Origin of the sequence: Paraburkholderia sp. BL9I2N2 (assembly GCF_004339745.1) — a bacterium.
Lineage (GTDB): Bacteria > Pseudomonadota > Gammaproteobacteria > Burkholderiales > Burkholderiaceae > Paraburkholderia.
Genome location: NZ_SMGP01000002.1, coordinates 1 through 115,343 on the forward strand (window position 1 = coordinate 1; position 115,343 = coordinate 115,343).

Annotated in this window: 87 protein-coding genes, 2 tRNA genes, 3 rRNA genes, 5 pseudogenes and 2 riboswitches (1 of these 99 running past the window's edge); of the genes and pseudogenes, 58 read left to right on the top strand and 39 right to left on the bottom strand. The window is 62.0% G+C overall.

What is annotated here, in order from left to right:
- From B0G74_RS47485 to B0G74_RS22070, 12 genes and pseudogenes are all read left to right on the top strand, one after another.
- Positions 1-622, top strand: a pseudogene (locus B0G74_RS47485) (glycogen/starch/alpha-glucan phosphorylase); the annotation flags it as partial.
- A 243-nt stretch (positions 623-865) separates the two neighbouring features.
- Positions 866-1,141 (top strand): hypothetical protein, encoded by a 276-nt coding sequence (locus B0G74_RS46725; protein WP_243658277.1) that lies wholly within the window; start codon positions 866-868, stop codon positions 1,139-1,141.
- An 862-nt stretch (positions 1,142-2,003) separates the two neighbouring features.
- A complete protein-coding gene (locus tag B0G74_RS46730; protein WP_243658278.1) occupies positions 2,004-2,318 on the top strand; it encodes a hypothetical protein in 315 nt (104 codons plus the stop codon).
- Positions 2,299-2,706: a hypothetical protein gene (locus B0G74_RS46735; RefSeq protein WP_243658279.1), complete on the top strand. Its 408-nt coding sequence runs from the start codon at positions 2,299-2,301 to the stop codon at positions 2,704-2,706. Before B0G74_RS46730 ends, B0G74_RS46735 begins: the two co-directional genes overlap by 20 nt.
- A 287-nt stretch (positions 2,707-2,993) precedes the next feature.
- Positions 2,994-3,347, top strand: coding sequence for a BON domain-containing protein (locus B0G74_RS22035; protein ID WP_132377023.1), 354 nt, complete (start codon positions 2,994-2,996; stop codon positions 3,345-3,347).
- Positions 3,348-4,070: 723 nt separating this feature from the next.
- Positions 4,071-5,324, top strand: coding sequence for an arginine deiminase (gene arcA, locus B0G74_RS22040; RefSeq protein ID WP_132377024.1), 1,254 nt, complete (start codon positions 4,071-4,073; stop codon positions 5,322-5,324).
- Between the two features lie 63 nt (positions 5,325-5,387).
- Positions 5,388-6,399: pseudogene (locus tag B0G74_RS22045) on the top strand (ornithine carbamoyltransferase).
- A 97-nt stretch (positions 6,400-6,496) separates the two neighbouring features.
- On the top strand, positions 6,497-7,423 hold the full coding sequence (arcC, locus tag B0G74_RS22050) for a carbamate kinase (RefSeq protein WP_132377025.1): 927 nt from the start codon (positions 6,497-6,499) through the stop codon (positions 7,421-7,423).
- Between the two features lie 192 nt (positions 7,424-7,615).
- Positions 7,616-9,091, top strand: a complete 1,476-nt coding sequence (gene arcD / locus B0G74_RS22055; RefSeq protein WP_132377026.1) for an arginine-ornithine antiporter — start codon at positions 7,616-7,618, stop codon at positions 9,089-9,091.
- A 301-nt stretch (positions 9,092-9,392) separates the two neighbouring features.
- Positions 9,393-10,487, top strand: a complete 1,095-nt coding sequence (locus tag B0G74_RS22060; protein WP_243658358.1) for a BamA/TamA family outer membrane protein — start codon at positions 9,393-9,395, stop codon at positions 10,485-10,487.
- 526 nt (positions 10,488-11,013) lie between these two features.
- Positions 11,014-11,154 (top strand): annotated as a pseudogene (locus B0G74_RS46740) (IS5/IS1182 family transposase); the annotation flags it as partial.
- A 102-nt stretch (positions 11,155-11,256) separates the two neighbouring features.
- A complete protein-coding gene (locus B0G74_RS22070) occupies positions 11,257-12,081 on the top strand; it encodes a hypothetical protein (RefSeq protein WP_132377028.1) in 825 nt (274 codons plus the stop codon).
- A gap of 183 nt (positions 12,082-12,264) precedes the next feature.
- Here B0G74_RS22070 and B0G74_RS22075 read toward each other — a convergent pair whose 3' ends face one another.
- Together B0G74_RS22075 and B0G74_RS22080 are read right to left on the bottom strand one after the other, a co-directional pair.
- Positions 12,265-12,768, bottom strand: a complete 504-nt coding sequence (locus tag B0G74_RS22075; RefSeq protein ID WP_132377029.1) for a hypothetical protein — start codon at positions 12,766-12,768, stop codon at positions 12,265-12,267.
- Between the two features lie 708 nt (positions 12,769-13,476).
- Positions 13,477-15,066 carry an EAL domain-containing protein gene (locus B0G74_RS22080; RefSeq protein WP_132377030.1) on the bottom strand — a complete coding sequence of 530 codons (1,590 nt, stop codon included), beginning with the start codon at positions 15,064-15,066 and terminating at the stop codon, positions 13,477-13,479.
- A 241-nt stretch (positions 15,067-15,307) separates the two neighbouring features.
- Between B0G74_RS22080 and B0G74_RS46745 the strand changes: the two are divergent.
- Positions 15,308-15,464 (top strand): annotated as a pseudogene (locus B0G74_RS46745) (IS30 family transposase); the annotation flags it as partial.
- 7 nt (positions 15,465-15,471) lie between these two features.
- On the opposite strand, the gene B0G74_RS22090 reads toward B0G74_RS46745, so the two are convergent.
- The 10 genes from B0G74_RS22090 to hpnJ form a co-directional block, all read right to left on the bottom strand.
- Positions 15,472-16,098: a hypothetical protein gene (locus B0G74_RS22090; RefSeq protein ID WP_132377031.1), complete on the bottom strand. Its 627-nt coding sequence runs from the start codon at positions 16,096-16,098 to the stop codon at positions 15,472-15,474.
- Positions 16,099-16,608: 510 nt separating this feature from the next.
- On the bottom strand, positions 16,609-17,460 hold the full coding sequence (locus B0G74_RS22095; RefSeq protein ID WP_132377032.1) for a 3-hydroxybutyryl-CoA dehydrogenase: 852 nt from the start codon (positions 17,458-17,460) through the stop codon (positions 16,609-16,611).
- A 25-nt stretch (positions 17,461-17,485) separates the two neighbouring features.
- On the bottom strand, positions 17,486-18,682 hold the full coding sequence (bktB, locus tag B0G74_RS22100; RefSeq protein ID WP_132377033.1) for a beta-ketothiolase BktB: 1,197 nt from the start codon (positions 18,680-18,682) through the stop codon (positions 17,486-17,488).
- 61 nt (positions 18,683-18,743) lie between these two features.
- On the bottom strand, positions 18,744-20,417 hold the full coding sequence (locus tag B0G74_RS22105) for an electron transfer flavoprotein-ubiquinone oxidoreductase (RefSeq protein ID WP_132377034.1): 1,674 nt from the start codon (positions 20,415-20,417) through the stop codon (positions 18,744-18,746).
- Positions 20,418-20,434: 17 nt separating this feature from the next.
- Positions 20,435-22,237: an acyl-CoA dehydrogenase gene (locus B0G74_RS22110; protein ID WP_132377035.1), complete on the bottom strand. Its 1,803-nt coding sequence runs from the start codon at positions 22,235-22,237 to the stop codon at positions 20,435-20,437.
- Between the two features lie 248 nt (positions 22,238-22,485).
- The gene (locus B0G74_RS22115; RefSeq protein WP_132377036.1) at positions 22,486-23,487 is read right to left on the bottom strand and encodes an AraC family transcriptional regulator; all 1,002 of its coding nucleotides are present in this window, start codon (positions 23,485-23,487) and stop codon (positions 22,486-22,488) included.
- A 549-nt stretch (positions 23,488-24,036) separates the two neighbouring features.
- Positions 24,037-25,767, bottom strand: coding sequence for a class I poly(R)-hydroxyalkanoic acid synthase (gene phaC / locus B0G74_RS22120; protein ID WP_132377037.1), 1,731 nt, complete (start codon positions 25,765-25,767; stop codon positions 24,037-24,039).
- Positions 25,768-25,769: 2 nt separating this feature from the next.
- On the bottom strand, positions 25,770-26,267 hold the full coding sequence (locus B0G74_RS22125; protein ID WP_132377038.1) for a MaoC family dehydratase: 498 nt from the start codon (positions 26,265-26,267) through the stop codon (positions 25,770-25,772).
- A gap of 729 nt (positions 26,268-26,996) precedes the next feature.
- Positions 26,997-27,221, bottom strand: a complete 225-nt coding sequence (locus B0G74_RS22130; protein ID WP_132377039.1) for a hypothetical protein — start codon at positions 27,219-27,221, stop codon at positions 26,997-26,999.
- Positions 27,222-28,471: 1,250 nt separating this feature from the next.
- Positions 28,472-29,893 (bottom strand): hopanoid biosynthesis associated radical SAM protein HpnJ, encoded by a 1,422-nt coding sequence (gene hpnJ / locus B0G74_RS22135; protein ID WP_132377040.1) that lies wholly within the window; start codon positions 29,891-29,893, stop codon positions 28,472-28,474.
- A gap of 628 nt (positions 29,894-30,521) precedes the next feature.
- Between hpnJ and B0G74_RS22140 the strand changes: the two genes are divergently transcribed.
- From B0G74_RS22140 to B0G74_RS22170, 6 genes are all read left to right on the top strand, one after another.
- The gene (locus tag B0G74_RS22140; RefSeq protein ID WP_132377041.1) at positions 30,522-30,863 is read left to right on the top strand and encodes a hypothetical protein; all 342 of its coding nucleotides are present in this window, start codon (positions 30,522-30,524) and stop codon (positions 30,861-30,863) included.
- A gap of 343 nt (positions 30,864-31,206) precedes the next feature.
- Positions 31,207-31,425: a hypothetical protein gene (locus B0G74_RS22150; protein ID WP_132377042.1), complete on the top strand. Its 219-nt coding sequence runs from the start codon at positions 31,207-31,209 to the stop codon at positions 31,423-31,425.
- Positions 31,426-31,900: 475 nt separating this feature from the next.
- Positions 31,901-32,638, top strand: a complete 738-nt coding sequence (locus B0G74_RS22155; protein WP_132377043.1) for a response regulator transcription factor — start codon at positions 31,901-31,903, stop codon at positions 32,636-32,638.
- On the top strand, positions 32,635-34,086 hold the full coding sequence (locus tag B0G74_RS22160) for a FecR domain-containing protein (protein WP_132377044.1): 1,452 nt from the start codon (positions 32,635-32,637) through the stop codon (positions 34,084-34,086). Before B0G74_RS22155 ends, B0G74_RS22160 begins: the two co-directional genes overlap by 4 nt.
- A 66-nt stretch (positions 34,087-34,152) precedes the next feature.
- The gene (locus tag B0G74_RS22165; RefSeq protein WP_132377045.1) at positions 34,153-36,663 is read left to right on the top strand and encodes a CHASE2 domain-containing protein; all 2,511 of its coding nucleotides are present in this window, start codon (positions 34,153-34,155) and stop codon (positions 36,661-36,663) included.
- A complete protein-coding gene (locus B0G74_RS22170) occupies positions 36,660-37,304 on the top strand; it encodes a DUF4136 domain-containing protein (RefSeq protein ID WP_132377046.1) in 645 nt (214 codons plus the stop codon). Before B0G74_RS22165 ends, B0G74_RS22170 begins: the two co-directional genes overlap by 4 nt.
- 12 nt (positions 37,305-37,316) lie before the next feature.
- Here B0G74_RS22170 and bluB read toward each other — a convergent pair whose 3' ends face one another.
- The 5 genes from bluB to cobA are packed head-to-tail and all read right to left on the bottom strand — an operon-like array spanning position 37,317 to position 41,089.
- Positions 37,317-37,976, bottom strand: a complete 660-nt coding sequence (gene bluB, locus B0G74_RS22175) for a 5,6-dimethylbenzimidazole synthase (RefSeq protein ID WP_132377047.1) — start codon at positions 37,974-37,976, stop codon at positions 37,317-37,319.
- Positions 37,960-39,258, bottom strand: coding sequence for a cobyrinate a,c-diamide synthase (locus tag B0G74_RS22180; RefSeq protein WP_132377048.1), 1,299 nt, complete (start codon positions 39,256-39,258; stop codon positions 37,960-37,962). The genes bluB and B0G74_RS22180 overlap by 17 nt, the downstream gene beginning before the upstream one ends.
- Positions 39,259-39,261: 3 nt before the next feature.
- A complete protein-coding gene (cobO, locus tag B0G74_RS22185) occupies positions 39,262-39,864 on the bottom strand; it encodes a cob(I)yrinic acid a,c-diamide adenosyltransferase (protein ID WP_132377049.1) in 603 nt (200 codons plus the stop codon).
- Between the two features lie 11 nt (positions 39,865-39,875).
- Positions 39,876-40,319: a cobalamin biosynthesis protein gene (locus B0G74_RS22190; protein WP_132377050.1), complete on the bottom strand. Its 444-nt coding sequence runs from the start codon at positions 40,317-40,319 to the stop codon at positions 39,876-39,878.
- Positions 40,316-41,089 carry a uroporphyrinogen-III C-methyltransferase gene (gene cobA / locus B0G74_RS22195; RefSeq protein ID WP_132379275.1) on the bottom strand — a complete coding sequence of 258 codons (774 nt, stop codon included), beginning with the start codon at positions 41,087-41,089 and terminating at the stop codon, positions 40,316-40,318. The genes B0G74_RS22190 and cobA overlap by 4 nt, the downstream gene beginning before the upstream one ends.
- A 237-nt stretch (positions 41,090-41,326) precedes the next feature.
- Positions 41,327-41,579, bottom strand: a riboswitch (cobalamin riboswitch).
- Positions 41,580-41,646: 67 nt separating this feature from the next.
- Positions 41,647-41,928, top strand: a riboswitch (cobalamin riboswitch).
- A gap of 197 nt (positions 41,929-42,125) precedes the next feature.
- On the opposite strand from cobA, the gene cobW reads away from it, so the two are divergent.
- From cobW to B0G74_RS22215, 4 genes are all read left to right on the top strand, one after another.
- On the top strand, positions 42,126-43,217 hold the full coding sequence (gene cobW, locus B0G74_RS22200; protein ID WP_279388613.1) for a cobalamin biosynthesis protein CobW: 1,092 nt from the start codon (positions 42,126-42,128) through the stop codon (positions 43,215-43,217).
- Between the two features lie 6 nt (positions 43,218-43,223).
- A complete protein-coding gene (gene cobN / locus B0G74_RS22205) occupies positions 43,224-47,030 on the top strand; it encodes a cobaltochelatase subunit CobN (protein ID WP_132377051.1) in 3,807 nt (1,268 codons plus the stop codon).
- 12 nt (positions 47,031-47,042) lie between these two features.
- Positions 47,043-48,098, top strand: coding sequence for an ATP-binding protein (locus B0G74_RS22210; RefSeq protein ID WP_132377052.1), 1,056 nt, complete (start codon positions 47,043-47,045; stop codon positions 48,096-48,098).
- An 80-nt stretch (positions 48,099-48,178) separates the two neighbouring features.
- On the top strand, positions 48,179-48,769 hold the full coding sequence (locus tag B0G74_RS22215; protein ID WP_132377053.1) for a VWA domain-containing protein: 591 nt from the start codon (positions 48,179-48,181) through the stop codon (positions 48,767-48,769).
- A 35-nt stretch (positions 48,770-48,804) separates the two neighbouring features.
- On the opposite strand, the gene B0G74_RS22220 is transcribed toward B0G74_RS22215, so the two are convergent.
- Positions 48,805-49,749, bottom strand: a complete 945-nt coding sequence (locus B0G74_RS22220; protein ID WP_132377054.1) for a flagellar brake protein — start codon at positions 49,747-49,749, stop codon at positions 48,805-48,807.
- A gap of 653 nt (positions 49,750-50,402) precedes the next feature.
- Here B0G74_RS22220 and B0G74_RS22225 point away from each other — a divergent pair.
- The 5 genes from B0G74_RS22225 (at position 50,403) to rrf (ending at position 55,763) form a co-directional block, all read left to right on the top strand.
- A 16S ribosomal RNA gene (locus B0G74_RS22225) occupies positions 50,403-51,933 on the top strand.
- A gap of 67 nt (positions 51,934-52,000) precedes the next feature.
- A tRNA-Ile gene (locus B0G74_RS22230) sits at positions 52,001-52,077 on the top strand.
- 73 nt (positions 52,078-52,150) lie between these two features.
- Positions 52,151-52,226 (top strand) — tRNA-Ala (locus B0G74_RS22235).
- 341 nt (positions 52,227-52,567) lie between these two features.
- Positions 52,568-55,448, top strand: a 23S ribosomal RNA gene (locus B0G74_RS22240).
- A 201-nt stretch (positions 55,449-55,649) separates the two neighbouring features.
- Positions 55,650-55,763 (top strand): 5S ribosomal RNA (gene rrf, locus B0G74_RS22245).
- Together the 16S, 23S and 5S rRNA genes with 2 tRNA genes alongside form the textbook arrangement of a ribosomal RNA operon.
- A 96-nt stretch (positions 55,764-55,859) precedes the next feature.
- On the opposite strand, the gene B0G74_RS22250 is transcribed toward rrf, so the two are convergent.
- The 3 genes and pseudogenes from B0G74_RS22250 to B0G74_RS22260 form a co-directional block, all read right to left on the bottom strand.
- Positions 55,860-56,930 (bottom strand): carotenoid 1,2-hydratase, encoded by a 1,071-nt coding sequence (locus B0G74_RS22250; RefSeq protein ID WP_243658280.1) that lies wholly within the window; start codon positions 56,928-56,930, stop codon positions 55,860-55,862.
- 476 nt (positions 56,931-57,406) lie between these two features.
- Entirely contained in the window at positions 57,407-59,977 is a 2,571-nt protein-coding gene (locus B0G74_RS22255; protein ID WP_132377055.1) for an FtsX-like permease family protein, read from the bottom strand.
- Positions 59,967-60,702 (bottom strand): annotated as a pseudogene (locus B0G74_RS22260) (ABC transporter ATP-binding protein). The gene B0G74_RS22255 and the pseudogene B0G74_RS22260 overlap by 11 nt, the downstream one beginning before the upstream one ends.
- Before the next feature lie 697 nt (positions 60,703-61,399).
- On the opposite strand from B0G74_RS22260, the gene B0G74_RS22265 reads away from it, so the two are divergent.
- The 6 genes from B0G74_RS22265 (at position 61,400) to cysS (ending at position 68,860) form a co-directional block, all read left to right on the top strand.
- Positions 61,400-62,956: an NADH-quinone oxidoreductase subunit M gene (locus B0G74_RS22265; protein WP_132377056.1), complete on the top strand. Its 1,557-nt coding sequence runs from the start codon at positions 61,400-61,402 to the stop codon at positions 62,954-62,956.
- A gap of 370 nt (positions 62,957-63,326) precedes the next feature.
- Entirely contained in the window at positions 63,327-64,226 is a 900-nt protein-coding gene (cyoA, locus tag B0G74_RS22270) for a ubiquinol oxidase subunit II (RefSeq protein WP_132377057.1), read from the top strand.
- A gap of 3 nt (positions 64,227-64,229) precedes the next feature.
- Complete coding sequence (gene cyoB / locus B0G74_RS22275; RefSeq protein WP_132377058.1) at positions 64,230-66,218, top strand: cytochrome o ubiquinol oxidase subunit I; 1,989 nt, start codon at positions 64,230-64,232, stop codon at positions 66,216-66,218.
- Positions 66,218-66,823 (top strand): cytochrome o ubiquinol oxidase subunit III, encoded by a 606-nt coding sequence (gene cyoC / locus B0G74_RS22280; RefSeq protein ID WP_132377059.1) that lies wholly within the window; start codon positions 66,218-66,220, stop codon positions 66,821-66,823. Before cyoB ends, cyoC begins: the two co-directional genes overlap by 1 nt.
- Positions 66,824-67,156, top strand: coding sequence for a cytochrome o ubiquinol oxidase subunit IV (cyoD, locus tag B0G74_RS22285; protein ID WP_132377060.1), 333 nt, complete (start codon positions 66,824-66,826; stop codon positions 67,154-67,156). It abuts the gene before it with no gap.
- 315 nt (positions 67,157-67,471) lie between these two features.
- On the top strand, positions 67,472-68,860 hold the full coding sequence (cysS, locus tag B0G74_RS22290) for a cysteine--tRNA ligase (protein WP_132377061.1): 1,389 nt from the start codon (positions 67,472-67,474) through the stop codon (positions 68,858-68,860).
- Between the two features lie 112 nt (positions 68,861-68,972).
- On the opposite strand, the gene B0G74_RS22295 is transcribed toward cysS, so the two are convergent.
- Positions 68,973-69,221, bottom strand: a complete 249-nt coding sequence (locus B0G74_RS22295) for a hypothetical protein (RefSeq protein ID WP_132377062.1) — start codon at positions 69,219-69,221, stop codon at positions 68,973-68,975.
- 318 nt (positions 69,222-69,539) lie between these two features.
- Between B0G74_RS22295 and B0G74_RS22300 the strand changes: the two genes are divergently transcribed.
- The gene (locus tag B0G74_RS22300; RefSeq protein ID WP_132377063.1) at positions 69,540-69,932 is read left to right on the top strand and encodes a carboxymuconolactone decarboxylase family protein; all 393 of its coding nucleotides are present in this window, start codon (positions 69,540-69,542) and stop codon (positions 69,930-69,932) included.
- A 69-nt stretch (positions 69,933-70,001) separates the two neighbouring features.
- Here B0G74_RS22300 and B0G74_RS22305 read toward each other — a convergent pair whose 3' ends face one another.
- The 3 genes from B0G74_RS22305 to B0G74_RS22315 form a co-directional block, all read right to left on the bottom strand.
- Complete coding sequence (locus B0G74_RS22305; protein WP_132377064.1) at positions 70,002-70,694, bottom strand: HAD family phosphatase; 693 nt, start codon at positions 70,692-70,694, stop codon at positions 70,002-70,004.
- 106 nt (positions 70,695-70,800) lie between these two features.
- Positions 70,801-72,243 (bottom strand): cytochrome c peroxidase, encoded by a 1,443-nt coding sequence (locus B0G74_RS22310; RefSeq protein ID WP_132377065.1) that lies wholly within the window; start codon positions 72,241-72,243, stop codon positions 70,801-70,803.
- 200 nt (positions 72,244-72,443) lie between these two features.
- The gene (locus B0G74_RS22315; RefSeq protein WP_132377066.1) at positions 72,444-74,210 is read right to left on the bottom strand and encodes an alkaline phosphatase family protein; all 1,767 of its coding nucleotides are present in this window, start codon (positions 74,208-74,210) and stop codon (positions 72,444-72,446) included.
- 401 nt (positions 74,211-74,611) lie between these two features.
- Between B0G74_RS22315 and B0G74_RS22320 the strand changes: the two genes are divergently transcribed.
- The 7 genes from B0G74_RS22320 to B0G74_RS22350 all read left to right on the top strand — a co-directional run bounded on the left by B0G74_RS22320 (position 74,612) and on the right by B0G74_RS22350 (position 79,948).
- Positions 74,612-74,932 (top strand): YXWGXW repeat-containing protein, encoded by a 321-nt coding sequence (locus B0G74_RS22320; RefSeq protein ID WP_132377067.1) that lies wholly within the window; start codon positions 74,612-74,614, stop codon positions 74,930-74,932.
- 343 nt (positions 74,933-75,275) lie between these two features.
- Positions 75,276-75,836: an RNA polymerase sigma factor gene (locus B0G74_RS22325; RefSeq protein ID WP_243658281.1), complete on the top strand. Its 561-nt coding sequence runs from the start codon at positions 75,276-75,278 to the stop codon at positions 75,834-75,836.
- Positions 75,833-76,261 carry a hypothetical protein gene (locus B0G74_RS22330; RefSeq protein WP_132377069.1) on the top strand — a complete coding sequence of 143 codons (429 nt, stop codon included), beginning with the start codon at positions 75,833-75,835 and terminating at the stop codon, positions 76,259-76,261. The genes B0G74_RS22325 and B0G74_RS22330 overlap by 4 nt, the downstream gene beginning before the upstream one ends.
- Complete coding sequence (locus B0G74_RS22335; RefSeq protein ID WP_132377070.1) at positions 76,258-76,776, top strand: periplasmic heavy metal sensor; 519 nt, start codon at positions 76,258-76,260, stop codon at positions 76,774-76,776. The genes B0G74_RS22330 and B0G74_RS22335 overlap by 4 nt, the downstream gene beginning before the upstream one ends.
- A 73-nt stretch (positions 76,777-76,849) precedes the next feature.
- Entirely contained in the window at positions 76,850-78,478 is a 1,629-nt protein-coding gene (locus tag B0G74_RS22340; protein ID WP_132377071.1) for a DUF1800 domain-containing protein, read from the top strand.
- A 5-nt stretch (positions 78,479-78,483) separates the two neighbouring features.
- Positions 78,484-79,632, top strand: coding sequence for a DUF1501 domain-containing protein (locus B0G74_RS22345; RefSeq protein ID WP_132377072.1), 1,149 nt, complete (start codon positions 78,484-78,486; stop codon positions 79,630-79,632).
- Positions 79,633-79,732: 100 nt separating this feature from the next.
- Positions 79,733-79,948 (top strand): YXWGXW repeat-containing protein, encoded by a 216-nt coding sequence (locus tag B0G74_RS22350; RefSeq protein WP_207915691.1) that lies wholly within the window; start codon positions 79,733-79,735, stop codon positions 79,946-79,948.
- A gap of 12 nt (positions 79,949-79,960) precedes the next feature.
- On the opposite strand, the gene B0G74_RS22355 is transcribed toward B0G74_RS22350, so the two are convergent.
- The 3 genes from B0G74_RS22355 to B0G74_RS22365 form a co-directional block, all read right to left on the bottom strand.
- A complete protein-coding gene (locus B0G74_RS22355) occupies positions 79,961-81,205 on the bottom strand; it encodes an MFS transporter (protein ID WP_132377073.1) in 1,245 nt (414 codons plus the stop codon).
- Positions 81,206-81,231: 26 nt separating this feature from the next.
- Positions 81,232-81,777 carry a flavin reductase gene (locus B0G74_RS22360; protein ID WP_132377074.1) on the bottom strand — a complete coding sequence of 182 codons (546 nt, stop codon included), beginning with the start codon at positions 81,775-81,777 and terminating at the stop codon, positions 81,232-81,234.
- A 92-nt stretch (positions 81,778-81,869) separates the two neighbouring features.
- On the bottom strand, positions 81,870-83,261 hold the full coding sequence (locus tag B0G74_RS22365; RefSeq protein ID WP_132377075.1) for an LLM class flavin-dependent oxidoreductase: 1,392 nt from the start codon (positions 83,259-83,261) through the stop codon (positions 81,870-81,872).
- A 243-nt stretch (positions 83,262-83,504) separates the two neighbouring features.
- On the opposite strand from B0G74_RS22365, the gene B0G74_RS22370 reads away from it, so the two are divergent.
- The gene (locus B0G74_RS22370) at positions 83,505-84,074 is read left to right on the top strand and encodes an XRE family transcriptional regulator (protein ID WP_132377076.1); all 570 of its coding nucleotides are present in this window, start codon (positions 83,505-83,507) and stop codon (positions 84,072-84,074) included.
- A gap of 138 nt (positions 84,075-84,212) precedes the next feature.
- Here B0G74_RS22370 and B0G74_RS22375 read toward each other — a convergent pair whose 3' ends face one another.
- Positions 84,213-84,575 (bottom strand): BON domain-containing protein, encoded by a 363-nt coding sequence (locus tag B0G74_RS22375; protein WP_132377077.1) that lies wholly within the window; start codon positions 84,573-84,575, stop codon positions 84,213-84,215.
- A gap of 285 nt (positions 84,576-84,860) precedes the next feature.
- Positions 84,861-86,666 (bottom strand): acyl-CoA dehydrogenase, encoded by a 1,806-nt coding sequence (locus B0G74_RS22380; RefSeq protein WP_132377078.1) that lies wholly within the window; start codon positions 86,664-86,666, stop codon positions 84,861-84,863.
- A gap of 268 nt (positions 86,667-86,934) precedes the next feature.
- Here B0G74_RS22380 and B0G74_RS22385 point away from each other — a divergent pair, with 268 nt between their 5' ends.
- The 7 genes from B0G74_RS22385 to B0G74_RS22420 all read left to right on the top strand — a co-directional run bounded on the left by B0G74_RS22385 (position 86,935) and on the right by B0G74_RS22420 (position 95,270).
- A complete protein-coding gene (locus B0G74_RS22385; RefSeq protein ID WP_132377079.1) occupies positions 86,935-87,708 on the top strand; it encodes an SDR family oxidoreductase in 774 nt (257 codons plus the stop codon).
- Positions 87,709-87,794: 86 nt separating this feature from the next.
- Positions 87,795-89,477 (top strand): long-chain fatty acid--CoA ligase, encoded by a 1,683-nt coding sequence (locus B0G74_RS22390; RefSeq protein WP_132377080.1) that lies wholly within the window; start codon positions 87,795-87,797, stop codon positions 89,475-89,477.
- Positions 89,478-89,653: 176 nt separating this feature from the next.
- Complete coding sequence (locus B0G74_RS22395) at positions 89,654-89,968, top strand: DUF4148 domain-containing protein (RefSeq protein WP_132377081.1); 315 nt, start codon at positions 89,654-89,656, stop codon at positions 89,966-89,968.
- Positions 89,969-91,189: 1,221 nt separating this feature from the next.
- Positions 91,190-92,368: a glycine betaine/L-proline ABC transporter ATP-binding protein gene (locus tag B0G74_RS22405; RefSeq protein ID WP_132377082.1), complete on the top strand. Its 1,179-nt coding sequence runs from the start codon at positions 91,190-91,192 to the stop codon at positions 92,366-92,368.
- Positions 92,361-93,263 (top strand): choline ABC transporter permease subunit, encoded by a 903-nt coding sequence (gene choW / locus B0G74_RS22410; protein ID WP_132377083.1) that lies wholly within the window; start codon positions 92,361-92,363, stop codon positions 93,261-93,263. The genes B0G74_RS22405 and choW overlap by 8 nt, the downstream gene beginning before the upstream one ends.
- A 7-nt stretch (positions 93,264-93,270) precedes the next feature.
- Positions 93,271-94,269, top strand: coding sequence for a GlxA family transcriptional regulator (locus B0G74_RS22415; RefSeq protein ID WP_132377084.1), 999 nt, complete (start codon positions 93,271-93,273; stop codon positions 94,267-94,269).
- Between the two features lie 65 nt (positions 94,270-94,334).
- On the top strand, positions 94,335-95,270 hold the full coding sequence (locus B0G74_RS22420; protein WP_132377085.1) for a choline ABC transporter substrate-binding protein: 936 nt from the start codon (positions 94,335-94,337) through the stop codon (positions 95,268-95,270).
- 86 nt (positions 95,271-95,356) lie between these two features.
- Here B0G74_RS22420 and B0G74_RS22425 read toward each other — a convergent pair whose 3' ends face one another.
- From B0G74_RS22425 to B0G74_RS22435, 3 genes are all read right to left on the bottom strand, one after another.
- Positions 95,357-95,887 carry a hypothetical protein gene (locus B0G74_RS22425; RefSeq protein WP_132377086.1) on the bottom strand — a complete coding sequence of 177 codons (531 nt, stop codon included), beginning with the start codon at positions 95,885-95,887 and terminating at the stop codon, positions 95,357-95,359.
- Positions 95,884-97,224, bottom strand: coding sequence for a DUF6402 family protein (locus B0G74_RS22430; RefSeq protein WP_243658282.1), 1,341 nt, complete (start codon positions 97,222-97,224; stop codon positions 95,884-95,886). The genes B0G74_RS22425 and B0G74_RS22430 overlap by 4 nt, the downstream gene beginning before the upstream one ends.
- 236 nt (positions 97,225-97,460) lie before the next feature.
- The gene (locus tag B0G74_RS22435) at positions 97,461-98,543 is read right to left on the bottom strand and encodes a GlxA family transcriptional regulator (RefSeq protein WP_132377087.1); all 1,083 of its coding nucleotides are present in this window, start codon (positions 98,541-98,543) and stop codon (positions 97,461-97,463) included.
- 302 nt (positions 98,544-98,845) lie between these two features.
- Between B0G74_RS22435 and B0G74_RS22440 the strand changes: the two genes are divergently transcribed.
- From B0G74_RS22440 to B0G74_RS22470, 7 genes are all read left to right on the top strand, one after another.
- On the top strand, positions 98,846-100,240 hold the full coding sequence (locus tag B0G74_RS22440) for an L-serine ammonia-lyase (protein WP_132377088.1): 1,395 nt from the start codon (positions 98,846-98,848) through the stop codon (positions 100,238-100,240).
- Positions 100,241-100,296: 56 nt separating this feature from the next.
- Positions 100,297-101,541, top strand: a complete 1,245-nt coding sequence (locus B0G74_RS22445) for a sarcosine oxidase subunit beta family protein (RefSeq protein ID WP_132377089.1) — start codon at positions 100,297-100,299, stop codon at positions 101,539-101,541.
- 27 nt (positions 101,542-101,568) lie between these two features.
- On the top strand, positions 101,569-101,895 hold the full coding sequence (locus B0G74_RS22450; RefSeq protein WP_132377090.1) for a sarcosine oxidase subunit delta: 327 nt from the start codon (positions 101,569-101,571) through the stop codon (positions 101,893-101,895).
- Positions 101,892-104,894: a sarcosine oxidase subunit alpha family protein gene (locus tag B0G74_RS22455; protein WP_132377091.1), complete on the top strand. Its 3,003-nt coding sequence runs from the start codon at positions 101,892-101,894 to the stop codon at positions 104,892-104,894. Before B0G74_RS22450 ends, B0G74_RS22455 begins: the two co-directional genes overlap by 4 nt.
- Positions 104,884-105,540 carry a sarcosine oxidase subunit gamma gene (locus tag B0G74_RS22460; RefSeq protein ID WP_132377092.1) on the top strand — a complete coding sequence of 219 codons (657 nt, stop codon included), beginning with the start codon at positions 104,884-104,886 and terminating at the stop codon, positions 105,538-105,540. The genes B0G74_RS22455 and B0G74_RS22460 overlap by 11 nt, the downstream gene beginning before the upstream one ends.
- Before the next feature lie 56 nt (positions 105,541-105,596).
- The gene (locus B0G74_RS22465) at positions 105,597-105,860 is read left to right on the top strand and encodes a hypothetical protein (RefSeq protein WP_132377093.1); all 264 of its coding nucleotides are present in this window, start codon (positions 105,597-105,599) and stop codon (positions 105,858-105,860) included.
- Positions 105,861-106,002: 142 nt separating this feature from the next.
- Positions 106,003-107,421 (top strand): MFS transporter, encoded by a 1,419-nt coding sequence (locus B0G74_RS22470; RefSeq protein WP_132377094.1) that lies wholly within the window; start codon positions 106,003-106,005, stop codon positions 107,419-107,421.
- A gap of 58 nt (positions 107,422-107,479) precedes the next feature.
- Here B0G74_RS22470 and B0G74_RS22475 read toward each other — a convergent pair whose 3' ends face one another.
- The 5 genes from B0G74_RS22475 to betI form a co-directional block, all read right to left on the bottom strand.
- Positions 107,480-107,881, bottom strand: a complete 402-nt coding sequence (locus B0G74_RS22475) for a cupin domain-containing protein (RefSeq protein ID WP_132377095.1) — start codon at positions 107,879-107,881, stop codon at positions 107,480-107,482.
- Positions 107,882-107,898: 17 nt separating this feature from the next.
- Positions 107,899-109,065 carry a class C beta-lactamase gene (gene ampC / locus B0G74_RS22480; RefSeq protein ID WP_132377096.1) on the bottom strand — a complete coding sequence of 389 codons (1,167 nt, stop codon included), beginning with the start codon at positions 109,063-109,065 and terminating at the stop codon, positions 107,899-107,901.
- A 146-nt stretch (positions 109,066-109,211) separates the two neighbouring features.
- Positions 109,212-110,897 (bottom strand): choline dehydrogenase, encoded by a 1,686-nt coding sequence (betA, locus tag B0G74_RS22485; protein ID WP_132377097.1) that lies wholly within the window; start codon positions 110,895-110,897, stop codon positions 109,212-109,214.
- 11 nt (positions 110,898-110,908) lie between these two features.
- Positions 110,909-112,378 carry a betaine-aldehyde dehydrogenase gene (betB, locus tag B0G74_RS22490; RefSeq protein WP_132377098.1) on the bottom strand — a complete coding sequence of 490 codons (1,470 nt, stop codon included), beginning with the start codon at positions 112,376-112,378 and terminating at the stop codon, positions 110,909-110,911.
- 42 nt (positions 112,379-112,420) lie between these two features.
- The gene (gene betI / locus B0G74_RS22495; protein ID WP_132379284.1) at positions 112,421-113,008 is read right to left on the bottom strand and encodes a transcriptional regulator BetI; all 588 of its coding nucleotides are present in this window, start codon (positions 113,006-113,008) and stop codon (positions 112,421-112,423) included.
- Between the two features lie 280 nt (positions 113,009-113,288).
- Here betI and fdhA point away from each other — a divergent pair, with 280 nt between their 5' ends.
- Positions 113,289-114,488, top strand: a complete 1,200-nt coding sequence (gene fdhA, locus B0G74_RS22500; protein WP_132377099.1) for a formaldehyde dehydrogenase, glutathione-independent — start codon at positions 113,289-113,291, stop codon at positions 114,486-114,488.
- 184 nt (positions 114,489-114,672) lie between these two features.
- Here the strand turns inward: fdhA and B0G74_RS22505 are convergent, their stop codons facing one another.
- On the bottom strand, positions 114,673-115,343 hold the 3' portion of the coding sequence (locus tag B0G74_RS22505) for a GlxA family transcriptional regulator (protein WP_106280835.1). The gene runs 325 nt beyond the window's last position; only the last 671 of its 996 coding nucleotides appear in the window; its start codon lies off the right edge, out of view; its stop codon occupies positions 114,673-114,675.

Consider the following 115,343-nt stretch of genomic DNA (forward strand, 5'->3'; position numbering starts at 1 on the left):
GTCGTGAACAATGATCCTGCGATGGATGGCAGGCTGAAGTCGTGTTCTTCCCGGACTTCAACGTGAAAAACGCACACTTTATCTATCCGGCCGCGGACTTGTCCGAGCAGATCTCCACCGCCGGCAAGGAAGCATCAGGCACCGGTAACATGAAATTCATGATGAACGGCGCACTGACCATCGGACACTCGACGGCGCGAACGTCGAGATCCGGGAGAAGTGGGCGACCAGAATTTTTTCCTTTTTGGCCTGACCGCAGACCAGTGGAGCAATCCATCGCGGGGTATCGTCCGGCGGATTGCGTGAATGCAACGAGGAACTGCGTGAAGCACTGGATCTGATCGCGGATGGGCACTTCTCGCGTGGAGACCGCAACATGTTCGCCCGTTGATCGACAATCTGCGGCAAACCGATCCGTTCCTCGTGTTGGCGGACTATGCGGCCTACGTGGCGTGCCAGGAGGAGGTGAGCGCCGCCTGGCAGGATGCGCGACGCTGGACCCGTATGTCGATACTCAACACGCGCGGGCGGGCAAGTTCTCCTCCGACCGCGCGATACGCGAATATGCGAACAGATCTGGAAGATTCACCCGGTGAGCGTCGATCTTGACCAGCGACCCTGAAACCGGCCCGGCCCGAGTTTATCCGGTTCATCCCGGATCCCGTTTCCCCCGGGCGCAACGGTTGTGCCCGGGGGGTCAACTTTTGCGTTTTCAGCCGCCACGCAACGCGGGTCGAACTTCTGCTCTATGCGGCCCGAGCAGTCGCGAGCCGTTCCAGATCGTCCCGCTCGTGCCCGAGCGTAATCGAACCTTCTTCTACTGGCATGTGCTCGTGGAAAACCTGCCGCTGCACACCTGTTACACATGGCGCGCGGATGGACCGCGGACACGCAGCATACCGGCCGCGCGTTCGATCCGAGCAAGGAACTGCTTGATCCTTTTGCCGTGCCGTGTCAGCTGATCTATGGACACGGCGCCCTGCTGGCGATACGGCCGACGCCGGGCATGCAAACACACCGCGCGATCGTGACGGAGCCGATGCTCGCGTCCGGCAGCCGAGCATCGCGCGGACTGGACGACGCGATTATCTACGAGTTACACGTCGGCGGTTTCACCCGCCATCCTTCGAAGCTGGTGTAGCGCATCCCGGAACGTTCGCCGGTTTTAATCGAAAAAATTCCGTACCTGAAGCAGCTCGGCGTCACCCACGTTCGAACTGCTGCCGGTTCATGGCCTTCGATGAGCAGGACCGTACCGCAAGCCGCAGCCGTGCGCGGGCTTTGCAACTATTGGGGCTACAGCACGCACAAGCTACTACAGCCCGCATCCCGATACTGCATCGATACCAGCCGTTGCTCCGCAGGAATTCCGGGCGCTGACCGACGGCGTTGCATGCCGCGGGCATCTTCGTGCTGCTCGATGTCGTTTTCAACCATACGGCGGAAGGCGATGCTTCAGGGCCGGTGATTAACTTCAAGGGCCTGGCGAACGACATCTTTTACCATCTCGACGGGAGCGACCGGCGCCGCTACCGCGATTACACGGGCTGCGGAAATACGGTCCAATTGCAACCATCCTGTGGTAACCGCATTCATTGTGCATTGCCTCGAATACTGGGTGGAGGAGCTGGGCGTCGACGGATTCCGCTTCGACCTGGCAAGCGTATTCGCGCGCGACCAGCGAGGCGAGCTGATGGCCGACCCGCCGATCCCCTGGGCTATCGAGTCTTCGCGAGTGCTTTCGCGCGTGCCGCTGATCGCCGAAGCATGGGATGCTGCCGGTCTTTATCACGTCGGCGCTTTCCCTGGCATGGCCTGGGCCGAGTGGAACGGCCGCTACCGGGATGTGATTCGCCAATTCGTGCGCGGGCGATCGCGGCCTCGTCGGCAAAGTTGCCAGCTGCATCGCGGGAAGTTCGGACCTCTATGCGGACGACGGCAGGCTCCCCAGCAACAGCATCAATTTCGTCACTTGCCACGACGGCTTCACGCTAAACGATCTGGTGAGTTACGAGGTAAAGCACAACGAAGCCAACGGCGAAGAGAATCGCGACGGCAGCGATGCAAATATCTCGTGGAACTGCGGCACCGAAGGCGAGACCGACGACCCTGAAGTGCTCCGCTTTCGACTCCGCCAGGCGCGGAACCTGATTGCCATCCTGTTCTTGAGCCGGGGCGTACCGATGCTACTCGCCGGCGACGAGGTACTGCGCAGCCAGCGTGGCAACAATAACTGCTATTGCCAGGGACAACGCACTTGGCTGGTTCGACTGGACACCGTCAGATGCCGGTATGGACATGTCCCGCTTCGTGCGTGAGTTGATTGCGTTGCGCAAACGGCACGCGAGTCTGCACCGTGCGCGCTTTTTCACCGGGCGTCCCGCAAGCGGGCAGACGCACCCCGACGTGGCCTGGCACGGCGAGCGCCTGCATGAGCCCGCATGGCACGACCCGGAATCCTGTCTTCTCGCTTTCACGCTTGCCGGGCAAACTTCCGACGAGCCGCTGCTGCACGTGGTGTTCAACATGGACCAAGTGGAGCGCCTCGTCGCGCTTCCTGACCTCGACGAGCGGGGCTGGCGGCGCGTCGTCGATACGGCAGCCGTCCCACCGCACGACATCGTCCCGCTTGCCGAAGAGGTCAGGGCGGAAAGCCAAGCATGTCATGTGCAAGCGCGCAGTGTGGTGGTTTTCGAAGAGAGGTGAACGGACCTACGGAGCGACGTGACGGCATGAATGACCATCGCGACCCCGGTCGCCGCCGATGATTGGATGCCGGGTAGAACGGCGGCTGGGCGAACCTCTGCAATCCGGCGATTCGGCGGCAAGGGGCTGATTCTTCAGGCTGTTCGGAAACTCGGGCGATGATCGGCTTACCGGCGGACGCGTGTCTGGATGCGTGTTTTCCCTTGATAGTGCAAACGGCTTTGTTAGAAGCGGAATGTTGGCTATCTTTAAGTCACGATCTGTCAGGCCGAACAGTAGAGGCAATCATGAAAGCATGCAACGTCGTGAATGCGCTCGTCCTCGCGGCATGCGTGATGCCGACGTCGAACGCCTATGCGCAAGCCAGCAACGCCATGCCGACGGCGTCGAGTTCGGCTACAAGTTCAGGCAAGGCGACGCCATCGGACAAGCAGTTGGCTCGCGATGTACGCAAGGCGTTGTCGAAAGTGCCCAACTTCAACGTGTCGAACGTATTCGTCAAGGCGCGTGGCGGTGTCGTGACACTATCTGGCAGCGTGCCGGACGGCCCTCAGATCCAGCAGGCCGCGGATGTGGCGAACGGCGTGCCGGGTGTAGTGTCGGTGAATAACCATCTGGCGCTCTATACGAAGGGGTATTAATCCTTCAAGGTGGCGTCGGGATGTGCTGGCCGTTTTCACCGTGAATGTGGCATCACGACTCGTTCGAGCCACGGGTTGAATTCGCGCCTTGTCTTTAATCGCTCACAGCACTAAGCGTCATCGTTTCCACACTCCTAAGATAGAGCGTCATTCACCTGGTTGGTCGCGCAATTCCAGTTTCGCATTGCTCAGGAGCGATCCAGGGCGAGGCAGTGGCGGTTTGGGATGGTCGAAACGAACCTGCGCCATGAAATCGTCACAAACCTGCTAAACCGACTGGCTCCATACGTCGAGGATTGGGTCGGGCACGCCCGACATGATGTCTGGCCCAGCCGTCGATGACGGTCGAGATCGTCAAGTCTGCTACCGTTGACTTTGCACCGTCGATTTCGACCAGCCAGTAAAACCAAAGTCCTATTGTGGCAATGCGCCAGCAAAGCTATTTTTAATTTGCACCATGGCGCCTCGCACGTCTTTGTCGATCTGCTGGTCGTGGCCGTTTCTGTGCAACCGGGGCAGGCATGTCTGGCGGCTCGACTCTGAGTTGCATCCGCTGCGACCTCGACGCCCACTGGGCCAGCTCGCCAAAACGACAAGCGTGAGTCCGGAAATGGCATTTACGTACGGAAAAAGAACTGCCGTCTGGTTTGCAGAACGGAGGGCTGCTTGCCGCGCCCGAAACCTGCAAGGGCTTTCTCACCCTCGCAATTCAGGAGAAGCACGATGAGCACGGAGACATTCAACCTCGGGGTTCACTCCGAGGCTGGCAAGTTGCGCAAGGTGATGGTGTGCTCGCCTGGACTCGCGCACCAGCGCCTGACGCCTGGCAACTGCGACGAACTGCTTTTTGACGACGTGATCTGGGTCAGTCAGGCCAAGCGCGATCACTTCGATTTTGTGACGAAGATGCGCGAACGCGGCGTTGAAGTCGTCGAGATGCACAATCTGCTTACCGAGACAGTCAAAAACCCCGAAGCGCGAACGTGGATACTCGAGCGTAAGATCCGCCCGAACACGACCGGCGTGGGCCTCGCCGGCGAGGTGGTGAGCTGGCTCGACGGACTTGAACCGCGCCGGCTCGCAGAGTTCCTGATTGGCGGGGTGGTCGCAGAAGACATTCCCGATTCCGAACAGAGCAATACGCTGAAGATGTTCCGCGACTACCTGGGTTACTCCAGTTTCGTGATTCCGCCCCTGCCGAACAGCATGTTCACGCGCGACACGACGTGCTGGATGTACGGCGGCGTTTCGCTGAATCCCATGTACTGGCCAGCCCGGCGTCAGGAGACGCTGCTAGCCGCCGCGATCTACAAGTTCCATCCAGACTTCGCCAGCGCGAAGTTCGAGACATGGTACGGCGACCCCGACGTCGATCACGGATCCTCCACACTCGAAGGCGGCGACGTGATGCCGGTCGGAAAAGGTGTGCTGCTCATTGGCATGGGCGAGCGCACGAGTCGGCAGGCAATCGGCGAACTTGCCCAGTCGCTGTTCGCCAAAGGCGCGGTTGAACGGATCATCGTGGCGGGCCTGCCAAAATCGCGGGCAGCGATGCACCTCGATACCGTGTTTACGTTCTGCGATCGCGACCTGGTCACCATCTTTCCGGACGTAGTGAAGGAAATCGTTGCCTTTACCGTGCGGCCGGACGATGCCAGTCCGTCGAAGTTAAGTATCAGGCACGAGGAAAAACCGTTCATGGACGTGGTAGCCGAAGCACTGGGGCTGCCGAAGCTGCGGGTCGTGCAGACCGGGGGAAACCGGTTCGCCGCGGAGCGCGAGCAGTGGGACGACGGCAACAACGTTGTTTGTATCGAGCCCGGCGTGGTGATCGGCTATGACCGCAACACGTATACCAACACCTTGCTGCGGAAGGCCGGTGTGGAAGTCATCACAATCACGGCCAGCGAGTTGGGGCGCGGCCGCGGAGGCGGCCATTGCATGACCTGCCCAATCATCCGGGATCCGGTCGACTGACGAACTGGCGATGGTTCGCCCGGCTAACGCAGCGCAACTTCGTTTCTACATTCGAGGGCCATCATGGCATTCAATCTGCACAACCGGAATCTTCTGAGTCTGATGCATCACACGCCCCGCGAGCTCCGCTATCTGCTCGACCTGTCGCGTGACCTGAAGCGTGCGAAATACACCCGGCACGGAACAGCAACATTTGAAGGGCGTCAATATCGCACTCATCTTCGAAAAGACCTCGACTCGCACCCGCTGCGCGTTCGAAGTCGCGGCCTACGACCAGGGCGCAAATGTCACGTACATCGATCCGAACTCTTCGCAGATCGGGCACAAGGAGAGCATGAAGGATACCGCACGCGTGCTCGGACGCATGTACGACGCGATCGAATACCGGGGGTACAGCCAGGAGATTGTCGAGGAACTGGCGCGCTATGCGAACGTGCCCGTGTTCAACGGCTTGACCGATGAGTACCATCCGACGCAGATGCTCGCCGACGTGTTGACCATGCGAGAACATAGCGACAAGCCGTTGACCGCCATCAGCTACGCGTATCTCGGCGACGCCCGTAACAACATGGGCAATTCACTCCTGCTGATTGGCGCCAAGCTCGGCATGGACGTACGGATCGCGGCACCCAAAGCATTGTGGCCACATGAAGACCATATAGCCGCCTGCGGGAAGTTCGCCGAAGAAAGCGGTGCCCGAATGACGGTGACGGAAGACGCGGCGGTCGCCGTCAAAGGTGTGGATTTTGTGCACACCGATGTCTGGGTGTCGATGGGCGAGCCGGTAGAGGCTTGGGGTGAACGAATCGGATTACTGCTCCCGTACCAGGTGAACATGGATCTCATGAAGGCGACGGGGAACGCACAGGCGAGGTTCATGCATTGTCTGCCCGCGTTTCACAACAGCGAAACCGCGGTCGGCAAAAAGATCGCGGAGCAGTATCCGGCGCTTGCCAATGGCGTCGAGGTCACCGAGGAGGTATTCGAGTCTCCATTGAACATTGCATTCGAACAGGCGGAAAACCGCATGCATACCATCAAGGCAATCCTCGTGTCGACGCTCGCCGAGATTTGACTGGGGAGTTGTCGCGCGACGCCGTCAGGAGCGTTGGCGCAGGCGCCGGAAATCCCTGCGCGACATGCCGACGGGAATACATCGAACGAGGTGGATCATGCGCATTGTGATTGCATTAGGCGGCAACGCGTTGTTGCGCCGCGGCGAACCATTGACGGCGGAGAACCAGCGCGAGAACGTACGGATCGCGGCACAGCAGATCGCGCAGATTGCTACCGACCATGAACTGGTCATTGCACACGGCAACGGCCCGCAGGTGGGTCTACTGGCACTTCAAGGCGCGGCGTACAAGGATGTCGCGTCGTATCCGCTCGACGTGCTCGGAGCCCAGACGGAGGGCATGATCGGCTATCTGATTGAACAGGAACTGGGTAACCTGCTTGCCTACGAGGTACCGTTTGCGACGATTCTGACGCAGGTCGAAGTCGACCCTCACGATCCGGCCTTCCAGCACCCGACCAAGCCGATTGGCCCTGTCTATAGCAAAGAGGAAGCAGAGCGCCTCGCGAAGGAGAAAGGCTGGGCCATCGCGCCGGATGGCGACCGTTTCCGCCGCGTGGTGGCCAGCCCGCGCCCGAAGCACATCTTCGAAATTCGGCCCGTCAAGTGGCTGCTCGAACACGGCACCATCGTCATCTGCGCGGGCGGCGGCGGTATCCCCACGATGTACGACGACAATCACAAGCTCACCGGCGTGGAAGCCGTCATCGACAAGGACCTGTGTTCGGCGCTGCTTGCCGAGGAACTCGAAGCAGACATGCTAATCATCGCCACCGATGTTGACGCGGTCTACGTGGACTGGGAGAAGCCCACCCGCAAGGCAGTGCGCGAAGCACATCCGGATGAACTGGAAAAACTGGGCTTCGCCGCCGGCTCGATGGGACCGAAAGTGGGAGCCGCGATCGGCTTTGCGCGTAACACGGGAAGGGACGCCGCGATCGGCGCGCTGTCGGACATCGTCGCCATCACAGGGCGTCAGGCCGGTACACGCGTGAGCACCGCGGTCCAGGGTATCCGTTACTGAGAACGAGGGGCTTCGCGGGCCAGCGAAGGTCATGTATGAACCGCATGCGCTGCTATCGATCGCCCGATCGAGGCCACACTGGTTAGGCAAAGCGGATTTCGAGGGCGTCTGCTGACACCCTCCGAGGCAGTCGGAGAAGGTGACCCCACGTGGCATATTGCAACTGGTGTTCTTGCCTGAAGGAGATGTGCCATGTCTATTCCAACGTCTTCGCCCGCGTCCGGATCGACGCCGACATCGGCGTCCGCATCGTCGAGCAAGGTCAGGCTCGGTGCGCTAACTGCGCTGGTCGTTGGTTCGATGGTGGGGGGAGGCATCTTCTCCCTGCCGCAGAACATGGCTGTCAGCGCCGACGCTGGTGCGGTCCTGATAGGCTGGGCCATTACCGCTGTCGGCATGCTCATGCTAGCTTTCGTATTCCAGACGCTCGCCAACCGCAAACCTGAACTCGACGGTGGCGTCTATGCGTACGCGAAAGCGGGCTTCGGCGACTACATGGGTTTCGGTTCCGCGTGGGGTTACTGGATCAGCGCCTGGCTTGGCAACGTCGGATACTTCGTTTTGCTCTTCAGCACGGCAGGCTATTTCTTTCCGGTATTCGGGCAAGGTAACACGCCCATTGCCATCGTCTGCTCGTCGGTGCTGCTTTGGAGCGTGCATTTCCTCGTTTTGCGGGGCATCAAGGAAGCCGCATTTATCAATATGGTGACAACCGTGGCGAAGATGGTGCCACTGTTCTTATTCATCGTGCTCTGCGCGTTCGCCTTCAAGTATGAAACTTTCTCAGCAGATATCTGGGGCCTGCGTAGCCCCAAGCTTGGCAGTGTCGCCAACCAGGTACGCAACATGATGCTGGTGACGGTATGGGTGTTCATCGGTATCGAGGGCGCGAGCATTTTCTCGGCGCGGGCCGAGCATCGCACGGATGTGGGCAAGGCAACCGTGATCGGCTTCATCGGTGTGCTCCTTCTGCTCATGCTGGTGAACATCCTGTCGCTCGGTGTCATGACGCAACCGGAGTTGGCCGGCCTGCAGAATCCGTCGATGGCCGGGGTGCTTGAACGCGTCGTGGGCCACTGGGGTGCCATTCTCATTAGCGTCGGGCTGGTCATCTCGCTGGCAGGGGCGCTGCTGTCGTGGGTCCTGTTGTGCGCGGAAATTATCTTTTCGGCGGCGCGCGACCACACGATGCCAGGTTTCCTGCGTAAGGAAAACGCGAAGAAGGTGCCCGCAAACGCGCTTTGGCTCACGAACGGGATGATTCAGCTATTTCTCGTGATTACGATGTTCTCGAAGGGCACGTATCTCTCGCTGATCTATCTGGCGACGTCGATGATTCTGCTTCCGTATTTCTGGTCCGCCGCCTACGCGCTGCTGATCTCGGTGCGCGGGGAGTCATACGAGGCCGCAAGCCGGGAGCGTCGCAAGGACATGGTTATAGCCGCTATCGCGGTGATCTACGCAATATGGCTTCTCTACGCCGGCGGGCTCAAATATGTGTTGCTGTCGGCCCTTCTGTACGCGCCGGGCGTGCTCCTGTTTGCCAAGGCGAAACGCGAGATCGGGCAGCCGGTCTTTACACACATCGAGAAGGGCATCTTCGCGGCAGTAATGATCGGTGCGGCAATTGCTGCATTTGGCCTGTACAAGGGGTTCATCACGCTCTGAATTGTGGAGAATCAGGGTGAGGGTGGAAACGGCTCCGATTCGACGCTCATGGCGAAACAGCCCGGCCTTGTATGGTCCTGATCCGTGCTCACGGGCGTCTCATGCTGCCGCATGCGGAGGTGTGCAGGCACTTCGGTAACTTTGCACAGGTTGAGAAATGGCTGCACACATCATCTTCCGGGGCAAAGGGCTGATCGCTGCCATTGTGTGACATTGGCTCGGGCGCGTGAGGCCACCTACGATGGGTCGTTATCCGGCGTCATTGTTCGTGAGACGGGCTGCCGCCATCTTTGCAACAACAATGGCGGTGTGTTGCGACGTGTACGCTGGCGAAAAGCCGCTAAGTTTCATTGATCCAAAAGATGGGCAACTGGACATGAGCGACTTCCTTCTCAAACACAAAGGCGCGCTGCCAGTTCCCATCGTGATCACCGAACCGGCCGTCGGTTATGGCCTTGGACTGGGTTTGCTGTTCTTTTCCGGCCCGGTAGCCGACGCTGATCCGGACCCATCGGACAATCGAGCACACCGCGTCCCACCGAACGTCACTGCATTGGGTGGCCTCTATACCGAGAACGGCACGTGGGCGGCGGCTGTCGGCCACTTTCACACGTGGGACGAGGACCGGTACCGTTACCTCGGGGCATTGGCAAAAATCGATGCTCACCTGGACTACTTTGGACTGTCCAGCCAGCCGAGGGCCTATACCCTGCAGGGTACCGCGTTGTTCCAGCAGTTCCTTGCGCGCATCGCGGACAGCCGCTGGTATGGCGGTGTGCGTTACGTCTTTTTTGACTCTTCATCCACCTTCGCGGGCGGCAGCATTCCGGGTGAACTTGGCAACTTGCAGAAGGACCAGCGAATCGGCGCCGGGAGCCTGATACTTGACTATGATTCTCGCGACAATATTTTCTATCCTGCGGCAGGTAGTTTTGCGGAATTCGAGACGCAGTTCGCGCGCACAGGTTTCGGTGGCACCGAGAATTACAACGTATACGCCGCACGTGGCTTCATCTGGATGCCACTCTCGCATGCACTAATTCTGGGGCTTCGTCTGGACACAAAATTTTCAACCGGCGATATTCCTTTCTACGCGCAACCATACGTGGATCTGCGGGGTGTACAGAAGGGACGATACCAGGATCGCAATGCGATCACGTCTGAAGCGGAATTGCGCTGGGACGTGACGCCCCGGTGGTCACTACTCGGCTTTACGGGTGTAGGCAAAGCATACGGACGGCTTCAGAGCTTTTCTGCGGCACAGAACGTGCAAAGTGTGGGAGCGGGCTTCCGTTATCTGATCGCTCGTAAGCTGGGTGTGTCCATTGGCATCGACGTCGCCCACAGCAAGGACCAGAACGCGTTCTATATCCAGGTCGGAAGCGCATGGCGTTGAGAATCGAACTACAGCGATCGTACCGGTTTCCAATCGACCTTGTGTTTGCACTCAACCTTTCAATGCACGACACCGACGCTTCGGGCATTTCGCAGACTCGTAACGTCGATACGACCCAGGAAGGCGACGGCCATGCCGGATATGAATCCAATCACGTTGGAGCCCTCGTATTAGTTGTGCGGTGAACACACCGTTGTCACGAACCCCGGAGCGATCTAATCGGGCGCGCGTTCGTCGGTGAACCCGAGCGCGTGGGTTCCGATGCACACGCGGAATTTCGTGGGCGGTGGACCTGGCGCAACCTATGGTGAGCGGTGGGGCTCAACGAGACGTATCACGGCGTGAGGACAGCGGATTCGGGCGACGGTGTGTGAACACATTCTGATCGCCTAAACTGAATCAATGCATACAGGCATCGGCAAGGACAATGCCGTGAGGATCGTAGATGTCTCCGTTGACGAGCTTGATCTGACATTCCAGGGCTTCAGCGGTGCCGCCCCCAGTAGAGCACTGGTCGCCCGTCTTGCCGTCCGCCTGCCGGCGTTACCTCCTCAAGGACCGATGTAGCACAAATGAATATCGGTGTATTCGACGATGGGAGCACGAACGCGTACTAGAAATCATGCGGCGTCGACCCGACCGAGTGCCGAACGCAATGACCGTACGGCCCTTCCATTAAGTTGCACCGTTTTCCGGGTACTTCATGTCCACCCAATCATCGAGGGCATGGAAGTGCGCTTCCAGGTCAATCGTTGCGTAGGGGCTCGTTATGCGTCGCCGTTTTCTTCGAATCGCGCTTTCGAGTGTCGTGCTCATAAGTTTGCCAGCGTGGGCGGACACACCTCCCATTGTAGATGCCAGCACTCGGTGGCAATTCGCTCTGACGCCCTATGTGTGGTTGCCCAGCGTCGACGGTTCGATGCGGTTTTCGTTGCCGGACAACGGCGAGGCCGATGCATCGACTGGCCCGTATAACTATTTCCAGAACATCCGTTTTTTTGCGATGCTGCAGGGCGAAGCGCGCAAGGGCGACTGGAGCATCTTCGCCGACGCAATTTACCTGAACTTCGGCAATCACTCCGCAACAGTACAGACAAAGGGCAGCGGTGCTCTCGAGCGTCAACTGGAAAGCAGCGGCGAAACCAGCTTCGAGGGCGTATTGATTCAGTTGGGTGGCGGCCACACCGTCGTACAGCTGTCGCGCGTCACACTCGATGCGATTGTGGGAATCCGCTATCTTGGCGTGCGCAGCTCGCTCGACGTGTCTCGCAACACCACTGCTGGAGGTGCCGGACCAGGTTTCACCCCGGAATTCCACGCGTCGCAAAGCGCGGATATCTATGACGGATTTATCGGCGTTCGCGGTCGAGTGTCACTCACCGGCGATGGCCGCTGGTACGTTCCGTTCTATCTCGATGTAGGCACCGGTACATCGGACTTTACCTGGCAGGCTGCGTCCGGTATTGCGTATGCAATGAAGTGGGGCGACGTCACCCTGTCATATCGCTATCTCGCGTTCTACGGTTCGGGTGATCAACTTGTTCAGAGTCTGCGTTTCAAGGGCCCAGTCTTGAGCGCGACGTTTCGATTCTAGATTCGATCCGGATTGCACACCTGGCTGGTTCGTGACGGCACACTCGTCGTCGCTGATAGTGTCAATAATTTCATCGTGCGGGCGACAAGACAGCTAAACGCAAGCCTCGCCGGCGCGGTGATCGCGTGACGATCAAGCGGGCGGCGAGCGCAGCGAGACGAGCACATTGCGCGCTTGCTGCCGCTAGAACCGGTTGCGTTGGCTTGGATCGAATCTCGGATCTGGCGATCTCTGCGTCTGTCGTAAAACGCCCTGATTATCGAAGTAAAAGTGGTAGATGAGATGTTCGATGTTGTTCTCCAGGTACCGGTATGACCATACTTCTCTGTCCATTCGCTTGAAATACGACGTTTCGAAGGGGCGGCCAAAATTGACGAGCACGTCGTCTCGGGTCCATTTTCCTACCTCCGCGCGATGGAACTCGTTGTCTTGAAGTACTTGTCGAATACTTATCACTTTGCCGGACGCATCGACGTCGGCCGCGGTCGTCGTTGTGCCCATGGGCTGAGTCGGCCACATCAGGCGCTTGCCGCCATTCGGCAAATCGTACGTTTCCTTCGGCTTACCCAGGCGGGCAACGAGGACCGACTGATCCGCCCCAGCTTCCACCTGCTGATGCGGCGCGGTGCAAGCCGCGAGCACCAGCGCTGCGGTACACACCGTCAGGAATGCAAGTCGATTAAGCATGGAAGTGCTCCGCTATGAGTGATCGGCCTGGCAGTCGCCGTTCTCATCGGGCATTGCATCGCCGCTCGATGAACGCGTGCAGGCTTGAGTTGCTATCAGACGTATTCGCTACGCCTGAAACGATGAAGTTGCGATAACTTTATTGACAGGTGAGTTGCCCACGCCGCCGCGGGATTTTCTTGAGAAATTGATTGCTCTACATATCATTGCATAGTGCATAAGAGGCCTATAGGCAACAAGAAAACTAAGCTCGGGACCACATGAGATCTGCCTGCGATGAAATTGAACCTTGCTCAGCCATAAAGCCGCGATGCAAAGGAGCTATACATTGCAGCCGGGTTCGAGATTGCCGTCCGGCGCGACGGTCCTCTCTGGCAGCGTTAACTTCTGCCTGTTCTGCGCGAAGGCACAGTCATCAATCCACCACGCGGGCCGCGTGCGAAGGCGCTTGCCAGATCGAACCTCTATCGGGACGAGGGACGAGGGCCGACTGCCGTCTAACAGCAGTGTCCCGAAGGCAAATAGCTGACTGCAAACGCCGAGGGGCGGCCGCCTGCGCAAGGAGACGGCTGACTAGTTCCCCTTGAACGTGTCCGTTGAGCCAGGCACGGACAAGAGACGATCGGTTCTCGGCTTCGCCTGGAAAGTGGTGCCGTCGATCAGTTGCGGTTCGTCCGTGAATTGGGCACCGTGGCGTCGCATTGCGCATCATGCTTGTTGATGGATTGGCTGAAGCGTCGTATTGCTTTCATTAAGCCAGAGGACAAGTTCGTTGACACGCATGGCCTTCGCGAACAGCCAACCCTGTCCATACTGGACGCCTCTCTGCACCAGATATTCGACCTGGACATCGCGCTCGACGCCTTCCGCTACGATTTCCACCCTTAGTTCGTGCGCCATCTCGATGATATGAGGCGCGACCACGCTGGATGCTGCGTCTTGTGCAATGGTGTCGATAAATGACTTGTCGATTTTCAGGACGTCGATCGTAAAGGTTTGCAGATACGACAGGCTGGAATACCCGGTTCCAAAATCATCGATATAGACAGGGTGGCCAGCATCCCTGAATGCCGCTATTGTTTGCCGCGTTGCGTCGGCATCCATGAAGCTTCGCTCCGTTGCTTCGATTCTGACCTGAGCAGGTCGAATACCCGTCTCCTGCAACCTGGCCGTAAGAACGTTCAGGAAACGGCGCGTCCGCAAATCCTCGCTGCTCACGTTGATTGAGACGTAGAACGAAGGACGCGAGCGCAAGAGCTTCGACAGCTCGTCAAGCGTCTTATCCAGTACGAGATCCGTCAACTGCTGAATAAGGCCGTTTTGCTCCGCGACCGCGACAAAGATTTCCGGTGAGACGTAGCGTCCGTTCAGGTTCCACCTGACAAGCGCTTCTACGCCAACGCATTCGCCGCTCGCGAGGCGGACGATCGGCTGGAAAACCACATCGAGCCTCTTGCGTGCTATGGCCCATTCGAGCGTCGCCGGGAACGAGAGTTGCCGCGAGATTCGCCTGAACGCGATCCAGCCAAGCAAACCTCCGACAACGACACCAATCGAAAGCCACATCACGAGTAAACCAGGCCATTGACCCACGAGGCTGCTACGCGGAGACTTGACTATCACCCCGAGGGGCCGGCTCGTCGAACGGGCGACAGCGTAGTGCCATTGTTCATTGTTCACGCGGCCGGTCAACTTCCATGCGTTGAGCATGTCGTCGCCGTTCGCGCCAGGGGACAACGCAAGGACTGTGTTTGTCTCGACATTGACCACCGCGATCGGTCGTCGGGCGGGGTCGATTAGATCGACGTAGGACTGCGGGTCGATCGAGACATAGTGTCCGTTGCGGCCGATCTGGATATCCTGACGCTCGGCGCTGAGGGGGTTGTTATGTCTGAACCAGACCAGATAGCCATCTTTCGTCTGCCAATCGGGCGCAGGCAGCGTCAGCTGTTGTGTCCGAACGTCGCCTAGAAGCGGTGAGCACAGATAGCGTCCGCCACCGTACGCCCCGCCGTCCTGCACGTATCGGTAGTTAAAAGACACACGGGCATACCGTGCGATCTGAGCGGGAGAGCAGAGACTGCCGGGGGCCGCCTCCATGTCCGCGATAGCGGCGAATGCCTGGTAGGTGACAAGCTCCGTGCGCATCACAGCTTTCGCGGCGAACTGCTGCAGATCTTCTTGTTCTCGACGTTCTGCATCCTCGTTGGCGATATAGACGCTGGTCAGTACCGGGGCGACCGTAGCTATGCAGCCCAGTGCGACAGAAGCAGAAATAAGCGACAGCCGCTTGATCATCTCGCAAGTCCCGTCGTGAATGACCGTAAGGGGGCGTCACGCCACAAGTGCGGCATGCTCAGGTTCGAACGCGTGGAATTAAGATGCAGTATGAAGAATAGTATCTGGAGCTATTTTTTCAACGCTTTGATTTGTGCGCTGTATCGGCTCCAGGGCGAAGGCGAACAGCCGATCTTCGACGGCGGATTCAACCGGTGGATGCAACACATCAAAGACTGCGCAAGGAGTGGGAGTGTTGCAGATGAAACAGCGACGCCGGATTTATTACAGCGAGAAGCAGAAAGCGCTGATGTGGGAACGTTGGCGAAAGGGCGAATCTCTCCAGAAGATCGCCCGGGTTTTTTGATCGGAACCACTCGCCGGCACAAGGGATTCTGGCTGCGTCTGTGTCACTGCGATGTCACCCTAGCGCGCGACAACCACCGTGGTCTCGGATTCATACATGATCCTCACGTGACTATGGCGCGCGAGAGACTGCATCACTTTGACGAGCTCGGGGCGGCTGACCCGGACCGAATGCGCCGTACCTTCCTTGTCCTCGATCGTCAGCAGGTTGAGCTTGTGATCGACGCCGGTGACTTCGGCCACGCCCTGGAAGACTCTGAGCGCCTGAAACTCCTCTTGTCCGGCACCCGGAGAATACTGGGTCAGCTTGACCGTGCGGTTCAGGCGCGTGAGCGGCACGCCCTTCGCGAGCGACAGCTCAGTGACATAGGGTTCCAGATAGCTCGCCGTGACCTTGTCGCCGATTTTGACGGCGCTGAGCGCGTCCCGGTGGTTTTTAGCGTTGAAACTCAGGTCCTCGTGGCCCGGCACGGTCACGACGATGATTGCGTTTCGCTGGTCGATCAGGCTGACGGTGCCGCTCTCGCTGTCGACCGATGCGCCGCTTGGGACGGCTTGCGCAGCCGCCGACGGGACGGCGTCGTCCGCACCGCACTCGGGAATCCATGCGGCGGACAAGCCCAAAGCCGCAACAATGCAAATACAGCGGCGGGCAGCGGAAATGCGTGTATTCGATCGGAATGGCATGGCAGTCACCTTGTGCGATCAGGTACTTGTTTGCGATGCGCGCGTCGCGCCCGGCCTGTTCATTACTGCCTTGGCCGGAGCGAGACCATCTTGTCCACGGCGCGCCTTGAACCGCCGCTGCACTTCGTTCTGCGCTGCAGGTGCTCATGTACGGATTTGCTCATGGCGGTGTGCCACAGACCGTTTCGCCACGGGCGTTCTTCGTGCATTCTGCAAACGCGTTCGCCGACAGCATCACGCACGCCAGTATTATTAGAGTCTTCATGGACATTCCCCCGTGACGGCTGCGGCGGTGGATGCATTCCCGGCGTCTAACGAATCTTGTCCGGGGTGATGGCCAGCCTCGCAATTTGGCGGTGCCGTCTATCAGTGTAGGTCTTTCAGGGGCATTTCGTGCGGGCGAACATGTACCGCAGGGCTCACGGTAGGCCGATCCTGAGCGTGAGTTCCATCGTGACGGGGAGTTTCATGCTCTCGAATGCGGCAGCCGACGTTGGCACTTACGGTTGATCAGTCGTAGCGGTAGACTCCGTGCCGGGTCTTGCGCCCGAGACGCCCAGCAGCCACCAGTTCGCGAAGCAAAGGGCAGGCGCGATACTTCTGATCGCCAAGGTCCTTCGCGAGTACCTCTAACACGGCGAGGCAAACATCGAGGCCCACCAGATCCGCCAATGCAAGCGGTCCGATGGGGTGATTGGCGCCAAGACGCATCCCCTCGTCAATTTCTTCCGCCGTTGCGACTCCCTCCGCCAGAACGAAAAATGCCTCGTTGATCATCGGCACCAGAATCCGGTTGACGACGAATCCTGGCGAGTTCTTGACCCCGATTGGCGATTTGTCGAGCCGGCGGGACAATTCGTGAATTGCGTCGACAGTTTCCGTGCTGGTCTGCACACCACGGATGATCTCGACGAGCGGCATCAGGGGCACCGGGTTGAAGAAGTGCATGCCGACGCAGCGGGAAGGATCGGCAAGATTCGATGCCAACGATGTTATGGAGATCGACGAGGTGTTCGTGGCGATAATCGCGTGTTGTTTTGCGACCGCTTCGATCTGCTTCAGGATCGCGCGTTTCAGCTCGACCTGTTCGGTTGCGGCCTCGATGACCAGATCCACCTCGGCGAGGCGCTGATAGTCGGTTGAAGTATCGATGCGCGCCAGCGTCGCGCTGGCCACCTCCGCGGCGATCGTATTTTTCGCTACAAGCCGCTCCAGACTCGACCGCAATGCCACCATGCCTCGCGTGAGGGCAGTCTCGGTGACGTCGATCAGAACGACCTTGAGTCCGGCCGTTGCGGCGATCTGCGCGATACCACTGCCCATCGTTCCGGCGCCGACGACGCCGATCGTTTCAATGGTCATGTTCGATCTCCGATAGTCAAATAGTTCATGGCGACGCCTGGAGGTTTTCGAAGATAGCCGCGATACCCTGACCGCCGCCAATGCACATGGTCACCAGCGCGAAACGCCCGTGAACACGCTTCAGTTCGTGGAGAGCCTTGACGGTGATCAATGCGCCGGTTGCGCCGATCGGATGACCCAGTGAAATGCCGGACCCGTTGGGATTCACTTTGTCGGCGTCGAACTGGAGTTCCTGTGCGACGGCGCAGGCTTGTGCGGCGAATGCTTCGTTTGCTTCGATCACGTCGATATCGCGAATTTCCAGACCCGCGCGTTGGAGCGCGATGCGCGTGGCTGGCACGGGACCGATGCCCATGTAGAGCGGATCCACGCCGGCATGAGCGTAGGACACCAGGCGGGCCAGCGGCTTGAGCCCGCGTTGTTCGGCAGCTCCTCGCTCCATCATCAGGACGGCGGCGGCAGCGTCATTGATACCGGATGCGTTACCCGCCGTCACGGTGCCATCGGTCTTCTGGAAAGCGGGTCGCATACCGGAAAGGTCGTCAAGGGAGACGTCCGGACGCACGTGCTCGTCCGTGTCGAACGGCACCTCCTTCCCCTTGACCCGGCGCGTTACCGGAACAATCTGCTCCTTGAAGCGCCCTTCGGCGATCGCGCGCGCTGCACGGCGGTGCGATTCCACAGCCAATGCGTCCTGCTGTTCGCGCGTGATGCCATATTTCTGCGCAACATTCTCTGCCGTGATCCCCATCGGAACAGCATGGAAGGGATCATTAAGCGCGCCGAGCATCATGTCGATCAGACGCGCATCGCCCATCCGCACGCCAAAGCGTGTGTCGGGCGTCATGTAGGGCGCACGGCTCATGTTTTCCGCGCCGCCACCGATGGCAACGTCGGCGTCACCCAGCAGAATTGCTTGCGCGGCCGAGATAATGGCCTGCAATCCGGAGCCGCACAGGCGGTTCACGGTCAGTGCCGGCGCCGCTTCGGAGACACCTCCGTTAATGGCGGCCACGCGTGCCATGTACATGTCTTTGGGTTCAGTTGCGATAACATTGCCAAAGACTACATGTCCTACCTGATCGCCGGCAACATTGGCCCGTGCCAGTACCTCTCGCACTACAAGCGCTGCAAGCTCGGTCGGCGGCACGTCTTTCAGGCTTCCGCCGAACTTTCCAATGGCGGTGCGCACACCGCTCACAATAACGACCTCTCTTTGCACGTTGCACTCCTTGATTTAGATGGTGCACGCAGGCATCGTTTTCGACGCCCCGGGTATCGAATCACATGTTCGGATAGTTCGGACCGCCGCCACCTTCAGGCGTGACCCACACGATGTTCTGCGTCGGGTCCTTGATATCGCAGGTCTTGCAGTGCACGCAGTTCTGCGCGTTGATCACGAGGCGCTCGCTTCCGTCGTCGTTCTTGACGAACTCGTACACCGCTGCCGGGCAATAGCGCGATTCCGGACCGGCATAGGTCTGCCAGTTCACGTTAACTGGCACTGATGGATCTTTCAGCGTCAGGTGAGCCGGCTGGTTTTCCTCGTGATTCGTGTTCGAGATGAACACCGAGGACAACCGGTCGAACGTGAGCTTGCCATCCGGCTTCGGATACGTGATCGGCTTGCACTGCGATGCGGGCTTCAGCATTTCGTGATCCGAATGCTGGTGATGCAGCGTCCACGGCACATTGCCGCCCAGCAGCTTCTGCTCAATGCCGACGATCAGCGTGCCGAGGTACAGGCCCTTGCTCATCCACTGCTTGAAGTTGCGCGCGCGATGCAGTTCGGTGTGCAGCCACGAGGTCCTGAAACTCTCCGGATATGCCGTCAGTTCATCGTTCTGACGCCCAGCCTGCACAGCGTCGAACGCCGCTTCAGCGGCCAGCATGCCGGTCTTGATCGCCGCATGCGAACCCTTGATCCGAGATGCGTTCAGGAAGCCCGCATCGTCGCCGACCAGCGCACCACCCGGAAACACCAGTTTCGGCAGCGACATCAGGCCGCCGGCGGTAATCGCCCGCGCGCCATATGACACGCGCTTGCCACCTTCGAGCACCGCACGAATCGCCGGATGCGTCTTGTAGCGCTGGAATTCCTCGAACGGTGACAGGTACGGGTTCGTGTAGCCGAGGCCCACCACGAAACCCACCACCACCTGGTTGTTATCCATGTGATAGAGGAACGAGCCGCCGTAGGTGTCGTTTTCCAGCGGCCAGCCGGCGGTGTGCATCACCAGACCCGGCTTGTGCTTCGCCGGATCGATTTCCCACAGTTCCTTGATGCCGATCCCGTAGACTTGCGGATCGGCGCCTTCGCGCAGCTTGAATTTGTCGTTCAGCTGGCGGCCGAGGTGCCCACGCGCGCCTTCGCAGAACAGCGTGTACTTCGCGTGCAGTTCCATGCCGAGCTGGAAGTTCTCGGTCGGCTCGCCGTCCTTGCCGATACCGAGATTGCCGGTCGCGACGCCTTTAACCGAACCGTCATCGTTGTAGAGGATTTCAGCCGCCGGAAAGCCCGGGAAAATCTCGACACCCAGCGCTTCAGCCTGCTGACCCAGCCAGCGCGTGACGTTCGCGAGACTGATCACATAGTTGCCGTGATTCTTGAAATTGTCCGGCAGCGCCCAGGTCGGCACGCTCTTCGAACCGGTTTCCGTCAGGAACAGGAATTTGTCCTCGGTCACGTCCACCGTCAGCGGCGCGCCTTTTTCCTTCCAGTCAGGGACCAGCTCGTTCAAAGCGCGCGGATCCATCACCGCGCCCGACAGGATATGCGCCCCGATCTCCGAGCCTTTTTCCAGTACGCACACGCCAAGCTCGACGCCTTTTTCCGCCGCCAGCTGCTTCAGGCGGATCGCCGCGGACAGGCCAGCCGGGCCGCCGCCGACGATCACGACGTCGTATTCCATTGACTCGCGCGGACCGTACTGCTCAATGAGACTTGCGTCTATCACGATGCGATGCCTTTTCTTTAGAACTGGTCTTCACTCAGCGCCAACATGCCTTCGTTGTTCTTCGCGCTGACGATGGATGCCTCAAGCGCGACGGCTTGCGACAGGATGTGATCGGCAAAGAAGTGAGCGGTTGCGATCTTCGAGTCGTAGAACGACTTATCCTCAGCGTGCTTCTCAGCAGCCACCAACAGGGCGCGTGCAAATTGCCAGCCTGCGAGGACGATGCCAGCCAGCTTCAGATAGAGCACGCCGCCAGCAAACACTGCGTTCGGATCGCTTTTGGCGTTGGCTAGCATGAATTCCACTACGCTCGCGAGAGCTTGGCGGCCGGTCGTGAGCCGCTTGTGCAGCGACCGGAATGCAGGGTTGGACGAGAACGCCGCGCAGTCTTGCAGTTCGCCCAGCGTCCGATCAATCTGGGCGAGGATTGCTTTCGCCACCGCGCCGCCGTCACGCAAGGTTTTGCGTCCGATCAGATCGTTCGCCTGAATCGCCGTGGTGCCTTCGTAGATCGTCAGGATGCGGGCGTCGCGATAGTACTGTGCAGCACCAGTCTCTTCAATGAAGCCCATGCCGCCGTGGACCTGCACGCCGAGGCTTGCCACTTCGATTGAGATTTCCGTGCTCCAGCCCTTCACGACCGGCACGAGATATTCATAGATGGCCTGATGCTCTGCCTGCACGGCTTCGTCCGCGTGGCGATGCGCGATGTCGCTATGCGTGGCTGCAACATAGGCGAGCGCACGGGCGCCCTCGGTTAGCGCGCGCATCGTCAACAGCATGCGGCGCACGTCCGGGTGCTGAATGATCGCCACAGACTGCTTGGCTGAGCCATCAACCGGCCGGCTTTGCACGCGATCCTTCGCGTAGGCTACGGCCTTCTGATACGCGCCTTCAGCAACGGCGATGCCTTGCACGCCTACGCCAAAGCGAGCCGCATTCATCATGATGAACATGTATTCGAGGCCGCGATTCTCCTCGCCGATCAGTTGCCCGATTGCGCCGCCATGATCGCCGAACTGTAAAACCGCGGTCGGGCTTGCCTTGATGCCGAGCTTGTGTTCGATCGACACGCAATGCACGTCATTGCGATCGCCCAACGAGCCGTCTTCGTTGACGAGAAACTTGGGTACGGCAAAGAGCGAGATTCCCTTGACGCCCTCAGGCGCATTGGGCGTACGAGCCAGCACGAGATGGACGATGTTTTTCGCCATGTCATGGTCGCCCCACGTGATGAAGATCTTTGTGCCAAACACTCGATACGTCCCGTCGCCTTGAAGCTCGGCGCGCGTGCGTACCAATGCCAGATCCGAGCCGGCTTGGGGTTCGGTCAGATTCATCGTTCCGGTCCATTCGCCAGAGATCAGCTTCGGCACGTAGGCTTGCTTCTGCGCCTCGGTGCCGGCTGTCAAGAGCGCCTCGATCGCGCCGTCGGTCAGCAGCGGGCACAGCGCAAGCGACAGGTTGGCGGCATTCAGCATCTCGATGCACGGAGCCGCAAGCAGTTTCGGCAAGCCTTGGCCACCATATTCGACGGGATGCACGACACCTTGCCAGCCTCCTTCGGCAAACTGGCGGAACGCTTCCTTGAAGCCCGGCGTGGTGTAGACCTCGCCGTCGCGCCAGGAACTCGGATTCTTGTCGCCTTCGATATTCAACGGCGCGATCACGTCCGCGCTGAACTTCGCCGCTTCGTCGAGCACCGCCTGCGCAGTGTCGGCAGTGGCGTCTTCGAAGCCCGGGAGCGTCGATACGCGATCGAGATGGGCAAGTTCATTGATGACAAACAGCATGTCCTTGACGGGCGCCGTATAGCTCATGATGGATTTCCAGAAATGCAATCTAAGAGGGGACGCGGGCAGGGCAGACGAAGTGGCCCGGCGCGGTAACAGTGAGCCGATCGTAGTCCCGATTGGGCACGAATCGACTACCTAAATCGGCCCATCTATTGACAAAGTTGGCCACGACTTGCGAAACGGGCAGAGCGCCGATGGGCGTTTACCCCATTGCGCGGGGCGAGCAAGTCCGGTTGTGGTTCAATGGTTCGGCCGGACGGGGAGGGTCGCGCTCAGGGTTGCCGGCGGTACTCGCCAGGCGTGCTGCCAGTCCAGTGGCGAAAGGCCCGATGAAATGCGGTGGGATCGTCAAAGCCGACATCGCCCGCGATCGCGGCGATCGGGTCATTGGTGCCGGTGAGTCGCTGGATCGCAATATCACGCCGCAACTCGTCCTTCAGCGTCTGGAATGCGGTTTCCTCTGCGGCGAGGCGCCGGCACAAGGTGCGCACCGACCAGTGAAAACTCCGCGCGGCGTCTTCGACGGTCGGCACATCCGGCAAACTGGCTGCGAGGTATTGCCGGATGCGGTGGCTCGTGAGCTGCTCGCTGAAGGAAACAAAAATCCAGTCCTCCGGAGCCCGTGCGAGAAATTTGCGCAAATTCGTCTTGCGCTGGCGGATGGGCATGTCGAAATACGCGGCGCTGAAGCGCATCAGCGTTTGCTGGCAGTCGAAATGGACAGGTCCGGGGAACAGGTACAGATGATCCACCGTGTGCGGCGGACAGGAAAACGCGAACTCGACTTGCAGCAGGGGGATTTTCTGACCGATCAGCCATGACGCCACGCCGTGTGCGAGCTTTAACATGAGCTGCTGCCCGAGCATGCTGACGGTCGACGATGGATCAGGGTGAAGGGCAACGCATGCTATCAGGCCATCTCTGCGCGATTCGAACCTGAAGTCATCGAGGACAATGTGGAAGAACTGCCCGAACCGATGCATGGCAATTTCCAGGTTGGGTGCATCGAGCAGGCTCAGGCAAAGAAACTTCAGGGTGCCGCTGCGCATCGGACGGGCGAAGATGCCCGGCATTTCATCGTCGAATTCAATGGCGAGGGCACGGTATAAAGTCGAAAACTGTTCCTCCGTGACTCGCGCGCCCGGTTCGATCAGCAGCGCCGGCGAGATGCTGGCTTCGTCCAGGTATTTGCCGACCAGACCCGGCCGTGCACCCGCGGCCGCAAGGAAACCGTTGACAAGTGAGATCGGGACGGTGGCGCTGGGTGAATGCATGGGCGTTGACGGGACTCGTTAATGTCGGTTCACCACGTCAGTCATTGTACGGCACCGTTCAGACCAGGTAACAGCCCCACCTATATCTACAGGTCAAAGTCAGTGATGGTCGAATGGGCCGAGGGGGTATGCCAGTCCATCCAGTCGAAGTGTCTGGAGCTTTCAGCCCAGGCCCACGTTGCTTTTGGCATGCGTGTGGCCGGCGTTTCCGCTTGCAGTGCGTTGCTTTCGTGTTCTGTTTTTGCAACGGGGTGGAGACCCGTCGCACTTGAGGTTGCCTTCACTTCGTCCGGCGCGAGATTAGATACGGTTGATTTGCGGTGCATGATAAATAGGAAGGTGAATGATTGAATAGAATCGATCGGGCGGTGGCGCCAGTGTCAGGCCGCAAGTAGGCCGCAAGTAGCGAGAGCAATATCGCCCTGTGCCCGGGGAAAGGTTTCGAAGCATCGCGAAAGTCCACGGAATGGATTCGATTCCGTGGAGCAAATGCGCACGCACGAGTGGCAGGGAATCGGCATGCCGGGGCCGTGCTGCCCGGAGCAAGCCCTATGCCGTGCGAGCTTTCACATAGCGCCCGGGCGCCGGTTCGATCGGCTTATGATGGGCGCTTCCCGGCTTCGTGCGCGCCTTGACCGAATCTCCAGCGTACGGCTTCAGCCACTCGATCCAGTGAGTCCACCAACTACCCGGCCGTGTTTCGGCTGACGCCAGCCACGCATCCGGATCGCTGCTCAAATCGCCACTGGCCCTGAAGCTTCGCTTGTTCTTCGACGCAGGATTGACGACCCCGGCTATGTGGCCGCTCGCGCCGAGAACGAATTGAGTTGGGCCGCCAACCAGTTGTGTGGATCGATACGCCGACCGCCACGGCACGATATGATCTTCCTCGGTTGCCAGTACGTAGGTCGGGGTGTCGATGCGTCCCAGGTCGACTGGCATGCCGCATACCGTCAATCGCCCTGGTTTGCACAGGTTGTTCTCCAGGTACATGTTGCGCAAATACCAGGTGTACATGGGCCCCGGCAGATTCGTGCTATCGGCGTTCCAGTACAGCAGGTCGAACGGCGGCGGCGACTTGCCCTTCAGGTAGTTGTCGATCACATATGGCCAGATCAGATCGTTTGCTCGCAACGTCTGGAACGTGAACCCAAGTTCCTTGCCTGAGTAGATGCCGCCTCGACCGATTGCACTCTCGCGCTGAACGACGCCTGCTTCGTCAATGAAGACGCCCAGCTCGCCAGGTTCTTCGAAATCCAGCATCGTGGTGAGCAACGTGATGCTAGCCATATTGTCGTCGCCCCGTGCCCGGGAAATCGCCGCGGCAGACGACAGAATCGTGCCTCCCACGCACCAGCCGACCGCGTTGACCTGATCGGCACGAGTGATCGCCAGCGCTACGTTGATTGCCGTCAATGCACCCTGTTCGACGTAGTCGTCCCATGTCGTCTGCGCCATCGCGGCATCCGGGTTGCGCCACGACACCATGAACACGGTCATCCCCTGTTCGCAGCCAAAGCGCACAAAGGAATTGTCCGGCTGCAGATCGAGAATGTAATACCTGTTGATGCAGGGCGGCACGATCACCAGTGGGCGTTTGGCTACCCTGTCGGTGAGCGGGGCATACTGGATCAACTGGAATAGATCGTTTTCGAACACGACCGCGCCTTGGGACGCTGCCACGTTGTGCCCGACCTCGTAAGCGGTCTCATCCGTGATCGAAATGTTGCCGCGCTGCAGATCACCAAGCAGGTTCGTGAAGCCGTCACGCAAGCTGTCACCGCTGGATTCGAACGCAAGCCTGAGCGCCTCGGGATTGGTTGCGGCGAAATTGGCTGGGCTCAGCAAGTCGATGAACTGCCGCGTGAAGAATTCGAGCTTCCGTTTGTCCTTTTCACTTAGGACAACCGCATCGACGACGTCTTCAAGCAACCGCGCGTTGAGCAGGTAGTTCTGCTTGAGCAGGCTGTACCAGGCATTCTTGCGCCAGTCTTCGGCGAGAAAGCGGCGGTCACTGCGCTGCGGCGCAATCACGGGCTCGGTTTCCGCGCCCATCGTGCTGGCTAGCGTGCGGGTCCAAACCGACGCCAGCTGCGGCCAGTACGCCGAGTGAGCCTCGAGAAGCGCCGCGGAAACGGCTAGTGCTTCCGGGGGTTCCGCTCTGGTGTGCGTGTCGTATTGCGGAGCGCCATTCGCCTCCAGACCGGTCATTGCGCGCCAGAACCGCTGCCCGGACTTGAGGAATCCCTGTACATATTCAGTGGGTACGTTTAACGACATGATCACACCGCTTCGCTTGATTGACTCATGATTGCAGCCGGTTCGGCACTGGCCGCGCTTTCAACCAGGCGCCGCGCACGGGACGTGGCCAGGACGGTTGCTTCGCCGTCGATCACCACCTTTCCGCCAACCGTACAGACGGTCGACATCACGACACGGCCCTTTTCCGGCTGCAGTTCTTTCACAGCGACCGTTGCATGCACCGTATCGCCGGGCCGGACTGGTGCCTTGAAACGCAGGTTCTGCCCGAGGTACACCGTACCGGGGCCCGGAAGGTGTCCGGCGAGGGTCGCGGAAATCACACTTGCGGTCAGCATCCCATGCGCAATGCGCCCTTTGAACGACGTGGTCCGCGCGAATTCCTCGTTAATGTGTACGGCGTTGTTGTCGCCCGATGCGGCCGCGAAGAACAGGATATCCGTCTCCGTTATGGTCTTCGCAAAGGTGGCGCTCATGCCTGTTTCCAGGTCTTCAATGTCGTAACCGCCGATTTCGTTCATCTGTTGCTCAACTGGTTGTTATTGAATGGACTGACCCTGTACGTTTCCGAAGTGTCGTCGCCTCACAGCGTCAATTTCACGCGGGCCCTGGAATGCGGCAAAGTGAAATTCTGCCGCCGCGCGCGGTACCTGGATGTTTGTCACCTTCAGGATTCAACGGCGCAATCACGAGAAAAGCGATCGAAGAGGGGACACGGGTTGGGCAGAGTTAATGGCCCGGCGCGCTAACCGTTGAGCCGATCTTAGTCCCAATGGGACGCGAACCGACTACCTAAAGCGGCCCATCTATTGACAAAGTCGGCCATGACTTGCGAAGCAGGTGGTTCGCCGATGCGTGTTTGCCCCACTGCAGGGGCAGCGGGTCCGGGTGCCTCAGCGGCGTCGATTCGTACCGGTAACTCACCTGGCTGTTCCGACTTATCCCACTTGTACAGGCCGTCGATGACCACACCGCGCTGTTTCCTTGGAACATGCCATGCGAACTGCAATCACTCACCGGCCTCAAGTCACAACTCTGACCGGAGTCCTTAATTGGCCGCACAAAAACAGCGTAACCTGCCGAACGGGCGACGCATTTGCATCGGAGTACGATCGAGCGCTGCGGTTTTTCCCATCCATTGACCTCGTCCATACCCGCAGACGAACAGCGTATAACGCGAAAGCTTTCCCGAACCGTTTCTTCGATGCGACGCCCGCTCGGACGGAGCATCGCGTGGGCGTATGCAACGCTTACTCAGCTTCGGACGCCGGTTTGGCCTTCTTTTCAGTCTGGGTGTCCGCGTCCTGGGGGGCGGCTTTTTTGGCCTCGCGAGCCTTTTGCTGGGCCTTGCGCTGGGTGTCCTGCATCTGCTTAGTCGCCGCGGCGCCGGTTTGGGCGAATGCCACAGGCGCCGACAGGAATGAAAGTGCCACGTAGAAAACGGATGCAAAAACGGGGCCGCGGCGGCCGTTCATATTGATCTCCAGAAGTCGACCGAGTGTCGATATACAGGCAGAACCGGTATCGCGTGCGTTCACAGATGCTGGTAGTCGGTGACCACCCAATTACGCCATGATCCCTGCGGTACGGCCATCACTGGCCGCCAGTGGGCAATGGAGCCAGGCTCTTCCGCGTGAACTGCGCGATGACATATACACGGACTGTAGACCCTGCGCTGAGTGAGCGCTACATGCAACCCGTAACGGATCAACCCGACAAAGATAATGGGTTTGCCTTCGCGGCCTCGCGAACAATTGATCGCCTGCTTGCTGTCGTTACAACCGATTGCGCTGGCTGGGATCGAATTGCGGATCGGGTGATTGACCGTCACTCGTTCTGCCTGCCAATAGCCTCACGCTCTCATGAAACTGATTTCGCTTATCGTCGAGGTCGTATTCCACGACGCTAGTTGGTAACTCACCAAGGGCATACTGTTACGAAGGTTGGTGGCACTGCGACCGTGGCTACGTTGTCGGCATTGCTGCTGATACTCGCTCGCACTACGTCCAGCAACTCGCATATCTTCGCGCGAAGACGAGACACTTCGGTCACACGCAGCCACACCTATGCGTTTGTTCGACGCCTTATTGGTGAGAGTGTGGCTCAGGATTCTGCTGAGGGAGTGGAACATTCATCCCGGGCGACTCGGGACGTGGCTGCGGGGCCGTGGTCCTGTCTTCCCCGGAGCCGGAAGCAGAGGCTGGCGCCATCGCTGCAGGCGGGTTCGGCGCTACGGCAGCGCTAACAAGGAATCCAGCCGATGTAAGGAAGATTGCCGCTAATAACAAAAATTCCATGGTATTTGCCTCGCCAGTGTTAGTGACCCGTGCCGATGCGCGGGCCGGCATCCGCGCAACGCACTTGGTCATCTACACTCTCCTGCGACATGGCAGGTGCCAGCAATTACGCGGTACCGGTAACCTATCTCTGCCCCTTGCCGTTCAAATGACGTATGTCAAATTGTCCGTTCAACGAGACGCCCCGAGACAAAAAAGCGCTGAGCGTGCAATCCGGTAGCCAGTTCGACCGGACGATAGTTGTGCCGCAGAGGCTTCCGAGCCGAGTGCGGGTCTGGCCGTAGAAAGCCGACCTGGATTCCCAACCGCGGCCGCGACACGCTTCTTGTCACTTTAAGCGTGAGTCGGTCCGGGCAGTTGGGCCGACCCGTGCGATGTTCGTCCTGATGCCGGGCGGCCCATCATTCCGAGAAAGGTAGACCGGCGCCTCATGCCTTGCGTGCACGAAGATATCTGAAGAACTCTACGCCTTCCTGCAGGCGCCGTTTCATCATCTCCCAACTCACCAGCATCTCGCGGACGATTTCCCAGATCTTTGCTGGTCTGAAATAAAAGCGTTTATAGAACTCCTCAACGCCAACGTAGATCTCTTCGCGCGACAGATGCGGATAGCCAATCGTGGAAGCCTGGGTGCCTGCCGAATTGACGAGGGCGATGACCTTCCCTTCATTCAACCATCCGTTCTCCACCGCTTGCTTGTGAAGGACGGTTCCCGGATAGGGCGCGGCGAGCGACACCTGAATCGTGTGGGGATTGATCTCTTTCGCGTACTTGATCGTCTTCTGGATCGTTTCGTGCGTCTCGCCGGGAAGCCCAAGAATGAACGTGCCGTGGATCTTGATGCCGAGCTTGTGGCAATCGTCGCTGAACTGGCGGGCCATATCGGTCCGCAGGCCCTTTTTGACGTTCACGAGAATCTGATCGTCGCCGGATTCGTACCCGACGAGCAAGAGCCGCAGCCCATTTTCTTTCATCACTTTGAGCGTTGAATAGGGCACGTTCGCCTTGGCGTTGCACGACCACGTCACGCCTAACCTGCCGAGACCGCGAGCGATCTCTTCGGCTCTCGGTCGGAGATCCGTAAAGGTATCGTCGTCGAACATGATCTCCTTGATTTCGGGCATGTTGTCCCTGATCCATTTCACTTCTTCGAGGACGTTCTCGACCGAGCGCGTGCGGTAGCGATGACCCCCAACCGTATGCGGCCAGAGGCAAAAGGTGCATCTGGATTTGCAGCCTCGCCCCGTGTAGAGCGACAGATACGGATGCTTGAGATAGCCGCTGAAGTAATTCTCCGGCGTCAGGTCGCGCTTATAGATCGGCGAGACGAACGGTAACTGGTCCATGTCTTCGAGAATCGGTCGGGCGTCGTTGTGCATGATCCCGCCATCCGGCAGACGATAGCTCAGTCCGAGAATCGATTTGAACGGGAGGCCCTGTGCGATCTCGCGACAAGTGAAGTCGAATTCTTCGCGGCACACGAAGTCGAGTGCGTCGCTCGCAGTCAGCGAGCCGTGAGGATCGACGGCGACTTTTGCACCGATCATCCCGATCAGGATCCGGGGCTTGCGCCGCTTCAGGTGCTCTGCAAATTGAACATCACTCTGGAACGATGGAGAACTTGTGTGAATGATTACCAGTTCGTATTTCTGAGCAATGTCGAGTGTCGTATCCAGCGACAGGTCATCTGCGGGCGCATCCACGACGCGGCTATCTTCAATCAGCGCGGCGGGCTGGACGAGCCACGTTGGATACCAGAATGATCGAATCTCGCGCTTCGTTTGGAAGCGTGAGCCCGCTCCGCCATCGAAGCCTTCAAATGAAGGTGCCTGCAGAAACAGCGTTTTCATGAATACCCTCGAAGAGAATAGTCCGCGTGGCCGGGATTAGTCACCCACTTGGACTCGCCAGGCATCGGCGATGTTCGCGAAGTGTTTCGAAGCCTTCAAAAAGATAACAAATGACCAGGTAGTTGCTTTGGAAGCCGTCATCTCCTGTGCGCCCACGGAAATGGGCTTGCAGGGATTCGCCGCATCATCACATTTTCAGAGCCGCACAACAGTTGACGTGAAGTGGTGAGGCAGCGGCTATCGCCGGGGAGCAGGAGGCGAATCAAGAATACTACGACTTGGCGCCTCGGCATGACGAAAAATCGATCTTTTAACCTGTCGATAGTTACAGTGCGATTACGTTGAAGGTGGAAGGTCGCATAAACCCGGTGTCGATGCTCAGCTAGCGAAACGCACACTTACAAGGCCACGTCCGCGGCGATCTTACGCCGTGTTTACCGTCATTGGCGACTCATCCTGTACTAGACTATTTCTGCGCCGCCCGAGACATCACCTCGGACATCAAGCGGTGTCCGGTGCTGCGTGCAGCACCGGGCCGTCGTCGAATCCCCTACGGACCGGCCAGCGGCAATAGCGGCACGGATCTGCGCGATCACAGCGCTTGCTGCTCCAGAGCGGGAGACGAACCATGACGCAAGAACGAGTCAATACAGACGGTGTTCCTGTTGGCAACGGCGAGCGCATCAGCCCGGTCGAATTTTTACTGATGGCAGGCTTTCTTACGTATCGGGCTCCGCTGGCGCCGATCGCTGCCCGAGTTGCGGCCCGACGCGTTCTCGATGCCATACTCGGTGCTGCGGCAGCTCACGGGTTCGCAGATTCGGACGCTCTCGAGACGATGATGGCGTGCGCCGAAAAGTCTTCGCGCATGCGCAGCCTTGCGGAGCAGGCCACCGCCGCAGTCGGGGATACAGTCGCTTACCTGCACGTGATTCGCTGTGCCGGCGTAACGCTGGAGGTGGACCCGTAAACGCACGCTTCGACGAACGTCGACGCGTCAAGGCGTTTCTTCCTTTTGGGGGCTTGCCGTTCGTACGTCTTGCCGCACACCGCGAGCAGCAACGCGTATGCAACAGACCAGAAGTATGGAAGCAGAATCATCGAGGTCGCTGGATAGATCAGCGACAGCCAGGTCCGCCAAGTTTCATCTTGATGCGGTTCACATAGGTGGGGCGATCTGTTAACCGTTCCAACCTATCGAAGGCCATCTTGCGAGTGACGGTTTCAGGAAGCTTGTCCAGAATCGGCTCGATGGGGATGCCGAGCGCGTATCGGGTATTTGCCTGCACTGCGGGACTGGTGTTGCGCTCGACGTGTCCGGCCAGATAGTCGGTGACGAGGCGCCGGACGGTATATGCACCAACACCATGTTTGGTGTCCGATGCGGCCGCGTGCGCTCTGTCACGACGTCGGTCGAGGGCGGGATCATCGCCAGTGTCACGGATATTTCATTTTGCGTTCCGCTCGACGACCGCCGCGGCGATCTGCGTATTTCGATGTATTTCTGCGGTGGCAGCCTCAATTCGGTTTAACAATCTTTAAACGATTTATTTTGAGACTGTTTCTATACTGACTCGCAAATTGTCAAATCGCCGTAACCTCAATGCCGGGCGCGGCCTGAAAAGACAACGGCAAACGGGGCCAATTACCGTGCGAGCGAGACCAGCCGACCCGAACTACGATCCTTGCGGTCGATACCAATAAATAGCGTCGCATAGCCGGACCGGATAGCGGCTTAATCGCATCCGGAAAACAGCGGCCGTTTTTCGATTATGATGAACCGCCCCCTTCGATACCCGGCGCGATAAAGCCAATCACGCGTCCCAATATCGAGACTGCGGCGGCAGGACCGGACCGGACAGGGCGTAAGGCAAAGGACCACTAGTCGAAAAATGTGCAGCCGAAGATGAAATTGGAAGCCGGATCGTCGGTGCTTTACGCCGTCATCCCGGTCATCTGCCGGTTAGCCGGCCACCAGTTACGAAGGATGTCGCGTTGCGGGGTGTTATGAGAATTGCTGTCCTGGATGACGATTCGGCTCAGGCCGACCTGGTTTGCCAAACGCTGTCGGCGGCGGGCCATATCTGTCACGCATACGGTGCGGGCCGCGAACTGGTGCGGCAGTTGCGGCGCCAGACGTTCGATCTGCTGGTGCTCGACTGGAACGTGCCCGACATGTCGGGCGAGGAGGTGCTGCGCTGGGTGCGCGAAAGCCTCTCCGAGCGCCTGCCGGTGCTGTTCATGACGAGCCGCGGCCGCGAAACCGACATCACGTCGATTCTCAACACAGGCGCGGACGACTATGTCGTCAAACCGGTGTCCGCCGCGGTCTTGCTGGCGCGCGTCGGCTCACTCCTGCGCCGCGCTTACCACCTCAAGCCGCCCGCGGCGAAGGAAGTCTTCGGCGAATTCGAATTCGATCTGGGCGCCAAGCACGTGGTGGTGCGCGGCACGGCAGTGGCCGTCACGCAGAAGGAATTCGAGCTCGCGCTCCTGCTGTTCCAACATCTGAGCCGGCCGCTGTCGCGCGCGCACATTCTCGATGTGATCTGGAAGCAGGCAACCGACATTCCGTCGCGCACCATGGACACCCACGTGTCGATGCTGCGTAGCAAGCTCGGTCTGCGCCCGGAGCACGGCTACCGTCTGACGCCGATTTACGGTTATGGCTACCGGCTCGAGCGGGTCGATTCCGCCGCGCCGCCGGCAGCAGCCGACGAACGCCCCGAAGCGGGGGAGGCGTGACGTTTTCCGTCGATGGAGCAGCGCGCGGCGGCGCGGTTTCGCCGAGCCGCCGCAGCAGTGCATGGCTGGCGGCCGTTGGCCTGCTCGCGATGACCTGTTTCGCGCCGGTGTCGGCGTCCGCGCAATCGTCGCGCGCACCGAAGCGTGCAAAAGCCGCTGCGCCGGAATACGTCTCGTATCTGACCCACGAAGGCGACACGCTGTACGACATCGCCGGCCGCTATATGCGCGATCCGAATGATTGGGCCGTGCTGAGCCGCCTGAATCATGTGCCCGCGCCACGCCGCATGCCGGCCGGCATCGCTTTGCTTCTGCCCGCCGGCAAGCTCAAACAGGAACAGGAGTCGGCCCGCGTGATCGCGACCAGCGGACCGGCCGAGCACGCGTTCGGCAAGAACCCCTACGTGCCGCTCGCGGAAGGCACGACCCTCGGCGAAGGCGACCGCGTCCGCACCGGGGACAACGGCTTTGTGACGCTGGAGTTGCCGGACGGCTCGCACGTCACGGTGGGGCAGAACGGCCTGCTGGATATCGGCACGCTGCGGCGCACCACACTGACCGGCGCCGGCGATCGCATGCTTGAACTGCACAGCGGCGAAGTCGAAAGCCAGGTAACGCACGCGACGAAAAAGGACGACCGTTTTCAGATCCGCTCACCGTCGGTCGTGGCGGGTGTGCGCGGTACGCGGTTCAAGGTCGCTTACGACGGCGACGCGCGAACCACCGCGGTCGAAGTGCTGGATGGCGCAGTCGGCGTCGACCCGGCGGCGCTCGGCGGCCGTGCTTCGGCGCCGCTGCCCGGCGTGCCGCTGCAGAGCTCCGCGCAGCTCGTGAAGGCGCGCTTCGGCATTGTGACTCGCTCGGGCGATGCGATCGGCGAACCTGTCGAGTTGCTGCCCGCGCCGGCGCTTACGCAGCCGGCCAAAGTGCAGGACGGCAAGACCGTCGCATTCGATCTCGTGCCGGCCGACCGTGCCGTGGCCTATCGCGTGCAAATCGCACGCGACGCCGACCAGCTCGACCTGATCCGCGATCAGCGCGTGAGCGAGCCGCATGCGGATTTCGGCGACCTGGCCGACGGCACCTATTTCGTACGCATCGCCGCGCTCGACTCCAACGGCCTCGAAGGCCTGCCGCAGGTGTACACGTTCGAACGCCGCCAGCTCGGGCTAGCCGCGTCGGCGACGCAGCGGGCCGGCAGCCGCGACTATGAATTCCGCTGGTTCGTCAGCCGCGCCACGGTCGAAACACGCTTTCGTTTCGTGCTGGCGACCACGGCCGATCTGCGCCATCCGCTTGTGGACCGCACCGATCTGTCGGGCGGCCAACTGCTCGTAAGCGATCTGCCGGCCGGCGTCTATTACTGGACGATTGTCGCGGAGCAGTTCGAGAACGGCCGCTTCTACGAAAAGAGCAGCGCGGTGCGCTCGTTTACGCTTGCGCGCTGACGCTGGTAGATTCACGGGGCTGAGCCATGCATCAGCCCGCTTCCTGGCTTCGAACCAAGCAACCCTTTGCCGACCACACCTACGCGCCTGAGCCTCGATCCGCGCGCCCGTCTCGGACGGCGCGCCGGCCGCCGCTTTCTGATTGAATGGGCGGGCATCGGCTGCCTGGGCATCGTGGTGATTCTGCTCAGTTCGCTTGGCCGTCTGAGCGCGAGTGTCGATCAACTGGTCTACGACCGCTTTCTGAGCCTGCATGCGCAACCTTTGCTGCGCGATATCGTGGTGGTCGAAATCGACAACGCGAGCATCGCGCAACTCGGGCGCTGGCCGTGGCCGCGCAGTGTCCACGCGAAGCTGCTTGAACGGATCGCCAGCGCGAAGCCCGCCGCGGTGATCTACGACGTGCTGTTCACCGAGGCCAATCCGCAAGACGCCGAACTGGCCCGCGCCATCGCGCTGAGTCCGACCTATCTGCCGGTATTGCTCACCGCAGCCGATGACGGCGGCCGCCGCGTCGTGGTCGAGCCGGTGGCGCCGCTCGCGCATGCGGCGGCGGGGCTCGGCCATATCAATCTCGAAGTCGACAGCGACGGCATCGTGCGCAGCGTCGCGCGGTACGAGGGCGACGCCGATTCACGCTGGCCGCAATTGATGGTGCCGGTCGCCCAGGCGGCGGAGCTTGGCTCGCTCCATCTGAACGGCTGGCAGCGCAGCCATGCTTTGGCCGCATCTGCATCCGCATCAGCATCAGCAGCCGCGGCCGCAGCCGCAGCCGCCGACGGCGGCGAAGGCCGCTTCCTGATCCCCTTCGGTCCGAACGCGCAGAACTACACCAAGCTGAGCTTCGCGCGCGTGCTCGCCGGCGACGTGACACCGGACCAGTTGCGCGGCCGCATCGTGTTGATCGGCGTGACCGCGTCGGGCTTGTACGACCGCTTCGCGACACCGGTGTCCGGCAAACTGGGCCCGCTGCCCGGCGTGTATATCCACGCGAACGTGCTCGATACGCTGCTCACCGGCCGCGGAATCGAGCCGGTCTATCCGTGGATGCTGTTCGCGGCGTCGCTCGCGCCGCTTGCCGCGCTGCTGGCCGGATTTCTGGTGCTGTCGCCGCGCCGTTCGTTGCTGCTGACCGGCGCACTGTGTCTGCTCGCGGCGGCCGGCAGCGCGGCCTTGCTGTACGGCGCGCGGCTGTGGATGTCGCCGGTGCCGGCGATTCTGGGTGTCGTGACCGTCTATCCGATCTGGAACTGGCGGCGCCTCGAAATGACGATGGCGTATCTGCGCGGAGAACTGCAGCGCCTCGCCGACGAACCCCATCTGCTGCCGGAAACGCCGCAGCGCCGCCGCGAGTTCGGCGGCGACGTGCTGGAGCAGCACATGGCGCTGATGGCGCAGGCCGCGCAGCGCGTGCAGGACATGAAGCGTTTTGTGTGGGACAGCCTCGACAGCATGCCCGAGCCGATCCTCGTGAGCGACGTGCGCAGCGTCGTGCTGATCGCGAATCATGCCGCCAAGGCGCATTTCGCGCGGCTCGGCGCGCCGCTGCCCGAAGGCCGTTCGATGCAAGCCGTGCTGGGCGGCCTGACGCTCGTGAAGACGATCGACGGCGACGCGGCGTCGGATGCCGAAAACAATCTGTTCGCCCGCACGCACTGGCCGGCGCCGCTCGATCCGGCGCGCCACGAATTCGCCGCGCTGATGGCGCACGGCGTCGAGGTGCGCGATGCCCACGAGCGCGACCACTTGCTGCGCTACGCGAACTGCACCAACGAGCAGGGCGAGACCACCGGCTGGATCGCGGGCCTTGTCGACGTGTCGGCCTTGCATGCGGCCGAGCGTCAGCGGGAAGACGCGCTGCGGCTTCTGTCGCACGACATGCGCTCGCCGCAGGCGTCGATTCTGGCGCTGGTGGAGATCGAGCGCGCCCGCAGCGAGCCGGGGCTCGCGCGCGCCTTGCTGGAGCGCATCGAACGCTACGCGCAGCGCACGCTCACGCTGGCCGACGATTTCGTGCAACTGGCGCGCGCCGAATCGCAAACCTATGTGCTCGAACCGGTGAGCCTGACCGAGTTGCTGATCGACGCCAGCGACGAAGTCTGGCCGCAGGCGCACGCCAAGCGCATCACGCTGCACACGGAGACTGACGCCGCCGACGACGGCCACTGGATCTGCGCCGACCGTTCGTTGATGACCCGCGCGCTCGTCAACATTCTGAACAACGCGGTCAAGTACAGTCCGCCGGATACGCGGATCGTGTGCAGCCTCGCGAGCCTGACGCCGAAGGGCGTGCCGGGCGCGGCCAGGCGCGTGTCGTGCACGATTAGCGATCAGGGCTACGGCATACCCAAAGAGGAGCAGGCGGGACTGTTCGAGCGCTTCCGGCGGTTTCACGAAAGCGAGCGGCCGGAAGTGGGCGGCGCGGGGCTCGGCATGGCCTTCGTCAAGACGGTCGTCACGCGCCACGGCGGCGATGTCGAAGTGGCCAGCGAGCCCGGCCAGGGCACGGCATTTACGATCTGCTTACCGGTGCTCGAAGACGCGCAATCGGGCGCCTCGCTCGCGCCACGAACATGACATATGAATACGCACCCTATCGAAGCGAGAAGATGGTGAAAGCAATCCTGATCTGTGCCGCGCTGGCCGCGGCGAGTCTCACCGGTTGCACGGGCCTGAGCGCCGACGTGCATACCGCCGACGCCGCGAACGCGACCGCAGCGCTGCAAGGCGAGCGGACTTACACGATGGCGCGCATGCCGTCGCAGGAAGCCAGCGCGGACCATCCGCAATTCGAAAGCCTGTTGGTGGACGAGTTGACGAAACAGGGCTTCGTCGAAACGACGGGGCAGTCCGGGCGTTATCTGCTTTCAGTGGCCTACGACACGCGCCGGGCGACGATCGGCGTCGGTGACAATGGCTGCACGTCGGGCGACTGTGTTCGACCGCCCGAAACACCATTCTCGCTGTTCGGCGGCCCTGCGTATCAGCATGCGCTGACGCTGCGGTTTTTCGAGCGTGCGAGCGGACAGGAGGTCTACAAAGTCAGCGCGGTGAGCCGCGACCGCGATGCGGATCCGTTGCATGCCATGCCGACGCTCGTCAAAAGCGCGCTGGCCAGGTTGCCCTTCGATGCGCCGCCAGATTGGCGCGTGAAACTGCGCGCCGACGAGGCGAGCGGCGTGCCGAAAGTCATGTCGGTGAAACCGCTTCAGCCGTAACGCGCGTCGGGATCATTCCGACGCATTGCTGTCTTCCGGCCAACGGTTTTCGAACACGCAGTCGGTAAGCGGCATGCGGCTCGCCCAGCGTTCGGTTTCCAGCATCGGCTCGCTATAAAACTGGTCGACGTGGCCCAGACACAGAATCGCCACGGGCCGCGCGCCCTCGGGCATGTGCAGCAGTTGGCGAACCACGTCGACGTCGAACAGCGACACCCAGCCCATGCCGAGACCTTCGGCGCGCGCGGCCAGCCACATGTTCTGGATCGCGCACGCCACCGACGCGAGGTCCATCTCCGGCAAGGTGCGGCGGCCGAAGATGTGGCGCTCGCGGCCGTCCATCAGCGCCATCACCAGCAGCTCGCCGCAGTCCAGCATGCCTTCCACTTTCAGCTTCATGAACTCTTCGCGGCGTTTGCCGAGCGCATCGGCGGTGGCGAGGCGTTCGTTCTCCACCGTGTCATGCAAAGCGGTCCGAAGCGCAGGATCGGTGATGCGCGCGATTCGCCACGGCTGCATGAAGCCGACGCTCGGCGCGTGATGCGCCGCGTCGAGCAGACGCTGCAGCACGGCGGGGTCGACCGGGTCGCGCACGAAATGGCGCATATCGCGGCGTTCGTAAATCGCGCGGTAGACGGCGTCGCGCTCGGAATCGTTAAAAGGCTTCGCCATGGAACAGGGCGGCCGTGAAGGCCGGGTTGGAGGGCCAATAAGCGTGCATGTAAGTCGCCACGATCGAGCCGGCGCGATAGACGGCCTCGCCCGGCGCGTCGCCCTGCGGCCGGGTCGCTGAACGCAGCGGCGTAAGCGACGTGTTCAGCTTCGAGTAATGAAACGTATGGCCCGTCATCGGCCCGTGCAGGCTGTCGATCTGCTGCATGCCGAGCGCGGTGAAGCGCGTTTGCATCGTCGCGTGGCCGGGCAGCAGGCCGAGCATCGGTGTGGTCACGCCGTGCGTGTCGGTGAGTTGGTCGAGCAGATAGAGCATGCCGCCGCATTCGGCGACGAGCGGCTTGCCGGAGCTCGCGTGCGCGTGAATGCTTGCGCCGCTGCGGGTGTTGCCGGCCAGCGTGGCGGCGTGCAGTTCAGGATAGCCGCCGGGAAGATAGACAGCGTCGGCGTGTTCCGGTAGTGCTTCGTCGGCGAGCGGCGAGAAGAAGGCGACTTGCGCGCCGAGTGCTTCCAGCAGCGCGATGTTGGCCGGATAGATGAACGAGAACGCGGCGTCGCGCGCAATCGCAATCGTCTTGCCTTCCAGCAGGCGCGGCAGGACGTCCGATAAGGGCGCGCCGAATTCGACAGGCGGTGGCAGTTCGGCGAGCGCGGTGCGGCCTAGAGTGTCAGCGGCACGATCCAGGCGCGCGTCGAGATCGTCGATTTCGTCCGCCTGATGTAAGCCGAGGTGCCGGTCGGGCAGCGCGATTTCATCGCTGGCGGCAATGTGCCCGCACCAACGCAACTCCGGCGGCAACGCTTCTTCGAGCATCTGCGCATGCCGCGCGGAGCCGACGCGATTGGCGAGCACGCCATAAAACGGCACCTGCGGCCGGAATTGCGCGAGACCGAAGGCGACCGCGCCGAAGGTCTGCGCCATCGCCTTCGCCGAAATCACCGCGAGCACTGGCACGCCGAACGTGGTGGCGAGATCGGCGCTGCTCGGCGTGCCGTCGAACAGACCCATCACGCCTTCGATCAGGATCAGATCGGCTTCGGCGGCCGCTTGCGCGAGCAGCGTGCGGCAGGCGGCTTCGCCCACCATCCATAGATCGAGTGAGAGCACGGGCGCGCCGCTCGCGCGCGCCAGAATCATCGGATCGAGAAAGTCCGGTCCGGTCTTGAAGACGCGCACGCGTCGCCCCAGCCGCCGATGGTAGCGCGCGAGACCCGCCGTGATCGTGGTCTTGCCTTGGCCCGACGCGGGCGCGCTGATGAACAGGGCGGGGCACGCGGCCATCGCTTAGAACTCCACGCCGCGCTGCGCTTTCACGCCTTGCTCGCGATACGGATGCTTGACGATGCGCATTTCGGTGACGAGATCGGCGGCTTCGATCAACGCGTCCGGCGCGTGGCGGCCGGTCACCACCACATGCAGCATGGGCGCGCGCGCGGTCAGCACCGCGAGGACTTCGTCGAGCGGCAGGTATTCGTACTTGAGTACCGTGTTCAGCTCGTCGAGGATCACCATCTGGTAATCGCCGCTCTCGATCATGCGTCGCGCTTCGTCCCAGCCTTTGCGGGCGGTCGCGATGTCGGCGTCGCGGTTCTGCGTGTTCCAGGTGTAGCCGTCGCCCATCGTGACGAAATCGCAGTTGGCGATTGCGCCGAGAAAGTCGCGCTCCGACGTGTGCAACGCGCCCTTGATGAACTGCACGACGCCGAGGCGCATGCCGTGGCCGAGCACGCGCACGGCCATGCCGAACGCGGCGGTGGTTTTGCCTTTGCCGGTGCCGGTGTTGACGATCAGCAGGCCTTTTTCGACGGTGGCGTTGGCCTGTTTTTTCTCGTGGCCTTCGCGGCGACGCTCGGTCATGCGTTGATGCGATTCGGGATCGGTCTTCATGGCAGGTCCTGTTACTGAGTGTCGTTGTTTGGGTGTTCACTATCGGCGTGCGCGGCGCTCGAAGCAATCGCCACGGTGACGCCGGCATGGACGGTTTTGCGCACGACGAGGCGGGCTCGATCCGCATTGAGCGCGCCGGGTTCGCCGAGCCCGGCAGTCGCGGCAAGCAGCGCACACGGCTCGCAAACACCGTCCACGCCGAGATGCTCGCGCACCGCCGCCGAAGGCTCCGCCACGGGCATCGACGCGATCTGATCAAGCCTGAAGAATGTCAGCGGCAGCGCATGACGTGCGCAAAATTCGAGCAGGCCCGTTTCGTGGGCTTTGGTATCGACCGAGGCCACGCTGCGGATTTCGTCGAACGAATGCGCGCCGAGCGCGGCGCGCACCGCGGCTTCGATCTGCTCAGCCGGGCTGTGCAAACGGCAACCGATGCCGACGCTCAGCGTTTTCATTGCGTATCCGTTCCGTCTGCGGGCGGCGTTGCAGCGTCGGCCTGCGCCGCCGCGCGCTCCAAGGCTAGCGACGCCACACCGCCGATCACCACGATCGCCGGCGAGCCGAGCCCGGCGCGCGCGACGGTGTCGGCGAATTCGCCGAGCCGCGCGAGCGCATGGCGTTGCCCGGGACGCGTGGCCGATTCGATCGCCGCGCACGGCGTGTCGGCGCTCATGCCGGCCGCGAGCAACGCGCCGACGATATCGTTGAGCCGCCGCATGCCCATGTAGACCACGAGCGTCATGCGGGTGGCCGCGAGCGCGGCCCAGTCCGGCTCGCCGCTGCCCGCGCCGTGTCCGGTGACGAACACCACGCCCTGCGCGTGATCGCGATGCGTGACGGGAATGCCGATTGCCGCGGGCGCCGCGATTCCCGCGGTAATGCCGTTGATGACTTCCACCTCGATGCCCGCCGCGTGCAGCGCCTGCTGTTCTTCGCCGCCACGGCCGAATACGAACGGATCGCCGCCTTTCAAGCGCGCGACGCTGCGCCCGGCCCGCACATGTTCGAGCAACTGCGCGACGATGCCGTCCTGCGGCGTGGATGGATGGCCGCCGCGTTTGCCGACGTAGACGACGAGCGCGTCGGCGCGCGCGAACTGCAGCACCTCGGGATTCACCAGATCGTCGACCAGCACCACGTCGGCCTGCGCCAATGCACGGGTCGCCTTGATGGTCATGAGTTCGACGTCGCCGGGGCCGGCGCCGATCAGCCAGGCGCGGGTCATCGCGGCGTGCATGGCGAGCGCCATGTCGTGACAAGCGGGAAGGGGTAAAGCGCGGACGGTCGCCAGGCGGCGGACTTTGGGGTCATGCGGTACGACGGATTCAGGCACGGCGCAATGGGTGGCGCGTAGCGATTCCAGCCGGAATCCGCATACGTGGACACACTATGTCGTGCTTCAGCGCCTTCACATCCGTCCCTCGCGGATTCCGGCTGCCGGCGGCGCGATGTTGCCCTGAGGTTCGCCGCCTCCGCGTCTGGCCGGTATCCGGGCTGGCGGCCTCATGCGCTTTGCCTTCCCGTCCGCATTCGCTGGAATGTGCTGGACAGTGGCATCGAAAAAACGCATGCGCGGCGCAAGACAACTCAAGATTGCGCCGCAGGTCGCTTACCGTTGCGGGGACAGCACAGGTTGAGCGCATGGAGCGCCGCCTGTTTCCCGTTTAACTGCACACGCGAATGCATGTGCGGGCACCAAACGCGCGCATACGATAGCACATGGCGCCCCGCCCGATAAGCGCTCGCGGCTTGCGGTTCCTTGACGGCACCGGGCCGCGGGCCTACACTCGCACGCACTTTGGTGCTCGTATGCGCGCTCGTGCGCATGCAGTTAAACGGGAAACAGGGTGCCCACCTGCCATGGATCGGGTCAACCTGTGCTGCCCCCGCAACGGTAAGCGAAATGTGGTGCTAAGTTCAGTTCATTAGCGCCGCGGAGCCGGCTTCGATGTCCACGCGCAAGGCCGCGTCGGCATATCACCACTGGGCGAGAAATCACTCGCCCGGGAAGGGGAAGCGGCGCTTTCGCCAGCCCGGATACCGGCCAGAATACGAAGGACGAACGCCGCGGGGATGCGGCGCTGCGTTCATGACCTCATTCCCGCTTTCTGTTTTTCTGTTGTCGCGGCAACGCCGTCGTTCGTCCCCGTGTTTTGTTATCGTCGTGGCTGGCCGGGCCTGTGCCTCGTTTTGCCCGCGTAGGCAGATGGCCATACAGACACAGCGGCGTGCGCGTGCAACTCCTACGGATGGACCTCACGATGCAAACTCAAATGCGCAAGATCCCCGTCACCATCGTCACGGGCTTTCTCGGCAGCGGCAAGACCACGCTGCTGCGGCATATTCTTCAGCATGCGGGCGGCAAGCGCATCGCGGTGATCGTCAACGAGTTCGGCGAACTCGGCATCGACGGGGAAATCCTCAAGGGTTGCGGCATAGGTTGCGATGAAAACGGCGTCGAAACCGAAGGCCAACTGTATGAACTCGCGAACGGCTGCTTGTGCTGCACCGTGCAGGAAGAGTTTTTTCCGGTGATGGAAAAGCTCGTGGAACGCCGCGATCAGATCGATCACGTGCTGATCGAGACGTCGGGTCTCGCGTTGCCGAAACCGCTGGTGCAGGCCTTCAACTGGCCGCAGATCAAGAACAGTTTCACCGTCGATGCCGTGGTGACTGTAGTGGACGGTCCGGCCGCGGCTAGCGGTCAGTTTGCCGACAACCCCGTCGCCGTGGATGCGCAACGTAAGGCCGATCCGAATCTCGATCACGAGTCGCCGTTGCACGAACTGTTTGAAGATCAGTTGTCCGCGGCCGATCTGGTGATTCTGAACAAGACGGATTTGCTCGACGACGCGCAGCAAAGCGCGGTTGAAGTGTTGCTGCGCGAAGAGATTCCGCCGCAAGTGAAGATCGTGCGCGCGCACATGGGGCAACTCGATCTGCACACGTTGCTGGGACTCGAAGCGGCCTCGGAAGACACGATCCACTTGCGCCACGATCACCACGGTTCCGCCGACGACGCCGACCACCATCACGACGAGTTCGACTCGGTGGTCGTGCAGGCGAATGTGTCGTCGCGCGAAGCGGTGATCGCTGCGTTGCAGCGTCTGGTCGAAACGAACACGATCTACCGCGTCAAAGGGTTCGCGGCGCTGCCGGCCGCGGCGATGCGTCTCGTGATCCAGGGCGTGGGCCGCCGCTTCGACAGCTATTTCGATCGACGCTGGCAGGCCGGCGAAAGCGGCCCGAGCCGCTTCGTGCTGATCGGCGAGGACCTCGATCAGGCCGCGTTGCAGCGCGCGTTCGACGCGGCGCTCGGCATGCCGTCGAGCGTCGAAACGCAACAGGCGTAAGCGCTCATGCATCTGCTGCGTACCACGCCTGGCGGTTTTGTCGACGATACGCAAGGCGTGATCCGTATCGATCAGCAGCCCGCGGATATCGTGGTGCTCAGTTCCGCCGATACCACGCTGTCGCTGCTGGCGAGCGTTTTTCCGCGCCTGGGTGAGGGCTTCCCGAGCGTGCGGCTCGCGAACGTCACGTATTTGCGGCAACCGGCGTCGGTCGATTTCTATGTCGAAGACGTCTTGCAGCATGCACGCGTGGTGGTGGTCGATCACCTCGGCGGCGAGGCGTATTGGCCTTACGGCATCGAGCAGGTGGTGGCGCTCGCCGAGCGCAAGCAGCAGACGCTCGCGATGTTTTCCGGCGATCTGCAGGAAGATCCGAACCTGCTCGCGCGCAGCACCGCGAGCGCCGATCTGTGCCATCAGCTGTGGCGCTATCTGCGTGAAGGCGGCCCACAAAATGCAGAGGCGTTCCTGCGCTGTATCGCGCACCGTGTCTGCGGCTGGGGACGCGAACCGGCGCCGCCGCGCGCGTTGCCCGCCGCGACGCTCTACCATCCCGAGCGTGACACGCCGACGGTTGCCGATTGGCAGGCGCGCTGGCGGCGGGACGCGCCGGTCGCGGCGATTCTGTTCTACAAGGCGCATCTGCAGGCGGCCAATACGGCCGTGTTCGATGCGCTGATCGACGCGCTCGAATCGCAAGGTCTGAATCCGCTGCCGATCGCGATTACCTCGCTGAAAGATGCGATGAGCCGAGACGTCGTGCAGTCGCTGTGCGCGCAGCATGAGGTCGCGTTGGTGCTGAACACGACCGCCTTCGCCGCGTCCGCGATCGACGACCCCGAGCCACTTGCGCTCGCCGGCGATGCGCCGGTGTTCCAGGTGATCCTGAGCGGCGGCAATCGCGAGGATTGGGTCAAGGACAATCAAGGCCTCAATTCGCGCGATATCGCCATGCATATCGCGCTTCCGGAAGTGGATGGCCGCATCATCACGCGCGCGATCAGTTTCAAGGGACTCGCGTACCGTTGTCCTCACACTCAGGTCGACGTGGTGCGTTATCAGCCTGACGCCGAACGAGTCGGCTTTCTCGCTGAACTGAGCCGGCGCTGGTGCCGTCTGCGTTCACTCGATAACGCGGACAAGAAACTCGCGCTGATCCTCGCCAACTATCCGATGAGCGAAGGGCGCATCGGCAATGGCGTGGGCCTCGATACGCCCGCCTCGGTGGTCGGCATTCTGTCGATGCTGCGCGCCGAGGGCTATCGTCTCACCGACTTGCCCGCGAACGGCGACGCGTTGTTGAAGAAGCTCACCGAAGGCGTGACCAACGATCCGGTCGTGCGCGATCTGCGTCCCGCGCTGCAAAGCCTGGCTCTCGACGACTATCTCGCGCATTTCAATGCGTTGCCCGCCGAGGCGCGCCAGGCGCTGAACGCACGTTGGGGCACGCCCGAACAGGACCCGACGCTGCGGCGCGGCCGCTTCATGATCGCGGGCTGGCGCTGCGGACAGGTGTTCGTCGGCATTCAACCGTCGCGTTCGCGCGAACAGGGCGACTACGCGAGCTATCACGACGCCGAACTCGTGCCGCCGCATGCGTATCTGGCGTTCTATTTCTGGTTGCGTCACCAGTTCGGCATCGACGCGATCGTACATGTCGGCAAGCACGGCAATCTGGAATGGCTGCCCGGCAAGAGCGTCGCGTTGAGCGATGCCTGCTGGCCCGATCTGATTCTCGGGCCGATGCCGCATCTGTATCCATTCATCGTCAACGATCCGGGCGAGGGCAGCCAGGCGAAACGCCGCGCGCAGGCCGTCATCATCGATCACCTGATGCCGCCGCTCACGCGCGCCGAAAGTTACGGACCCTTGCAGGATCTCGAGCGCCAGGTCGACGAATACTATGAAGCGCTGATGGTCGACCCGCGCCGCTCGAAGCTGTTGCGGCGCACGATTCTGGCGACCATCGTCGAACATAAGCTACATGAGGAACTGAGTCTCGCGGCGCCGAACGGGCAGGACGATGAAGACGCGCTGCTCACGCGCGTCGATGCGTGGCTGTGCGAGTTGAAGGAGGCGCAGATTCGCGATGGCTTGCATACGTTCGGGCAATCGCCTGATGGCGTGCAGCGGCGCGATACGTTGCTGGCGTTGGGGCGTTTTCCGGTCGGCGACGGCCAAGGCGGCAAGGCCGGTTTGATCGACGCGCTGGCGCGTGATCTGCGGATGGATCATCTGTTCGATCCGCTGTCGGTGGACTGGTCGGCGGCGTGGGACGGGCCGCGTCCCGATGTGCTGCAGCGCGTGAGCGATGCGCCGTGGCGGCACTGTGGCGATACGCGGGAACGGCTGGAGTTGCTGGCGGCCGAGTTGCTACGTGATGTGTGTGGCGATCGAACGGGCGCATCGGTAGCGCCGTTTTTTGCGGCCGGCTTGCCGCACGCGGAGCAGGTGATCGAGCGTCTGCGTAACGACGTGTTGCCACGGCTCGACGCTTGCGGTCCGCAGGAAATGCTTCAACTGAAGCGCGGCCTCGAAGGGCGTTTCGTGCCGCCGGGGCCGAGCGGCTCACCATCGCGTGGCCGGCCCGACGTGCTGCCCACCGGCCGCAATTTCTATTCAGTCGACACGCGCGCAGTTCCCACGCAAGCGGCTTGGTCGCTCGGCTTGAAATCGGCCCAGCAGTTGATCGAACGGCACTTGCAGGAGAAAGGCGACTATCCGCGCGCCATTGGGCTTTCCGTCTGGGGTACCGCGACCATGCGCACGGGCGGCGACGATATCGCACAAGCGCTCGCGTTGCTCGGCGTGCGGCCGAAGTGGGCGCCGGGCAGCCATCGCGTGACCGATTTTGAAATCATGCCGATCGAGGCGTTCGACCGACCACGTATCGACGTCACCTTGCGGGTGTCCGGTTTCTTCCGCGACGCCTTCGCCAACGTCATGCATCTGTTCGATGCAGCGGTGCAGGCCGTCGCCGAACTCGACGAACCCGAGGACCTGAATCCGATTCGCGCACGCGTGCTGCGCGAACGCGATGCGTTGATCGCGCGCGGCATGGATGCCGCCGAAGCGCGCAAGCGCGCCGGCTGGCGCGTGTTCAGCGCGCGGCCCGGCGCATATGGAGCAGGTCTGCAGGACATGATCGATTCGCAGCAATGGCAGACCGACGCCGATCTCGCGAACGCGTATCAGGCGTGGGGCGGTTACGCGTACACGCAAAAGAACTCGGGCGAAGAAGCGCGCCACGCGTTCGGTACGCGCCTCGCCGCGATGGACGTGGTGCTGCAGAACCAGGACAACCGCGAGCACGACCTGCTCGATTCGAACGACTACTACCAGTTTCAGGGCGGCATGGTTGCGGCGGTGCGGCATCTGGCTGGCGATCAGCCGAGCGTGTATCACGCCGACCACAGCAATCCGGCCGCGCCGCGCGTGCGTACGCTGCACGAGGAGATCGCGCGCGTGATCCGCTCGCGCGTGGTCAATCCGAAATGGCTGGATGGCGTGAAGCGTCACGGCTATAAGGGCGCGGCCGAAATCGCCGCGACCGTCGATTATCTGTACGGTTACGATGCGACCGCGCGCGTGATCGCCGATCATCAATATGCGCTCGTGACCGATGCCTATCTGAACGATGCGGACACCCGTGAGTTCTTGCAGCGGCATAACCCGCACGCGTTGCATTCGATATGCGAGCGTCTGCTCGAAGCCATGCAGCGCGGTTTGTGGCAGGCGCCCGGCGACTATCGCGCGCAAGTCGAACAGCATCTGCTCGCGAGCGAGCAGCAGATCGAAGGAATGCAAACATGAATCCAGCGATGAGTGCGGGGCGCCGCGCGGCCGGCTTTTCCCTTTGCCGCGCTGATCGGGCAGGCGCCGTTGCAGCAGGCGCTGCTGCTGGCCGCCATCGATCCGGGCTTAAGCGGCGTGCTGGTCACGGGGCCGCGCGGTACGGCGAAATCGACCGCGGCGCGCGCGCTGGCTGAGTTGTTGCCGCAAGGGCAACTGGTGAATCTGCCGCTTGGCGCCAGCGAAGATCGTTTGATCGGCACGCTCGATATCGAAACCGTGTTGCGCGACGGCTCGGTGCGGTTCTCGCCCGGTCTGCTCGCGAAAGCGCACCACGGCGTGCTGTATGTGGACGAAATCAATCTGCTGCCCGACGCACTCGTCGATGCCTTGCTCGACGCGGCTGCGAGCGGCGTAAATACCGTCGAGCGCGATGGCGTGTCGCATAGCCATGACGCGAGCTTCGTGCTGATCGGCACGATGAATCCCGAAGAGGGCGAACTGCGGCCGCAATTGATCGACCGTTTCGGCCTGATGGTCGAGTTGCAGAACTGCTTCGAGCCGCGCGTGCGTCAGGCGATCGTGAAGGCACGGCTGGCGTTCGATCTGAATCCACAGGGTTTTCGTGCGAACTATGCGCAGCAGCAGGCGGCTTATATCGAGCAGATTCGAGCGGCGCGCGAAGCGCTGCCGCAACTCGCGTTCGACGACGCCGTGCATGCGCATGTCAGCGAGCTGTGCATCGGCGCCGCCGTGGATGGCCTGCGCGCCGATCTCGTGATGCTGCGCGCGGCGCGCGCGTTGGCGGCGCTCGAACAGGCGGCCGCGGTGACGCCCGAGCATGTCGATCGGGTGGCCGAGGCGGTGTTGGTTCATCGGCGCCATGTTCGGGAGTCGCAGGCCGAAGGCGATGCGCGTAAGCGTGACGCCGAGCGGGAGGCTTCTTCCGATAGCCGTGCTTCATCTGCGGAAGGAAATGCGCCGCCGGCCGCCGCTACCGGCGATAGCGATTGGGGCTACCTCGCGCCCGAACCGGCCGGGACCACGCACGTCAAAGGCGTCATACCGCTTAGCGTAAAAAAACGCTGAGCCATCGGAAGGGCGCCGCCGCTGACTCGCGCAGCGGTTTTCGATGGCGGCAAGGCGCGGGCGTGGGTGGGCGCGGCCGCTTGAGCGGGGAACCGCGCAAGCGCATCGACTGGCCGCCGACACTCGCCGCGATGCGCCAGGACGCGCTGCGCGCCGAGCATCTGCGTTTCGTGCGCGAGGCGCCGCGCGGCGGTGTGCTGCATTGCTTCGTACTCGATTGCTCGGGCTCCATGCTGGCCGGGCAGCGCCTCGCGCTCGCCAAGGGACTGCTGATCGCCTTGTTCGACCGCGCGAGCGCCGCGCGTGCCGAAGCGGCGCTGGTCTGTTTCGGTGGCGCCGGTGCGGATGTGCGTTTCGGCCCAGCTGTGCCCCGCTGGTGGAACGAGCGGTGGCTGAGGCCCGTGGGCGGCGGAGGCGGCACGCCGTTGACGGCGGGCGTCCGGCGAGCAACCGAACTGCTGGAGCGCAGCGCGCGCCGCAAGCCCGGGCAGCAACGCTGGTTGTGGATTCTGACCGATGGTCGCACGCGTGATATGCCGGTGCGGCCGCTCGATGTGGACGAAGTCGTATTCGTCGATTTCGAGCGCGAGGCGATCCGGTTGGGACGTTGCGAAATGCTCGCCGATGCGTGGGGCGCGCGGCGTTTCACGCCGGAAGAACTGATGGGCTGAGCGGCGCGTGAGGTGTTTCGCTCGCGGGCCTGCGCTTATTTCAGACCGCTCGACCAATACACCACGTCGTCCTGGCGGTCGAACACGAAGACTTTCATCGCCATCTGCTGGGACGCGTCGAGCTGATCGAGTTCGAGCCCGTGAGTCGAAGGCTCGCCGGGGCCGCCGCCTTTCTGCACGTTGCGGATCACCGCCGTGGTTTCGATCTCCGTGTCGAGATCCTTCGATTTCAGGCGGAACGCAACGCGCAAGCGGTCGCCGACGGCGCCCAGCGTCCACGAGGCGTCCAGCGACATGCCGAGTGCGCTGATGCCTTTCGCGAGTCCGAGGCCCTCATACGATTCCCCGCTTTGACCGATGCCGAAACGCACTGCGAGGTGCGCGCGGACGCGGATCGACTTGCGTTCGCGCAGGCGGCGGATCACGCCCGGCTTCGACAGCACGACGTAGTCGAACGGCGTGCGGCAAATCGCTTCGATCGTGCAGACGAGACGAAACACCGCATGGCTGGCGATCGCGACGATTTCGATGTTTTCGCCGACGCCCAGCGGGAGCATGCGGCCTTCGTGCATCGGCGGAGTGACGAAGAGCGAAAGATTCGGCGCGAAACCGATGATGCGGCACGGATGCATGGGCGCGCCGCTGCCGAGCTGCGAGCGCACACCGATCAATGCACCGATTTCCAGATGCATGTCCTTGAGCGTCAGTTCGCCGTTGGGGTCCGCTTGTGGCTCTGCCGGGAGCGGCGGTTGCGCGGCCGCGCCCACCAGGTCGCCGCGCTGCGGACGGAAGTGCCCGAACAGGAATTTGCGCTCGTCCGTGGTTGCGAGGATGGTGCCGCTGGCGAAAAGGAGCGTGCCGTCGGCGTCGACGATCGGCCAGTCGAGAGGCGTGCCTACCGGCACCTTCTCCGGATTCAGAGCTGGCATTTGGGCTGCGAGTGAGGTTTCCTCGACGTGTTCCTCAACTGGGTTATCCATGGTCGGCGGCCATTTAAGTGACAGGATATCTTGGTTGACGGCTGGCGAGAGGGAAACTTTAGGTTTTAGCGGCGCGGCCGGCTTTCCAGTTCTTGCGGCGCTTCTTTCGAGTGTGCGCCGGATGGGTCTCGTGGCTCTCTATATGGTACGGAGGCTGGTTTGGCTGGTTGGCAGCGGGGAGGTGCGGTCGCGGATTGCTGTCTGGCCGTCGCGAGCACGATTGCCTCATGATCGGCCAATTAGATCGGATGGCTAACTAATTTGACGGCGTTGTAGTGGTGGTCTGTTTCGGTGTCTCTCAACTTTCTGAAAAATATTGCGCGAAGGGGGTTGACGACCTGTCGCTCGCTCTCCATAATCTCGTCTCTCTGCTGCTGATGCAGCGACGCAGAACGAAGCGGTGCCGGGTAGTTGTGAGGTTGACGACGCGCGGTGCCGGTCCGGTAGTGAATGCGTAACCGATCTTTAAAAATTAACAGCCGATAAGTGTGGGCGCTTGATGCGCGACGCGAGGTGGATCCTTCGGGGTCTGTCGACCAAGCGAAAGTATCAAGTCTCACACAGTATTAGAGGAAGGTTTGAGCAATCAAATCATCGTCAGTACGTTGAGTGAGCGACCGGTTCGTAAATGAACCGAAAACAGTAACAGGTTTGAACTGAAGAGTTTGATCCTGGCTCAGATTGAACGCTGGCGGCATGCCTTACACATGCAAGTCGAACGGCAGCACGGGAGCAATCCTGGTGGCGAGTGGCGAACGGGTGAGTAATACATCGGAACGTGTCCTGTAGTGGGGGATAGCCCGGCGAAAGCCGGATTAATACCGCATACGATCTGTGGATGAAAGCGGGGGATCTTCGGACCTCGCGCTACAGGGGCGGCCGATGGCAGATTAGCTAGTTGGTGGGGTAAAGGCCTACCAAGGCGACGATCTGTAGCTGGTCTGAGAGGACGACCAGCCACACTGGGACTGAGACACGGCCCAGACTCCTACGGGAGGCAGCAGTGGGGAATTTTGGACAATGGGCGAAAGCCTGATCCAGCAATGCCGCGTGTGTGAAGAAGGCCTTCGGGTTGTAAAGCACTTTTGTCCGGAAAGAAAACCTCGTGGTTAATACCCGTGGGGGATGACGGTACCGGAAGAATAAGCACCGGCTAACTACGTGCCAGCAGCCGCGGTAATACGTAGGGTGCAAGCGTTAATCGGAATTACTGGGCGTAAAGCGTGCGCAGGCGGTTCGCTAAGACAGATGTGAAATCCCCGGGCTTAACCTGGGAACTGCATTTGTGACTGGCGGGCTAGAGTATGGCAGAGGGGGGTAGAATTCCACGTGTAGCAGTGAAATGCGTAGAGATGTGGAGGAATACCGATGGCGAAGGCAGCCCCCTGGGCCAATACTGACGCTCATGCACGAAAGCGTGGGGAGCAAACAGGATTAGATACCCTGGTAGTCCACGCCCTAAACGATGTCAACTAGTTGTTGGGGATTCATTTCCTTAGTAACGTAGCTAACGCGTGAAGTTGACCGCCTGGGGAGTACGGTCGCAAGATTAAAACTCAAAGGAATTGACGGGGACCCGCACAAGCGGTGGATGATGTGGATTAATTCGATGCAACGCGAAAAACCTTACCTACCCTTGACATGTATGGAACCTGGCTGAGAGGCCGGGGTGCCCGAAAGGGAGCCATAACACAGGTGCTGCATGGCTGTCGTCAGCTCGTGTCGTGAGATGTTGGGTTAAGTCCCGCAACGAGCGCAACCCTTGTCCCTAGTTGCTACGCAAGAGCACTCTAGGGAGACTGCCGGTGACAAACCGGAGGAAGGTGGGGATGACGTCAAGTCCTCATGGCCCTTATGGGTAGGGCTTCACACGTCATACAATGGTCGGAACAGAGGGTCGCCAACCCGCGAGGGGGAGCCAATCCCAGAAAACCGATCGTAGTCCGGATCGCACTCTGCAACTCGAGTGCGTGAAGCTGGAATCGCTAGTAATCGCGGATCAGCATGCCGCGGTGAATACGTTCCCGGGTCTTGTACACACCGCCCGTCACACCATGGGAGTGGGTTTTACCAGAAGTGGCTAGTCTAACCGCAAGGAGGACGGTCACCACGGTAGGATTCATGACTGGGGTGAAGTCGTAACAAGGTAGCCGTATCGGAAGGTGCGGCTGGATCACCTCCTTTCTCGAGCTGACGTGTCAACCGCGTTGAGCGCTCACGCTTATCGGCTGTGAAATCAGGACAGACTCAGGGGTCTGTAGCTCAGTCGGTTAGAGCACCGTCTTGATAAGGCGGGGGTCGATGGTTCGAATCCATCCAGACCCACCAAAGTCTTGTCTGGTGTGCTGATCGATGATCCCGGGGTATGCCGTGCGCATAGAGAGTTTATCTGTGTATGACTGGGGGATTAGCTCAGCTGGGAGAGCACCTGCTTTGCAAGCAGGGGGTCGTCGGTTCGATCCCGTCATCCTCCACCAATCCTCAATGCCGGTTTTACTGCGGCGGACCCTGAAAGGGGTTTGCGGTGTAGTGAAACAGGCATTGGCGATTGAGCCAGTCAGAGTGATACGCGGTTATAGCAACTGCGATATCGGCTGTCGTTCTTTAACAATCAGGAAGAAGTAGTAAAGAGATTCACGAAAGCATACTTAGAGATGGGTGTGTGAGTAGGTGAATCAGGGTTGTGATTGTATCAATGTATTTTAAAGGTGATCGAAAGATTGCTTTGGAATACGGCGCAACACGAATACTCAACCTGTAGCGATTGTGGCGAGCACATGATTCCCCGTGGATCATGCAGGAGACACACCCGTTATAGGGTCAAGCGAACAAGTGCATGTGGTGGATGCCTTGGCGATCACAGGCGATGAAGGACGCGGTAGCCTGCGAAAAGCGGTGGGGAGCTGGCAAACGAGCTTTGATCCACCGATATCCGAATGGGGAAACCCGGCCCGTATGGGTCATCCATGACTGAATACATAGGTCATGCGAAGCGAACGCGGTGAACTGAAACATCTAAGTAACCGCAGGAAAAGAAATCAACCGAGATTCCCAGAGTAGTGGCGAGCGAAATGGGACCAGCCTGTACTCTTTATCCGTACTGTTAGTCGAATGCTCTGGAAAGTGCGGCCATAGCAGGTGATAGCCCTGTAGACGAAAACAGCGAGGAAGAACTGGGTGTACGACAAGTAGGGCGGGACACGTGAAATCCTGTCTGAAGATGGGGGGACCATCCTCCAAGGCTAAATACTCGTGATCGACCGATAGTGAACCAGTACCGTGAGGGAAAGGCGAAAAGAACCCCGGGAGGGGAGTGAAATAGATCCTGAAACCGCATGCATACAAACAGTCGGAGCCTTCGCAAGGGGGTGACGGCGTACCTTTTGTATAATGGGTCAGCGACTTACATTCAGTGGCAAGCTTAACCGATTAGGGCAGGCGTAGCGAAAGCGAGTCCGAACAGGGCGTTCAGTCGCTGGGTGTAGACCCGAAACCAGGTGATCTATCCATGGCCAGGATGAAGGTGCGGTAACACGTACTGGAGGTCCGAACCCACTAACGTTGAAAAGTTAGGGGATGAGCTGTGGATAGGGGTGAAAGGCTAAACAAACCTGGAAATAGCTGGTTCTCTCCGAAAACTATTTAGGTAGTGCCTCGTGTATCACCTTCGGGGGTAGAGCACTGTCATGGTTGTGGGGTCCATTGCGGATTACTACGCCATAGCAAACTCCGAATACCGAAGAGTGCAATCACGGGAGACAGACATCGGGTGCTAACGTCCGGTGTCAAGAGGGAAACAACCCAGACCGCCAGCTAAGGTCCCCAAATATTGCTAAGTGGGAAACGAAGTGGGAAGGCTAAAACAGTCAGGAGGTTGGCTTAGAAGCAGCCATCCTTTAAAGAAAGCGTAATAGCTCACTGATCGAGTCGTCCTGCGCGGAAGATGTAACGGGGCTAAGCAATATACCGAAGCTGCGGATGCATATTTATATGCATGGTAGGAGAGCGTTCCGTAAGCCTGCGAAGGTGCATTGAAAAGTGCGCTGGAGGTATCGGAAGTGCGAATGCTGACATGAGTAGCGATAAAGGGGGTGAAAGGCCCCCTCGCCGTAAGCCCAAGGTTTCCTACGCAACGTTCATCGGCGTAGGGTGAGTCGGCCCCTAAGGCGAGGCAGAAATGCGTAGCTGATGGGAAGCAGGTTAATATTCCTGCACCATTGTTAAATGCGATGGGGGGACGGATCGCGGAAGGTTGTCCGGGTGTTGGAAGTCCCGGTCGCTGCGTTGGAGAAGGCACTCAGGCAAATCCGGGTGCGCAATTCAAGGGCGTGGCGCCATTCACTTCGGTGAAGAAGCAACTGGAAGTGGTTCCAAGAAAAGCCTCTAAGCTTCAGTTTAACAAGACCGTACCGCAAACCGACACAGGTGGGCGAGATGAGTATTCTAAGGCGCTTGAGAGAACTCGGGAGAAGGAACTCGGCAAATTGGTACCGTAACTTCGGGATAAGGTACGCCCCTGTAGCTTGACTGGCCTGCGCCAGAAGGGTGAAGGGGTTGCAATAAACTGGTGGCTGCGACTGTTTAATAAAAACACAGCACTCTGCAAACACGAAAGTGGACGTATAGGGTGTGACGCCTGCCCGGTGCCGGAAGATTAAATGATGGGGTGCAAGCTCTTGATTGAAGTCCCGGTAAACGGCGGCCGTAACTATAACGGTCCTAAGGTAGCGAAATTCCTTGTCGGGTAAGTTCCGACCTGCACGAATGGCGTAACGATGGCCACACTGTCTCCTCCCGAGACTCAGCGAAGTTGAAGTGTTTGTGATGATGCAATCTCCCCGCGGCTAGACGGAAAGACCCCATGAACCTTTACTGTAGCTTTGCATTGGACTTTGAACCGATCTGTGTAGGATAGGTGGGAGGCTTTGAAGCGTGGACGCCAGTCTGCGTGGAGCCGACCTTGAAATACCACCCTGGTTTGTTTGAGGTTCTAACCTTGGTCCGTTATCCGGACTGGGGACAGTGCATGGTAGGCAGTTTGACTGGGGCGGTCTCCTCCCAAAGTGTAACGGAGGAGTACGAAGGTACGCTAGGTACGGTCGGAAATCGTGCTGATAGTGCAATGGCATAAGCGTGCTTAACTGCGAGACCGACAAGTCGAGCAGGTGCGAAAGCAGGTCATAGTGATCCGGTGGTTCTGTATGGAAGGGCCATCGCTCAACGGATAAAAGGTACTCTGGGGATAACAGGCTGATACCGCCCAAGAGTTCATATCGACGGCGGTGTTTGGCACCTCGATGTCGGCTCATCTCATCCTGGGGCTGTAGCCGGTCCCAAGGGTATGGCTGTTCGCCATTTAAAGAGGTACGTGAGCTGGGTTTAAAACGTCGTGAGACAGTTTGGTCCCTATCTGCCGTGGGCGCTGGATATTTGAAGGGGGCTGCTCCTAGTACGAGAGGACCGGAGTGGACGAACCTCTGGTGTACCGGTTGTCACGCCAGTGGCATCGCCGGGTAGCTATGTTCGGAAGAGATAACCGCTGAAAGCATCTAAGCGGGAAACTCGCCTTAAGATGAGATATCCCCGGGGCTTCGAGCCCCTTGAAGGGTCGTTCAAGACCAGGACGTTGATAGGTCAGGTGTGGAAGCGCAGTAATGCGTTAAGCTAACTGATACTAATTGCCCGTAAGGCTTGATCCTATAACCGGTGTGTTTTGCGATGACCGTCAGTGCTTCAGCACTTGCGCGCATCCCACCCCCGAAGGGGGGCGCACACAGGTTGAGATCGATGTTGTGCCAGAAACAGCACAGCCCAACGCTTTACCCCTGGTGAGCATCACCAGAAACTACTTCTTCCAGATTGGCTGTACTGCCCCGCGGGCAGTGCGGCAACCAGTCATGCCTGATGACCATAGCGAGTCGGTCCCACCCCTTCCCATCCCGAACAGGACCGTGAAACGACTCCACGCCGATGATAGTGCGGATTACCCGTGTGAAAGTAGGTAATCGTCAGGCTCCCCTGCAGCAAACAGAAACCCCACCCCGAAAAGGTGGGGTTTCTGCGTTTACGCAGCCGGAAAAACAGGCGAAGAACGAACGGGAAAACCGCCCTCAATCCCTCCCCATCCGCAGCGCGTTCGCGTAGCCTGTCAATTCCAGATAGGCCCGTCCGACATCCACGCCTTCGCGGCTCACCCGCACCGCGCCTTCCCAGTACACCGCGCCTGTCGATTGCCGCGAATCGAGTTCTTGATCGTCCATCAGCGGATCGAGTTTCCACGTCCGCGTACCGGTTTTGACTGTCATCGAAACGGGATAGGACGTGTTCGTGCGCGGCGAGCGCCATGTGCGAAGCGGCGTAAAGTCGACCTGATCGGGACCGAATGTCGTTACCCCGCCATCGGGTTTGCGAAATGCCGCATGCGCCCACACGGCGTGTCCATCGCGACTTCGTACCTTGAATGCCATCAGCGCAGAGCCGTCGGCGAGATTGGCGCCCAGCCAATCCCATCCCACAGCATTGGCGTCGAGCAACGTGCTCGACCACTCGTGATCGAGCCACGCCATCCCCGTTACGGCAGTCTCGCCATGCGACGGGCCGCCCGCGGCGACCGGCCGAACCACGCCGCCAGTCACGCGCAATTGCGGCTCGCTGTAGTAATAACTCGCCTGCTCTGGCCGTGGACCTTTGCGTGAATAGCCGCGTTCGCCCTGAATCAAAGGTGCCTGCGTCGGCGTCAACTTGAGATGCAACGAGAAGCCGGTCGCGTCGACAGTGACGTCGTAGTGACCGTCAGGTGCCCGGGTCATTTTCCATGCGTCGAGTTTCACGTCCGTGTTGGCCGGCTTCGCATAGGCGAGGCCAAAGCCCTGACGGCCAATGCGTTGATCGTGGGCAAGATGGCCGAGCGCGGGATCGCTTAACGCGGCATGGGCAATGATCAATTGCGAAGGCGCGAAAGCGCTTGGGTCGGCGACATCATGGCCGGTTGCCGAACGGAAGAATGTGATTTGAAAACCGAGCGGCTGATTGTCCGGCGTAGTGAGCCAACCCGTCGCGTACCACCACTCGGTGCGAAAAGCCGCGTGTGCGCCGCTGTCCTGCGGCAGGGCGATCGCGTGATCGGGCGTGACCGCCGCAAATTCAGGCGCCGCGGCGAACGCGGTCGACACAGTCAGCATCCAGATAGACAGCAAGCCGCGAATACGCAGAGCTATGCGCCGATTAGCCACACGGGGGGACTTAGCCGGCGGCTCGCATGGCTGCTCGCGCGCAATCGACGCGTAGACCGGCATACTCGCGCTCGACGCCACGCCTCTGATCCGCGCCGCACGTCGTTGCACAGCGGCGCAATGCCCGTTGCCAGAAGCCAGATCGAAGCACGATCTCATCCATGACAACTCGCGTGCGATCGATGCATAGCCGAGCATACTCTCGCTCAAAACCGCGCTCATGATCCGCAACTCGCGTCGTTGCAAAGCGGCGCAATACCCGCCGTTTGCGGCCAAATCGAAGCGAATGGTCCCGCCCAAACCCACGAGCGCCATCCGCAGCTCGCGCCGCCGCAAGACGAGCCAACTTCCGTCGCCGGCGAGTTCAAAGCGCGCCGCCCCCGCCCGCATAACCCCTCGTGCCAACTCGCGCGACAAAGCCCGCATCACCAATCCTCCTTCACGGCGCGCACCGCATCCACCGACACGGCGCCGCGTCCCGCGATCACCGCCGTCGAACACGACGAAGCGAGCATCACCAACGCGACGGTGGCGAGCGCCATCCACGGCACGTGCAGCGACATACTCCAATGAAATGACTGCGGATTGACGACGAACACCAGAATCAGACTGATCGCGAACCCGAGCACGAAGCCCATTGCAATGCCGCACGCGGTGAGCATGCCGCCCTCGAGCGCGAGGACGGCGAACACCTGCGAGCGCGTCACGCCGACGTGCCGCAGCATGCCGAACTCACGCGAGCGCGCGAGTGTCTGCGCGGAGAAGGTCGCCGCCACGCCGAACAAGCCGATCACGATAGCGACCGCTTCGAGAAGATAGGTGACCGCAAAGCTGCGATCGAAAATCACCAGCGTGCGCGCGCGGATTTCACCTGGTAGCGACAAATCCAGCGATGCCCCGAAGGGCAGTGCGCGCAGCCCCGTGGCTACCTGCTCGACGCTCGTCCCCGGCTGAACAGTGACGGCCACATCGGTTGCACTCGTGTCGCGGGTCAAGCGCCGGTAATCGGCGAGCCGTATCTGAATGGCGCCGGTCTGCCGCACGTAATCGCGCCATACGCCGGCCACCACGAACACATGGTCGCGTTCACCAAGCGGCAATCGAACACGCTGACCCAATTTGTATCCGTATAGATCGACCATTGCTTCGGATACCCAAACAGGTGTTTCACCTGCGTGAAGCTCAGCAGGCGACAGCACGGCTCCGGTCATCTGCAGGTTCGCGCCCGGATCGGCCGCGTCGATCTCGCGCGCGAGCACAGCGATGTCAGGCCGCGCAGGGGCGAGCGTCAGATGCGAAGTGCGGGCAAATGCGGCTGTTCTGATGCCTGGCACGGCCGCGAGCCGGCTCTGTTCGTCCAACCGCAAACCGCCTGTGTCGCCGTTCGGCGCCACGCGGACATAGAGATCGGCGGAGAGCAGATGAACCAGCCAGTCTTCGACGGATACCCGGAAGCTCGCCACCATGATGGCCATTGCGACGATCAGCGCAAAGCTCGACAGCACGCCGCCCATGGCGATCGACGCATGCCCCGGTGCGTTCGCCAGCCGCGCCAGCGCCAGCGTGCCGGCCGCGCCGGCGCGGCTTCGCGCTGCGAAAGCACGGCTCGCCGCGCCGAAGATGAGCGCGGTTACGCGCGGCATCAGCGCAATCCCGCCGACCAGCAGCAATGCGACGGCCAGATAGCCGCCGATCGGCGCGTCGAACATCGGCGGCAACTGCGTGAGCACGGCAGCGGCCAGCAGACAAAGCAAGGCGGGCCACGGTGTGGCGAGCCGCGCCAACGCGCCTTCCTCGGCGCCCGCCTTGAGCGCCGTGGCGGGCCGCGCACGCGCCGCTTCCAGTGCGGGGGCGAGACTACCCAATACCGCGACGGCGAGCCCAAGCATCAGAAACAACGCGGTCGCGAGCGGTTCGAAGCCGACTTGCGGTTGCACGCCGGGAAAGTAGCCGCCGCCCAGATCGCTGCCGAAAAAATGCAGGGCGCCGCTCGCCATCGCGTAGCCGAGCGCGAGTCCAGCGAGCGAGCCGAGCAGGCCCAGCAACGCGCCCTCCATCAGGATCTGACGCAGCAACTGACCACGCGTCAGGCCAAGCACACGCAGCATGGCGAACTGCGCGCGGCGTCGCACGACGCTCAGCGCCTGGGTCGAAAACACCAGAAACGCGCCGGTGAACAACGCCACCAGCGCGAGCACATTCATATTGATCCGATAGGCGCGGGAGAGACGATCGGTGCGGCTCTCGGCGTCACGCGTTTCGGCAATGACCCACTGGCTGCCGAGCCGCGCTTGCAGCTCGCGCCTGAAGCGCTCCCGGTCGACGCCGCGTTCGAGCTGCACGTCGACGCGCGACAGCTTGCCCACCTTGCCGAACTTCCACTGCGCGGCGGCGATATCCATGACGGCGAGCCGCTGACCCGGCCGTGTTCTCACGATGCCACCGGCCACGCGCAAACGCACGATCGAGGTGCCGCTGCGCAGCGCCACCTCGTCGCCCACTTTCACATTGAGCCATTGCTGGGCCGCCGTCGAGAGAAACACGGTGTCTGACGCGAGCGTATCGAACGGCTTATCCGGCGAAGGCACGCCGATCAGGTCCGGCGCAATACGGCTTGCCTTGAACGCGTCGATGCCGAGCACCGGCAGTGCCGCGCTCCGGTCGGGCACGGTGACGTCGAGTGCGAGCACCGGACTGGCCAGCGCAACACCGGGTTCATTGGCGAGCAGCGGATAGATGGTCTCGTCGACTGAAGGTTGCGCGCCGCGCACCTGGAGATCGGCCTCGCCCGACAGACTGCGGGCCGCCGCGGAGAATTCATTGAACGCCGCGCTGTTGATCAACTGCACGGCGTAACCGAGCGCGACGCCCAGCGCGATCGTTGCGATTGCGACCAGGGCGCGTCCGCGATGACTACGCCATTCGGCGCCCAGCAGCCAGCGCGCGAGAACTCGGTGTCCTCGCAAGCGCAGCAGAGGACGGGAATCAGCGGACATCATCGGCGGAAGGCGCGCGCGTACGGGAGCCGAAAGGCCCGGCTGCGCCGGGCGCAGCATGCAGGCCGCCGTCGCTCAGAATCAGGATGCGGTCGGCAACGGCCGCGGCGGCTTCCGAGTGCGTCACCATGATCGTGGCCGCGCCGGTTGCCTTGCTTTGCGCGCGGAACAGGCCGAGCACCTCGTGCGCGGTATCGGGATCGAGGTTGCCCGTGGGTTCGTCGGCGAGAAGCAGTTTTCGGGCGATGTACGAGCGCCCGCGCAATCGCAACCCGCTGCAATTCGCCGCCCGAGAGTTGGCGCGGAAAATCGTCGCCGCGTCCGCCCAGCCCGACCGCCGCGAGCATGTCGAGCGCGGCTGCGGTGGGCAGTTCGTTGAGCAGCAACGGCAGCGCCACATTCTGTGCAAGCGTCAGATGCGGCAGCACGTGAAACGCCTGGAAGACAAAGCCGAGTTTCTGCCTGCGCAGGCGCGTCGCCGCGTTGTCGTCCAGACGCGAAACGGCGCTGCCGTCGATGATCACGTCGCCGCTATCCGCGCTGTCGAGGCCGGCCACCAGATTGAGCAGCGTCGATTTGCCGACACCGGAATCGCCCATGATCGCGACGAACTCACCCGGTTCGAGTGTGAAGTCCAGTTGCGCCAGCACGATGCGGCCTGCGCCGTAGGTCTTGCTGAGCCCGCGGCACTCGAGCGCGGGAACGACGCCTTCGTCACGAAGCATGCGGTTTCCGAAAAGTGTGGCCGGTGAGGGCGGCGTCCGGGCGGGCGAAACGCAGACGAAAAAGCGGCGCACTCCTGCACGAACATCGGCCGTGAATCGCCGAAGTATATTCGGCTTCCGTAAGGCACGCAGAAGCTTGGCGCACGTGATCGGGCCGGGCCGAAAAATGAACGGCTGATCAACTGCGCTCCCACTTTTGAGCGCCGCGCGCCGGATTATTTAGAGCGTGGGATCAAAAAAATTTTCTGCTCGCGGGTAAGCAAATTTTTCTCCGGACGCTCGAAATTCGCGCGCAGACCGCGTCATGCGTCGGCATGTTCTATCCCAGCTTGAAATGCGCGCCTGGGCATCCGTGCAAGAGTTCCTAACTGACTGCCAATTGCACGCTTTTTCGCGCAAAATTTGCCTCTACGAAACCGTGGCGGTCAGTTTGTGCATCTGCACATTTTTATCCATTTCGCAAGGGCCGGCGCCGCAACAATACATTGCCAGTTGCTTTGCAGCGTTGTTGCGCTGCAAAAGTATTCTTATCTTGGTAATCTCCCACCCTTGGTCATTCGACTGCGGGTAAACGTGTAGCGGTCAACCCCGATTGCACGCCAATTTCAGCGAAATCCAGCCTACATATCCATTTCAATGCTTTCTATTTTGAAGGCGTTGATGTGGCGTTTTGTACTTAAAGTTTTCGATAGAGCACATGCCATTGCCTCTTCTTAGCCTTCTAATCTGGATCCCTATTATCGCCGGCGTGGTGGTTTTGCGTGCCGGATCCGACGCGGCACGTAGTCGCACCCGGTGGCTCGCGCTGATCGGCGCGATTGCGGGTTTCCTGCCGGTGATTCCGCTGGTGTCGAATTTCCGCAACGACGTCACGTCGATGCAGTTCGTCGAGAACGTGCGCTGGTCGCCCACGTTCGATATCGCCTGGCATGTGGGCGTGGACGGAATTTCGCTGTGGCTCGTCGCGCTGACCGCGCTCACCACGATCATCATCGTGGTCGCCTCGTGGGAGTCGATCACCGAGCGGACCGCGCAGTACTTCGGCGCGTTCCTGATGCTGTCGGGTTTCATGCAGGGCGTGTTCACATCGCTCGACGGCATGCTGTTCTTCATCTCGTTCGAAGCGACGCTGATTCCGCTGTATCTGTTGATCGGCACGTGGGGCCAGTCGAACCGCTCGTACGCCGCGGTGAAGTTCTTCTTCGTGTCGTTCCTCGGCTCGCTGATGATGCTGATGTCGATGCTGTATCTGTACAGCCAGACGCACAGCTTCGACCTCGCGCTGTGGCGTGAGACGCACCTCGGCACGTGGCCGCAGGTTCTGATCTTCCTCGGCTTCCTCGCCGCCTTCGGCGTGAAGGTGCCGATGTGGCCGCTGCACACGTGGCTGCCGGACGTCCACCTCGACGGTCCGACGGGCGCCGCCGTGATGATCGGCATGCTGAAGCTGGGCGGCTATGGTCTGCTGCGTTTCGCCTTGCCGATCGCGCCGCAGGCCAGCCACTTCTTCGCGCCGATGATGATCACGCTCTCGCTGGTCGCGGTGATCTATGCAAGCCTGCTCGCACTCGTGCAGACCGACATGCGCCGCCTGCTCGCGTATTCGACGGTCGCGCACATGGGCCTCGTCACGCTCGGGCTGTTCGTTTTCAACCGCATCGGCCAGGCCGGCGCGATCGTGCAGATGCTGTCGTACGGCGTGGTGTCGGGCGCGATGCTGCTGTGCACGGGCATGCTCTACGACCGCACGAAGACCGCGTCGATCGCCGAGTACGGCGGTGTGGCCAACACCATGCCGCGCTTCGCCGCTTTCGTGATGCTGTTTTCCATGGCCAACATCGGCTTGCCGGGCACTTCGGGTTTCGTCGGCGAATTCATGGTGTTGATGGGCGCGATTCGCTTCAACTTCTGGATCGGCGCGATGGCGGCCACCACGCTGATCCTGAGCGCGGCTTACACGCTGTGGATGTACAAGCGCGTGATCTTCGGCGCGATCGCCAACGCTCGTGTGGCGAACCTCAAGGATCTCGGCAAGCGCGAGTTCGTGCTGCTCGGCGCGATGGCGCTGCTGGTGCTCGCCATCGGCATCAATCCGAAACCGTTCACCGATGCGATCGATCCTTCGGTCGGCACGCTGCTGGCTCAATCGGAGCGCTCGACTCATCCTTCGGACGGCGCGCCAGCTGATGGCGGAGAGCATCTGCAAGCCGCAGTGCCCGCACCGGCAGCCGCGACCACCCGCTCGCCGGGCTGATCGAACGAGCTGCGGCGCAGCCGCAGCATTCGCCTCGCGAATGTTGCCTCGTCAACGCGCTTTTTTCCTTATGGATCAAGTCTCTTTGCACGCACGACACGCGGCGTGGCCAATCAGGCCGCGTCGCGTTTTCGCGCTTGTTTAAAGGGGTTTTCGCGTTTCGCCGGCATTTCAATACTCGGCAAGAGGGCGCCGCAGACGCCCACCTGCGCGCAGCCATGCGGCAACGTGTCGCACGGTGCTGCGACGCAATAGATCGTTGCTAAATCGAGTGTTTATTACGGCGGAACGTCCCCCTATTATGCGAGCGCTTACTATTGGAGAGCGGTCGAATGACGTTCGTGGAAGACGTAAAAAAGAGGCAATGGATATGAAAGGAAAGACTCTACGAGGGTCGCTTAGTTTCCTTTCCGGCAGCCTCGTGTTGTTGCTCTCGGGTTGCAGCAACCTCGATATTCTGAATCCGAAGGGGAGTGTGGGTCTGGCGGAACGTGAGCTGATTGCCACGTCCACCTGGGCCATGCTGATCGTGGTCGTGCCGGTTATCGCGCTCACGCTGCTGTTCGCGTGGCGTTACCGCGCGTCGAACAGGAGCGCCGACTATCGTCCGGGCTGGGTGCATTCGACCGGTATCGAAATCGCCATCTGGACGATTCCGACGCTGATCATTCTGTTCCTCGCCGTGTTGACGTGGAAGACCACGCACGAACTCGATCCGTACAAGCCGCTCGAGTCGCAGGTCAAGCCGATCAACGTCGAAGTCGTCGCGCTCGACTGGAAATGGCTGTTCATCTATCCGGACCTTGGCATTGCGTCGGTGAACCAGCTCGCGTTCCCAGTCGGCACGCCGGTGAACTTCACGATCACGTCGGACACGGTGATGAACTCGTTCTTCATCCCGCAACTCGGCGGCCAGATCTACGCGATGGCGGGCATGCAAACGCGCCTGCATCTGATCGCGGATGAAGCCGGCAACTACGCGGGCGCCTCGGCGAATTTCAGCGGCAAGGGCTTTTCGGACATGAAGTTCCGCGCGCTCGCCACTTCGCCTGAAGAGTTCAACGCATGGGTTGCGAAAGTGCGCGCTTCGTCGGACAACCTCAGCATGGACCGTTATCACACGGTATCCGCGCCGACCGAGAAGGAGCCGGTGCGCTACTTCTCGAGCGTCGATCCGAAGCTCTTTCACAACATCATTGCCCGATACAACAACGGTAACGTCCTCGACAACATGAAGGACGCCAACTGTGCGCCAAAGGGCAAGGGGTAACACATGTTCGGCAAACTCTCACTAGACTCGATTCCGTACCACGAGCCGATCATCATGGTCACGGCCGTGATGATCGCCCTCGGCGGTGCGACGGTCCTGGGTCTGATCACCTATTTCGGCAAGTGGCGCTATCTGTGGACCGAATGGCTCACGTCGGTGGACCACAAGAAGCTGGGCGTGATGTACATCGTCGTTGCGCTGATCATGCTGTTCCGCGGCTTCGCGGACGCGATCATGATGCGTCTGCAGCAGGCGCTCGCTTACGCGAACCCGGGCTACCTGCCGCCGCATCACTACGACCAGGTGTTTACGGCGCACGGCGTCATCATGATTTTCTTCATGGCGATGGCGTTCATGATCGGCCTGATGAACATCATCGTGCCGCTGCAAATTGGCGCACGCGACGTCGCGTTCCCGTTCATCAACTCGCTCTCCTTCTGGATGACCGCAGTCAGCGCGATCCTGATCAACATCTCGTTGGTGATCGGTGAATTCGCGCAGACCGGCTGGCTGGCTTATCCGCCGCTCTCCGAATTGCAGTTCAGTCCGGGAGTCGGGGTCGACTATTACCTGTGGAGCTTGCAGCTCTCCGGTATCGGCACCTTGCTGACTGGCGTGAACTTCTTCGCGACCATCGTGAAGATGCGCGCGCCGGGCATGACGTTCATGAAGATGCCGGTGTTCACGTGGACGGCGCTCTGCACCAACGTGCTGATCATGGCGTCGTTCCCGATCCTGACCGTGACGCTCGCGCTGCTGGGTCTGGACCGCTACCTCGGCATGCACTTTTTCACGAACGATGGCGGCGGCAACGCCATGATGTACCTGAACCTGATCTGGGCGTGGGGTCACCCCGAGGTGTACATCCTGATCCTGCCGGCGTTCGGTATCTTCTCGGAAGTCGTGGCGACCTTCGCCAAGAAGCCGCTGTTCGGCTACAAGACGATGGTGTGGGCGACCTGCGCGATCATGGTGCTGTCGTTCCTCGTGTGGCTGCATCACTTCTTCACGATGGGTTCGGGCGCTGACGTCAATGCATTCTTCGGTATCGCCACGATGGTGATCGCGATTCCGACCGGCGTGAAGGTGTTCAACTGGCTGTTCACGATCTACAAGGGCCGCCTGACGTTTACCCCGCCGATCCTGTGGACCATCGGGTTCATGATTACTTTCACGATCGGCGGCATGACCGGCGTGATGATGGCGATTCCGGGCGCGGACTTCGTGCTGCACAACAGCCTGTTCCTGATTGCTCACTTCCACAACGTGATCATCGGTGGCGTGCTGTTCGGTTATCTGGCCGGCTTCAACTACTGGTTCCCGAAGGCGTTCGGCTTCAAGCTGAATGAAAAGCTGGGCAAGGCATCGTTCTGGTTCTGGCAGATCGGTTTCTGGGTGGCATTCACGCCGCTGTACGTGCTGGGCTTTATGGGCATGACGCGCCGTATCAACCACTATGACAACCCGCTGTGGCACCCGTGGCTGATCCTGGCCGCAGGCGGTGCGGCGCTCATCGCTATCGGCATCGCGCTCCAGGTGGCGCAGATCATCGTCAGCATTCGCGATCGCAATCTGCCGCAAAATCGCGACGTCACGGGCGATCCGTGGGACGGCCACACGCTGGAATGGGCAATCAGCTCGCCGCCGCCGGTGTACAACTTCGCGATCATCCCGACGGTGCACAAGCTCGACGCGTTCTCCGACATGAAGTCGCGCAAGGGCACGCAAGCGAAGCCTGTGTATAGCGACATTCATATGCCGTCGAATACGTCCGCGGGTGTGATCGCCGGTGTGTTCTCACTGGTGCTCGGTTTCGCCGCTGTCTGGCACATCTGGTGGCTGGCAATCGTCGGCCTGGTTGGCGCGGTCGGCACCGTGATCGTCTACAGCTTCCAGAAGAACGAAGGCTATTACATCCCGGCCGCCACGGTCGCGGAGATTGAAGAGAAACGCTCCGGCGTTGGTGCGCAGGTCGCGTTGGAGGTGGATTGATGATAACCAGGACTATTGACGCCGGCTCGCATCACGACGCGGACCACGTACCGTCGCAATCGGTGTTCGGCTTCTGGCTGTATCTGATGACCGACTGCATCATCTTCGCGGCGCTGTTCGCCGTGTTCGCGGTGATGGGCCATCAGTTCGCAGGCGGCCCGAGCGGCAAGGATCTGTTCGAGATTCCGGGCGTCGCGCTCGAAACGACGATGCTGCTCCTGAGCAGCATCACGTACGGCTTCGCGATGCTCGGCGCGCACAAAAAACGCAAGGGCGTGCTGCTGTTCTGGCTCGGCGTGACCTTCCTGCTCGGTCTCGCGTTTCTCGTGCTGGAACTGCGCGAGTTCTCGCACCTGATCGCCGAAGGCGCCGGCCCGAGCCGTAGCGCGTTCCTGTCGTCGTTCTTCACGCTGGTCGGCACGCACGGTCTGCACGTCACGTGCGGCCTGATCTGGATGGTGGTGCTCGCCATTCAGGTGATCGGCCATCGCGACCTGACCGAACGCGACATGATTCGCCTGACGTGCCTGAGCCTTTTCTGGCACTTTCTGGACGTCGTGTGGATCGGCGTCTTCACCTTTGTCTATCTCGCGAGCGTGATCTAAATGGACCATAGCCATAACGCCCACGCAGGTGAAAGTCACGGCAGCGTCGGCAGCTATACGACGGGCTTCATTCTCTCCGTCATTCTGACCGTCGCCGCTTTCGGCCTCGTCATGACCGGCACGTTGACGGGCGAGAACGCGTTGCTCGCGATCGCGGGCCTCGCGCTCGTGCAGATCGTCGTGCACCTGATTTTCTTCCTGCATCTGAATACGTCGTCGGAGCAGCGCTGGAATGTGATGGCATTTGCCTTCACGCTGCTGACCGCCGTCATCGTGATCGGCGGCACGTTGTGGGTCATGCACAACGTCAGCATGCACATGATGTCGCGCTAGACGAACGACCATTCGTTCGAAACGAAGCCCCGCAAGGCGAGAGTCTTGCGGGGCTTTTTTCGTGCGTCGACCGCAAGCGCGTGGCCTGCACCGAAGTGCGTCGGCGATTGACCGAACCGGCGAACCCGCGTTAGGATCGTTTCCATGACCGCTTCTAACCTTTCCCGTCCGCATTCTTTGCGCGCATGCTGTCACAGCCTGCCGAGGGGAGCTTGCGTCTAGCGTTCGATCTGCATACGTCCGCATCCCTGAGGCCACCCGTCACGCGACCGGTGGCCTTTTTGCTTTTGAACACCCAGCGCCTGGAGACATGACATGCCGCTTCGCCTCTACGACACCTGGTCGCGCGCCGTGCGCGAATTCACGCCGATTCACGCGGATAAGGTCGGCCTGTATTGCTGCGGCCCGACGGTGTACGACCACGCGCATATCGGCAATCTTCGGACCTATGTGTTCGAAGACGTGCTGCGGCGCGCCCTGGTGTTGAACGGATACGACGTGCGGCACGTGGTGAACATTACCGACGTCGGCCATCTGGTGTCCGATGCGGACGAAGGCGAAGACAAGATGGAGAAGGGCAGCCGGCGCACCGGCGAATCGGCGTGGGCGATTGCCGAGCGGTACACGGCGGCGTTCATGCACGACTGGCGCGCGCTCAACCTGCTGGAGCCCGCTCTCTGGTGCCGCGCGACGGATCACATTGCGGAGCAGATCGACTTCATCGTCGAGCTCGAGCACAACGGCTACACCTACCGCACGGCCGACGGCGTCTATTTCGACACCAGCAGGCAGGATGACTACGGCTATCTGGCGCGTCTCGATGTTGCGGGCCTGCAGGCGGGCAAGCGCGTTGCGGCAGGCGAGAAGCAGCGCGCGACCGACTTCGCGCTGTGGAAATTCAGTCCGCCCGGCGCCATGCGGCAAATGGAATGGGACAGTCCGTGGGGCCGCGGCTTTCCCGGCTGGCATATCGAGTGCTCGGCGATGTCGGCGAAGTATCTGAGCCCGTGGTTCGACATTCATTGCGGCGGCGAAGACCACATCCCCGTGCATCACAGCAACGAGATTGCGCAAACCCAGGCGCGCCACGGCACGCGCCTCGCCAACTTCTGGATGCACGGCCATTTTCTGTTGCTGGACGCCGGCAAGATGTCGAAGTCGGGCGGCGACTTCGTGCGTTTGCAGACGCTGATCGAGCGCGGCAACGATCCGCTCGCGTATCGCTATTTATGCCTTAGCGCGCACTACCGCAGCAGCCTGCGCTTCAGTGAGGCCGCGCTGGATGCGGCACAAGCCGCGTTGGACCGCTTGCGTAGAACCTATGTGCGGTGGCCGCAAGGCGGCACGCCGGACGCGCCGAGCGTGGCGCGCTTCAAGGCGGAGGTCGATCAGGATCTGAACTTGCCGCGCGCGCTCGCGGTGCTGTGGGACGTGGTCAGAAGCGATCTGCCGGCGGCGACGCGAAGGGCTACCGTCGATCGCTTCGATACGGTGCTGGGATTGCGCCTCGCCGACTGGCAAGAAGATGATGCGGCCAATATTCCAGCGGAAATTGCGGCGCTCGCTGACGAACGCGAGCAAGCACGCGCCGCGAAGCAATGGACCGAAGCAGACCGTTTGCGTGACGCGTTGGCGGCGGCAGGCTGGCTGGTGGAAGACAGCGCAAGCGGTCCCCTGCTGCGGCAACGCGGCAAAGCGGAGTAGCGTGACCGACAAACAGACGGACAGACGGCGTGGCGGTAACGTTCAGGCTTGCGCAACCGCCACGCCGTGGCGCGGACGAGCCGCACCGTTTACATCGGGCCTTGCCGGCACACTACAGCGGCACCACCTTCGGTTCCGAGTGCGAAGGCAGCTTGTCGAACGGGAAGTACACCGGTCCGCAACCGAGATGAACCGGCGGAAATGCATCCCAGCCGCGTCGAATGAGTGCCGGCTGTTCCGCGCCGCCACAACCGGAAGGCGCTTCACGTGTCAGGTAGGCAATGCCGCCGCGAATCGATAGCGATGCCGTGCGGTCGAGTTCGTCGATGCGGGCCAGGTCTTTGAGGACGAGGTTTTTCATGGTGGATCTCCAGCGGAGTGAGTGAATCAAGGTGGATCGAGGAGAGCGGAGAAATGCCGCACTCATGCCTGTTGATTGCACACACCATGCCATCGGCGGCAAAGCGCCGTGCCGCGTGCTTCTCCGGCGTTTCCCGAGCAACTGTGATGGAGATCGGCCAACTGGCTGCAAGGCGATGTCGGCAATTCGCCGACATGCGTCCGCGCGTCATGCAGTCATGAAGCTCGCTGAAAATCACGTCACAATAGACCGTTACCGTGAACCGTGCGCATGGAGCGCAGGGTTCGTTGAATCTCGTCAGCAAGGAAAGGAGAACGCATGAGCCAGCTCAAAGCCATCGAATATTCCGCGGCGTCGCCGGAAGTCAAAGCCGTGTACGACGATATCAAACAGATCCGTCAGGTCGACGACGTCAACAACTTCTGGAAGTACATCGCCCAGCATCCGCCGACCCTCGCACGCACATGGGACAGTCTGAAGGACGTGATGGCGCCCGGCGCGCTCGATCCGCTCATCAAGGAACTGCTCTACGTCGCGGTGAGCGTGACGAACAATTGCGGCTACTGCGTGGCGAGTCACACGGCGGCAGCGCGCCGCGCCGGCATGACCGACGAGATGTTCGGCGAACTGCTCGCGGTCGTGGGCATGGCCAACGAGACGAATCGGCTGGCAGTGGGATACCGCGTGCCGATCGATCCGGCCTTCGAATAAGCGCTGTAGCGGGCGTAACAGTCCGCGCGGTGTTCTGCGCCTTCGACAATGCGATATTCAGCGCCGTAGTCAGTGCGATACGTCGCGCCATTCCGCCAGCAAGGCGGGCAACGCGCCCATGTCCCTGAACACATGTGTGGCACCCGCGCCATGCAAGGCGGTCGCGCTGCTGTGGCCGAGTTCGATCGGGCAATAGCCGAACACGGTGGCACCCGCGGCAACGCCCGCGGTCGCGCCTGTCACCGTGTCTTCGATCACCGCGCAACGGCGCGGATCCACACCGAGCGCCGCGGCCGCGGCCAGGTAGACATCGGGAAAGGGTTTGCTGCGGGGCATTTCGTGGCCGCTGAAGATGCGTCCTTCGAAGCAGTCGAGAATCCCTGCCTTGGCCAGTTGCATCTCCACCTTGATGCGATCCGCGCCCGACGCGACCGCGATGCGCGCATTCAGCGCCGCATGAAGCGCACGCACCGCATCCGGCGCGCCGGGAATCGCAACGAGTTCGAGGTCCAGCGCCGCATTGCGCCGCTCGCGAAACTGCATGAGCCAGTCTGTCGTGATCGCGACGCCGGTGCGCGCTTCGATCAGCGCGGCTTCGTCCCGGACGGCTTTGCCCACGAAAATGCGCATCGTCTCTTCGACGCTCAAGTGCCAGCCCAGCTCGCCGAGCATCTCGGTGAGCACGCGGTTGGTGATGGGTTCGGAGTCGACGAGCACGCCGTCGCAGTCAAAGAGTACGGCGTCGAAGGGGAAATCGGCCATCGGGCAGGGTACGGATAAAGTTCGCGGAACCGGCAAGGATACCTCACCGGCTCGCTCCCCGCAGTGCAAGGGCCGCGTGAGCGGCCTTCGCACCTGGCTCGCAACGTTAGTCCTTGTACCCGTCGCTCAGCGTCTTCATGAACGCGATGATGTCCTGAATATCCTGATCGCTCATCGCCGGTTGATCGCCGAACTTACGATCGAACGGTGCGTCGGCCACGTCCACGTTGGCATGGTACTGAGCCGGCAGATCGTTGTACTTCTGCACCTTGCCCGACGTATCGCGCGGATAGATTTTCTCCGGCGACGTATTGCGCAGGTTGTAGAAGTCCATCACCTGCTTCAGATCGTGATACACGCCGTTATGGAAAAACACCTTGCGATCAGCGGCATTGCGCAGCGTCGGCGTGAGGAACATGCCGCAATACTGCGTCTGTTTGGCGAGGTCGTCGCGGAACGGTCCGCACACGCCCATATCGAAGAACTTCGGATCCTTGTTGACCGGAATCGCCGGGTTGCGCGGCACGCCGAGCGCTTCGTATTGCGTGTCGGTGAACACCGGCGGCAAGCCGTCTTTTCTCGGCTGGCTCAAATGGCAGCCGGCGCAGTTCGCCTTGTCCTTGTCGTTGAACAACTGCAAGCCGTGCAGCTCGGCATGCGTCAAACGCGCCTTGCCTTCGAGCCAGTAGTCATACTTGCTGCTGAAAGCATGGAACGACGGATCCTCGATCTGATATCGCCCGACGGCGAACATCGCCTCGGAAATCAACAGGCTCGGATTGGTGACGATGCCGGGTCCGAAGATCTGCTTGAATTGATCCAGGTACTTGGTCGCCAGCAGCTTGTGAGCGACATCCCGCGGTGTTGCGTTGGCCATTTCCACCGGATTGGTGAGCGGTCCGAGGGCCTGGTCCTGCAAAGTATCGACACGGCCGTCCCAGAACAATCCGCCTTGCGGCACCATTGCCGCAGCGGCGGGCGCGGCGAGCGCCGTCTTTTGCGCGCGCTGCACGCCGGCGGCTTGCGTCGCCAGTTGCGTCATATCCACCGGCACATCGGTGTCGCCCTGATCCGGGCCGATGCTGAACGGCGCCTGACGATACAGATACGTGAGCGAAGGCGGCGGACGATAACCCGCCTGGTTCATATGCGCGCCGCCGAGTTGTACCGGGAACGCGTTGTCCGGCCCATACGAATGCTGCGGCGAGTGACACGACGCACACGACTGCGTGCCCGACGCCGACAAACTCTGGTCGAAGAAAATCTGTTTGCCGAGCAGCGCCACCGCGCTTAGCGGCGCGCTCTGTGGACGCAGCAACGTGACCGGATGCGGATTCGCGCCGGTGATTTCCTCGACGATCTCGCCGACCGCGGACGGCGTGCGCTCCGGGTACACGAGCGCGTACGCGCAGTAGACGATGAACGCGAGCACGATACCGGCCGCGCTCCTCGCGAGCAGCGTGAGCCACGAGCGGCGGGTAATCACGGGGCCGGGCTCGCCGCCGGCCGGCAGATGCGAAGGCAGGGCGGCGTCTGAAGGAGGGTTCATGACGGTGATGACAGCTAGTTCGATCGGCTGCGATAAAAGCAAAATCGAGCCAGCACGTTTGCACTGGCTCGACGCCCAACTACGGCTTATGGGTGCGTGACGCTTTTCACTACACGCTGCCGCGCGGCGTGAGGCATGCATGGGGCACGTGCATCACTCACCGGCAAGCGGAAGAGGAAAGCGCTCGGCACGTCCGCGGATCAGCTCGCCGGCGCGGCTGCCAGCTTCGTACCCAGGCTCTGATCCAGGAACAGCGCCGGATTGTTGCCGGAGCCCGAGAAGTTGAACATGTTCATGATGCTGCCCGCCGTCGCGTCGAACGAACCACCGCCCAGGCGTTGCCCGCCCAGCCAGTTGTCTTCGATGAAGCGCACCACGGAGGCCTGGGTGATCGGCGTATCGTCGACGAAGTTGACCTTTGCCCACGGCGACACCACGATAAACGGCGTACGCGTACCCGGGCCGCAACGGCCGTTCACCGCACCGCCGTTCACGCCTTGCGGCTGCACCGCGCCCGCTGCCGTGCACTGACCCACGCCGCTCAGGTTGTCGCTGCCCGCCACCGTCTTGCCGCCCGCGGATTGCGGCGTGGTCGAATCGAACGATGCGCTCGTCGGCGCCTTGAAGCGGTGGTCGTACCAGCCGTCCGAATCGTCGTAGGCGATGATCACGGCGGTGTTCTTCCAGTCAGGCTGCTGTTGCAGGAAGTTGATCACCTTCGTGACGAACGCCTGTTCGTCGATCGGATCCGAATTGCCCGGGTGGCCGTCGCTGATCGCTGGCGCCTTCAGGAAGTTGACGGACGGATAGTTGCCCGCCTTCACCGCAGCGAAGAAGTCGTCGGTGTCGTACTGGTGGTGCACCGGCGTTGCCGTGTTGTCGAGCGGATCGGTCGCGCCGATCAGCGCCGTCGACGTCGGACGCGTATGCGCCAGGTTGGCCGTGCTCGCGTAATACTGGAACCACGCGTGATGCTGCACGTAGTCGGCCTTGGTCGCGTTCAGCACTTGCGAGAAGGTCGAGCGCGCGCAGCCGACCGTGCCGTTCGGGTTGACGGTCTGCAGATTGAAGCCGCCCATGAAACCGCCCCACGTCAGGCCCTTCGCGTTGAGCAGGTCGCCGATGTTCTTGTTCTTCGACGACATCACCGCCGTCGGCGGGCTGTTCGCCGCGATCGTGCAGACGTCGCCGGTCGGGTCGAGGTCGCCGATCATCGTGAAGCCGCCAGCGGAGTCCGGAATCGCGTTGGGCGAGGTGCCGCCCGTGACGACCGCGCCGTTGTTCTGGCCGGAGACCACTTCAATCGCGCCCGGCGTCGACGGGCCGTACGTGTCCGTGTACGCGTTCTGGTTCATCGCGAAGTTCTGCGCGTAGTTCCACATGGCCGTGACCGTGTTGCCGTCGAAGTAGCCGAGCACCTGGCCCTTCGTGGCGAACGCGCCGGTGCTGCCGGCGATCGTCGAGGTGGCGGCCGTAAACAGCGGGAACGCGTCCATCGCGCCGTTGTCATAGGCGAGCTCTTCGGCCGCGTAGGCGTGGTTCTGGCTCGACGTATTGGCTTGCGAACGGTCCAGGCGGAACGGCACCAGATCGGTGGCCGGCAGGCCCAGGCCCGCGATCGCCACGCTGCCGACCGTGCGGCCCGCCGTGTTCGGCGAGGTGGCCAGGGCGTTCGGGTTGACCGTGATCAGGTTGTTGCTGATGAGGTTGTTGACCGTCGGCGTGCCCGCGGCTGCCACGAATTGCGGCTCGCCGGTCGGGTTGGCTGCGCTCGGGTAGGTCCCGAAGTAGTGGTCGAACGAAACGTTCTCGCCGAAAATCACCACGACGTGCTTGATCGGCGTGGCCGTGGCCACGGCGTCCTGAGCCGATACCACCGGTGCGGGCGTGTTCACGTTGTTGTTCCCGCAAGCTGCGAGCGCAAGCAGCGCCGCGAACGGGACGGGTAAGAGGGTTCTACGGAACATTTGACAGGGCTCCAGATTCGACTTCGCCGTTCAGCGTTTCCATCGGAATACGTGTGGATGATCGCTGGGGATATCGCTAGAAATACAGCTAGTGCTAGTGGTCTTGCCGCGACGAACTGCGCGCATTGGACCATTCGATAATTAAGATTTCGAGGCGCGAACCTTACCGAAGCCCTCGGTTTTTATTCATTTGCGTAACCTTTCCTGTCGTTCCGCTGACGCAGCGTGGGCGCGCGGCAACAGCTGCGACCCTGCGCCTCGCGTTTCATCGCGGTTTTTCCCGCATCCTTCTTTCCTTTTGAATTTTTCACACGCCCGTGGCGACGGATTTTTTCCGCTGCTGCGTTCAACAGGAAACGGCGCCGCTTTTTCCGGCTTCGGCTCTTATGGGAGAAACCAACATGACATCCACCAAACCGCTTCGCTTGCTCACCTCCGTGCTGGCTGCCGCGCTGACCTGCGCCGCCACGCTGACCGCCGCGCCGGCCTTCGCGCAGGCGGTGATCGTCGCGCCAATGGCGCCGCCGCCGCCGCGCGTCGAAGTGATGCCGGCGCCGCGTGCCGGTTACGCATGGGATCCCGGCCACTGGCGTTGGGCCGAAGGCCGTTATGTCTGGGTGGGCGGCCACTGGCAGGCGGTGCGCGTCGGGCATCGCTGGGTGCCGGGGCACTGGGTGGCGCGTGGCCCCAACTGGCGCTGGGTGGAAGGCCATTGGGCATGACCGGGAAGCGCTGCGACGCTCGACGTTGTTCGGCGCGCCGCGTCCCCCAACCAGGCAGACTGCTATGAAAACGTTCGTGATGATTCTGCTGGCGGCCATGCTCGCCGGCTGTGTGGTGTACCCGGCGCGGCCGGCCTACTATCGGCCGGCGGTCGTCGTATATTGATTGCGGTTGTGCATGGCAAGGCGTGCTGTCTTCTGTCCCGCGCTCACCGTTCGAACCGGTGCGCGTGCAACCATCCGTGAGAGGTGCAGCCAGCATGAGAGGCATCAGAAGGCGTGACGTTCGTCCCACGGCGCGATCCATGCGGCGCGACGCACTCGCGCTCAGGAGCGTCATGCCTTGAGCGAACGCGACCCCGACGCGGAACTGCTCGAACAGGTCGGCCGGCAAGATCCGGCCGCCGTCCGCTCGCTCGTCTCGCGCAAGCTGCCGCGTCTGCTCGCGCTCGCCACCCGCATGCTGGGCGACCGCATGGAAGCGGAAGACGTGGCGCAGGAGGTGTTCGTGCGCATCTGGAAACAGGCGTCGCGCTGGCGGGAAGGCGAGGCGAAGTTCGACACGTGGGTCCATCGCGTCGCGCTCAATCTCTGCTATGACCGGCTGCGCGGCCGGCGCGAGGAAACCCGCGAAGAGATGCCCGAGGAGGTCGATCCCGCGCCGCTGCCTGAGGCCGGACTCGAAGCGCGCGCCGAGGACCAGCGGGTCCGCGATGCACTCGCCGCGTTGCCGGCACGCCAGCGCGAGGCGTTGGTACTCAACTACTACCAGGAAATGTCGAACATCGACGCCGCGGCCCTGATGGGCATCAGCGTCGATGCGTTGGAAAGTCTGCTGGCACGCGCGCGCCGCAATCTGCGCGCTCAACTGGCCGGCAGCGGCCTTAGCAAGGACAAGTCATGACGCCCGAAAGATTTCAGCAGATCGTCGAGGCCTACGGCGCCGAGCCGCGCCGCTGGCCGCAACAGGACCGCGCGGCGGCGCAGGCATGGGCGCAGTCGCATCGCGCCGAAGCCGATGCGCTGCTGGCGGAGGCGGCCGGCGTCGATGCGTGGCTTGCCGCCGACAAGGTCGAGCCGCCGGACGCGGCCCTGCTCGAGCGCGTGCTCGACAGCGCGCCGGTGCGACAGCCGGCGGCGCCGCGGCGGCGCCTGTGGTGGTCGGGCGCGGCGGTCGCGGGCGTCGGACTGCTGGGCGGCGTGGCCGGCGCTTTCGCCGTGTCGTTCTTCGTGCTGACGGGAACGGGGCCGCAGGCGTCGCAAGCGCATGAGTCGTCTTATTTAACTTCGAGCTTCGGTGGTTCGTCCGCCGATTGGAGCGACGAATGAACGGCCGGTCGTGGAAAATCGTGCTGGTGGCCTCGCTGGTGCTGAATGTGTTTCTGGTGGGCGCGATCGTCGGTGGTGCGTATCAATGGTTCACCGCGCGCGGCGCCACGGCGCCCGTGCTGGCGCAACAGCGCGCGCTTCGCTTCGCCGCCGAAACGCTTTCGGCCGAGCGCCAGAAGGCCTTTGTCGAGGGCCTGAAAGACGCGCGCCGCGACGGCCGGCAATATGCCCGCGAAGGCCGCGAAGGGCGTCGCGAAGTGTTGCGTCTGCTGGCGGCGCCGCAGTTCGATCGCGCCGCGCTCGACGCCGCGCTCACGCGTACGCGCGAAGCCGACAGTCATCTGCGCGCGCAAGTGGAAGGCAGTGTGGCCGACTTCGCGGCGAGCTTGTCGCCCGAGGAGCGGGTTCAATTCGCCGACAGCCTGAAAGTGCGCGGGCAATGGCGTGAACCTGCGCCGGCGGCGAATGCGAAGAAACCGGCGAATCAGGCATCGAGCGAATCTTCGGGCGATTAAAAAAACCGCGGCGGCCGCGACGGATTTTCGCGTGGCGGCCGTTCAAGGAATATCCACAGCCGAAGAGGATGGTATGGCCAACTCACCGAACCTGAACACCGCGGCGATTGCGCTGAACCGCTTCGGCCTGGGCGCGCGTGCCGACGACACGCCGCCCGCCGACCCCAAAGCCTGGCTGCTCGCGCAGTTCGAACAGTACCAGGCGCGGCCGGCCGCGTGGGCGAACCAGCCCGACTCGGTGGCGCTCTCGACCGAACTGGTGCAGCAGCGCATGCAGTTCAATCAGCAGGCTCGCCAGAATGCGGGCGAGGGCGCGGCGACACGCTCCACGAACGCGCAGAACATGGCGAGACCTGATGGACAACCCGGTGCGCAAGCAGCGAACGCGCAAGACATGACAAAGCCGGGTGGCCAAACCAGCGCGCAGGCGAACGCACAATCAAACGCGCAGGCCGACACGCTAGGCCCGGCGCAAGCGAACGCGCAATCTGCCAGGCAAGCCGAACGAAAAGCGCTTCGCGGTGAAATACTCGACATGTACCGCTCGTCGGTGAATGCGCGGGTCACGAGTGCATTGACCACGCAGACGCCGTTCGTCGAACGGATGGTGCATTTCTGGGCCAACCACTTCGCGGTCTCCACCGAAAAGCCCGGCGTCGCGGCGCTGGCCGGTTCGTTCGAGGCCGAGGCGATTCGCCCGCACGTGCTGGGCCGCTTTGAAGACATGCTGGTGGCCGTCGAGCGTCATCCGGCCATGCAACTGTTTCTCGATCAGACGCGCTCGGTGGGACCGGACAGCATGGCGGCCATGCGTGCCGCGCAGCGAAACCCGGAGCGCAAGCGCGGCCTGAACGAAAACCTCGCGCGCGAAATCATGGAACTGCATACGCTCGGCGTGCGCAGCGGCTATAGCCAGGACGACGTCACCGAATTCGCCCGCGCTTTGACCGGCTGGAGCGTCGCGGGCAATCCGGCCAACGCCGGCAATGTCGGCAATGCGGGCAACGCGGGCCGGCTGGCCATGCAGCAGAACGCCGCGCCGGGCACCTTCGTATTTCGCGCCGCACTGCACGAGCCCGGTTCGCGGACCATCATGGGACGCCGTTACGATCAGGCGGGCGAAGAGCAGGCGCTCGCGATCCTGCATGACCTCGCAAGCGCACGGGCGACCGCGCAGCATATCGGCGGCAAGCTGGCCCGTCATTTCGTCGCCGACAATCCGCCGCCCGGCGTGAGCGAGCATCTGGCCAGCGCGTTCGAGCGCAGCGGCGGCGATCTGCCGACCGTCTATCGCGCGTTGATCGACATGCCGCTAGCGTGGTCGCCCACCGCCGTGAAGTTCAAGACGCCGTGGGAGTGGACCATTTCGTCGATGCGTGGGCTCGGCTGGCAGGACCTCGGCAAGCTGCAGGCGGCGCCCATTCTCACGCAGCTCGGCCAGCCGGTGTGGCGCCCCGGCTCGCCCGCCGGTTACGACGACATCGCCGCGAGCTGGGCCGCGCCGGACGCGCTCGTGCGCCGGGTCGAAGTGGCGCAGCGTTTCGCGTCGCAAGTCGGCGACCGGCTCGATGCACGCGCACTCGGCCAGACCCTGCTCGCCGGTTCGCTCAGTGCGCCGACGGCCACAGCGGTATCGCGCGCCGAAAGCGCATCCACGGCGATCGCGCTGTTGCTGGTCTCGCCGGATTTTCAACGGAGATGAATGCCATGCTGTCACGCCGCAAGTTTCTGAGCGCCGCCGCCGCCGGCGCGGGCGCGATGCTCGTGTCGCCGCAGATCGCGTTCGCGAGCGTCGCCACCGAGAGCCGTTTCGTGTTCGTGATCCAGCGCGGCGCCGCCGATGGTCTGAACATCGTCGTGCCCTACGCCGAACCCGCCTACGCAACATTGCGCGGCGCGCTCGCCATCGACACCTCGAACGCGCCACGCCTGAACGGCATCTTCGCGCTGCATCCGGCGATGGTGCAGACCGCCGCGATGTACGCGAACCATCAGGCGCTGTTCGTGCACGCGGTGGCGTCGCCATATCGCGACCGTTCGCACTTCGACGGACAGAACGTGCTCGAGACCGGCGGCACGTCGCCGTATCAGATGAAAGACGGCTGGTTGAACCGGCTCGTCGCGCAGTTGCCCGCCACGCGCGAAAACGCGATCGCGTTCGCGCCGACTGTGCCGATGGCGTTGCGCGGCCCAGCGGCGGTGACGTCGTATGCGCCCTCTGCGTTGCCGCAAGCCCCCGACGATCTGCTCACGCGGGTCTCGCAACTCTACGACCAGGATACGCAGTTGCGCCCGCTGTGGGAGTCGGCGATGACCGCGCGCGGCCTGGCCGGCGACGCCAGCGCGCGCCAGGATCCGGCGAGTCTCGGCAAGCTCGCCGCCAGTTTCCTGTCGCGCGAGAACGGTCCACGGATCGCGATGATCGAAACCGGCGGCTGGGATACGCACAGCGCGCAGAACACGCGTCTCGCCAATCAGTTGAAGGCGCTCGACACGATGCTCGCGTCGTTGCGCGATGGCATGGGCCCGTTGTGGAGCAAGACCACCGTGCTGGTCGCGACGGAGTTCGGCAGAACCGCTGCCGCCAACGGCACGGGCGGTACCGATCACGGCACGGGTTCGGTGGCGATGGTGCTGGGCGGCTCGGTGCAGGGCGGACGCGTGATCGCCGACTGGCCAGGCCTTGCGCCGCACAATCTTTACGAAGCACGCGACCTCAAGCCGACCACCTCGCTCGATGCGTTGATTGCCGGCACCGCGAGCGAAAGCCTCGGGCTCGATCCGCAGCGCACGGCGTCCGCGCTGTTCGGCCAGACGCCGGCGGGGCGGCCGCTGAGCGGCATCGTGCGTGCGTAACGGCGGTCGCCGCGAAAGAGTGCGCCTTCATCCACGTCGTCAACCAAAGAGCCGGTAAGGGAACCGGCTTAAATCAAATGAAAACACTCAGGAGAGGAACTTGAAAACGATATCGAATGTATGCGCCATATCGCTCGCGGGTCTTTGCGTTGCGCTGTTGTCAGCCTGCGTGGTCGAGCCCGCCAGACCGCCGCAACCCGAGCCGCTCGTCGAAGTGGTGCCCGCCGCGCCCGCGCCGGGCTATCACTGGGTGAAAGGCCACTACCGTTGGGAAGGCAATCATTGGGCGTGGGTGCCGGGGCATTGGAGAGGATGACGAGTAGCGGCCCTAACGCCGGCCGCCCGCAAGCCGTCGCGCATCCGGCAAACGCCGCAAACGCGCCATCGCGACACAGCCGAGAATCGGCCCGATCGCGAGCATGCTGAAGGCGCCGCGCCAACCCGCCAGCGCGACGACGTCCGGCACCAGATGAATGCTCACCAGCGTCAACAGAAAGCCCGCGCAAGTCTGCGCGGTCAACAGCGTCCCGATCGACGCCGGCTCGGCGAGCTCGGCAATACTCGCCGAGAACTGCGCGGAATCGGCAATCACGGAAATCCCCCAGCACAGCGCCACGCAGCCGACCAGCCAGACCGGCGCGCCGAGCAGCCAGCCCATCAACGCGGCGCACGCGCCGCTCACGGCCATCGCGCCAATCGTCACCGTCGTGCGGCCGAGCCGGTCCGCCAGTACGCCGCCGAGCCATGCGCCGAGCGCGCCCGCCGCAACCGCGCCGAAGGTCAGCCATTCGGCCGCCGCGCGCGGCTCCTGCATACCGGCCGCCGCAAAGCTCGCTTGCAGGAACACGGCGAGCCATGCCCACATCGCGTACAACTCCCACATGTGGCCGAGATAACCGAGGTTCGCGAGCCGCAACGCGGGGTTGCGCCAGGCGCCGGCCAGCGCGGACCATTCGATGCGCGTCGCGCGCGCCATGTTCGGGCCGACGCCGCACAGCAGAATCGCGACGCCCGCCAGCAGCGCGCAGCAAGCCGAGATGCCATAGATCGCGCGCCAGTTCGAACCGCCGAGTGCGGCCAGCAGATGCGGACTCGCCGAGCCGAAGGTCAGCGCGCCGACTAGCAATCCGATCAACAGGCCCAGGTCGCCCTTCGCCCAGGTCGCCGCGAGCCGCATGCCGACCGGATAGACGCCCGCCATGCAGATGCCCGTCAAGAGCCGCAGCACGATCGCGAGTGGACTCGCCGGCGCGAGGAACACGAGACACGCGGTGGCCGCGCCCGCCGTCAGCGCGCTGGCCATGAAGAGGCGCCGTGGATCGAAGCGGTCGGCGAGGGAGAGCAGGGCGCTCGTGACGGTGCCGGCCACGAACCCGGCTTGTACGGCGCTCGTGAGCAAGGTCGCCTGCAAGGCGGACAGACTCTCCGCCTGCTTGACGATCGCCACGACCGCCGACGATGAAAACCACACGCTCATCGCGCCCACCTGGCAGAGCAGCAGAATCACGAGCGAACGGGTCTTGCCGGCCATCGCGCGGCTCGATCGATGCGGGCTTGCCGAGGCCTCTTTCATGCGTGTCTTGTGCCGTGCATCCTGCGTTAGCCGGCCGATTCAGCGGCGAGCGCGCCGCTGGCTTCTGCCGTATGCGTCGCGTGCACGGAGCGCGCGCCGACGCGGTGATAACGGCGGCCGTAGTAGATCAGCGCGTCGCCTTCGACTTGCGTATGCGCGGCTTTCACCGCGCAGAAGAACACCGTATGCGTGCCGACTTCGGTGACCGATTCGATCTCGCAGTCCAGCGAGGCAAGCGCGCCGTGCAGGACCGGTGCGCCTGTCGCGAGGGTATCCCATTGCGCGGCGGCAAAGCGTTCCGCCATCGGCAGCGTGCTGGTGGCGAAGTGCGCGGCGAGTGTCTGCTGCTCCGCGCTCAACACGTTGACGCAGAGTTTGCCATTGGCGCGAAAAGCCGCGTTGTTGCGGCTGCTGCGATTGATGCAGACGAGCAGCGTGGGCGGCTCGTCCGTCACGCCGCAGACCGCCGACGCGGTGCAGCCGGCCAGACCCGCCGCGCCATCGCTCGTGATGATGTTGACGGCGGCGCCGAGGCCGGCCATCGCGTCGCGGAAGGTGCTTTTGTCAAGCATGGGAGCCTCTGCGGAAAAATCGCCGCGCCGTTGCATGCCGGTGCCGGTGGCGCGGGCCGCGCGAAGTGAAAACGTGCATGACGGCGTGATTGCTAAGCATTGCCTGGAATCGGGGCGGCGGCACAAGCGGGCGAGCGGAATTTCGCGGCCGTGTGGCTGGAAGGCAAACGCGCATGCCCGAAGAGTTTTTCGCGCAACGTGCCCTCACGATACGCTCGCTTGTAGGCGCCGCGTTCCTGCAGAATCGGCACGACGTGCGCGACGAAATCCTCGAAGCACTCCGGCGCGACCGTGCGCGATAGATTGAAGCCGTCCACGCCTGCTTCTTCGGTCCACGCGATCAACTCGCTCGCCACCCGTTCGGCCGAGCCGACAAGCGGCGCCTGGCGGCTGCCCAGCATCATCTGTTCGAGCAGCTTGCGTTTGGTCCACTGCGGACCGGCGGCGCGCGTCATGGCTTCGACGTTCGATACGATGGCCTGGCTCTTGCCGGTTTCGATCGGCTCGTCGAGGTCGTAGCGCGCGAAATCGATACCGAGCGACGCCGCCGCATGCACGAGCGCCGCTTCGGAACTGACATAACGGCGGTACTCCGCGTACTTCTCCTGCGCCTCGTTATCCGTGCGTCCGGTGATGACGGTTTGCCCGAGCAGCACCTTGATGTCGTCCGCGTGGCGGCCACCCGCAACGGCATGCGCGCGAATATCATCGACAATCGCTTTCACGGCCGGTCTCGCCTGGCCGTTGACGAACACGCACTCGGCGTGCGCCGCGGCGAACCGTTTGCCGCGCGCCGACGACCCCGCCTGATACAACACCGGCGTACGCTGCGGCGATGGCTCGCTCAAATGCATGGCGTCCACCCGATACTGCTTGCCGTGATGATGGATCACATGGACTTTCGACGCGTCCGCATACACACCCTGAACTTTGTCGCGCAGCACCGCGCCGTCATCCCAACTGCATTCCCACAGTTTGTAGACCAGTTCCATGTATTCGTCGGCGAGGTCGTAGCGGTCGTCGTGCGCCATCTGGCCGGTCAGGCCGATCGCGCGCGACGCGCTATCCAGATAGCCGGTGACGATGTTCCAGCCGACCCGGCCGCGCGTCAGATGATCGAGCGTCGACATGCGCCGCGCGAACAGATACGGCTGCTCGACCGTGAGATTGGACGTGACGCCGAACGACAGATGACGTGTCACCGCGGCCATGGCCGGAATCAGCAGCGTCGGGTCGTTGACCGGCACCTGCACGGCGCCGCGCAGGGCGGCGTCGGCGTTGCCGCCGTAGACGTCGTAGACGCCGGCGACATCGGCGAAAAAGATGCCGTCGAACAGGCCCGCTTCAAGCGTGCGGGCGTAGTCGGTCCAGTACTGCAGATCCGTATAGCGCGTGGACTGATCGCGCGGATGCGTCCACATGCCTTGCTGGATGTGGCCGACGCAGTTCATGTCAAAAGCGTTGAGAACGATTTCCTTCGGCATGGTGTCTTCCGGCTGGGGTGGACGAATGCTTGCGGCTGCGTTCGAGTCGCGTGGGTCGTGCTGGCTGGGCTTACCACGCGATCTTGCGTTTAATATAGTGGACGAAAAATCACTATGCAAGACTTTGATTTTGACTTTTAATGAGCGGCGAGGCGGCCGCGGGGCGTCAGCGTCCATACCCACACTGCCTCGATATAATTTGCGGTGCCCACTTTCCCGACTCTCGAACTCATCCATCTTTTCATGTCCGAATCCGCTGCCATCGATCTGACCCAGGCGATCTCCTCGCGCGTGAAGACCGAACGCGAGGCGCGCAACTGGTCGCTGAGCGAGCTGGCGGAGCGCTCGGGGGTGTCGAAGGCGATGATCAGCAAGATCGAACGAGGCGAGGCGAGTCCCACCGCGACGGTGCTCGGGCGTCTGTCAGGCGCGTTCGGCCTGACCTTATCGACTTTGCTGGCGCTGGCCGAGCAGACCGGCGAGCGGCTCGTGCGGCATGCGCAGCAGTCGGTCTGGCAGGACCCCGAGACAGGCTATACGCGCCGGCGCATCTCGCCACCCACGGGCGGCGTGCTGGAATTGCTCGAGATCGAACTGCCGCCTGGCGTGAAAGTACCGTATCCGCCGGATGCTTTCGTGTTCCAGCATCAGCAGATCTGGGTGACGCTGGGCGTGTTGACCTTCCGGGAAGGCAAGCAGGTTTACCGGCTGGAAGCGGGGGATTGTCTGCAGCTTGGCGCGCCGCTCGAATGCGAGTTCTTCAATGCGGGCGAAGACGTGTGCCGCTACGTGGTCGGCCTCGTTCGACGATAGGCGCTTCCATGTACGTTTCAATGGGCGCTTCAATAAGCGGTTCAAATACCAGGACGACAGGCAACGCCTCACGCTCGCATCGAGCGACGAGCGGCGTTGCCTGTCGTGACCGGCAAGTCACCGGGTGAAAGCAGGCGCTTAACCTCCGCCGCCGCCCTGCGTGCCGATCGTGAGCTTATTGTTCACCGACTTCACGCCGGCCACACCCTTCGCCACTTCTTCCGCCTGCGGAATCTGCGCGCCGTCGGGCACCGATCCCGTGATCGTCACCGCACCGCCACGGGCCCGCACGAACACGTTCGACACGTCAAAACCCTGCGCTTTCGATAGAGCCTTGCGCACTTGCAGACCCAGCGCGCGGTCCGTCTTCTTCACCGTTTTGGCACTGGGCGCCGACGCGTCGCCGGTGGCCATCGCGTCGCTCGACTGCGCATAGGCGCTGGCCGCCGTTGCCAAACACAATGCGATGCCGAGCGCCTTCAAAAGATTGACTGTTTTCACGTTTTCTCCATCCTCGAAAAGTTGATGTCGCTTCGTTGCATGCAAAAAACCACGCGCTTGCGAGCACTTTTCCGCCCACGAGGAGCACCCTGTCTTGTAGAAGAGTGATGCCGCGACGCTCCCGGCGCGCTTAAACAATACTCCAGCCGAAGCGCTCATGCTGGAAAAACTGGCCGGAATGCCGCATTGGCAGCCATTCCGGCAATCATTGCGACGACTTCCGTTGCGCACGTGTGACGAGGATGTTCCACATATCGGGCTGCGAGTCTGTTAATGCGGCGGAGCTTAGAACCATTGTGGCGCCATGCTGAGCGTGGTGTCGTCAAGACTGCGCAGCGTGGCGAGCATCAAGGCGACGCGCGGCAGTTCCCAGCGGAAGAACCATTGGCACGCCTGCAGCTTGCCGTGATAAAAGTCCGCGTCCGCTTCGCTATGCGATGCGGGTAGCGCGGTGCTCGCGACGATCGCCTGGCGCAACCATGTCCACGCAATCACGATATGGCCGAAGGCTTCGAGAAACGCATTCGCGTTGGCGAGCGCGCGTTCGCTGTCGTGAGCCAGCGTGGGCAGCAACGCTTCGACCGTGGCAGTCAGATCGGTCCATGCTTCGCCGAGCGCATCGGCGTGCGCATGCAATGCCGGGCGTTCGCGCGCCGCGTCGATCGTGTGCTGGATTTCGCGCGCCAGTTGTTTGAGCGCGGCGCCCTGTTTGATCGTCACCTTGCGGCCGAGCAGATCGATCGCCTGAATGCCGTGCGTGCCTTCGTGAATCATGTTCAGCCGATTGTCGCGATAGAACTGCTCGACCGGATATTCACGCGTATAGCCGTAGCCGCCGTGAATCTGGATCGCGAGGCTGTTCGCTTCGAGACACCATTGAGATGGCCACGATTTCACCACCGGCGTCAGGAGGTCGAGCAGCAAGCCGGCTTCGGCGCGCGCGGCTTCGCTCTCGCCGGTATTCTGTTCGTCGACGAGACGTGCCGCGTACAGACACAACGCGTAAGCGCCTTCCACATAGGCTTTTTGTGCGAGCAGCATGCGGCGCACGTCGGCGTGTTCGATCAGCGGCAATTGCGGATCGAGCGGGTTCTTGTTGTCGGGGCGGCGTCCTTGCGGCCGTTCGCGCGCGTAATCGAGCGATGCCAGATAGCCGCGGTAGCCAAGCATGACCGCACCGAGACCGACGCCGATGCGCGCCTCGTTCATCATGTGGAACATATAGGCGAGACCATGATGCGGTTCGCCCACCAACTCGCCGATGCATTCGCCGTGTTCGCCGAACGACAGCATGGTGGACGTGGTGCCGCGCCAGCCCATCTTGTGAATCAGTCCCGCGAGCGCGACGTCGTTGCGCGCACCGAGGCTGCCGTCTTCGTTGACGTGGAACTTCGGCACGGTAAAGAGGGAAATGCCCTTGACGCCCGGCGGCCCGCCTGGAATGCGTGCCAGCACCAGATGAACGATGTTCTCGCTCAACTCGTGATCGCCGCCGGAAATGAAAATCTTGTTGCCGCGAATCGAATAGGTGCCGTCCGCATTGGGCGTCGCACTCGTGACGAGATCGGACAGGCTCGAGCCCGCCTGCGGTTCCGTCAACGCCATGGTGCCGAACGCGCGTCCTTCGAACAGCGCTTGCAGATACTTGCGCTTTTGCGCCGCGCTGCCGAAGCGTTCGATCACGTTCGCGTTCGCCGTGGTCAGCATGGCGTACGACGAGGTGGCAATGTTCGCACTCTTGAAGAGCGACAGGCACGCGAACGAAATCACCGACGGCAACTGCATGCCACCCCATTCGTAGTCCTTGCCCGCGGCGAGAAAGCCGGTGGCGCGCATCGCGTCGAGTGCGTCCTTCACCTCGGCGGGCAAGGTGACCCGTTCACCGTCGAACTGCGGTTCGTGTTCGTCCGAGAGACGGTTGTGCGTCGCGAACTTTTCCACGGCGACCGCATGCGCGGTTTCGAGCGCGGCGTTGAAGGTCTCGCGGCTGTGATCGGCGTGACGTGCACGGCGTGTCAGCGTCTCTGCTTCGAGCACTTCGAACAGCTGGAACTCGAGATCGCGTGAGTTGATGATCAGCGCATCTTGCATAAGAGAAAACCCGTGGAAAGTGAGCGGCTATGCGGAACCGCTACGTAAGACACGTGTAAAAAACGGCCCTCGAACATATCGGCACAGCGCGGTTGAAATGCGCGGTATTCGGGTAATTCCCGATGCTTCGCCACTCGATGATGCTTACCAGTTTATAACGAAAGTGAATGATCGTGCTTTTATTTACAGGCTGAATTTCGGCACGTATGATGGGCGCAAAAGCGGCATACCGATCTGCATAGCAGAACAAAACTGGAGGAGCGACGCAATGTCTGTGAAGGACCTGTTTCAACTGGATGGCAAGGTTGCACTCATCACCGGCGGCTCGCGCGGCCTCGGTCTGCAAATGGCCGAGGCGCTCGGCGAAATGGGCTGCCGTGTCGCGATCACCGCGCGCAAGGCCGACGAACTCGCCGAGGCGAAAACGCATCTGCAACAACTCGGCATCGAAGTGCAAACGGTGGTCAACGACCTGCAGCGCTTCGAAGGTATCCCCGGCCTCGTGGATGAAGTGCTGGGCGTGCATGGCCGCATCGATATTCTCGTCAACAACGCCGGCGCGACATGGGGCGCGCCCGCCGAAGACTATCCGGACGAAGCGTGGCACAAGGTCATGAACCTGAACGTCAACGCACCGTTCTTTCTCGCTCGCGAAGTCGGCAAACGCAGCATGATCCCGCGGCGCGCGGGCAAGATCGTCAATATCGCTTCGGTGGCGGGCTTGAAGGGCTCGCCGCCGGGCATGAACACGATTGCGTACAACACGTCCAAGGCCGCTGCGATCAATTTCACGCGGGCGCTCGCCGCGGAATGGGGCAAGTACAACATCAACTTCAACGCGATTTGCCCGGGTTTTTTCCCTTCGAAGATGTCGGCGGGTCTGCTCGGCAAACTCGAAGACACGATCGTCTCGCGCACGCCTTTGCAGCGTCTGGGCGGCGACGAAGATCTCAAAGGTCCGATCGTGTTTCTCGCGAGCGAGGCATCGCGTCATATCACCGGCCAGGAGTTCGCGGTGGACGGCGGCGCGATCATCGTCTGAGTGTCACGCTGTTCGGACGCGGCGATGTGAAGGAAGCGCCCGGCAAAGACCGGGCGCGCACCGACAGTGAAAAGCAGGAGACGCTGATGAACGAACGCCATCACCCGCACTGGCCACCGCAAGTGCCGCTGCATCTGACGCTGCCCGAGACCAATCTTTTCTACAACGCCGAAGTCTCGGCGGCGCGCTATCCTCACAAGCCGTTCATCATCTTCTACGGCACGGCGATCACGTTTGCCGGATTCAAGGACGAAGCCGAACGGATCGCGGGTTTTCTGCAGCAGGAGTGCCAGGTCAAGGCAGGCGAGCGCGTGCTGCTGTATATGCAGAACAGTCCACAATGGATCATCGCTTACTACGGCATCCTGAGGGCGAACGCGGTAGTGGTGCCGGTCAATCCGATGAACATGACCGGCGAGCTCGCGCATTACGTGGAGGACAGCGGCGCGACCACGATCATCGCGCCGCAATGCCTGTTCGCGAACGTCGAGCCGTTGATCGGCAACGGGGCCGGCCAGGGCCTCCAGCACGCCATCGTGGCGACGTATAGCGATTATCTGAAACAGGCGTCGCCGATTCCCGTGCCTGAATTCGTCGCTGCGCCACGCAAGACGTTCGCGATTCCCGGCGTCACGTCCTGGCAGGACGTGCTCGAACGGCGCATCACGCCGGGGCCGCTCACCAACGGTCCCGACGATCTGTGCGTGATGCCTTATACGTCCGGCACCACCGGCAAGCCGAAGGGTTGCATGCATACGCACCGCGGCGTGATGAGCACGGCGCTCGGCGGCTGCGTGTGGTTCTCGTCGCCGCCGGACGGCGTTTATCTATCGGTATTGCCGCTCTTTCACGTGACCGGCATGCAGGGCGGCATGAACAGCGCGGTCTTCTCCGGCGCGACCATCGTGCTGTTGCCGCGCTGGGATCGCGAGGCCGCTGCGCTATGCATGCAGAAATATCGCGTCACCGCATGGCAGTCGATCTCGACGATGATGGTCGATTTCCTCTCGAACCCGAAGCTCGGCGAATACGATCTGTCGAGCCTCACCGGCACGCGCGGCGGCGGCGCGGCGATGCCGGACGCGATCGCCAGAAAGCTCAAGGCGCTGACCGGGCTCGATTATGTCGAAGGCTACGGCATGACGGAGACGATTGCCGGCACGCACATCAATCCGCCGCATCGCCCGAAGCCGCAGTGCCTGGGCATTCCCGTGTTCGACGTGGACTCGCGCGTGATCGATCCGGTCTCGCTGCAAGAGCTGCCGCAAGGCGAAACAGGTGAGATCGTCACTCACGCGCCGCAGGTCATGCAGGGTTACTGGGGCAATCCGAAGGCAACGGCGGAAGCGTTCATCGAACTCGACGGCAAGCGGTTTCTGCGAACCGGCGATCTCGGCCATATCGACGAAGACGGTTATTTCTTCATGACCGATCGTCTCAAACGTATGATCAACGCGTCCGGTTATAAGGTGTGGCCGGCCGAAGTCGAGGCGCTGATGTACCGGCATCCGGCGATTCACGAGGTTTGCGTGATCGGCGTGAAGGACGAGAAGCGCGGCGAGACCGTGAAGGCGCTGGTGGTGCCCGATGCGGCGCATGCAGGCACGATTACTGCGCAGGAGATCATCGACTGGGCGCATGAGCAGATGGCCTCGTACAAGGCCCCGCGCATCGTCGAGTTCGTGGCGTCGCTGCCGAAGTCGGGCAGCGGCAAGATCTTGTGGCGGAAATTACAGGAAGAGGATGCGGCGCGCGCGGCTGGCTCGTGAGATTCGTCTGCTTGATGCAACACCCGCTCGCGGCGCTGAAAATACTCTTGTGATGGTTTGCCTGTAAGCTTTGAGCGCGAGCCCGTACTGAGTGTCGTGCGCGCCTCGCAGTGGTGAAGAGAAGACTCGCAGACAAGCTTGAATGCTATTGCCGACTTTCGAGAGGGGAATTGAAAATGAAGAGCTTTGCCATCAGACAGATCATGCTCGGACTTGCCGTCACGGGCATGGTAGCCGGCAGCATTCCGCTCGCCGCGGCTCAAGGCGCCAGCGATGCCGCCACGACGGCTGCGCCCGCCGCGGCGAGCACTGCGAAACCCACCAAAGCCGAGCGTAAAGAGGCGCGCAAGCAAGCCAGAGCCAAAAAGAATGCCGAGCTGAAGAAGCTCGAAGACGCAGGCTACCAGCCAGGCCAGAACGACCCGAACTATCCGGACAAGCTGCAGAAAGCGCAGAAGAAGGCCGGTATTGGAACTGGCGCGAGTCAGTAAGCGCGGACTGTTGCGGCTACGCTGCGCCGACGTCGACGTTCGGCGCAGTGGGCCGTGAGTGTCGCGAGGGTGATGCAGGAGGCCGGCGCGCAGCTCTAGTGCGTCGGCACAACAAATGACGGCTCGCTGCGCCAATTGCATTACGTGCGTGCCGATTGATCGCTCATCGAGTGGCCCGCGCGCCGACCCGCTTGCACGCGATTGACAGATTCACGCAAGTCGCAGTCGGGACGCGAATAGGCTCGAATCCTCTCCATTGAGTAAAGAGGATTCCATGAGCCATTCGTACGCAAGCGGTCGACAGTTAAAGTGATTCAAAATAAATCCAGGCGCCTTCTGTCCATTGTCGTGTTATGTGCCGTCCTTGTACCACGGGTGCAATCAACCTAAGCAATCTGGTGGAGGCTTACGGCAGTGACGCGCCTTACTATTCCCGGTGGGCGAACATGGACAAGTGGACCGACCCATTGCCAATGCTTGGCGCCGTAGACGCTGTTGTACTGTTCGCTGCCGCACTCTGAGCGTGGCGGTGGCGACGCACCGCTTCTCGGACGTAGATGTTTGCCCCCGCATACGACGACGGCGCAGGACCAGCGCGTACATCCCAGACTCGTTGACGATGAGCGTGTCGTGTTTGCCGGAATGGCCTCGGTCGAACTGATGCTCCTGATTTCGAGTCATCCAACGCCCACCGTTGGACGGGTGACCACGGTTTTTCAACCGACGTCCGCTGGCCAGCGCCTTGCTGCACTGCGACACCACACCCGGCCAGCCCCACCGACCTGCATTTTTTTGCCGCGCACTGGCTCCACTTGCTCTGGCGCGACACGCCTCAACACGCCCCCGAGCCCCGCCAAACCCTTACCCCACAAGGCTCTAGCCCCCATCGTCCGGTACGCCCGAAAAACGGGTGTCGCATTTCCACATGTGCCTGTCGCAAATAGTCGGCTAGCCATACTTTTTTCTGGCAACTATGTATGCACAGCGCGGACGGACGTCCGCCACTGCAGCAACTATCTTGCATGGGACCGGAGTAAGCATTAAGCGCCAACTCGGGTCGAAGCGGTGCATGGGACCGGAGTAAGCGCTAAAGCGCCAACTCAGGTCGAAGCGGTGCATGGGACTGGAGTAAGCGCTAAAGCGCCAACTCAGGTCGACGCGGTGCATGGGACCGGAGTAAGCGCTAAAGCGCTAACTCCGGTCGACAAAGGAGAGCATTCAATGAATTCCCCCAAGGTCGTGGTCGAAGGGCTGTGCAAGGTGTTCGGCACCAACCCGAAGCAGGCGATCGGCATGCTGGCAGGCGGCGCGACGAAAGAGGAAGTGTTCGCGCGCACCGGTCAGATTGTCGGCGTCCACAACGTATCGTTCGAAGTCAAGGAAGGCGAGATCTTCGTGCTGATGGGCCTGTCCGGCTCCGGCAAATCGACGCTGATCCGCCTGATCAACCGGCTGGTCGAACCGACGGCCGGCAAGGTGCTGATCGACGGCCGCGACGTGGCCAGCGTGCCGCGCTCCGAGCTGACGGCGCTGCGCCGCAAGGACATGAGCATGGTGTTCCAGTCGTTCGCGCTGATGCCGCAGCGCACCGTGCTGTCGAACGCGGCGTTCGGCCTCGAAGTGGCGGGCGTTGGCCGCAAGGAGCGCGAGAAGCGCGCGATGACCGTGCTCGAACAGGTCGGCCTCGCGCCGTTCGCGGAAAAGCTGCCCGCGCAGCTGTCCGGCGGCATGCAGCAGCGCGTGGGTCTTGCGCGGGCGCTGGCGGTGAACCCGTCGCTGATGATCATGGACGAGGCGTTCTCCGCGCTCGATCCGCTCAAGCGCAAGGAAATGCAGAACGTGCTGCTCGATCTGCAACGCGAACAGCAGCGCACCATCCTGTTCGTGTCGCACGATCTGGAAGAGGCGATGCGCATCGGCACGCGCATCGCGATCATGGAAGGCGGCCGGGTCGTGCAGGTCGGCACGCCGCAGCAGATCATCACCAATCCCGCCGACGATTATGTGCGCGCGTTCTTCGAAGGCATCGACACCAGCCGTTATCTGACCGCCGGCGATCTGATGCAGACCGACGCCGTGCCGCTCATGCAGCACTCGCCGCAGATCGATGCATCGAGCGTGGCCGCCACGCTCAACGGCAGCGCCGACTACGCATTCGTGCTCGACGGCGAACGCAAGATTCGCGGCTTCGTGTGCCGCGACGCGATGGGCAGCGCCTCGCCGCAGCTCAACCAGATCGAATGCATCCGCCGCACCACGCCGCTCGACGACGTCGTCGAACTCGTGGTGGCGAGCCGCGCGCCGCTGCCGGTGGTCGAAGCCGACGGCTCCTACTGTGGTTCGGTCAACAAGACGAACGTGCTGAACGTTCTCACACGCCATCGGAGTTCCCATGTCTGAAGTCATTCCACTTGGCGCCTGGGTCGATCACGGCGTTCACTACCTGCTCGACCACGACGCAAAAACTTTCGATTCGATCGGCAAGGTGATCGAGAGCTTTGCCGCGGTGATCGAACACGGCTTGCAAGCAGTGCCGATGTGGGCGCTGATGGCGTTTTTCGTCGGCATCGGCCTGTGGCGGGTGGGCTGGCGCTTCGCGCTATTTACGCTGCTGGCCATGCTGCTGATCTACGGCACCGGCTTCTGGGATCAGACGGTGATCACGCTCGGCCTGACCTTGTCGTCCACGTTGATCAGCCTGCTGCTGGGCGTGCCGCTCGGCATCTGGACCGCGAAGAGCCGCACCGTCGAGATGATCGTGCGGCCCGTGCTCGACCTGATGCAGACCATGCCGGCCTTCGTCTACCTGATTCCGGCCGCGATGCTGTTCGGCCTCGGTCGTGTGCCGGGGATTCTCTCCACCGTGATTTTCGCCATGCCGCCGGCGGTGCGTCTCACGTCGCTCGGCATCAAGCACGTGAACCGCGAGATCGTCGAAGCGGGGCAGGCGTTCGGCTGCACGCCGTGGCAATTGCTCTACAAGGTGCAGTTTCCGAACGCGCTGCCGTCGATCATGACCGGCGTGAACCAGACCATCATGATGGCGCTCTCCATGGTGATCATCGCGTCGATGGTGGGCGCGGGCGGGCTCGGCAACGACGTGCTGGCCAGTATTCAACGGCTCGATATCGGGCTCGGCTTCGAAAGCGGACTTTCAGTGGTGATGCTCGCGATCATTCTGGATCGCATCACGGAAAGCTTTGGCCGTTCGCCGGGCATGGCGCGCGCGCCGCTGCTGTCGGGCTTGCGCAGCGTGATGAAAGTGCGCCGCGAGCCGGCCGCGCAACACGGCTGAGCCGCCTATGAAGCGCGACGCGCTCACGCCAGTCGAGCCCGAGGCTGATTCGCCGCTATCCGGGCTCGCGCACGTCGGCTTTCTGACGCTGCCGAACTTTTCGATGATCGCCTTCACCAGCGCGGTCGAGGTACTGCGCATGGCCAACTACGTGGGCCGCGCGCAGCACTACAGATGGTCGGTGATCACGCCGGACGGCGAGCCGGCGCGAGCAAGCAACGGCATCACGGTGAAACCCACCACGACGCTGGCCGAAGCCGGCATGCCGGATGTGCTGATCGTCTGCGCCGGCTGGCATGTGCGCGATTACGTGGACGACACGGTGATCGCGCTGCTGCGCGACGTCGCCGACAAAGGTATTCCGCTCGGCGGCATTTGCACGGGACCGTATGCGCTGCTGGCGGCGGGTCTGCTCGACGGTTATCGCTGCACTGTACATTGGGAAGACATGTCGCCGTTGCACAAGAGCTACCCGCACGTGCGTTTCGCCGACGAACTGTTCGTGATCGACCGCGACCGCATGACCTGCACGGGCGGCACCGCGCCGCTCGACCTGATGTTGAAGCTGGTCGGCATGCGGCTCGGCCACGGGGTGGCGGCGCAGGTGTCGGAGCAGTTCATCGTCGAGCGGATTCGCGGCTCGACCGATTATCAACACATTCCCGTCGACGCGCGGGTCGGTTTCTCGCGCGCGGAACTGGTCGAGGTCGTGCGGCTGATGGAAGCGAATATCGAGGAGCCGTTATCGCTCGACGAACTCGCGCGGCTCGTGCATCTGTCGCAACGTCATTTGCAGCGCATGTTCAAGATGTTCCTGAGCGTGTCGCCCACGCACTATTACCTGACGCTGCGTTTGCGGCGCGCGCGTGAGTTGCTGCGCAATACGGATGCGTCGATTGCGCGCGTGACGGCGGTGTGCGGTTTTCATTCGGCGTGTCATTTCAGCAAGGCCTATCGCGCGCAGTTCGGTCACGCGCCGAGCGTCGAGCGGCGCTTATCCGCGTGATGCGCGGCGCAAAACAATCCGCTTCATCAGAACCAGTCAAACATCAATCACCCTGAGGGAACGCCATGAAACGTTTGTGGGCTGCGTCGTTGTGCGCGCTGTCTGTGTCGTCTGTGTTTGCCGCGGAACCCGCCACCTGCCGCGACGTCCGGTTCGCCGATGTCGGCTGGACCGATATCGCTGCGACCACCGGGCTTGCATCGACCGTGCTCGAAGGGCTCGGCTACAAGCCGACCAAGACGATCGCCTCGGTGCCGATCACTTTCGCCGGCGTGAAGAGCAAGCAGATCGACGTGTTCCTCGGCTACTGGTCGCCGACCATGGACCCGATGATCGACCCGTTCAGGAAGTCCGGCCAACTCAGCGTGTTGCCGACGCCGAATCTGACCGGCGCGAAATACACGCTTGCGGTGCCCGATTACGCGTACCAGTCCGGCATTAAAACGTTCGCGGACATCGCGAAGAACTACGACAAGCTCGACGGCAAGATCTACGGGATCGAGCCGGGCAACGACGGCAATGCGTTGATCAAGAAAATGATTGACAGCAATCAATACGGGCTCGGCAAGTTCAAGCTGGTGGAGTCGAGCGAGGCGGGCATGCTGGTCGAGGTGAACCGCTCGATCCGTGACAAGAAGCCGATCGTTTTTCTCGGTTGGGAACCGCATCCGATGAACGTGCAGATGAAGATCGATTATCTGTCCGGCGGCGATGCTGTGTTCGGCCCGAACTATGGCGAAGCCAAAGTGCTGACGGTCACGCCGAGCGATTATTCGGCGCGCTGTCCGAACGTCGCTAAGCTGGTGTCGAATCTGCAGTTCACGACCGATATCGAGAATCACGTGATGCTGCCCATCATGAACAAGACTGATCCGAACAAGGCCGCGCGCGAATGGCTGAAGGCGAATCCGGCGGTGCTGGATAAGTGGCTGGCGGGGGTGAAGACGTATGACGGGAAGGATGGATTGCCGGCTGTGAAGGCGTATGTGGCGGGGAAGTGAGTGGTGAGAAGGGCAGCGTTAGGGCTGGGGCCGTGCGGGGCTGGCTAAGCGGTCTGACTTGACTGTTTAGCCATCAACATCTTCCGTTATAAGCGCGGACGTGCTGCCAGCAAACGGTCCCACATCGAGGGCGGGAGCGAGATATACGCGGAGTCGTCGCCGCCGTCCCCTATCGAAAATCCAACGGAAGGACCGATATAGCGGAGAGGTCCATCAGGTTCCAAGGAATAGGTCACGCCGGAAGACCAAGACAGGTCAGGGACTGGCGTGCTAAAGGTATGCTGCGCAAGCAGCTTCCCGTTCTTTGCGTCTAAAACCCTGCCAACGTATTCGGAGTTTCCGCCTGGAACCCAATCTAATAGACAACGTTCACCCACGTACAAGCCGTCTGGAGATGCCGATTTCTGACATTCGGTGCCGTGCGGCGTATGATTAAAAAGGCCGAAATAAAGCACGCCGATGCCGACAATTATCGCCGTCAGCCCGGCAAACCTCGCGATCCATGCGCGCGACTTGTCTTTTGAAGTAATCCACTTGACTAGCACGGCAATGATGACAACAACCGCAACTAGTGCGCCGATCAGCGCACCAGCCGCAGCACCGTAGTCAAGCCTCATAGGTACACCCTGACTGGAGGTGCGACCGGAACAAAACGACGATCAGAGAAAACAACAAAGTCGCCGCCCTGCTGATGCTTGATCGCCCACTGTCGAAAGTCGCTGTTGTGCACCGGGTAGTAGACGTTGCCTTTGATAACCGGGTTGCCTATTGTGACGGATGCGTCGATATAAGGAAGGGTGATGGGGGTTTCGATGTAGGGGATATAAGAAGAGATTGCTGCGGCAGCGTCGAGTGGCATGACGATAACGCCATCGCGGCTCCAATGACCCAGATACTGTGATCGATCATCTTGCTCGTTGTCGGTGAATGTGTAGTTGTCTTTCACATACACCCAGATACCGGTCACCTCGGCTGTTGTTTTCCGCGAATTAACGTCTCTTGAGAGGCGGGCATGTCCAATGGCAGCGTAGAAGTTGAACGAACCGAGCGCGCCGGTGAGATCGTCGGGGGCACCGCCGCGCTCAAGATTGTCTGTCAGCAACAGGTTTATCTTCTGTCCGAATGTGCCATCGACACCGGCACGTTGAAACTGAAAGTGACGGTGAAGGGAAATCGGATCTTTTTTGCAAATATCCGAAGCAAAAATATCAGTCACCTGGTCCTGATAGCGAGCGACGATGTCGTGGAGGGCCTTGATCGCTTTCGGCGCGCGAATAGCTTCCTTCACCAGATAGTCGTATTTGGCTTTTGCCCGAGGAAATTGGAGTATCCAGTCCAGCTTAATCGTGGTTGTGTCGTGCATATCACGCGGGTAAGGCTTTCCGTCCTGATTAATTTCCTCAGTTTCGGCTGTGCCCGTTGGAGAATAATTGAGCCTTCCCTCGAACCACCGCTCCATAAGAGCGGCAGACTTCGTCAGGTAGGTTTTGCGCATCGCGGCAGGAATCTCCTGTATGTCGAACGGCGGCACCGTTTCCTTCTGTTTGGCAGGCTTCGACGGGTTGGGCGTTTCCAGCCAGGTTTTGAAGCGCGAACGCAACTCCATCATTTTCAGCAGGCCGTCGCCCGCCTGTGCCTTTGGTTTTCTGGAAGGTGCCGCGGGCGGTGGCTTCAGGATCTCACGTGTGGGTGCTGGAGCGTCTAATGACAGCCAGACACCGCCCACGATCCGGGCACCATCCTCTTTTCTCCAGCGCCATAGCAGCTTGTTGATTCTGTAATAAGACAGAGCCACTAACCGATGCTCCTTGATCCAGTTGTCGATTTGTGACGATATCGATTGAATGCTTGTCCAGAGACTCATGCCGATAGCCGGAAAGTCAATACTTCCCGGTGCGGCCGAAGGATCGTGCAACGCGGGCGTACCGCGTGACTCATTGGTAACGCCAATCAAACCGGCGACGCTCGCGCCGGTGTCATACCGCCACTCACACCTTCAGCGAGTCCCGCTCATTGAATGCCAGTGCCGTGAATTAGCGCAGTATGGTCTATGAATGGTGCAGCATACGCCTTACGTTCACGCCGATGTGTCAAGATTTATTGTGATGGCGCAGAGTGCCGAAACGCTCAATAAAATTCGCATTCGAGTGGTATTAATTTGCGAGCATTTCACACGTGCCACAGACACCCTCAAATCGCCCGCGCCCGCCCCGGAAACGTCTCGTCAAAATCCCCACTATCTTCCGCTTCCGCCGCCGTGCCGCGCTGCTCGCGATACATCATCGGCGGCAATCCGAATTGCTTGCGGAATTCGCGGCCCAGATGCGAGGCATCGGAAAACCCGCAACTCGACGCAATGTCGGCCACGGTCTTATCCGAACTCGTCAACAACCACGCGGCCGTGCGCAACCGCACCTGCTTCGCGTAGGCCTGCGGCGCCTTGCCCGTTTCCGCCTTAAATAGCCGCTCCAACTGACGCGGCGAAAGATCGAGCTTCCCGGCAAGTTCGTCGAGCGACAGCGAGCGCCCCACGTGCTGCTCCATCAGCAGAATCGCGCGCTTGACCTTCGGATGCGCAGCGGGCGCGAGGCCCGGTGGATGCGGCTGCGGCGCGTTGCCTTTCTGCATGTCGTCGACGAGCAGAATGCGCAGCGCCTTCTGCACCGTGGCGGTTTCGAAATGTCGCAGCAGGATCGCGGCGGCCACGTCGATCGACGCGCGTCCGCCGGAACACGTAATGCGCCGGCGGTCGATCACGAACAGCCGGTCGGCGACCAGCGCTTCCTCGTTGACCGACGGAAAGCGTTCGATGAAATCCCAGTAGTGAAACCAGCTCACGCAAATGCGGTGGCCTTCGAGCACGCCCGCGCGCATCAGCGAGAACACGCCTGTGCACATGCCGACGAGCGTCGCATCGGTGGCGGCGGCGCGGCGGATGAAGGCAAGCGTGGCGTCGTTCGCGGCGGGTCCGGAATGCAGCAGACCGCCCACCACCACGACGTAATCGAACGGCTCGGCGCTGTCGAATGTCTCCCACGGCGTGATCTGGATGCCGCAACTCGCGCGTACCGGAGCAAGGGTTTCCCCTAGCACGCTCCACGAACAGCGTACGGGCTTGCTGAAATCGCCTTCGTCCGCGGACAGGCGCAACAGGTCGACGAAACCCGAAAACGCCGTCAGCGTGAAATTCGGCAACAGAATGATGCCGAAGCGGATGCGCTGCTTCGAGGTGCCGTCGATCGATTGAGGGGGAAGCGGTTCAGCGGAATTCATGCATGCAGCCAGCAAGGGTAAGGGTTGGATCAAGCATAGCACCGGGGACGGCGGCCACCGCGTCCGGGCGCGCCGGCGGCATGACCGGTTGCGCGCCCGGCATCGTCAGCATCGCCAGCCACAAGCCGGACGCATGTCGCAAATGCGTCAGAAGTCTTCGTAAATACGCCGCGGACCTTTGCCGGCGGCCGCGTTGACGCCACTATCCCACTGTCATGCCGTTTTTATTCTATCGATTCAATTTGACGTGCGGTGCAATAGAGGCAAATCCACCCAAGGCATCGCAACACACAAGGCACGCCATGAACGTCAGCGTCTTCGATCTGTTCAAGATCGGTATCGGTCCTTCAAGCTCGCACACCGTGGGGCCGATGATCGCTGCATGCCGCTTCGCTTCGCATATCGAAGACGCGAATCTGCTCGGCTTCGTGCGCGGCGTGAAGGCCGACCTGTTCGGCTCGCTCGGCGCGACCGGCAAGGGGCACGGCACGGACAAGGCGGTGCTGCTGGGACTCGAAGGCAATCTGCCCGATTCTATCGACCCGGACCTGATCGAGCCGCGCCTGCAGACGATCCGCGCGACCAAACAACTGGTGCTGCTCGGCAAGCACCCCGTGAAATTCGACGAGCGCGAGCATCTCGGTTTTTTCCGCAAGCTGATGCCGGGCGCGCCGGGTTCGGGCATCGTGCATCCGAACGGCATGCGCTTTCAGGCTTTCGACGAAAACGGCCAATTGCTGGTGGAGAAGGAGTATTACTCGATCGGCGGCGGCTTCGTGGTGAATCGCGAAGGCGATCGCGTGAACGGCGTGCGCGCCGTCGCGGACGTGCCGTATCCGTTTCGTACCGGCGACGATCTGATGCGCGTTTGCCGCGAGACCGGTTTGTCGATCGCGCAGATCACGTTGCGCAACGAATGCGCGGCGCGTCCCGAACACGAAGTGCGCGAAGGCTTGCTGGCGATCTGGCGCACCATGTCCGCGTGCGTCGAACGCGGCTGCAAGGTGCGCGGCGAGTTGCCCGGTCCGATGCATGTGAAGCGCCGCGCCGCCGATTTATGCGGGCAATTGCGCTCGCGCTCGGAAGAGTCGCTGCGCGATCCGCTCTCCATGCTCGACTGGGTCAACCTGTACGCAATGGCCGTCAACGAAGAAAACGCGGCGGGCGGGCGCGTCGTTACGGCGCCGACCAACGGCGCGGCCGGCGTGATTCCCGCCGTGCTGCACTACTACGTGAAGTTCATGCATGCGTCGAACGACGAGGGCATCGTCAACTTCCTGCTGACGGCTGCGGCGATCGGCATCATCTACAAGGAAACGGCGTCGATTTCCGGCGCCGAAGTGGGTTGCCAGGGCGAAGTCGGCGTGGCGTGCTCGATGGCCGCCGCGGCGCTCGCCGCCGTCATGGGCGGCACGCCGACGCAAGTCGAAAACGCCGCCGAAATCGGCATGGAACACAACCTCGGCATGACCTGCGACCCGGTCGGCGGGCTCGTGCAGATTCCGTGCATCGAACGCAACGCGATGGGCGCGATCAAGGCGCTGAACGCCGCGCGCATGGCAATGAAAGGCGACGGCCAGCATTACGTGTCGCTCGACAACGTGATCAAGACGATGCGCGAAACCGGCGCGGACATGAAGACGAAATACAAGGAGACGTCGCGCGGCGGGTTGGCCGTGAACGTCATCGAGTGTTGATTCCGCTTTTAGCCAATACGAAACACCAGTAAAGACAGCACCAACAAGGACCCACGATGAGCCGCTATTCGATATTCAGCCTGTTGCGCAACGGGATGTCGTATCACGAGAACTGGGAGCGACAGTGGAAGAGCCCCGAGCCCAAGCGTGAGTACGACGTCGTGATCGTCGGCGGCGGTGGGCATGGTCTCGCCACGGCGTATTACCTCGCCAAGGAACACGGCGTGCGCAATGTCGCCGTGCTGGAGAAGGGCTGGATCGGCGGCGGCAATACGGCGCGCAATACGACCATCGTGCGCTCGAACTATCTGTGGGACGAGTCGGCCGCGCTCTACGAAAAAGCGATGAAGCTGTGGGAAGGGCTCTCGCAGGATCTGAACTACAACGTCATGTTCAGCCAGCGCGGCGTGATGAACCTCGCGCACACGTTGCAGGACGTGCGCGACACCGAGCGCCGCGTGAATGCGAACCGGCTGAACGGTGTGGACGCCGAATTTCTCACGCCCGCGCAGATCAAGGAAATCGAGCCGACCATCAATCTGAACAGCCGCTATCCGGTGCTCGGCGCGTCGATCCAGCGGCGCGGCGGCGTGGCGCGCCACGATGCGGTGGCCTGGGGTTTCGCGCGCGGCGCGGATCAGGCCGGTGTCGATATCGTGCAGAACTGCCAGGTCACGGGCATTCGCCGCAACGGCAGCCAGGTGATCGGCGTGGACACCACGAAGGGTTTCATCAAGGCGAAGAAAGTCGCGATCGTGGCGGCGGGCAATACCTCGTCACTCGCCGACATGGCCGGCGTGCGGTTGCCGCTGGAGAGCCATCCGTTGCAGGCGCTGGTGTCGGAACCGATCAAGCCGGTGGTCAACACGGTGGTGATGTCGAACGCGGTGCACGCGTATATCAGCCAGTCCGACAAGGGCGATCTGGTGATCGGCGCGGGCGTCGACCAGTACACGGGTTTTGGTCAGCGCGGCAGTTTCCAGATTATCGAAGGCACGCTTGAAGCGATCGTTGAAATGTTCCCAGTGTTCTCGCGCGTGCGGATGAACCGCCAGTGGGGCGGCATTGTGGATGTGTCGCCCGACGCGTGCCCGATCATCAGCAAGACCGATGTGAAGGGGCTGTACTTCAATTGCGGCTGGGGCACGGGCGGTTTCAAGGCGACGCCGGGTTCCGGGTGGGCCTATGCGCACACTATTGCGAAGGATGAGCCGCATCCGCTGAACGCGCCGTTCTCGCTGGAGCGTTTCTATACCGGCCACCTGATCGACGAACACGGCGCCGCCGCTGTTGCCCACTAACGCTCGCACTGCGACTAGGAGAACGAGATGCTATTGATCGAATGCCCGTGGTGCGGGCCACGCGCCGAAACCGAATTTTCCTGCGGCGGCGAAGCGGACATTGCCCGTCCGCTCGACACCGAGAAACTTACCGACAAGGAATGGGGCGACTACCTGTTCATGCGCAAGAACTCGCGCGGCGTGCATCGCGAGCAATGGATGCATACGCAAGGCTGCCGCCGCTGGTTCAAGGCGCAGCGCGACACGGTGAGCTACGAGATCCAGGGCTACGAGACGTTCGAGCGTCCTTTGCTCGCCATGGACAGCACTGACGCTAAAGCACAGAACAAGGCACAAGAGGGCAAGGCATCATGAGCCAGAAAGACCGACTCCCCAACGGTGGGCGCATCAATCGCGCAATGCCGCTGACGTTCACCTTCAACGGCCGCCAGTACCAGGGCTATCAGGGCGACACGCTGGCTTCGGCGCTGCTCGCGAACGGCGAGCATTTCGTCGCGCGCAGCTGGAAATACCACCGGCCGCGCGGCATCGTCACGGCGGGGGTGGAAGAGCCGAATGCCGTCGTGCAACTCGAAACCGGCGCGTACACGGTGCCGAATGCGCGAGCCACCGAAGTCGAGCTGTATCAGGGTCTGGTGGCCACAAGCGTGAACGCGAAGCCGAGCATCGAGAAAGACCGCATGGCGGTCAATCAGAAGTTCTCGCGCTTCATTCCAGCGGGCTTCTACTACAAGACCTTCATGTGGCCGCGCAAATTCTGGCCGAAGTATGAAGAAGTGATCCGCGACGCCGCCGGTCTCGGCAAGGCGCCGGAACACACGGACGCGGACCGCTACGACAAGTGCTTTGCGCATTGCGACGTGCTGGTGGTGGGCGGCGGCCCGACCGGCCTTGCGGCCGCGCATGCCGCCGCGTTGTCCGGCGCGCGCGTGACACTGATTGACGATCAGCCGGAACTCGGTGGCTCACTGCTGTCGTGCCGCGCGGAGATCGACGGCAAGCCCGCGCTGCAATGGGTGCAGAAGATCGAAGACGAACTGCGGCAAATGCCCGACGTGAAGATCCTGTGCCGCAGCACCGCGTTCGGCTATCAGGACCACAACCTCGTGACGGTGACGCAGCGGCTCACCGAGCATCTGCCGGTGTCGCAGCGCAAGGGCACGCGCGAACTGATGTGGAAGATTCGCGCGAAACGCGTGATTCTCGCGACCGGCGCGCATGAGCGGCCCATCGTGTTCGGCAACAACGATCTTCCCGGCGTGATGTTGGCGTCCGCTGTGTCGACCTATCTGCATCGCTATGCGGTGCTGCCGGGCCGCAACGCCGTGGTGTTCACCAACAACGACGATGGCTATCAGTGCGCCCTCGATCTGAAATCGGCCGGCGCCCAGGTGACGGTAGTCGATCCGCGCGCGAGCGAATCGAAGGGCACGCTGCCCGCGCTCGCACGGCGCTATGGCGTCAAGGTGATGAACGGCGTCGTGATCACGGCGGCGCACGGCAAACTGCGCGTGGCCTCGGTGGACGTCGCGCCGTATTCGAACGGACAGGTCGGTGCGAAGCAGGGCGAACTGTCCTGCGATCTGCTCGCGATGTCCGGCGGCTGGAGCCCGGTGCTGCATCTGTTCGCGCAATCGGGCGGCAAGGCCCACTGGCATGACGAGAAGGCCTGCTTCGTGCCGGGCAAGGCGATGCAGCCGGAGACGAGCGTCGGCGCGTGTGCCGGCGACTTCACGCTGGGCCAGGGCATCCGCTTTGCTGTCGATGCCGGCATCGAGGCGGCGCGCGCGGCGGGCTTTATCGTCGCGCGGCCGAATCCGGTGCAGGTAGCCGAGATCATGGAAGCGAAGATGCAGCCGCTGTGGCTGGTCGGTGGTCGCGAGTTGGCTACGCGCGGGCCGAAGCAGTTCATCGATTTCCAGAACGACGTGTCGGCCGCGGATATTTTCCTCGCGGCGCGCGAGGGCTTCGAATCGGTCGAACACGTAAAACGCTATACGGCGATGGGTTTCGGCACCGACCAGGGCAAGCTCGGCAACATCAACGGCATGGCGATTCTCGCGCAGGCGCTCGGCAAGACGATTCCCGAGACCGGCACGACGACCTTCCGGCCGAACTACACGCCCGTCACGTTTGGCACGTTTGCCGGCCGCGAACTGGGCGAGTTTCTCGATCCCGTGCGCAAGACGGCGGTGCATGAATGGCACGTGGAAAACGGCGCGGCCTTCGAGGACGTGGGCAACTGGAAGCGTCCGTGGTACTACCCGAAAGCGGGCGAAGACATGCACGCGGCGGTGGCGCGTGAATCGCTCGCGGTGCGTACGAGCGTCGGCATTCTCGACGCCTCGACGCTCGGCAAGATCGACATTCAGGGCCCTGATTCGGCCAGGCTGCTGAACTGGGTCTACACGAATCCGTGGAGCAAGCTGGAAGTCGGCAAGTGCCGCTACGGCCTGATGCTCGACGAAAACGGCATGATCTTCGACGACGGCGTGACCGTGCGCCTCGCCAACCAGCACTACATGATGACGACCACCACCGGCGGCGCGGCACGCGTGCTGACGTGGCTCGAACGCTGGCTGCAAACCGAATGGCCGGACATGCGCGTGCGGCTCGCGTCGGTGACGGATCATTGGGCGACCTTCGCCGTGGTCGGCCCGAACAGCCGCAAGGTGCTGCAGAAGGTCTGCCAGGACATCGACTTCGCGAACGCGGCGTTTCCGTTCATGAGCTATCGCGAAGGCACCGTTGCTGGTGCGGCCTCGCGTGTGATGCGCATCAGTTTCTCGGGCGAACTCGCTTATGAAGTGAACGTGCCGGCCAACGTCGGACGCGCGGTGTGGGAAGCGCTGATGGCCGCGGGCGCGGAGTTCGACATCACGCCGTACGGCACCGAAACCATGCACGTGCTGCGCGCGGAGAAGGGCTACATCATCGTCGGCCAGGATACGGACGGTTCGATGACGCCGTACGATCTCGGCATGGGCGGGCTCGTCGCGAAGTCGAAGGACTTTCTGGGCAAGCGTTCGCTGACCCGCTCGGACACGGCGAAGGCAGGGCGCAAGCAGCTGGTCGGCTTGCTCTCGGACGACCCGTCGTTCGTGATACCCGAGGGTTCGCAGATCGTTGCGGGTCCGTTCCAGGGCGAGACGGCGGCGATGCTCGGCCACGTCACGTCGAGCTATTACAGCCCGATCCTGAAGCGTTCGATCGCGATGACGGTCGTGAAGGGCGGCCTCGACAAGATCGGCGAGACGGTCACGATTCCGCTTTCGAGCGGCAAACAGATTGCAGCGAAGGTCACCAGTTCGGTGTTCTACGACAGCGAAGGAGCACGTCAACATGTGGAATGAAACCAGAGGGACGGCGTTGGTCGTGGATCGTGCTGTCGGCAAGCAGACCGGCGTATGGCAGGAGTCGCCGCTGGTGGGCGCGGACGCGCTGCTGAAGAAGCATCAGGCGACGGCATCCGCCGCGTTCAGGTTGAGCGAGCGGCCGTTCCTGGAACTCGTGAACGTGCGCGGCGATACGCGTGACGCCGCGTTCGTGCGCGCGGTGGAGAGTGTGATCGGCTGCCGTCCGCCTGAAAAGGCGAACACGGTGGCGCGCGGCAACGGCTACGACGTGATGTGGCTCGGCCCGGACGAGTGGCTGGTGCGCTCGGCCGCCGCGCACGACGCGACGCGTACCGCTCCGCTGCAGGCGAAACTCGGCGCTGCGTTCGCGGGCCTGTTCGCCTCGGCGGTGGATATCGGCAGCGGTTATACGGTGCTAGAAATCAGCGGCACGCGCACGCGTGAAGTGCTGTCGCGCGGTTGTCCGCTCGATTTGCATCCCAAGCTGTTTGGCGAAGGGCAATGCGCGCAGAGCCACTATTTCAAGGCATCAATGACGTTGCTGCCCACCGGTGCGAGCAGTTTCGACATTGTCGTGCGCCGCAGCTTTGCGGACTACTTCGTCAAGATCATGCTCGACGCGGCCGAGCCGCTGATGTCGTAAGGCGCGGCGAGCGTCAGTCCCTACACCGCTCGCGCCTTTCGTGCTGAATCATCGCCATGACGTCGACACGTCTAGCCACCGCGCGTCTCACCGAGCGCGCGTGCCTCGAAGGCGATGCCCATGCCGCGCTCGCGCTGCTCGATCAGAGCATCGTGCTGCGGCATAGGCGCATCGCGCTGATCCGTTATCTGCTTGCGCAGCAACTCGGCGCGCCGCTGCAGGCGCGGCACCACGCATACGTCGAAAAAATCGCCGCACGGTTGAGCGCGGATGCGCTCGCGCGCATTGCCGGCGCCGCGCGGGCGCGTCTGCGGTCCTAAGCCTCGCGATCCGCGTGTGTGGAACGACGCACCCGTTCCATCCCGATGACGTATTTCTTCTATGTGGCCGATTTATGTCGGCGTCTACTGAAAACGCCTCGGAGCACTCACGCGGCACTCGCCGCATCAACCAGGGGATGACATGTCTACCGCTTATCAGCCGCGCGCGAGCGCAGCCGCCCGACTCGAACGACTGCCGTTCTCCGGTTATCACCGGACCATTTTCATCATCATCGCCATCGCATTCTTTTTCGATTCCGTCGATCTCGGCACGATGACCTTCGTGCTCGGTTCGATCAAGACGGAATTTGGCTTATCCACCGCGACGGCGGGGCTGGTGGCAAGCGCGAGCTTCTTCGGCATGGTGATCGGCGCGGCGATTGCAGGGTTGCTGGCGGATCGCTTCGGACGCCGGCCCGTGTTTCAGTGGAGCATGGTGTTGTGGGGGCTCGCGTCGTATTTGTGCTCGACGGCGCAGAGCGTCGAAGCGTTGATCTTTTATCGCGTGCTGCTCGGCTTCGGCATGGGCATGGAGTTTCCGATCGCGCAGACCTTGTTGTCGGAGTTCGTGCCGGCTGCGTCGCGCGGCCGTCTGATTGCGCTGATGGACGGCTTCTGGCCGCTCGGTTTCATCGCCTCGGGCGTGGTGTCCTACTTCGTGCTGCCAACGTTCGGCTGGCGTACGGAGTTCGCGTTGCTCGCGATTCCTGCGGTGTTCGTGCTGATCGTGCGCCGCGTCGTGCCGGAATCGCCGCGTTGGCTCGAACATCGCGGACGTCTCGGTGAAGCGGACAAGATTCTCGCCGAGGTCGAAGTGAAGGTGATGAAAGCGGCCGGGCTCAGCCAGCTGCGCGCGCCGGCGGTGCTCGCCGAGCCGCCGGCCGCGAAGGACACGGGGGCGTTTCGCGAGATCTGGAGCATGGCTTACCGGCGTCGCACGATCATGGTGTGGACGCTGTGGTTCTTCGCGCTGCTGGGTTTCTATGGGCTGACGTCATGGCTCGGCGCGTTGATGCAGCAGGCAGGCTTTGCGGTGACGAAGTCGGTGCTGTACACGGTGCTGATTTCGCTCGGCGGCATTCCTGGTTTTATTTGTGCGGCGTGGCTGGTCGAACGTTGGGGACGTAAGCCGACTTGCATTGCGTCGCTCGCGGGTAGCGCGGTGATGGCCTACGTCTATGGGCAAACCGCGCTGCACGCGCAGACGCCGACCTTGCTGATCTGCGCCGGGCTGGCGATGCAGTTCTTCCTGTTTGCGATGTGGGCGGTGTTGTACACCTACACGCCGGAGCTGTACGGGACCGGTGCGCGGGCGACGGGTTCGGGCTTTGCGTCGGCGATCGGCCGCGTGGGTTCGCTGATCGGACCGTACGTGGTGGGCGTAGTGCTGCCGATGTTCGGCCAGGGCGGGGTGTTCTCGCTCGGCGCGATGTGTTTTGTGATCGCGGCGGCGGCGGTGTGGATTCTCGGCATCGAGACGCGCGGGTTGGCGCTCGAGACGCTGGTGTCGGAGGCGGTTGAGACGGATGCGCGTGGGGTGTTGAGTCCGGTGCGGGATTGAAGGTTGATTGGGCGCGTAATCAATGGTGCGTTCCAGTGCGAACAGCACCCCTATTCGCTCAATTCTGAACCCGCACATTAAACGGCTTCCCAGGCACCCAAGCCCACGTCGCCAACACTTTCGCGCCCGCCGGTCCGGCGGTCGTTACATGGACGACATTCGCCGGCATCCGGTAACTCTCGCCGGTGTGAACGATCTGCGCGGGTCGACCCTCGACCTGCACCGTGATTTCACCTTCGAGAACATAGGCGACCTCCGGTCCGGTTGCCTCGTGCTTCGGCTTGGCGGCGTTGGGTGGGAATTCGGCGATACCCATGCCCATTTCCCGATCGGTTGCCGGAACGGGGACGCGCTGAAGCACCACGGTCTCTTTGGCATCGGGTGCCTTTTCGCCGGCATTGGCCGAAGGCAGATTCATGAGGATCACGGCGAGCAGCGGCACGCAACGCAAGATGTTCATGATCGAGTCGGCCCTATTCAATGCGAGGGCTCGGCAAGCGCCGTCAGAATCTTGTAGGCGGCCGCCACCCGGTCTTCGTTCGGGAAGTTCTTGTTGGCGAGCATCACAATGCCCAACTGCTTCTCCGGAACGAAAGCGACGTACGCGCCGAACCCATTAGTCGAACCGGTCTTGTTGATCCAGACATCCTGTCGGGGCGCGAGCGGCGGCTTGAATTCGACCGCGGGTGTCGCCTTCAAAACCATCGTCGATGAATTGCCTGCCAGCAATGTCTTCAACGCGACCGGATACGTGTATTGCTCCCAGATCAGATCCTGCGTCAACACGCCAGCCTTGAAGTAGCCGATGTGCGTTTCCGTGATGGCGCGCTGCAACTTCGCATCGAGCTGGAGCAGATTCATGTTGGCTTGCATGAAGCGCGTCATGTCGGTGGCCGTGGACTTGACGCCGTACGCTTCGGCGGACAGCACGCCAGGCGCCATGCGAATCGGCGCGCCGTCCTTCTTATAGCCTTGCGCGTAATCCGGCATCCGCGATTGCGGAACGTCGATGAAACTGTTCTTCAATCCCAGCGCGGGAAACATGCGCTGTTCCATCAACGGCGTGAAATCCTGCCCCATGCTCTTTGCCGTGATCAAACCGAGTGTGCCGATGCCGGGATTGGCGTAAGTCCGGCACGTGCCCGGCGCACAACTGGGCTTCCATGCCTTGAAAAACTGCATGAGTTCGCCGTCGTTATGGATATCGTCCGGCACTTGCAACGGTAATCCGCCTGGCGTGTACGTGCCCAGGTTGACGAGCTTCACATTGCCGAACTGGCTGCCCTGAAGCACGGGCAGATATTTGCCCGTCGTGTCCGACAGCGAGAGATCACCGCTGACCTGCGCATACGATGCCAGCGTCGCGGTGAAGGTCTTGCTGATCGAGCCGAGTTCGAACAGCGTGTCGCGTGTCACGGGCTTGCCCGTTTCCGTCGACGCCACGCCGTAGTCGTACACATAAGGCTTGCCCCCAACGACGATGCCGACCGCCATGCCGTGAATACCGTCTTTCGCCATGAGCGGGCGGATCGCCGCGTCGACCGTCTGTTTGATGCCGTCTTGCGTGGTATTCGCTGCGTGGCTCATGGGAGCGGCCAATGCAAAGACCACGGTCGCCGTGAGGCTGAGGGCTTTGAACTTCATCTCTCGCGTTTCCTTGAATGTCTGTCGGCGGATGCGCTCCTTTATTCGGAGCGCGTTGAGGCCGAACTATCCGGCTTTTGCCAGACGTTGACAATCGAGGATAAGTTGCACAAGGGTAAAGAAAAACTTGTGGGCCGGCAGCGGCCTCAAACCGCCGCGATCTCCCGCTTTCTCGATGCCACGCCGTTGGCCACGAAGTAGGGCGTGTCCACCCGCGCCAACGCCTCGCGTCCACGAATCCGGTCGGCGATCTTCTCCGCCAGCATGATGGTCGGCGCATTCAGATTGCCGGTCGTGATGCGCGGCATGATCGACGCATCCACCACGCGCAGCCCTTGCATGCCGTGCACACGCCCCTCGTTGTCCACCACGGCCATATCGTCGTAGCCCATCTTGCACGAACACGACGGATGAAACGCCGTCTCCGCCCGCATGCGCACGAAGGTGTCGAGCTGTTCGTCGGTGGTCAGCTCGGCGCCGGGATTCAGTTCGCGGCCGCGATAACGGTCGAGCGCCGGTTGCCGCATGATCTCGCGCGTGATCCGGATGCCGTCGCGGAACTCGCGCCAGTCGAGCGGATCGGCCATGTAGTTGAACAGGATGCTCGGATGCGCGTTCGGATCGCGCGACGTGAGCTTGACCCGGCCGCGGCTCGGCGAGCGCATCGAACCGACGTGCGCCTGGAAGCCGTGCATTTTGATCGCGTTCGAACCGTTGTAATTGATCGCGACCGGCAGGAAGTGATACTGGATGTTCGGCCACAGATCGTCGTCGCGCGTGCGGATGAAGCCGCCGGCTTCGAACTGGTTGCTCGCGCCGATGCCCGTACCCTTCATCATCCATTCGAGTCCGATGGCCGGCTGATTCCACCACTGCAACGCCGGGTAGAGCGAAACGGGTTCCTTGCACTCGTACTGGATATACATCTCCAGATGGTCCTGCAGGTTTTCGCCGACACCCGGCAGATCGTGAACGAGCGGCACGTCGAGTTCGCGCAGCCATGTCGAGCGGCCCACGCCCGAGCGCTGCAGCAATTGCGGCGAGGCGATCGCGCCGCTGCACACCAGCACCTCGCGGCGCGCTTGCGCCGTCACCGCATTGCCATGATGCAGATACGCGACGCCGACCGCGCGCTTGCCGGAGAACAGCACGCGATCCGTCACGGCATGCGTGACGATGGTGAGATTCGGCCGCGTCTTCGCGCGATCCAGATAGCCGCGCGCCGTGCTGGCGCGCCGGCCGTTCGCCGTGACCGTGCGATCCATCGGGCCGAAGCCTTCCTGCTGATAGCCGTTCAGATCGTCGGTGCGTGGAAAGCCGGCCTGCACACCGGCGTCGACCATCGCGGCAAAGAGCGGGTTGTTGCCGGGTTTGCTGGTGGTCACGTGCACCGGGCCATCGCCGCCGTGGTACGCGTTCGCGCCGACATCGCGCGTTTCGGCCTTGCGGAAATACGGCAGGCAATCCAGATAGGTCCAGTTTTCCAGACCGGCTTGCGCGGCCCAGCCGTCGTAATCGAGCGCATTGCCGCGGATATAGCACATGCCGTTGATCAGCGACGACCCGCCGAGCCCCTTGCCGCGCCCGCATTCCATGCGCCGGTTGTTCATGTGCGGCTCGGGGTCCGTTTCGTACGCCCAGTTGTAGCGGCGTCCCTGCAGCGGATAGGCGAGCGCGGCCGGCATCTGCGTGCGGAAGTCGAAGCGGTAGTCGGGGCCGCCTGCTTCGAGCAGCAGCACGGTCACGTACGCGTCTTCGGTCAGGCGCGAGGCGAGCACATTGCCCGCCGAACCCGCGCCCACGATGATGTAGTCGTATTCGTTCGCAGCCATCGCGCCTCTCCTTAGAACACCGGTTGATACGGGCCGAGTTCGACCTGCACGGACTTGATGCGCGTGTAGTGCTCGAGCGTGGTGATGCCGTTTTCGCGGCCCACGCCCGACTGCTTGTAGCCGCCCACCGGCATTTCCGCGGGCGACTCGCCCCACGTATTGATCCAGCAGATGCCCGCTTCCAGTCGATGAATCACGCGATGCGCCCGCGCCAGGTTCTCGGTCACGACGCCGGCGGCAAGGCCATAAACGGTGCGGTTCGCGCGCGTGATGGCCTCGTCTTCGTTGTTGAAAGCGAGGATGCTCATCACGGGGCCGAAGATTTCCTCGCGCACGATGCGCATGTCGTCGTGGCAGTCCGCGAACACGGTTGGTTCGACGTATTGGCCGCTGCCGAAGTGGCCTTCGGTGAGACGCTTGCCGCCGGCCGCGAGCCGCGCGCCTTCCTGCTTGCCGCTTTCGATGTAGTCCAGCACCTTGTGCAATTGCGCGGCACTGACCAGCGGGCCGAAGTTGGTGGCGGCGTCGGTAGGCGGGCCCACGCGAATGCGCTTGACGCGTTCCAGCACCAGCGCTTCGAAGCGTTCAAGCACGCCGCGTTGCACGAATACGCGTGTGCCGTTGGTGCAGACCTGGCCGGAGCTGAAGAAGTTGGCGCTCATCGCGATGTCGGCGGCGCGTTCGAGATTGGCGTCGGCGAATACGAGCAGCGGCGACTTGCCGCCGAGTTCCATCGTCACTTCTTTCAGCGACGAAGCGCATGCCATCGACATCACCTTCTTGCCGGTTTCCACGCCGCCGGTGAACGAAATTTTTTCGATGTCCGGATGCGCGGCGAGCATCGCACCGACGCGTCCGTCGCCTTGCACGACATTGAACACGCCTGCGGGCACGCCGGCTTCGGTGTAGATCTCGGCGAGTTTCAGCGCCGACAACGGCGTGATCTCGCTCGGCTTGAAGATCATCGCGTTGCCGGCCGCGAGCGCGGGCGCGGACTTCCAGCACGCGATCTGGATCGGGTAGTTCCATGCGCCGATGCCCGCGCAAACTCCGAGCGGCTCGCGCCGCGTATAGACGAACGACGTGGGCCGCAGCGGAATCTGCTGTCCTTCGATTGCAGTGGCGAGCCCCGCGTAGTACTCGATCACGTCCGCGCCGGTGACGATATCCACCGCGAGGGTTTCGGCAATCGGCTTGCCGGTGTCGCGTGTTTCTAGCGCGGCGAGTTCGTCGTTGCGCTCGCGCAGAAGCTCCACCGCGCGGCGCAGAATGCGTGAGCGCTGCATGGCGGTGAGCGCGGCCCATTCGCGTTGGCCTTCCTGCGCGGATCGTACCGCGCGATCGACATCGGCTGCCGAGGCCTGCTGCACCCTCGCGAGCGTTTCGCCAGTGGCGGGGTCGAGCGTGTCGAAGGTTTCGCCGCTGGTGGCGTCGACATAGCCGCCGCCGATATAGAGACGTTGCGTTGCGAATACCGCCATGACTTGCTCCTTTCTGGATATGTCGCCGGTCTGCTTGTGTCCTTATTCGCGCGAGGCGAGGACCAGATCGATATAGTCGTTGGCCACGCGCAGCGCGGCCTTGGTGTCGAACGGCTCGCCCGACAACGCGCCGCGCAGCCACAGGCCGTCGATCAGCGCCGCGAGGCCGCTTGCCGCGCGGCGCGCCACCGCACGTGGCATGGCCTTCGAAAAATCCGCGCACAGGTTCGAGTTCAGGCGGCGCGTGTTCACGTATTGCAGCCGCCGCAACTGCGGCTTGTGCATGCTCTCGGACCAGAACGCGAGCCAGGTTTTCATGACCGGGCCGCTGGTCTGCTCGGCGTCGAAATTCGCGGCGACCACCGCGCGAAGTTTCGAGCGCGGGTCCGCTTTCGCCGCCCGGCGCCGGCGCGACGTGGCCTGCCACAGATCGCGCAGCACGTGACGCATGGTGGCTTCGAGCAAACCGTCCTTGTCGCCGAAATAGTGGCTGACGATACCGGTGGAAATGCTCGCGCGCTGCGCGACCGAAGCCAGCGTCGCCCCCGCGAGACCGGTCTGGTCGATCGTGAGAAGCGTGGCGTCGATCAACTGCGCGCGGCGGATTTCGCGCATTCCGAGTTTGGGCATGGTGCGGGCGCTGTTGCTGGCGTTGGCTTCGGGCGAACCGCGGAAGACGAAAACGATCCGCCCCGAGTGATTTCGAACGGCCATGGTAGTTTTTTTATATTGAACGGTCAATCAATAAAAAACCGGTTGCATCAAGATGGACACGGGCTCCGCTCGTCGTGTCGGTTACGGCCAAACCCATGTCGTGTTCGACACATGCGCTTTGTTCAGCGGGCGCTACGCTCGTTGAACGGCGTGCCTTGTGAACAGGCGCGCCGCTCACAAGACATGGAGACAGACAATGAGCAGCAATCGCGGCGTTGTGTATCTAGGGCAGGGCAAGGTGGAAGTGCAGTCGATTGACTATCCGAAGATGGTCGATCCGCGTGGTCGGTCGATCGGTCACGGCGTGATCCTCAAGGTGGTGAGCACGAATATTTGCGGCTCCGATCAGCACATGGTGCGCGGCCGCACGACCGCGGAAGTCGGCCTCGTGCTCGGCCACGAGATTACCGGCGAGGTGGTCGAAGTGGGCCGTGACGTGGAAACGCTCAAGGTCGGCGATCTCGTTTCGGTGCCGTTCAACGTGGCCTGCGGACGCTGCCCGACTTGCAAGGCGCAGCACACCGGCGTGTGCCTGAACGTGAATCCATCGCGTGCCGGCGGCGCGTATGGCTACGTGGACATGGGCGGCTGGATCGGCGGCCAGGCCGAATACGTGTTGGTGCCGTACGCCGACTTCAATCTGCTGAAATTCCCCGACCATGCCCAGGCGATGGCGAAAATCCGCGACCTCACGTGTCTCTCCGATATTCTGCCGACCGGCTATCACGGCGCGGTGATGGCGGGCGTCAAACCAGGCGCCACCGTGTATATCGCGGGCGCGGGGCCGGTGGGCATGGCGGCGGCCGCTTCGGCGCGCTTGCTGGGCGCGGCTTGCACGATTGTCGGCGACATGAATGAGGAGCGTCTCGCGCACGCGCGCAAGATGGGCTTCCAGACCATCGATCTGTCCAAGGACGCCACGCTCGTCGAGCAAATCGAACAGATTCTCGGCATGCCCGAAGTGGATTGTGCGGTGGACTGCGTCGGCTTCGAAGCGCATGGGCACGGCAGCAGCGGCTCGCACGAGGAAGCGCCGGCCACCGTGCTCAATTCGCTGATGGAAATCACGCGGGCCGCGGGCGCGATCGGCATTCCGGGCCTTTACGTCACCGACGATCCGGGCGCCGCCGATGCCGCCGCGCGCAAAGGCAGCTTGAGCATCCGTTTCGGGCTGGGCTGGGCCAAGTCGCACTCGTTCCATACCGGGCAGACGCCGGTCATGAAGTACAACCACAATCTCATGCAGGCGATCCTGTGGGACCGTTTGCCGATCGCGGATATCGTCAACGTGACCGTGGTGTCGCTCGATCAGGCGCCTGATGGTTATCGCCAGTTCGATGGTGGTGCGCCGAAGAAGTTTGTGATCGACCCGCATGGGTTGTTGAAGGCGGCTTGAGGCAGATCTGATGCGAAGGCGGGACTGCCTACGCGGTCTCGTGTTGCGCCGTCGTGCTGGAAGGTAGGCGGGCCAGCAGAAACTGAAAAGGCCGAGCCACAAAAAAACGCGTTGAACGGAAACCCGCTCAACGCGTTTGTTTTTGTGGCTGGACAGTGAGTCCAGCGAGGCCGTCAAGCAGTCATCAAGCCGCCAGCACCGGCACCGCAGCCAGCGACGGCGCCTGCTTGCGTCGTTCGCGCGTCGGCGCCGTGCCAAACGCATCGCGATAGCTCTTCGAGAAGTGGCAAGCCGACTGGAAGCCACACGCCATCGTGATGTGCATGATCGACATGTCGGTTTGCAGCAGCAACTCGCGCGCGCGCCGCAAACGCAGCGTCAGATAGTAATGCGTCGGCGTCATGCCCAGATGTTCGCGGAACAGACGCTGCAGTTGCCGTTGCGACATGCCCGCGAGCCGCGCGAGTTCTTCGCGGGAGAGCGGCTCTTCAATGTTGTTCTCCATCAGCGAGATCACTTCGAAGAGCGACTTGTTGGCCGAACCGAGCCGCGCCACCAGCGGCATTTTCTGTTGCGCGCTGGTATCGCGCACATGTTCGACGATGAACTGCTCGGCGATCTGCGTGACGCGTGCCGTGCCGACGCGCGGCGCGATCAGGTTCAGCATCATGTCGAGCGGCGCGACGCCGCCCGTGCAGGTGACGCGATCGCGATCGATGACGAACAGTTCTTTCAGAAAGCGTGTGTCGGGAAACTCTTCCTTGAGCGCCGACATGTTCTCCCAGTGAATCGCGCACGCATAACCCGCCAGCAGACCGGCGCGCGCCAGCGCATAGGTGCCGGTGCAGAGGCTGC

Coding starts and splice junctions, on each gene's coding strand:
- bluB (WP_132377047.1), bottom strand. CDS start 37,976: ATGGCGAAGCCTTTTAACGATTCCGAGCGCGACGCCGTCTACCGCGCG.
- arcA (WP_132377024.1), top strand. CDS start 4,071: ATGAGCACGGAGACATTCAACCTCGGGGTTCACTCCGAGGCTGGCAAG.
- B0G74_RS22465 (WP_132377093.1), top strand. CDS start 105,597: ATGACGTCGACACGTCTAGCCACCGCGCGTCTCACCGAGCGCGCGTGC.
- B0G74_RS22305 (WP_132377064.1), bottom strand. CDS start 70,694: ATGGCCGATTTCCCCTTCGACGCCGTACTCTTTGACTGCGACGGCGTG.
- B0G74_RS22445 (WP_132377089.1), top strand. CDS start 100,297: ATGAGCCGCTATTCGATATTCAGCCTGTTGCGCAACGGGATGTCGTAT.
- B0G74_RS22370 (WP_132377076.1), top strand. CDS start 83,505: ATGTCCGAATCCGCTGCCATCGATCTGACCCAGGCGATCTCCTCGCGC.
- B0G74_RS22220 (WP_132377054.1), bottom strand. CDS start 49,749: ATGGATAACCCAGTTGAGGAACACGTCGAGGAAACCTCACTCGCAGCC.
- cysS (WP_132377061.1), top strand. CDS start 67,472: ATGCCGCTTCGCCTCTACGACACCTGGTCGCGCGCCGTGCGCGAATTC.
- B0G74_RS22060 (WP_243658358.1), top strand. CDS start 9,393: ATGGCGGTGTGTTGCGACGTGTACGCTGGCGAAAAGCCGCTAAGTTTC.
- B0G74_RS22180 (WP_132377048.1), bottom strand. CDS start 39,258: ATGGCCGCGTGCCCCGCCCTGTTCATCAGCGCGCCCGCGTCGGGCCAA.
- arcD (WP_132377026.1), top strand. CDS start 7,616: ATGTCTATTCCAACGTCTTCGCCCGCGTCCGGATCGACGCCGACATCG.
- B0G74_RS22385 (WP_132377079.1), top strand. CDS start 86,935: ATGTCTGTGAAGGACCTGTTTCAACTGGATGGCAAGGTTGCACTCATC.
- betA (WP_132377097.1), bottom strand. CDS start 110,897: ATGGCTGCGAACGAATACGACTACATCATCGTGGGCGCGGGTTCGGCG.
- B0G74_RS22320 (WP_132377067.1), top strand. CDS start 74,612: ATGACATCCACCAAACCGCTTCGCTTGCTCACCTCCGTGCTGGCTGCC.
- cobA (WP_132379275.1), bottom strand. CDS start 41,089: ATGACCCGCGCCTGGCTGATCGGCGCCGGCCCCGGCGACGTCGAACTC.
- B0G74_RS22340 (WP_132377071.1), top strand. CDS start 76,850: ATGGCCAACTCACCGAACCTGAACACCGCGGCGATTGCGCTGAACCGC.
- B0G74_RS22300 (WP_132377063.1), top strand. CDS start 69,540: ATGAGCCAGCTCAAAGCCATCGAATATTCCGCGGCGTCGCCGGAAGTC.
- B0G74_RS22475 (WP_132377095.1), bottom strand. CDS start 107,881: ATGAACATCTTGCGTTGCGTGCCGCTGCTCGCCGTGATCCTCATGAAT.
- B0G74_RS22070 (WP_132377028.1), top strand. CDS start 11,257: ATGCGTCGCCGTTTTCTTCGAATCGCGCTTTCGAGTGTCGTGCTCATA.
- B0G74_RS22335 (WP_132377070.1), top strand. CDS start 76,258: ATGAACGGCCGGTCGTGGAAAATCGTGCTGGTGGCCTCGCTGGTGCTG.
- B0G74_RS22080 (WP_132377030.1), bottom strand. CDS start 15,066: ATGATCAAGCGGCTGTCGCTTATTTCTGCTTCTGTCGCACTGGGCTGC.
- B0G74_RS22090 (WP_132377031.1), bottom strand. CDS start 16,098: ATGCCATTCCGATCGAATACACGCATTTCCGCTGCCCGCCGCTGTATT.
- B0G74_RS22295 (WP_132377062.1), bottom strand. CDS start 69,221: ATGAAAAACCTCGTCCTCAAAGACCTGGCCCGCATCGACGAACTCGAC.
- B0G74_RS22250 (WP_243658280.1), bottom strand. CDS start 56,930: ATGCTGACTGTGTCGACCGCGTTCGCCGCGGCGCCTGAATTTGCGGCG.
- B0G74_RS46725 (WP_243658277.1), top strand. CDS start 866: ATGGCGCGCGGATGGACCGCGGACACGCAGCATACCGGCCGCGCGTTC.
- cobN (WP_132377051.1), top strand. CDS start 43,224: ATGCATCTGCTGCGTACCACGCCTGGCGGTTTTGTCGACGATACGCAA.
- fdhA (WP_132377099.1), top strand. CDS start 113,289: ATGAGCAGCAATCGCGGCGTTGTGTATCTAGGGCAGGGCAAGGTGGAA.
- cyoA (WP_132377057.1), top strand. CDS start 63,327: ATGAAAGGAAAGACTCTACGAGGGTCGCTTAGTTTCCTTTCCGGCAGC.
- B0G74_RS22140 (WP_132377041.1), top strand. CDS start 30,522: ATGACGCAAGAACGAGTCAATACAGACGGTGTTCCTGTTGGCAACGGC.
- B0G74_RS22395 (WP_132377081.1), top strand. CDS start 89,654: ATGAAGAGCTTTGCCATCAGACAGATCATGCTCGGACTTGCCGTCACG.
- B0G74_RS22345 (WP_132377072.1), top strand. CDS start 78,484: ATGCTGTCACGCCGCAAGTTTCTGAGCGCCGCCGCCGCCGGCGCGGGC.
- cyoC (WP_132377059.1), top strand. CDS start 66,218: ATGATAACCAGGACTATTGACGCCGGCTCGCATCACGACGCGGACCAC.
- phaC (WP_132377037.1), bottom strand. CDS start 25,767: ATGTCGTTAAACGTACCCACTGAATATGTACAGGGATTCCTCAAGTCC.
- B0G74_RS22190 (WP_132377050.1), bottom strand. CDS start 40,319: ATGAAAACGCTGAGCGTCGGCATCGGTTGCCGTTTGCACAGCCCGGCT.
- ampC (WP_132377096.1), bottom strand. CDS start 109,065: ATGAAGTTCAAAGCCCTCAGCCTCACGGCGACCGTGGTCTTTGCATTG.
- B0G74_RS22380 (WP_132377078.1), bottom strand. CDS start 86,666: ATGCAAGATGCGCTGATCATCAACTCACGCGATCTCGAGTTCCAGCTG.
- B0G74_RS22310 (WP_132377065.1), bottom strand. CDS start 72,243: ATGAACCCTCCTTCAGACGCCGCCCTGCCTTCGCATCTGCCGGCCGGC.
- B0G74_RS22455 (WP_132377091.1), top strand. CDS start 101,892: ATGAGCCAGAAAGACCGACTCCCCAACGGTGGGCGCATCAATCGCGCA.
- choW (WP_132377083.1), top strand. CDS start 92,361: ATGTCTGAAGTCATTCCACTTGGCGCCTGGGTCGATCACGGCGTTCAC.
- B0G74_RS22365 (WP_132377075.1), bottom strand. CDS start 83,261: ATGCCGAAGGAAATCGTTCTCAACGCTTTTGACATGAACTGCGTCGGC.
- B0G74_RS22125 (WP_132377038.1), bottom strand. CDS start 26,267: ATGAACGAAATCGGCGGTTACGACATTGAAGACCTGGAAACAGGCATG.
- B0G74_RS22390 (WP_132377080.1), top strand. CDS start 87,795: ATGAACGAACGCCATCACCCGCACTGGCCACCGCAAGTGCCGCTGCAT.
- B0G74_RS22155 (WP_132377043.1), top strand. CDS start 31,901: ATGAGAATTGCTGTCCTGGATGACGATTCGGCTCAGGCCGACCTGGTT.
- cyoB (WP_132377058.1), top strand. CDS start 64,230: ATGTTCGGCAAACTCTCACTAGACTCGATTCCGTACCACGAGCCGATC.
- B0G74_RS22405 (WP_132377082.1), top strand. CDS start 91,190: ATGAATTCCCCCAAGGTCGTGGTCGAAGGGCTGTGCAAGGTGTTCGGC.
- B0G74_RS22130 (WP_132377039.1), bottom strand. CDS start 27,221: ATGAACGGCCGCCGCGGCCCCGTTTTTGCATCCGTTTTCTACGTGGCA.
- cobW (WP_279388613.1), top strand. CDS start 42,126: ATGCAAACTCAAATGCGCAAGATCCCCGTCACCATCGTCACGGGCTTT.
- B0G74_RS22450 (WP_132377090.1), top strand. CDS start 101,569: ATGCTATTGATCGAATGCCCGTGGTGCGGGCCACGCGCCGAAACCGAA.
- hpnJ (WP_132377040.1), bottom strand. CDS start 29,893: ATGAAAACGCTGTTTCTGCAGGCACCTTCATTTGAAGGCTTCGATGGC.
- cobO (WP_132377049.1), bottom strand. CDS start 39,864: ATGAAGACCGATCCCGAATCGCATCAACGCATGACCGAGCGTCGCCGC.
- B0G74_RS22110 (WP_132377035.1), bottom strand. CDS start 22,237: ATGAGCTATACGGCGCCCGTCAAGGACATGCTGTTTGTCATCAATGAA.
- B0G74_RS22315 (WP_132377066.1), bottom strand. CDS start 74,210: ATGTTCCGTAGAACCCTCTTACCCGTCCCGTTCGCGGCGCTGCTTGCG.
- B0G74_RS22360 (WP_132377074.1), bottom strand. CDS start 81,777: ATGCTTGACAAAAGCACCTTCCGCGACGCGATGGCCGGCCTCGGCGCC.
- B0G74_RS22265 (WP_132377056.1), top strand. CDS start 61,400: ATGCCATTGCCTCTTCTTAGCCTTCTAATCTGGATCCCTATTATCGCC.
- B0G74_RS46735 (WP_243658279.1), top strand. CDS start 2,299: ATGTCCCGCTTCGTGCGTGAGTTGATTGCGTTGCGCAAACGGCACGCG.
- betB (WP_132377098.1), bottom strand. CDS start 112,378: ATGGCGGTATTCGCAACGCAACGTCTCTATATCGGCGGCGGCTATGTC.
- B0G74_RS22330 (WP_132377069.1), top strand. CDS start 75,833: ATGACGCCCGAAAGATTTCAGCAGATCGTCGAGGCCTACGGCGCCGAG.
- B0G74_RS22075 (WP_132377029.1), bottom strand. CDS start 12,768: ATGCTTAATCGACTTGCATTCCTGACGGTGTGTACCGCAGCGCTGGTG.
- B0G74_RS22470 (WP_132377094.1), top strand. CDS start 106,003: ATGTCTACCGCTTATCAGCCGCGCGCGAGCGCAGCCGCCCGACTCGAA.
- arcC (WP_132377025.1), top strand. CDS start 6,497: ATGCGCATTGTGATTGCATTAGGCGGCAACGCGTTGTTGCGCCGCGGC.
- B0G74_RS22440 (WP_132377088.1), top strand. CDS start 98,846: ATGAACGTCAGCGTCTTCGATCTGTTCAAGATCGGTATCGGTCCTTCA.
- B0G74_RS22170 (WP_132377046.1), top strand. CDS start 36,660: ATGACATATGAATACGCACCCTATCGAAGCGAGAAGATGGTGAAAGCA.
- betI (WP_132379284.1), bottom strand. CDS start 113,008: ATGCCCAAACTCGGAATGCGCGAAATCCGCCGCGCGCAGTTGATCGAC.
- B0G74_RS22420 (WP_132377085.1), top strand. CDS start 94,335: ATGAAACGTTTGTGGGCTGCGTCGTTGTGCGCGCTGTCTGTGTCGTCT.
- B0G74_RS22095 (WP_132377032.1), bottom strand. CDS start 17,460: ATGACCATTGAAACGATCGGCGTCGTCGGCGCCGGAACGATGGGCAGT.
- B0G74_RS22115 (WP_132377036.1), bottom strand. CDS start 23,487: ATGCATTCACCCAGCGCCACCGTCCCGATCTCACTTGTCAACGGTTTC.
- B0G74_RS22435 (WP_132377087.1), bottom strand. CDS start 98,543: ATGAATTCCGCTGAACCGCTTCCCCCTCAATCGATCGACGGCACCTCG.
- B0G74_RS22255 (WP_132377055.1), bottom strand. CDS start 59,977: ATGTCCGCTGATTCCCGTCCTCTGCTGCGCTTGCGAGGACACCGAGTT.
- B0G74_RS22415 (WP_132377084.1), top strand. CDS start 93,271: ATGAAGCGCGACGCGCTCACGCCAGTCGAGCCCGAGGCTGATTCGCCG.
- cyoD (WP_132377060.1), top strand. CDS start 66,824: ATGGACCATAGCCATAACGCCCACGCAGGTGAAAGTCACGGCAGCGTC.
- B0G74_RS22355 (WP_132377073.1), bottom strand. CDS start 81,205: ATGAAAGAGGCCTCGGCAAGCCCGCATCGATCGAGCCGCGCGATGGCC.
- B0G74_RS22460 (WP_132377092.1), top strand. CDS start 104,884: ATGTGGAATGAAACCAGAGGGACGGCGTTGGTCGTGGATCGTGCTGTC.
- B0G74_RS22035 (WP_132377023.1), top strand. CDS start 2,994: ATGAAAGCATGCAACGTCGTGAATGCGCTCGTCCTCGCGGCATGCGTG.
- B0G74_RS22425 (WP_132377086.1), bottom strand. CDS start 95,887: ATGAGGCTTGACTACGGTGCTGCGGCTGGTGCGCTGATCGGCGCACTA.